This is a genomic window from Brevundimonas sp. UBA5713, from assembly GCF_002419815.1.
Taxonomy (GTDB): domain Bacteria; phylum Pseudomonadota; class Alphaproteobacteria; order Caulobacterales; family Caulobacteraceae; genus Brevundimonas.
Genome location: NZ_DIGV01000043.1, coordinates 1 through 113,691 on the forward strand (window position 1 = coordinate 1; position 113,691 = coordinate 113,691).

Below are 113,691 nucleotides of genomic sequence, written 5' to 3' on the forward strand. Positions count from 1 at the left end.
GCGGGTCCGCACAGGTGTCGGCTGGCCCCTCACAGCGGATAACGGCTGCGCGCACCACCGTCAGCGCCGTCTCCAGCGCAGCGGTGGCATGGGCGGCCAGACGGGCCCCGCGCGCTGCACGGCGAAAATCATCCAGTCGGGCCACAGCGTCGGGTTCGGACAGCAGCAACAGATCACGGGCGTCGCGCGGCGTCGCCACATCCGGTACGGCCAGACCCAGTTTCAGGCTGGCGACCAGCAGTTCGATCTGGTCTGCCCCCAGCAGCTTTTTGGTCAAGGCGCGGTCGGCCAGCGGGTCCAGCCATGCGACGATAGCCGCCAGCAGATCGCCTTCGCTGTTCAATTCGCGCAGGTCGGCGGGGATAAGACGCGGCTCCAGCCAATCCAGCCATGCCTCGATCCGGGCATTGGTCCAGTCGGCAGGCGCGTAGATTTCGGCGACCGAAGAGGGGCGCTCGACGCGTCGCGATTCCTGCGACACGCCCTCCGCGAGGGCGGCGAACGGAAACTCTGCACCCATGGATAGCCTCCATGCCCGTCTTCAATAACGTACCGTAAAACCCCTGATTGTCGGTCCTCAATAGATATTGCGTGTCCGATACGATTTACCCCCAAGATATTGAAGCGGGCGAAAAGGCCACAAGGCGTGAACAAGCCGCTCAGATCGCTGGACGAAACGCTTTGCGGTTTCTATTATCGCCCCGCGTCGCCGCACACCTTTGGGCGGCGAGATATGAGTGAGTGCGACAACGTGCTGAGCAAGATCTTCACCTGGTGGAATGGCGCGACCATTGGCACCCTGTTCACCATCGCTAAGCGTGGCAGCCTGATCGGCACAGACGAATTCGGTAACCGCTATTACCAGTCGCGCGACACCATCTCCTACGATGGCCGCAAGCGTCGTTGGGTCGTCTATAACGGATATGCCGAGGCCACCAAGGTCCCGCCTGAATGGCAGGGTTGGCTGCGTTATACCTATGACGAGGCCCCCAGCGAAAAGCCGCTGCCGCGTAAGGCCTTCGAAAAAGATCACATCCCGAACCTGACCGGCACGCCGTATGCGCGTCGTCCGCAAGGCTCGCTGGCGGCTATCGGCCAGCGTCCGGCCGCGACCGGCGACTATCAGGCCTGGACGCCGGAATGATGTTTCGTCAGGTCCTGCTGGGCGGTGTGGTCGCAGCAGGCCTGGCTGTGTCCGGCGCGGGCGTATCCGCCGCATTGCTGGACGTTCCGCAAGATGCCGTTCCGGTTCAGGACCCTGTAGGCGACGCGTTGCGCAACACGGCTCCGCCTGCGCAACCGCCTGCGCCTGTACCCCCACAGACCCCGACCACCACGCCTGCGCCGAACGTCACTGTGGTGCCGCCCCTCGAGAGCGAGGTCGCACCACAAGAAGAAGTGGTCGAAGAGGAAGACGTGGTCGAGGAACAACCGGTCGAAGTGGTCGAGGAACCCGTCGAGCCCGGTCCGCGTCGCCGTCTGCCTGTCGCGATCATTCAGGCCATCGACAAAACCACAGCCGAGACCATGCGTTTCGAAGTGGAAGTGGGTGGTCGTCCGGTTCGCTTCTCTCGCTCGCTGATCTTCAAGGTTCGCGCCTGCGAGGTCTCTGGTCCCGGTGAACAAACCGAAGACTCCATCGCCTATATCGAGATCGGCACGCAATCGCGTAACCAGACGGCCTCGACCGAGGCGCGTCAGGTGTTCAAGGGCTGGATGTTTGCCTCTTCGCCGAGCGTCAATCCGCTCCAGCACCCGACCTATGATGCGTGGGTGGTAGGCTGTAAGGGCCGCTGAGCCCATTCTACGGCCTGCGCCCCCGTCATCGGGGTTAGCATCAAATCAAAATCGGGCCGCGCTTTGAGCGCATAGGGCAGGCGGCGCAGATAGGCGGTCTGCGGGATTTCCTGCGTGCCGAACTGTTTCAGATGATCGTTCTGGAACTGGGCGTCCAGCAGTACGAAGCCCGCACGGTTCAATCGCGCCACCAGATGCACCAGCGCGACCTTGGACGAGTCCGTGGCGCGGCTAAACATGCTCTCGCCAAAGAAGGCTCCGCCCAGCGAGACGCCATAAAGCCCGCCGACAAGAGCTTCATCCTTCCAGCATTCGACGCTGTGGGCATGTCCGCGCGCGTGAAGCTCTCCATACAGGCGACGGATCGGCCCGTTGATCCACGTATCCTCGCGCCCCTTGGCCGGGGCTGCGCAGGCGTCAACCACGTTCAGAAACGCCGTATTGACGCGCACGTCGAACGGCTCGCCGCGGACGGTGCGTTTCAGTCTGGTGGGGATGTGAAAAGCGTCCAGCGGAATAATGCCGCGCTGGTCCGGTTCAACGAGAAAGACGCGGGGATCATCCCGCGCCTCTCCCATGGGAAAGACCCCGCTGGCGTAGCAGCGCAGGAGAGCGTCGGCGTCAAACACCTCGCGCTCCATCGCGCTGAACTCGGGGTCGTCCTCTTCGATCAAATCAGGCTTTCGCCTTCTGGGCCGCGGCCCATTTTTCCAGCCAGTGGATGTCGTAGTCGCCGGTCAGGATGTCCGGCTCCTGCAACAGCTTCTGGAACAGCGGGATGGTGGTATCCACGCCGCCGACAACCGTTTCGCCCAGAGCGCGCTTGAGGCGTGCCAGAGCTTCCTCGCGGTCGCGACCGTGGACGATCAGCTTGCCGATCAGGCTGTCGTAGTAGGGCGGGATCGAATAGCCAGAGAAGATCGCGCTATCGAGACGCACACCCAGACCGCCCGGAGCGTGGAAGTCGGTCACGGTGCCCGGCGACGGGGTGAAGGTTTCAGCGTTCTCGGCGTTGATACGCACTTCGATCGCATGGCCTTTGAACTCGACGTCTTCCTGAGTGAACGACAGCGGCAGACCGGCAGCGATGCGGATCTGTTCGCGGACGAGGTCCACGCCGGTGATCATTTCAGTCACCGGATGCTCGACCTGCAGGCGGGTGTTCATCTCAATGAAGAAGAACTCGCCATCTTCCCACAGGAACTCGATGGTGCCGACGCCGAGATAGCCGATGGCGGCAATGGCCTTGTTGACCACTTCGCCGATCTTCTTGCGACCTTCTGCCGACAGGGCAGGGGACGGAGCTTCTTCCAGAACCTTCTGGTGGCGACGCTGCAGCGAGCAGTCACGCTCGCCGAGGTGGACCACGTTGCCGTGGCTGTCAGCGATGACCTGGATCTCGATGTGGCGCGGCTTCTGGAGATAGCGTTCCATATAGACGGCACCGTTGCCGAAGGCGGCCAGCGCCTCGGACTGTGCGGTCTGGACAGCTTCGACCAGATCGTCGGCAGTCATGGCGACCTTCATGCCGCGACCGCCACCGCCAGCAGCCGCCTTGACGATCAGCGGGAAGCCGATCGACTTGGACGCTTCAATGGCTTGCTCGACAGTTTCGACTTCGCCATCCGAACCCGGAACGACCGGAATACCGGCATCCTTGACGGTTTGCTTGGCGGTGATCTTGTCGCCCATCACGCGGATGTGGTCCGGCTTGGGACCGATGAAGGTCATGCCGTGAGCTTCGATGATTTCAGCGAAGCGGGCATTTTCCGACAGAAAGCCGTAACCCGGGTGGATCGCCTGCGCGCCGGTGATTTCAGCAGCGGCAATGATCTGGGGGATGTTCAGATACGACTTGGCAGCCGGAGCCGGACCAATGCAGACGCTCTCGTCGGCCAGACGCACCCACATGGCACCGCGGTCGGCTTCCGAGTGGATGGCCACCGTCGAGATGCCCATTTCCTTACAGGCGCGATGCACCCGAAGGGCGATTTCGCCACGGTTGGCGATGAGGACCTTGTTGAACATGGTCAGGCTCAGGCTTCCAGAACGACCAGAGCTTCACCGAACTCGACCGGCTGCGCGTCGCCGACGAGGATTTCTGCCACCACACCATCGCGCGGAGCGACGATCGGGTTCATGGTCTTCATGGCTTCGATGATCAGCAGGGTCTGGCCCTTCTTGACCTTGGCACCGGCCGAGACGAATGGCGCAGCACCCGGAGCCGGTTGCAGATAGGCGGTACCGACCATCGGCGACTTCACTTCTTCACCCGAGCGGGCGACCGGAGCAGACGCCGCCGGAGCTGCGGCAGGGGCAGCTGCCGGAGCAGCGACCGGAGCCGGAGCAGCGGCGTATTGAACCGGAGCGGCAGCCACCGTGATCTCGCGCTTCACCTTGATCTTCAGATCGTCCTTCTCGACTTCGATCTCGGTCAGTTCGGTCTCGTTCAGGATGTTGGCGAGGGCGCGGACCAGTTCGGCGTCGATGGCAGTGTGTTTGTCGGACATGGGTGTCTTCTTCTTCTCGTGTACTTAGCCGTAAGCCGTTAGGCGCGACGGATGAGGTTCAGGGCCGCCGTGACGGCCAGTTCGTACCCCTGAACGCCCAGACCGGCGATCACGCCGGTGGCGGCCAGGGACACATAGGAGTGGTGCCTGAAGGCCTCGCGCGCGGCGGGGTTCGACAGGTGGCACTCAATGACGGGGATGCTCAGGGTCTTCAGCGCGTCCAACAGCGCCACAGAGGTGTGGCTGTAGGCGGCGGGATTGATGATCAGAGCCGAGGCTTCCTTACGGGCCTCCTGAATCCAGTCGACGAGTTCGCCCTCGTGATTGGACTGGCGGAATACAACAGTGGCACCTTGGGCGGCGGCCTCACAGCGCTTTTGCACGTCTGCGAGAGTGTCGCGGCCATAGATGTCCGGCTCACGCTCTCCGAGGAGGTTGAGGTTCGGGCCGTTCAGGACATAAAGGACAGGCGCTTGTGGCATTCGCTCGTTTTGAATGGCGCACTGTAACGCGCGCGGAGTCGTGGACTTTCTAGCCTGACTTGGGGTGTGACGCCAAGCATTCGCGCAAATTCTTGACGTTACGTCAGATTGTGTCCTGTTAAATCAACGCCCTGCGGCTTTTCAAGGGCGAATTACAACTCCAACTGGCCCCGCGCAGTGATGACGCATTGCCCGCCGACGCGAATATGCCCGTCTGAGTCGGCGGACAGGTGCACGGTGCCGTCGCGGCCGACGCAGCGCCCCTGACGCGACAGATAGGACCAGTCGCGATGGGGCAGCTGACCCAGATGGCGGCGATAGGCGGCAATGGCTCCGTTGCCACTGCCGCACACCGGGTCTTCGGGCACGCCGTCGGACACGGCAAAGGAGCGCACCTCTATGCTGCCGTCGTCATAGCGCGCGAACAGAGACACGCCCGTCAGATCATTTTGCCGTTCGACCTCTGCGGCCAGATTGAGGTCATGCCGCATCGCCAGCAAGGCCTCGACGCTCTCGATCTCGGCCACGCCCCACACGATACCCACATCGACAGCGGCAAAGGCTGCATCTGCCGCTAAGGGCGCACCATAGGCGCGGGACAGGGCCTGCACGGCGGTGTCGGGCAAGGGGGTGATACGGGCCGCGGGAAGTTGCAACGTCAACTGTCCGTCATCCGCATCGAGGCTGATATCAATCAGACCAGCCTTGCATTCTTGCACCAGTTTGCCATCCAGCGGTGCCTTCCAGCCGCTGTCGATCACCGCCCTGGCGCTGCCCAGTGTCGGATGGCCCGCAAAGGCCAGTTCGGAGGCGGGTGTAAAGATACGCAGCCGATAGTCGGCGTCCGGCGTCGTGGCGGGCAGGACAAAGGTGGTCTCGGACAGATTGGTCCAGCGGGCGATGGCCTGCATCTGCTCGCTGCCGAGCCCTTCGGCGTCCAGAATGACGGCGACCGGATTGCCCATCAAAGGTCGGGCCGAAAATGCATCCACCACCAGATAACGCCGCGCCATATGCTGTTCTCCGCTATGTAAATTTCGTTGATAGGCGTGTGGTCTTGGCTGTGTCGAGCGGGGCGATTGAGTTCCTGCGCGCATCAACCCATATTCGGCATACACCCGCGCTGTGACAGGTACGGGACGAATGGAGCGATGATTTGCGTATCGAAGTGAACGGGCAGGGGCGCGAGACGAGCGCGGCGACTGTTCTGGCCCTGATCGAAGAGTTGAAGCTGGACCCGCGCAAGGTAGCGGTGGAGCGCAATCTGGAGATCGTGCCGCGTTCGCTGCATGCCACGACCGAAGTGGCCGAGGGCGACAAGTTCGAGCTGGTCCAGTTCGTCGGCGGCGGCTGAATCTGGCAAGCAAACAGATCAAATCCGGTATCGCCGCTTTTAAGGGCGGCACACAGTCGCTAACTGTTCGGCATGACCGATTCCGCCCCACGTACCGATAGCTGGACCGTCGCAGGTCGCACCTTCAACTCCCGCCTGATCGTGGGCACGGGCAAGTACCGTGACTATGAGCAGAATGCCGCCGCCGTTGTGGCTTCGGGCGCGGAAATGGTGACGGTGGCCGTACGCCGCGTGAACCTGACCGATCCCGGCCAGCCGGTCCTGACGGACTATATCGACCCGAAGACATACACCTACCTGCCGAATACGGCGGGCTGCTTTACCGCAGAGGACGCCATGCGTACCCTGCGTCTGGCCCGCGAAGCCGGTGGCTGGACGCTGGTAAAGCTGGAAGTTCTGTCGGAACAGAAGCACCTGTATCCGGACATGGAAGAGACCCTGCGCGCGCTGAAGCTGCTAACTGCAGAGGGCTTCGAGGTCATGGTCTATTGCACTGATGACCCTGTCTATGCCCGCAAGCTGGAAGATGCAGGCGCGGTGGCCATCATGCCGCTGGGCGCGCCGATCGGCTCGGGGCTGGGCATCCAGAACCCGATCAACATCCGCATGATCGTGGAACAGTCGAGCGTGCCGGTTCTGGTGGATGCGGGCGTGGGTACAGCGTCCGATGCCGCTGTGGCCATGGAGCTGGGCTGCGACGGCGTGTTGATGAACACCGCCATTGCCGAGGCGCGCGACCCGATCCTGATGGCCAGCGCCATGAAGCACGCGGTGATCGCCGGCCGCGAATCCTATCTGGCGGGCCGGATGAAGAAGCGCATGTTTGCTGATCCGTCCTCTCCGCTGGCGGGCCTGATCTGATCAGGGCCTGACGGCAAATGGAAAAAGAGCCGCTCCGGATGGGGCGGCTCTTTTGCTTTGGGGATCAGCCCTTGGCCTTGGCGATCATCTCGGCCACGGCGCGCGGCTCGATACTGGGGCTGGCCTTGCCGTTGACGAAGAAGGTTGGCGTCCCCCTCAGGCCCATAGCTGCGGCGCTGGTATGGATGTCGGCGATGTGACGCGTCATCTCTTCGGAAACAAGGGCGGCGCGGGCTTGGCTCATGTTGACGCCAGCCTCGGCCAGGATGGCATCGATGCTTTGCTGGGTCAGAGAGCCCTCGGCCATCATGGCATCATAGACTTCGAGGTATTTGCCCTGTTGGTGGGCGGCCAAGGCGGCGCGGGCCGCATACTGGGACGTCACCGTCTGGCCGCTGTCCAGAATGGGCCAATCCTTGAAGACAAAGCGCACGTCGGGATGGGCTTCCATCAGGGCACGATACTGCGGAGCCACGGCCTTACAGCCCGGGCAGCGGAAGTCGAAGAACTCGATCACCGTCACCTTGGCATCGGCCGGACCAAAGGCCGGATCGCGGGCATCGACGGCCAGTAGGGTCGGGTTCTTTTCGACTGCCGCATTGATGCTGGCGACCATGTTCTGGTCTTCCTGAGCCTGACGGGCCTCCAATACCTCATCCAGCACCTGCGGATTGCGCAGCAGATAGGATCGGACCTGCTCGCCAAAGCCCCCGCCCACATAGGGCATGGCCGCGACGCCCAGAGCCAGCACCGACAGGGCCAGCGCCGCACCGCCCAGCACCGTGGGCGACAAGCCGCCCGCGCGCTTGGGTGCCTTTTCAGGAGTGTCGGGCGTGATTTGGGGATCGGTCATGAACAGCCAGTCGGTCGGTAAAATAGAGTGTGGGTTGCCGTGAACGCCCGTCAGGTTCCGGGGGGAACCACGCGGGTCTGGTTGCGCTGCTGGTTGCGGCGCTCGGCATCCAGAATGTCCTGCTCGGAAGCGCCGGACGCCAGCACGATGTCGGTGGCACGGCGCCATTCGATGGTGTTGCGGTCCAGCATGTCACGGGCGCGCATAGCGAACTGGTTGGCCTGTTGCGGCTGGTTCAGGGCGAACCAGTATTCGGCAGAGGCCAGTCGCGCTTCGCCTTCCTTGCCCTGGGTGGCATAGGCCTGACTGAGCAGGCGCCAGCCCATGGTGTTGTTGTCCTCGCGGGCGAGGGCGAACTTCAGTTCCGTTTCGGCCTTGGCCACCAGTTCGGGGTCACCCGTTTCCAGCATGGCATGGGCCAGATTGATGCGCAGCAGGGGAGCTGTCGGCATCAGCTGGACCGCGCGGCTGTGGGCGTCGATGGCGTCCTGCGGGCGACCTTCCTCAAAGATGATCTGGCCGCGCAGCTCCCACAGATAGGCGTTCTCCGGCTGCTCGGCCAAAAGCTCGTCGACGGCGGTCAGGGCGCGTTCGGTCTGGCCGCTGCGATACCAGGCAATCGCGCGGGCATAGCGGGCCGGATAGCTGGTGTCCGAAGACGGATATTCGCGCAGGGTGGTGTTCGGATGCTGCATGAAGCCGCGGATCTTGGCGACCACCAGCGCATGCTCGGCCTGACGCTCTTCGCTGTCGCGCTTTCCATAGTTGGAGGCGCGCTCAACGGGGCCGCGCAGGGCTTCAATCCGCTGGGCCGACAAGGGGTGGCTGCGGAAATAGGGGAAGCGGCGGGCGTCGGAAAACACTTCCTGCGCGCGGAAATTCTCGAAGAACTCGACCAGACCGCGACCGGATTCACCGGCCCGTTCAAGCGCGCGCGCGCCGGTGATGTCGGCCTCGCCCTCTTGGGATTGCATGTAACGTAGCGCGCCCAGTGTGCCAAAATACTGGCTGGACGCCAGCAACGCCGCCCCTGCATCCGGCGCGCCCGCCAGCACGGCCAGAGCCCCCAGCGCCATGCTCATAATCATGGGCTGGCGACCGGCATTCATGGCCCCGTCGCGTAAGGTGTGGCGGTTTTTGATGTGACCGGCTTCGTGCGCGATTACGCCCAGAAGCTGGTTTGCGGACTTGGTTTCGAGGATCAGGCCTGTGTTCAGGCCCATGATCCGGCCACGTGTCGCAAACGCGTTCAGGCTTTCGTCATTGACGAGCAGGATTTCGACTTCTTCCGGATTCAGACCCATCGCTTCCAGCGTAGGGGCCGACCAGTCGTCGATAATGGCCTCGATCTCGGTGTCGCGGATCAGGCTTTGGGCCGAAGCGGGAAGGGCGGCCACCAAGACGGCAGCCGCCGCTGTCCCTGCAAGCAGCAAGCGCGGGATAACAGAGGAAAACCGGATCATGGCGAACTCCAGAGCGACGGTCTCCCTACTGTTGTCACGTCAAATCATGGCCGATCAACGGCGCCACCAGCCGCGTTTCGGCTTGGCAGGCGGATCGATGATCTGGTTCGGATCATTGGCGATGATTTCGCCAATGTCGACCGGAGCCATTGTCACAGCCGCGTCAACGTCGGCCACCGCTTCGGCTTCGATCGGCTCCACTTGCGTGGCCTTTTCGATCGCTTGCTCGATCTTGTGAGCTTGCGCAGGCGTCACGTCCAGCTTGGCCGGCTTACGGGCCGAAATGGCGGCGCGGGTGTCGTCCGTGATCGGGGCGACAAAGGCCGGCTGTTCGTCCGCTGCCGGATCAGCCACGACCGGAGCAGAAACGACCTCGGCCTCGACCTCGACCGAGGCGGCGACAGGCGCGGGGGCTTCGGTCAATCCGGCAGAGGCTTCCTCGCCACCCGTGGCGCGGGTCTTGCGACGGACGCGGCGACGCTTCGGCTCTTCGGTTTGGACAACCGGTGCGGTTTCAACCCCGGTGTCCGCCTCGGCCACAACTGCCGGAGCCTCTTCGTCGGCGATCACCGTAGCGATCGGCAGATCAGGATTGCCCTCGACCGGCAGGCCTTCGTTGATAGCGCGATCCTCGACTTTTTCCTCATGGCTCAGACCGTTCTGGTCGCGGTTGCGACCACGGCCACGGCCACGACGGCGGCGCGAACGACGGCCATTGGCCTCGTCCTGCACCTCGGCCAGCGGGGTGTCGGTACCTTCGACGGTATCCATCGGTGCCGCGTCGCGGGCAGGGCGCTCGGCACGCTCGGCGCGTTCCGGACGCTGCGGGTTCAGCGGGTCGAACCAGACGTAAGGATCGTCCAGCGACGGGGTGCGACCACGCACCCAGGTGTAGACGTCACGATCACCGTCCTCGCGGCTGCGGCGACCACCACGGCGGCCGCGGCGGCGACGGCCACCACGGCTGTCGTCGTCTTCGTCATCCGACGAGGCTTCAACCTCGTCGTCACGACGGCCACCGCGACGGCGACGGCGACGACGGCCACGGCCATCTTCGTCACGCTCTGCGCGCTCGCCGTCTTCTTCTTCGTCATCCGAGGCGGTTTCGGTCTCGACGATGTCGTCGTCCTCGTCCTCGTCCTCTTCGTCGTCGAAGATAGCGTTATCGTCGATGCCGTCATCCAGTTCCGACAGGTCGATCTGGGTGTTCGGAGCCACGAAGTCTTCGTTGGTCTCGGTACGGTCGATGTGGTGCTCGCCTTGTGCCAGCGAGTCATCGATCTGGATGATGACCTTCAGGCCGCGCGTGGCTTCCAGACGCTGCAGATAGTCGCGCTTGTGGTTCAGAATATACAGGGCCACAGCCGAGGTGACGCGCAGGGTGATGCAGCCTGCACCATTCTTGCCCGCGTCGATTTCAACAGCGCGCAGTGTGGTCAGGGCCGCCGATTCTGCCGAGCGGATGCGACCCGCGCCCTGACAGCACTGACAAACCTCGGTCGCGCCTTCGATCACGCCCAGACGACGACGCTGGCGGCTGATTTCCATCAGGCCAAACGGCGAGATCTTGCCCATCTGGATGCGGGCGCGGTCCTTGGACAAGGCGTCCTTCAGGCATTTTTCGACGGCGCGGTTGTTCTTGGCTTCATCCATATCGATGAAGTCGATCACCACCAGACCGGCCAAGTCGCGCAGGCGCAACTGGCGGGCGGCTTCTACAGCGGCCTCAATATTGGTTTTGACAGCGGTCTGCTCGACGTTGCGCTCCTTGGTCGAGCGACCGGAGTTGACGTCGATCGCCACCAGAGCCTCGGTCTGGTTGATCACCAGATAGCCGCCCGATTTCAGCGGCACGACCGGCTGGTGAATCTGGGTCAGTACTTCCTCGATGCCATTGGCCGCAAACAGCGGGCGGGCACCTTGGTACAGGTGGATCTTCTTGGCTTGCGAAGGCATCAGCACGCGCATGAAGTCACGCGCCTGCTTGAAGCCTTCCAGACCTTCGACCTGAATGCCGTCAAAGTCCTTGTCGTACATGTCGCGCACGGCGCGGCGGACAAGGTTTTCTTCTTCGTAGATGACCGCAGGGGCGTTCGACTTGAGCGTGGTTTCGCGGATGGTCGCCCACAGACGCAGCAGATATTCGTAGTCGCGCTTGATCTCGGCGCGGGTGCGCTTGGCACCGGCGGTACGGATGATCAGGCCCATGCCTTCAGGCACCTTGAGCGCTGCGGCAGCGGCTTTCAGGCGACGACGGTCGGTCGTGTTGGTGATCTTGCGCGAAATGCCGCCGCCCTTGCCGGTGTTCGGCATCAGCACGCAATAACGGCCTGCCAGCGACAGCCAGGTGGTCAGGGCTGCGCCCTTGGCACCGCGCTCGTCCTTGACGACCTGCACCAGCAGAACCTGACGGCGCTTGATGACGTCCTGAATCTTGTAGCGACGCATCAGGCGGCGCTTCAGGCGCTCCTCGTCGGCCAGACGGCCTTCGGCGTCGGCTTCATCATCACCGCTGTCGCGGGCCAGATCGTCATCTTCATCCTCGTCGTCGTGCGCTTCGGCCATGATGGCTTCGCGGTCGGCGACCGGAATTTGATAGTAGTCGGGATGGATCTCGTTGAAGGCGAGGAAACCGTGGCGGTTTCCACCGTATTCAACAAAGGCCGCCTGAAGGCTGGGTTCGACCCGGGTTACCTTGGCGAGATAGATGTTGCCGCGAAGCTGGCGACGGGCGCGGGATTCAAAGTCGAATTCCTCAACCTGGCGGCCGTCCACGATAGCGACGCGCGTTTCTTCCGCGTGCGCCGCATCGATCAACATGGTTTTTGACATGTAGAGTCTCTCTCTGGCGCGCCAGCGCAGGCCCGGCGAGAAGTCTCTCGCGGGGGTGTCCCGTTAATGGGGAAGCGGCTCGCCGAATGGGATGAAGGGCAGCAACGCGCGACTGATCCTCGCTGAACGCAAGGGCGGCAGTGATCTGCCGGTCAGTATCGCAGGCGTATAGGCCCATAAGGTTCTGTCGGTCCGGGGTCTGGTCGCGCCATATGACTGGCTGCGGCCCAAACCCTTAAAACTTAAGGACTTCCGAGTTGTCGGACGCCCTCAAGAATAGGGTGAAAACGTAGTGCTACGCCGCGGGGAGGGCGTGCCCGACGCCACACAGGGGCGTAGGCGCGATCAGTCGCGGTCACTGAATAATAGGCGCCATTTGGACAAAATGCAAAACGAATGCGTTTGCGACGGCATTTACCAATTCGTTAATGTCCGTTGATAGTTTCGAACCTCGATAATGCAAGGAGTGTGCGCGTCGATGCGCGTTCTGTGGCGTGAAGGACCTGCCCGTTGGGGGCTGCGTGGATGGGCGATGACCGTTTTGTCGGGCATGGTCATGACCGCGGCTGTCGTGATGGCGGGTGGTTTGGCCTTCGGGTCGGACGTTCAGGTCATGGGAATCCGCTTTGGCGGGGACGCAGAGCGTACACGGGTGGTGATCGATCTGGGGCGCGACACGCGTGGTCGCGTCATCAGTGACGGCTCGACCGGTCAGGTTGCTGTTGCGCTGTCAAATGTGACGCCGCCTGCGGGCATGGCCGGAAATGGTCGTGGTCTGGTGCGGGCCTATGAGATGGACGGTGGATCGGGCGGGGCGCAGATCAAGCTGCAACTGGCCAAGTCCGCCGAGATCGAGCGCCGCTTCCTGCTTCCTCCCGGTGACGGGGTGCCGCACTATCGCTATGTGATCGACCTGAAATCGACCGGCGCTGCGGCGATTCCGGCCACGGTGGCCGCGCGTTCGACCCCGCGTGCCGAAAAGCCGCTGATCGTGATCGATGCCGGTCACGGCGGGCGCGATCCGGGGGCGCAAGGCTCTTCGGGTTGGGAAAAGAACATCACCCTGGCCGCAGCGCGTGACCTGAAGGCGGCGCTGGAACGCACCGGCCGCTATCGCGTGCGTCTTACGCGAGACAGCGATGTGTATGTGGCGCACAACCGCCGCGTCCAGATTGCGCGTGATGCGGGGGCCGACCTGTTTATCTCGCTGCACGCCGATGCGGGCAGCAATCCGTCCTTGCGCGGGGCTAGCGTTTATACCCTTTCAGAGCAGGGCGCAGGCCGCGCGGTGCGCGAGTTTACGCGTGATGACGACTGGCAGCGCAATCTGCGTCTGCCGGGCCGTGATGCCTCGGTCGACCGCATCCTTCTGGATATGACCCAACGCGCGACACAGAACCGTTCGGCGCAATTTGCTCGTGTGCTGCTAACCCACATTCAGGCCGCAGATCACCCGACCCTGAACCACAGCCACCGCGCGGCGGGTCTGGCTGTGCTGCTGGCCCCCGACGTTCCGGCCGTCTTGCTGGAAATGGGTTTCATCACCAATGCCGATGATGAGCGCCTTCTGACCGATGAGCGGTCGCGTCGTCGTCTGATGCGTTCGGTGGCCGAAAGCATCGACCGTTACTTCCGCGAACCGTCGGCCCCGATACAGGTGGCCGATCAGGGCGGGCAGGGCTGAGGCCAGCCAAGCGGATAACACCAAACAAAAGCCCCGCAGGTCTGACCTGCGGAGCTTTGTCTTTAATGCGCTGCCGATCAGAAACGTTCGCGAGCGACCGGAGCCTTGGGCTTGCTGAACTCGTTCATCACGTCGGCCAGTTCGATAAAGGCGTCGGCCTGACGGCGCAGGTCGTCGCTGATTTGCGGCGGCTGGCTCTTGGTGGTGGATACGACGGTCACGCGCACACCCTTGGACTGGACGGCCTGGACCAGACGGCGGAAGTCACCATCACCCGAGAACAGCACCACTTCGTCGAGATGAGGAGCCAGCTCCATCATGTCGACGGCGATTTCGATATCCATATTGCCCTTGGTGCGTGTGTGGCCTTGGGCATCGGTAAAGCGGCGAACCGGCTTGGTGTTCACGGTGAAGCCGTTGTAGTCCAGCCAATCGACCAGCGGACGGACCGGAGAGAACTCCTCGCCCTCGACGATGGCGGTGTAATAATAGGCGCGGATCAGACGGCCTTTGCTGCCAAAAAATTCTGACAGCTTGCGGAAGTCCAGATCGACGTTGAGGGCGCGCGCGGCCGAATAGAGGTTTGCACCGTCAATAAAGAGTGCAATGCGATCGCTGGAAGGCATGAATTATGTGTCCCAATAAGGTTCTTAAGTGATGGCTATGCCAAACAAACCCGTCGCAAATGATTTGGTTCGGGATGAGGCAGTCATCGTCGCACTTGGGGCCAATGACAAGGGAAAACGCGACAGCTGCCTGTCGGGATTGGAAGCGGCTGTGGCGGCTCTGAAGGCCGCGGGACTGGAAATTCTGGGCCAGTCGTCGTGGTGGCAGTCCGCCGCGTGGCCTGATCCGAACGATCCGCCGTTCCTCAACGGTGTCGTTGTGGTGAACACGGATCTGTCTCCCAAGGCGTTGATGGCCGAGCTGTCGCGGATCGAGGATGAACTGGGTAGGGTGCGCTCTGTGCGTAATGCGCCGCGCACGCTGGACCTCGATCTGATCGCCTATGGGCGGGTGGCCGGAGACCTAGACGGGCTGTACCTGCCGCATCCGCGTGCCGCCGAGCGGTTGTTTGTGATGGGGCCCTTGGCCGAGGTTATGCCCGACTGGGTACATCCGGTGCTGAATCGCCCTGCAGAGGCTTTGGCCCGCGGGGCGACCGTGGGGGTAGACGCGCGGCCTCTTTAAAATCACAGGGTTACGGCGGGTGGTTTTCGTGCATTTCACGAGGGCGCTGTGCCAATAATGCCGCCGAAAATGCCATGTTGGCGTTGCACAATCGGCGTCAAATCTATATTTTGTGCTGTTCTCCCTGTCGCCTGAGGAATTTCATGGCCCGCGTCACTGTCGAAGACTGCATCGAAAAGGTGCCGAACCGCTTTGGTCTGGTTCTGCTGGCTGGTCACCGCGCCCGTAGCATCGCCAATGGTGCGCCGCTGACCCTCGATCGGGACAACGATAAGAACCCGGTCGTGGCCCTGCGTGAACTGGCTGAAGAAACCGTCAAGCCGGACGAGCTGAGCGAAAACATCATCACCACCCTGCAGCGCGTCGACGAACGCACCGAGGCTGAGGATGAAGCCGAAGTGGTCGCCCTGCTGGCCGAGCCGCAGCACATGAACATGGCTGAGGCTGAACTGATCCGCGCGCTGCAAAGCGACCGCGATGGTGGCCAGGAGGAACGCTACTGACGGCACAGCCTGTCACTGGCGTCACCATCATCCCGGCGCGGCCCTCGGCGGACACGCCGAAGTCTGATTCGTCCGGACAAAAGATTGCAACGGCGTCGACCCCTCACGGGGCGGCGCCGTTGGCATCTGCGGCTTCCGGCCCCGGTGGGCGCCGCACTCCGGTCATGCGTCAGTTTGAACTCATCGAGGCCGTAAAGGCCTATGACCCGACCGCGGACGAGGCCCTGCTGAACAAGGCCTATGTCTATGCGATGAAGATGCACGGCTCGCAGTTGCGGGCCTCTGGCGATCCGTATTTCGCCCATCCGATTCAGGTCGCGGGCATTCTGACCAACTATCGGCTGGATACGGCCACTATCGTGACGGCGCTGCTGCATGATGTGGTCGAAGACACATCGGCCACACGCGACGATATCGCCGCCATGTTCGGCGAAGAGATCGCCGTGCTGGTGGAAGGCGTGACCAAGCTGTCGCGTCTGGAGCTACAGGCCGAACACACGCGTCAGGCCGAAAACCTGCGCAAGTTCATTCTCGCCATTTCGCGAGATGTGCGGGTGCTGCTGGTCAAACTGGCCGACCGTCTGCACAACATGCGCACGCTTCAGTATGTGAAGCCTGAAAAGCGCGAACGCATCAGCCGCGAAACGCTGGAAGTCTACGCCCCGCTGGGCCGCTCGATCGGTATCCATTCGATCGCGTCCGAGCTGGAGGAGCTGGCATTTACCCATCTGAACGCCACCGCCCGCACGGCTATCGAGCGCCGTCTGGAGGCACTCAAGCTGGAACATGGCAGCGCCATCGAGACCGTCTCGGTCGAGATCAAGCGTGTGCTAGAAGAGGCAGGGATCAAGGTTTCCATCAAGGGGCGCGAAAAAACGCCTTACTCCATCTGGCGCAAACTGCAGCGCAAGACGGTGGGCTTTTCGTCTTTGTCGGACATTTACGGCTTTCGCGTCATCGTCGAGAGCGAGGACGACTGCTATCGCGCTCTGGGCGTGGTGCACCGCATCTGGCCGATGGTGCCGGACCGTTTCAAAGATTTCATCTCGACGCCCAAGTCGAACAACTATCGCTCTCTTCACACAACGGTCATTGGTCCGGGTGGTCTGAAGATCGAGATGCAGATCCGCACCGAGGCCATGGACCGTGTGGCCGAGGACGGTGTGGCAGCGCACTGGCGCTACAAGAACCAGTCCTATGGCTTTGACCGCGAGGCGATGGAAGCCGGCGGCGGTCGCGATCCGCTGCTGAACCTGCGCCACCTCGTGCAGGTGATCGAGCACGGGGAGGGCGGCGAAGACTGGGTCGAGCACGCCAAGCTGGAGATGTATCTCGAGCAGGTGTTCGTATTTACCCCCAAGGGCAAGCTGATCAGTCTGCCACGCGGCGGTATGCCGTTGGACTTTGCCTATGCGGTGCACACCGAAGTTGGCGACACCGCTGTGGGCGTCAAGGTCAACGGCGAACTGAAACCCATGCGCACGCCGCTGCAAAACGGCGATGTGGTGGAGATCATTCGCGGGTCCAAGGCAGAGGTGCCGAACGACTGGCGCAGCCTGACCGTAACGGGTCGTGCCCGCTCGGCCATCCGTCGCCACATCCGCACGTCGGAGCGTGAAGAGTTCATCAAACTGGGCAAGGCCTCCATCGAGCAGACCTTGGTCCAGAACGGCAAGTCGCTGGCCGATGTGACGCTCAAGTCGGCGTTGGAGACCCTGACGGTCGCCACCGAGGATGATCTGTTCGACGCCGTGGGACGTGGCCGCATTGCGGTGACACGCGTGGCGGAGATTCTGTTCCCCGCACTGAAGGGACATCTTCAGTCGCACGGAGACCGCAAGAAGATCGAGGCATCCTCGGCGCGTCTGTTCGTGCGCGGCTCTGGCCTGACGCCGGGGGTCAGCATCCACTTTGGTGAATGCTGCTGTCCGGTGCCGGGGGATCGCATTGTCGGCATCCACGAGCCGGACGTGGGTCTGACGGTACACACCATCGACTGTCAGCAACTGGCTGATTTCGCCGATGACGACAGCGTCTGGCGCGACATGCAGTGGACGCCACAGGCTGAAACCTCGGCCATGGGCGCGGTGCGTCTACGCGCCACCATCCAGCATGCGCCCGGCGCGCTCGGGCAGGTGGCGACGACCATCGGCGAGGCCGGCGGCAATATTCTGAATCTGACGATGCAGCATCGTCAGCAAGACTTTTTCGATGTCGAACTGGACGTCGAAGTGAAAGATGCGCGCCATGCCACGATGATCGTGGCAGCCCTGCGCGCAAATCCCAAGGTGGATGTGGTCGACCGCGTTCGCGGTTGATCACGTCCCGTTCCCCCACTTTACAGAACCCCTGCGTGGAGATTTTCCATGAACGATGAAGAACGCCGTCTGGCCAATGAAGCCCAACTGGCTTCGCCGTCCTATCGCAAGGCTGCGCTGGATTCAGACTTCATCCTTGGCGATTCCATGCGCGGTGTGCGTTTCCAGATGGAATATGCCAAGGCCGAAGAAATGCTGCGTGCGTGGGGCGTGCGCTCGACCATCGTAGTGTTCGGCAGCGCCCGCGTGGCTGAGGATCACCCCTGGTACGAAGGCGCGCGCGCCTTTGGCAAGCTGGCGTCCCAGCGCGGTGGTGCCATCCGCGGTGTGGTCGGAGAGCCGCGTGACAATGTGATCGCCACGGGCGGCGGGCCGGGCATTATGGAGGCCGCCAATCGCGGGGCCCACGATGCCGGTGCACCGTCCATCGGCTTCAACATCACCTTGCCGTTTGAAGACAAGCCCAATCCGTACTCCACGCCGGAGCTGACGTTCCAGTTCCACTATTTCGCCATGCGCAAAATGCATCTGGCGATGCGCGCCAATGCGCTGGTGGTCTTCCCCGGTGGCTTTGGCACTCTGGACGAACTGTTCGAAATCCTGACCTTGCGCCAGACGGGCAAGGCACCCGCCATACCGATTGTTCTGTTCGACGAAGCCTATTGGCGCTCGATCCTGAACTTTGACGCCATGGCCGAGCACGGCATGATCAAGGCTAGCGACCTGGACATGTTTGCCTTTGCCAATGACGCCGAAAGTGTCTGGAGCAAGCTGTTGGAAAACGGTCTGGAGCCCGGCGAAGCGATTGAATAGGCCGAACCGCTTGCAGCCATTGCCGGTACGAGGCTAAGGACGGCGCTCATGAACACTCAAGACGTCCTGAACGAGTTCCGTGAAGCCGGCGCCCTGCGCGAAGGCCATTTTGTTTTGTCTTCGGGCCTGCACAGCCCCGTATTCCTCCAGAAGAACCTAGTGTTCATGGACGGCGAACGCTGCGAGCGGCTGTGTAAGGCCCTGGCCGAAAAGATCGTGGCCACGGTCGGGCCGGTCGATGCGGCGATTTCGCCGGCTGTCGGCGGCATTATCCCCGGCTATGAGACCGCCAAACATCTGAAGGTGCGCTCCATGTACGTCGAGCGCGTGGACGGCGAGTTCAAGCTGCGTCGCGGCTTTTCGGTCGAGCCGGGCGAGAAGATCGTCATGGTCGAGGACATCGTCACCACGGGCCTGTCGTCGCGCGAATGCATCGCGGCCATCAAGGCGGCGGGCGGCGATGTGGTGGCTGCGGCCTGCATCGTGGATCGTTCGGGTGGCAAGGCCGATGTCGGTGTGCCGCTGATCGCGCTGGCCACCATGGATGTTCCGGCCTATCCGGCTGACAATCTTCCCCCCGAACTGGCTGCACTTCCCATCGAGGATCCGGGCAGCCGCCGCCTGTCCAACAAAGGATAAGTTGAATGTCCCGTCGCGTTCGTCTTGGCGTCAACATCGACCACGTTGCCACGGTTCGAAACGCGCGCGGCGGGGCCCATCCTGATCCGGCCAGAGCTGCCGAACAGGCGCTGGCTGCGGGGGCAGACGGCATCACCGCGCACCTGCGCGAAGACCGCCGCCACATCACCGATGCCGACATCGAGGTGCTGAGCGCCCTGTGCCGCCGCGCCAACCGTCCTCTGAACCTCGAAATGGCCGTGACGGACGAGATGCTGGCCATCGCCCTGCGTCACAAGCCACACGCCGCCTGTCTGGTGCCTGAGCGCCGCGAAGAGGTGACGACCGAAGGTGGTCTGGCCGTGGCCGGTCACGAAGCCCGCATCCAGCCGGTGGTTCAGGCCCTGTCGGACGCCGGTGTGCGCGTGTCCCTGTTTATCGAACCGTCGCCGGAACAGGTCGAGGCTGCCGTGGCTGTCGGTGCCCATGTGGTCGAGTTTCACACCGGACGATATTGCCTCCTGTCGGGTCAAGAGCGCGCCGCCGAGTTTGACCGCCTGAAGGCCGCAGCGGCGCAGGCCCATGCTTTGGGACTGGAAGTCCACGCCGGACACGGACTGGATTATGCCACCGCAGGGGCCATTCTCGACATTCCCGAGATCATGGAACTGAACATCGGCCATTTCCTGATTGGCGAGGCCGTGTTTGTGGGGCTGGATGCCGCCATCCGCCGCATGCGCGCCGCCATGGATACGGCCTTGGCGGAGCAGGGGGCATGATCGTCGGCATCGGAACCGATCTGTGCGATATTCGCCGTATCGAGGCGACGCTGGAACGGTTCGGTGATCGCTTCAAACAGCGCTGCTTTACCCCGCTGGAACAGGCGCGGTCGGACCGCAAGCCCGATCCGTCATGGTCCTATGCCAAGCGGTTTGCGGCCAAGGAGGCCTGCGCCAAGGCATTGGGCACCGGCATCCGGTCTGACGTCTATTGGCGCGACATGGGTGTGGTGAACCTCAAGTCCGGCCAGCCGACCTTGCAGCTGACCGGCAATGCTGCGGACCATCTGAAACGTCTTACGCCGCAGGGGTTCGAGCCGCGTATCCATCTGACCATGACCGACGAGCATCCGTATGCTCAGGCCTTCGTCGTGATCGAAGTCTTGCCTGCAACACAGTCAGGGACTACGCCTCAGGATTGAGCCCTGTACTGAGCAGGGGATTCGAGCAGACTATGAGCGACGACCACATGGCGATGGCTGGTCCGGAAGATTTGTCGGCTGAGGCCAGCAAACGTCCGGTTTGGAGTGACGACGGAGACGCCCCTTTCGATATGGGTGACGATCCCGAAGCTCTGGACAGCGAGAAGCCGATTTATGCGCCACGGCGCCGGAAGAAGGCCAAACGAGTGACCGAGAAAAAGTCTGCAGCCAACGAGACCGTGGAAATCATCAAGACGGTTGTCTTTGCGCTGCTCATTGCCCTTGTGCTGCGCGTTCTGCTGTTCCAGCCCTTCACCATTCCGTCGGCCTCGATGGAGCCGAACCTCTATGAGGGCGACTATATCGTCGTGTCGAAGTGGTCTTACGGCTATTCCAAACACTCCATCCCGTTCAGCCCGCCGCTGTTCGAGGGCCGCATCATGGGCAAGGCCCCCGAGCGCGGTGACGTGGCCGTATTCAAACTGCCTCGCGACACCAAGGTGGACTACATCAAGCGCGTGATCGGCGTGCCGGGCGACAAGGTGCAGATGCGCGGCGGCAAGCTGTACATCAACAATGCTCTGGTCGAGAACGTGGTGGTGACCAGCCGCGAAATGTCCGATCTTTTCGGTGCCCGCTCGGTCTCGCAAGTGCGCGAAACCCTGCCTAATGGCCGTTCGTTCATGACGCAGGACTACGGTCCCGACTTCGAGCTGGACAACACTCCGGTCTATGAGGTTCCGGCCAAGCACTACTTCATGATGGGCGACAACCGCGACAACTCGATCGACAGCCGCGTGTCGGCCGGTACGGGCGTGGGCATGGTGCCGGAAGAAAATCTGGTCGGTAAGGCGCAGATCATCCTGTTCTCGTGGTCGCCGGGTGCCAGCCTGTTCAATCCGGTCAGCTGGTTTGCCAATCTGCGTCCCAGCCGCTTCTTCCAGATTCTGGACTAATGAGCGTTACAACCAATAAACGGATATTGGCGGTTCAGACCCTGACCGCCAATCTCGGCTATCAATTCCACGATCCGAAACTGCTGGAACACGCCCTGACCCACTCTAGCGTGGGTGAGGGTGGCGGCCATAAGGCCCCGGCAGACAATGAACGACTAGAGTTTCTGGGCGACCGCGTGCTGGGCCTGCTGGTGGCAGACCGCCTGATCCGCGACTATCCCGAAGCGGATGAGGGCAAGCTTTCGGCCCGTCTACACTCTCTGGTCGACAAATCCGCCTGCGCGCGCGTGGGCGAACGTCTGGGGGTGGGCGATGCCCTACGGCTGTCTGCCGGTGAAACCAAGACCGGTGGCCGTAGAAAGGCCGGAGTTATCGCCGATGCTGTAGAGGCTATTCTGGCTGCTGTCTTTCGAGACGGCGGTCTGGATGCGGCCCGTGGCGTGTTCGAGCGTGCCTGGGCGACCGAGTTCGCCACGCCGGCCCAGCCAGCGATTGTGAATCCGAAATCCGCGCTTCAGGAATGGGCGCAGGGGCAGGGGCGTCCTTTGCCGACCTATACGGTCGTCAAACGCACCGGCTCCGACCACGCACCGACCTTTACGGTCGAGGCTGTGGTAAACGGCTATGAGCCCGCCACGGCGACGGGCAAATCACGGCAGGAAGCGGAAAAAGCCGCCGCTGTCGCACTGTTAAAACGAGAAGGCGTAATTTGACCGAGACCGACCACACCCCCGTCCAGACCACGACGCAGCGCGCAGGGTTCGCTGCCATCATCGGCGCGCCCAATGCGGGCAAGTCTACGCTGGTGAACCGTCTGACGGGTTCCAAGGTGTCGATCGTGACGCAAAAGGTCCAGACCACCCGCTTCCCCGTGCGCGGCATTGCGATGCACGACGCCTCGCAGATTGTGCTGGTGGACACCCCCGGCGTATTCAACCCGCGCCGCCGTCTGGACCGCGCTATGGTGGCTTCGGCCTGGGCCGGTGCCGAAGACGCCGATGTGATCGTGCATCTGGTGGATGCACAGGCGCACCTCGGTGCCGAGAGCAAGGATGGCACGCCCGCCGACCGCAAGTCGGCGGAAGACACCGAAACCATCATCAAGAACCTGCAAAAGACCGGCCACAAGGTCATTCTGGCGCTGAACAAGATCGACGGCATGCGCCGCGACACCCTGCTGGCCCTGTCGCACAGCCTGTTTGAAACCGGCGTCTATTCCGAGGTCTTCATGATTTCGGCAGTGTCGGGCGATGGCGTGGACGACCTGAAGGCCCGTCTGGCCGCGGCCATGCCGGAAGGTCCGTGGCTGTATCCGGAAGACCAGTCCGCCGACGTTCCGGCCCGCGTGCTGGCCGCCGAAATCACCCGCGAGAAGGTCTATCTGCGCGTCCACGAGGAGCTGCCCTATTCGGCGGCTGTGGAGACCACCAGCTTTGAAGACCGTGCCGATGGCTCGGCCCGCATCGAACAGACCATCTATGTCGAGCGCGAGAGCCAACGCCCCATCGTGCTGGGCAAGGGCGGCCAGACCCTGAAATGGATCGGCCAAAAGTCGCGCGAAGAGCTGGAACTGATCTTCGACCGCAAAATCCACCTGTTCCTGACGGTCAAGGTTGATCCGAAGTGGCAGGACACCAAGGCCATGTACTCGCAGTTCGGCCTGGAATTCGACGTCTGACGATCCAGTGTTCCATGTCCCCCAGAAGGCGAGCCGACGGCCCTATCTGCTGATTGGTATCGCCGCAGCGGCCATTTTGGGCGGTGGTTTCGCCGCCGCCCGTCTGTCGTCCGACAAGCCGGAAACGGAAAAGGTCGAGCGGATCAGCGCGCCCTCTCTCCTGACGCGGCCCAAGTTGCAGGTGGTCGAAAGCCTGCCGCAGCTGAAAGAGCGTCTGGATGACATGGCCGCCTCGCGCCAGTTCACCGGCGCGGTGCTGGTGGCGCGGGGCAATGAGGTGCTGTTCCGCCAGACCTATGGCAAGGCGAACTATGAGCAGGACACGCCGTTCCAGCTGGATACGCGCTTCCGTCTGGCCTCGGTGTCGAAACAGTTTACCGGCGTCGCCATTCTGAAGCTTCAGGATCAAGGCAAGCTGTCGGTCAACGATCCGGTGTGTCAGTGGATACAGCCGTGCCCCGAGCGTTGGTCGGAAGTGAAGATCCATCATCTGATCTCGCACACCTCGGGCATTCCCGACCTGATGGCGCAGGCTCAATGGGGCTATGTGCGCGCCACCTACCATTCGCCCGAGCAGTTGATCGAGAACGCCCGCCGCTATGGACTGCAATTCCCGGCAGGAACCAAGGTCCGCTACAACAATGTCGGCTTCAATGTGGCGGCGGATATTGTGGGCAAGGCCAGTGGCATGCCGTTCGAACAGTATCTGCAAAGCGAGATTTTGGGCCCGCTGGGTCTAAAAGATACCGGATCGGATGCCCTGAATGACACGACAGGGCTGGCCATGGGCTATGGTCTGTTTCCGGCAGGACTGACGCCGCAACCGCTGGCCAATGTCAGCGTGGTGCACGGTGCGGGCGCGCTGTACTCGACCATGGACGACCTGCTGATGTGGAACCTCGCGCTCCACAACGGTGAAATTCTGAAGCCGGAAAGCTATCGCGACCTGATCAGCGATCACGCGCCTGCCGATACCCCGAGCGAGAGAGGACGCCAGCGCCGCGCCTACGGCTATGGCGTGTTCGTCAATGCTCTGGGCGAACGGGTGGAGCCGGCATTTCCGGAAACTCAAATCTATCACACCGGCTCGTGGGCAGGGTTCCGCAATCTGGTGACCTATGAGCCGACCCAGAAGATCACGGTGGTCGTTCTGTCCAACAACTATCACCTGCGCGATCAGGTCTTCCTGATCAGCCAGCAGGCGATGGCCGAGGCCTTGGGCAAGCCATTTCCGCGAGCAATGAAGCGGTAAGAAAAAGGCCGGAAGGGTGATCCTTCCGGCCTTTGTTTTTACGGGGTGGGCCTCGATCAGGCCGGCATCATGCTGCCGGTATCGATGAAGCGCTGGTGCCACGACAGGGCCTCGGTCAGCATGTGCGGCGTTTGCAGGCCGTACGATGACGTCAGGGCGCGGTCGTAATAGTCCTGCAGCATGTCGCGATACATTGGGTGGGCGCAGTTATTGATGATGACCTTGGCGCGCTGCTTGGGCGACAGGCCGCGCAGATCGGCCAGACCCTGCTCGGTCACGATGACCTGTACGTCCTGGGTGATGTGATCGACGTTGGACGCCATCGGCACGATCGCGGAAATCTTGCCGCCCTTGGCCGTCGACGGCGTAACGAAGCAGGAAATGTAGGCGTTGCGGGCGAAGTCGCCCGATCCGCCGATACCGTTCTGGATGCGCGAACCCATGACCTGCGTCGAGTTGACGTTGCCGTAGATGTCCGCCTCGATCAGGCCGTTCATGGCGATACAGCCCAGACGGCGGATCACTTCGGGGTGGTTCGAGATTTCCTGCGGACGCAGGATGATGCGACCACGGAATTGATCCATCCGGCTGTTCAGGTCCGCAGCGGCTTCCGGCGACAGGGAGAAGGCGGTGGCCGAAGCGACCGTGAGCTTGCCGCTGTCCAGCATGTCCAGCATGCCGTCTTGCAGCACTTCGGTATAGGCGGCCATGCGGTCGAACGGACCTTCGTTCAGACCCGACAGCACCGCATTGGCCACATTGCCCACGCCCGATTGCAACGGCAGCAGCGAAGCGGGCAGGCGGCCCTGTTTCACTTCGTTCTTCAGGAACTCGATCAGATGACCGGCGATGGCGCGGGCATTGTCGTCCGGTGCGGCGAACGGCAGGTTGCGGTCCGGCTTGTCGGTTTCGACAATGGCTTTGATTTTGTCCGGATTGACCTTGAAGGTCGGCTGACCGATCAGCTGGTCCGGCTTGACCAGCGGAATCGGCACGCGGTTCGGCGGCAGGGCCGTGCCGTAATAGATGTCGTGCATGCCCTCCAGCGCCGGGTTCTGCCAGCGGTTGACCTCGAGGATGATGTTCTCGGCACGGTCCAGCCACGTCTTGTTGTTGCCCACCGACGAGGACGGCACCAGATCGCCGTCCTCGGTGATGCCGGCTACCTCAACCAAAGCTGTGTCCAGCGGGCCAAGGAAGCCCTGCCATGCCACCGGAGCCACCTGCGACAGGTGCATGTCGAGGTATTCCATCTTGCCCGTATTGATCTTTTCGCGGGCAATGGGGTCGGAGTTATAGGGCAGGCGGAACTCGATGCCGTCTGCTGCGGCCAGTTCGCCATCCAGCTCCGGTCCGGTAGATGCGCCGGTCCAGACCTTGATGCGCATCGGGTCGCCGGCCTCGCGCAGCGCCGTCATACGGGCGGCCAGCGCGCTCGGCACGGCCTTGGGATAGCCCGAACCGGTAAACCCGCTCATGCCTACATTGGCACCATTGGGAATAAGCGCGGCGGCATCCTCGGCGGACATCACCTTGGATTGAAGGGCCCGGTTGCGGATCACAGACATACTCTACCCTATAGAAGTACCCCGACATTTCGGGTGTCGATCATGGCTTAAAGGCGGCAAGTGCCTGATTCCAATGCGCCATTGGTCGAAGGCGGCAGAGTTAAAGCGCCTGACCTGGCTTTAAGTGCCCGGCGGGAGGGTGTTGACCATCCATGGAATGCCGAAACGGTCGATGAAATTGCCATAGCCGGGCGACCAGGCGTAAAAGTGCATGGCCTCGCGGCACTGGCCCATAAAGCTCAGACTGATCACTAACTTCATCATCCCCTGCTTCAGAGGTGGTGGTGCGTGATATCGTGTCGGAAAACTCTGGCTACGCAGCCAGACTATGCTTTTCAGCCCTTCGGAACAAGAGTAGAACATTTCCATGCTGGCTCTCGTCCTTTCCTTGTTGGTTCTGAGCGAACCGCTGCCCACAGCTGCCGAGCAGGGGGCCATCAACTCTGTGTTGGATGGGCTGCATCAAGCGGCATCCAAGGCGGATACACAGGCCTATTTCGACAGTTTTACCGCTGATGCGCGCTTTATCGGTACCGATGCGTCCGAGCGTTGGTCGCTTCAGGCGTTTCGCGAATACGCTACGCCGTACTTTTCGCGCGGGCAGGGCTGGACCTACCATCCCTCCGAGCGGGTGATCACCGTGGCCGATATCCCGTGCCGCTGTGTGGCTTGGTTTGACGAGCAGCTGGACAATGACAGCTATGGTCGCACGCGTGGCTCCGGTGTGCTGCGGTTGACGGATGATGGATGGAAGGTCGAGCAATATGTGCTCAGCTTTGCCGTCCCGAATGACCGCGCCCGTCAGGTGGTACAGACGATCAAGGGCAACTGATTTGGAGTTTCAGGACGAAGCTTTTGTGCTGTCGGCCCGCAGCCATGGCGACACAGGCGCTGTGGTCGAGCTGCTGACCGAACAACACGGACGTCGCGCGGCCTATGTGGCGGGCGGGGCGTCGCGCCGGATGAAGCCGTTCTTGCAGCCGGGGGCCAAGGTGCTGGCCGATTTCCGGTCGCGCACTTCGGACCAGCTGGGATCGGCAAGGCTGGAGCCCATGGGTGAGGGACCTGCGGCTCTGTTCGATGATCCGCTGGCCCTGACGGGCCTGAGCGCGGCGGCTGCCGTCGCAGGCGGAGCCCTGCCGGAACGCGAGCCGTTTCCCGGGGCCTTCTATGCTTTCGAAGCGCTAATGAACGCCTTTGCCGTGCCGGAAATCTGGCCGGCCATCTTTGTGCGGTTCGAGGCAGGGCTGCTTGAATCCTTGGGCTTTGGCCTTGATCTTAGCCGCTGTGCCGCAACCGGAGACACCGATGAGCTGACCTGGGTCAGTCCGCGTACAGGCCGTGCCGTCAGTCGCAAGGCGGGTGAGCCCTATGCCGACAAGCTGTTACGCCTGCCACCATTTTTACTGGGCGCACAGGCGGGGCTGGACGATGGCGACGTGCGCGACGGTCTGGCGCTGACGGGCCATTTCCTTGAGGCACACATCTTCCATGCGCTGAACAAGCCGCTGCCTGCCGCGCGCTTCTGGATGATCGACAAGCTGCAAGAGGCGCAGCGCCTTTAATCGATGCTGCTGCGCTCTGTGCGCCAGTCGAACAGGCTCTCCAACACCTGAATGGCCTGACCGCGCGGGCTTTCCAGCTTGGGATCGCGGTTCAGTATCAGGCGCGCATCGTCGGCGGCGGCCAGCAGCAGATGTCGGTGCCGGATCGGATCGGCAAAGCGATAGGCCGGAAAGCCGCTCTGTTTCAGGCCCAGCGGATCGCCGCCACCGCGCAGGCGGAAGTCTTCCTCGGCAATCAGGAAGCCATCCTCACTGTTACGCAGGATTTCGAGACGCTTGGTGGCTGTCTCGCCCAGCCCGCCATCCTCGCCCGCGCCATACAGCAGAATGCATGACGAGGCCTTGGCTCCTCGTCCCACGCGGCCACGCAACTGGTGCAGTTGGGCCAGCCCAAATCTGTCGGCGTGTTCGATCACCATGATGGAGGCGTTGGGCACATCCACGCCAACCTCCACCACAGTGGTGGCGACCAGAACCGGCAGCTCATTGGCGGCAAAGCGGTTCATCACCTCTTCACGCGCCGCACCCGGCATCTGGCCGTGGGCCAGCCCGACTTCTGTGCCCAGTAAACGGCGCAGCGCCTCGGCGCGATCCTCGGCAGCGGCCAAGTCGATGGCTTCGGATTCTGCCACAAGCGGACAGATCCAATAGGCCTGTGCGCCAGCCTCAACAGCCGCCTTCAGCCGTTTGGCCACCTCGCCAATGCGGGCCAGCGGCAACACGGCGGTGGTGACCGGCGTTCGGCCCGGCGGCTTTTCGTTCAGGCGGCTGACGTCCAATTCGCCGTACTGTGTCAGTTCCAGCGTGCGCGGAATAGGCGTGGCCGACATAGACAGCAGGTGGACGCCATCGCGGCCCTTGTCCTGAAGCTGCTGGCGTTGGCGCACGCCAAACCGGTGCTGCTCGTCGATAACAGCCAGAGCCAGATTATGGAAGCTGACGGCATCCTGGAACAGGGCATGGGTGCCGATGGCAACCTGCACCTCTCCGGCGGCGATGGCAGCGGCCTTCTTGCGTTTGACCGCAGGCGTGTCCCGTCCCGTCAGCAGGATGGAGCTGATGCCGGCTTCCTCCAGCATCGGACCCAGCTTTTCATAGTGCTGGCGCGCAAGGATTTCGGTGGGGGCCATCAGGGCCGACTGGAAACCGCTGGAAGCCGCATCGGCCAGCACCACAGCCGCCACAGCGGTCTTGCCCGAGCCAACATCGCCTTGCAGCAGGCGGGCCATCTGCTCGCCGGACTTCAGGTCGTGACGGATTTCCTCGATGGCACGGGCCTGTGCATTGGTCAGCTTAAACGGCAGGGCCGCCAGCAGACGGCGCGAGGCCTCTCCATCCTGAAGCACGGGCGCAGGGGTGGATTGACGGTTCAGCTTGCGGCGGGCCAGAGCCATCTGGTGGGCCAACAACTCGTCATAGGCCAGACGTGCGCGGGCAGGGGCGTCGGGCGACAGGTCCGCCTCGTTCTGCGGGGTGTGGACGGTGTTCAGCGCCTTTTGCCAGTCGGGCCAGTGGCGCTGTTTGATCCATGCTGCGTCCTGCCATTCGGCCAAAGCCGGTGCCAGCGCGACCGAGGCCATGCACAGTTTGCGGATCTGGCGCGACGACAGGCCTTGGGTCGCCGGATAGGTCGGTTCGGCCAGCGGGATTTCGTCGGCCTTTTCCGGTGGCAGCACATGGTCGGGGTGCGATATCTGCACCTCGTTGTTGAATTTCTCGACCTTGCCGGTGACCAGACGGGTCGAGCCGATCGGGGCCAGACCTTCGATATGGCGCGGTGATCCGGCAAACCAGATCAGATGGATAAAGCCCGTGCCGTCATAGGCGCGCACCTTGATCGGCGCGCCCATGCGGTGCGGGGGGATCAGCCGGTCGATGGTGACTTCGAAAATGCCGATCTCGCCCTCGACGGCCTCGGCGGCGGTGGTGCGGCGGCGAAGGACCACGCCCGACGGCGGATAAAAGACCAGATCGCGCACCTTTGGCCCTGCCAGTTTCTGGATCAGGGGTGCCATGCGCGGGCCCACGCCTTTCAGCGTGGTGACGTCCGCATACAGGGGAAAGAGAATCTCTGGCCGCATCACAATCACCATAGCCTGCCCGAGAGAACTGGCGAAGCGCTCGCGGGAACGCTATCTGACACGCTTGCTATTTTGGTTTGCGTAACAGGCAAGGATAAAGCGTGGCTGATCTGACTTTCCGCCTCGAGAATGAAAAGCACGAGACGGACCGCAAGGTGCGTCTGGGCCGGATTGCCTATCGCGCGTGGCGCCGTGGCTTCCGCGAGGCCGATATGGTGCTGGGCCCGTTCGCCGACCAGATCGCACCGGACTTGTCCGACGAAGAACTGGTCATCTTTGAAGACCTGCTCGATGTGGAAGACCAGTATCTGTACGGCTGGATCATCGAACGCGATCCGACACCGCCCGAACATCAGGGGCCGGTGATGGACAAGATCCGCGCCTTCATGCGCGAACACGTGTCGGCAGAAGTGGCCAAGGGTATCGGCTAATGGTGACAGCGCTGGAACGTATCGACGCCCCCCTCGGCGGCGCGCCAGAGGGGCTGGATGCCCTTGTGATTGCCGAAAAGCTGAAGGCTGTCGGCGGGGCGGCCCTGTTTGTGGCTCGCGATTTCCAGCGCTCGAACAACTTTATTCAGGCGTTCAGGTTTTACTCCAAAGACATTGAAGTTCTTGAATATCCGTCATGGGATTGTCTGCCATACGACCGTCTAAGCCCTACGGCGGCGATTGCGGCACAGCGTATGGCGACGCTGACGCGATTGGCCCTGCGGAATCCGTCGGACAAGACGCCATTGCTGGTGGTGGCCACCGTCGCGGCCAGTGCCCAGCGGGTGCCGCCGCGCGAAGCGGTGACGGTCGCGGGCTTTGAAGCCAAGGTCGGCCAAGACCTCGATACCGACGCGCTGGAAGCCTATGTGACGGCCAATGGCTATCGCCGCGCCTCCACGGTGCATGAACGCGGGGAATACGCTGTACGCGGCGGGGTGATCGACGTCTTTCCGCCGGGTTTTGACGAGCCTGTGCGTCTGGACATGTTCGGCAGCGAACTGGAATCGATCCGCGCCTTTGATCCTGAAACCCAGCGTTCCAGCCGCCAGCTGCGCGCGATCAGCCTGTCGCCGGTGTCGGAAATTCTGATCGATCAGGCGGCGATTTCGCGTTTCCGCACCAACTATCTGAATCTGTTCGGGGCACCGGGTGACGAGCCCATGTATGCCGCCGTCAGTGAGGGCGCCCGCCGTCAGGGCATCGAGCACTGGCTGCCGCTATTCTATGACCGGCTGGACACCTTGTTCGACTTTTTCGCCGATGAGGCGCCGGTGTTTCTCGACCATCTGGCCGAAGAAGCCCGCGCCGAGCGCTGGAATCTGACGCAGGACGCCTATGAGGCGCGCCGCGAGGCGGCCAAGGGTAAGGGCGGTTCGGTCTATCGCGCTCCGGCCCCCCAACTGCTCTATCTGGACGAAGAGGCGTGGAACTCGGCGCTGGCGGGCAGGGCTGTGCGCCGTCTGTCGCCGCTGTCCACCGGATCGGGCGAGGATGCGGGCGGTCGTTTGGGTCGTAACTTCTCCGCCGAGCGCGCGCAGGACAGTGTGAACCTGTTTGCCGCCGTGGCCGCCCATGCCGAACAGATGAAGGCGGCAGGCAAGCGCGTGCTATTTGCCTCATGGTCAGAAGGTTCGGCAGAGCGTCTGGCCGCCATGCTGGGCGATCATGGTTTGTCGCACGTGATTGCGGTGCGCGACTGGAACGATGTGCAGGTGGCCCCTGACGGCGTTTACCTACGCGCTGTGCTGCCGATCGAGCATGGCTTCGTTACAGATGATCTGGCCGTCATTTCGGAAGCCGATATTCTGGGTGACCGTCTGGCGAGGCCCAAGCGCAAGCGCCGCGCGGCCAACTTCTTGGCCGAGGCCTCGGCGCTGACAGCAGGGGATCTGGTGGTCCACCTGGATCACGGCATCGGTCGGTATGAGGGGCTGCGCACCCTGAGCATTCAGGATGCGCCGCACGACTGTCTTGAACTCTTGTATGCGGGTGAGAGCAAACTCTATCTACCTGTTGAAAATATTGACCTTCTTACTCGCTACGGCACCGATGCCGAGGGCGTGCAGCTGGACCGTCTGGGCGGTGCCGGATGGCAGGCGCGCAAGGCAAAGGCGAAAGAGCGTCTGCGTGCCATGGCCGAGGGGCTTATCGCTCTGGCGGCCAAGCGTGCGCTGAAGGTTGGCGATGCCATCACCCCGCCAGCAGGTCTGTTCGACGAGTTCTGCGCGCGCTTCCCCTATGAGGAGACCGACGACCAGTTGAACGCCATTGGCGATGTGCTGGAGGACCTCGGCAAGGGCACGCCGATGGATCGCCTGATCTGTGGTGACGTCGGTTTCGGTAAAACCGAGGTGGCGCTGCGGGCAGCCTTTGTAGTGGCCATGAGCGGCCAGCAGGTGGCCATCGTCTGCCCGACGACCCTGTTGGCGCGTCAGCATTTCAAGACCTTCTCGGAGCGTTTTGCAGGCTGGCCTGTCACGGTGCGGCACCTGTCGCGCATGGTCACAGCCAAACAAGCCAATGAGACGCGCGCAGGGCTAAAGGACGGCACGGTCGAGATCGTGGTGGGCACCCATGCGGTGCTGGCCGAACAGGTCGGGTTCAAGGATCTGGGTCTGGTGATCGTCGATGAAGAACAGCACTTCGGGGTCAAACACAAAGAGAAGCTGAAGTCCCTGCGGGCGGATGTTCACCTGCTGACCCTGACGGCGACGCCGATCCCTCGCACCCTGCAAATGGCGCTGTCGGGCATCCGCGAGATGTCGATCATTGCTACGCCTCCGGTCGACCGTCTGGCGGTGCGGACCTATGTCACGCCGTGGGATCCGGTGTTGGTGCGCGAGGCCCTGCTGCGCGAGAAATATCGCGGTGGTCAGGCCTATTATGTCGCGCCGCGCCTGAAAGACTTGCCGGACATCGAGAAATTCCTCCGCGAACAGGTCCCCGAGATCAAATTCGTTGTCGGCCACGGCCAGATGAGCCCGACCCAGTTGGAGGAGGTGATGAGCGCCTTCTACGACGGCGAATATGATGTGCTGGTTTCGACCACCATTGTGGAAAGCGGCATCGATATTCCGACCGCAAACACCCTGATCGTGCACCGCGCCGACATGTTCGGTCTGGCGCAGTTGCACCAGATCAGGGGCCGCATTGGTCGATCAAAGGCACGGGCTTTTGCCTATCTGACCACCGATCCCAAACGCCCGCTGAGCCTGTCGGCAGAGCGCCGCCTGCAAGTGCTCCAGTCGTTGGATAATCTGGGCGCGGGCTTCCAGCTGGCCAGCCACGATCTGGATCAGCGCGGCGGCGGCAATTTGCTGGGCGACGAACAGTCAGGCCACATCCGCGAGGTGGGTGTGGAGCTGTACCAGCAGATGCTTGAAGATGCGGTGGCCGAACTGCGCGAAGCCGGCGAACAGGTTGCTGATCGCGGTTGGTCACCGTCGATCAATGTGGGTGCTTCTGTATTGATTCCAGAGGATTACGTCCCTGACCTAAACCTTCGCCTGAGCCTTTATCGCCGTCTTTCGGATGCCGAAAAGATGGAAGACCGAGAGGCATTGGCTGCCGAACTGATTGACCGTTTCGGTCCTCTGCCGGAAGAGGCGCAGCAGCTTTTGCGCATTGTCGGGATCAAGGCCAACTGCCGTCAGGCCTGTATCGAAAAGATCGATGTGGGGCCCAAGGGCGCGGTGCTGACGCTACGTAACAATGTCTTCCCCAATCCGATGGGCTTGGTCGGACTGATCCAGAAGAACCATCTGACGTGGAAGATCAGGCCTGACCAGAAGATCGTGGTGAAGGGCGAATGGCCGACACCGGATGACCGTCTGAAGGTGGCCGAGCGCATCACCACCGATCTGGCCCGGGTGGCCAGCGCGGGCTGAATAGACAAAGACCCTGCACCGGATGCCGTTGCAGGGTCTTTTTTGTTTCAAGAATGTATGTCGTCTAAGGCCACATATGGCGCTTCAAGGCCCCGAACAGATCGACATAGTCGTCGGTCCACGGCTTGACCCCGCCCGCATTCCATTCCGACCAGCGGCCATCGGCGCGGAAACCTTCGAGGGCAGCGTCATTGCGGGCGATGATCACGGCCTCGGTCGAGGCTTCGGCCATGTCCGGCGCATCGGGGTCTTCGGCATAGCGCTGGTGCAGATAGGGGGCATTCAAGGCCTCGGCTGCGGCCATGGCGGGGCGAACAATGTCGAGGTGGCGGTTGGACAGGTGCAGCACCAGCACGCCGTCGTCCGTTAGCAGCTCCAGATAGTTGGCAATCGCCTCCTGCGTCAGCAGGTGGGCGGGCACGGCGTCGGACGAAAAGGCATCGATCAGAAGATAGTCATAGCTGCCCGCCTGTTCCTTTTCGAGCGTGAGGCGGGCATCGCCCAGCACCGTATTCACCGGACCGTCGGCACAGTCGCTGATGAAGGTAAACCAGCGCGGATCGCGGGCCATACGATCCACGGCGGGGTCGATCTCAAAAAAGGTCAGGCTGTCGGCGGCGCGCTTATAGGCGGCCATGGCCCCGCTACCCAATCCGACCACGCCGATGTTCACGGCAGGCTTTTGCGCCTGCACCTGTAGGGCCGCCTGACCCAGAGGGGTGGAGTTGGCATAGTACATGGTGGGCTGACACATCACCTCGGGGTGGCGGGCCTGTGCGCCATGGATGGTGGTGCCATGCTGCATGACGTGGACGTCGCCGCCGAGGTCCAGATCGACCGTGCGGCCAATACGCATCACGCCAAAGAAGCTGCGGTCCACAAACACATAGTTATAGCTGCGGCTGACGTATTCGCCGCCAAAGGTGCACAGCGCCATGATTGCGGTGAAAGCGATCACCTTGTCGCGGATCAGGAAGGCGCAAATCCCTGCGCCCAGCACCATGAACTGGGCCGTACGCATTATGCCGAAGCTGTCGGAGACAAAGGTGCGGATACTGTCATTGTAACGCATGATCTCGAACAGCATCGGCAGGAAGCTGGCTATGGATACGCCCCCTACCAACAGCAGAATCTGCTTGCTGGTCCACGGTGCGCCATCGGGTCTGCGAACGAGGCAGGCCAGCACCAGAACGACCGGATATTCGATCACTGTCTTGAACACGACGGGTGCGATCAGGGCCGTAAATGCCCCACCCAGCACGCCGCCCAGCGACATAAGCAGATAGAACTCGGTCAGCCGGTCCGGCGCGGGGCGACGCACGGCCATCTGCTGGTGGCACATCAGGGTGGTCAGGAAGAAGACCAGCAGATGCACCACAAACAACAGGGCAATAGACGAGGTGGTGCTGCCCAAAAGTGTAGTCACCAGCACAATTGCCGCTCCGTGCAGGAGCAGGGTCACCGGCAGCGGTATCCATGGCCGCGTTTGGAAGGCGATCACAAAGGTCAGCAAATACAGCGCCAGCGGTACGACCCACAGGAAGGGGGCCGAAGCCACATCCGTCGACAGGTGCGCCGTCACTCCCAGCATCAGGCTGGAGGGAAGGGCCGCAAGGAACACCAGCAGCAGTTTGCGCCGGACGGGAATGGGCGCGCTGCGCTCCAGCGAGGCGCTGGCGTGGCGTACTACATTGCGTCGCGACCAGATCAGCACGCCCAACAGGATCACCAGAGCGACAAAGATGCCGTACCCGACGGTCCAGGAAGCACGCTGGGCCGACAGGGACGCCAGCGGCTCGATCAACACCGGATAGGACAGCAGGGCGAGGAAGCTGCCGAGGTTCGAGGCGGCGTAAAGCACATAGGGGTTCTGGCCGCTGCGGGTACCCGCTTGCAGGCGGGCGAACCAGGCTTGAAGCAGGGGTGCTGTGGCCGACAGGACGGCGAACGGCGCGCCGATGGAGACGATCAGCGTGCCCAGCAGCCACAGGATCGGCTGGTTGGTGTCAGGCTCTCCCAGCCCCAGTCGCACCTGCAGCGGTAGAAATAACGCTGCGACCACCAGCACCCCCAGATGCACAATGGCCTGCATTTTGAGCGTCGGGATGCGTTGCAGCAGGTGAGCATACAGATAGCCCGCCAGCAGGGCCGCCTGAAAGAAGACCAGAGAGGTATTCCACACCGCCGGTGATCCGCCCAAAAGCGGCAGGATCATCTTGGTCACCATCGGCTGGACCACAAAGACCAGCGAGGCAGAGGTGAAGATGGCGACGGCGAACAGCAGGGGTGCTAAAAGTCCGCCCGAAGGAAGCGTGGCAGGCGAGTGTGCAACAGTCTCGTCGGTCAAAGGCGTCCCCCTAATGCTGGCCATTATGCGCCGCTGGAAATCAGCTTATTCCGATTTCCTTGGCCATGGCAAAGGAGTTGAGACCTGTGTTTTCTGAAGATGTTGTTGGCCTTGCCAAGGAAGTCCTGACTTTGGCTGGAGACGCAGGTGTGATGGTGGCTACGGCCGAGAGCTGCACTGGCGGACTGGTGGCAGCGGCCCTGACGGAAATCGCCGGATCGTCCAGCGTGGTTGACCGTGGCTTTGTCACCTATTCCAATCAGGCCAAGATGCAGATGCTGGGCGTGCAGGAGCAGACTCTGGCAGACCATGGCGCGGTGTCGGAAGCTACCGCGCGCGAGATGGCGGCGGGCGCGGTGGCCCACTCGGCAGCCTCGGCGGCAGTGGCGATCACGGGCATAGCGGGTCCGGGCGGGGGATCGGATAATAAGCCGGTCGGTCTGGTACATTTTGGCGCGGCTAGGGTGGACGGTACGATACTTCACATCGAGCGCCGCTTTGGCGATCAGGGCCGCGAGAAGGTCCGCGAGGCGGCGCTGAAACAGGCGCTGGAGTTGCTGGCCGAGGCCCTGAAGGCGTGACCGAGGTCATTACCGTTGATGCTCGGGGCCACAAATGCCCCGTTCCGTCGCTGCGTCTGCGCAAGGCCATGGAGGGCAGCGAGGGCGGTCAGGTGTTTGTCCTGCTGGCCACTGACCCGATGGCACGCATCGATGTGCCGTTCCTGATGCAGGAAACGGGCGGTCAGGTGGTGTCGATAGAAGACGAGCCCGATGGCGGTCTGAAACTGACCGTTAGCAGTGGCGGAGTGGCTCAGGACCGCTGACGGCGGCGATCTGCCAGATTGACCACACGTTTAGCGCTGTCGGCATCGACCGACGTATTGTTGGCCGTCAGGGGCGGGGTGCGCATCTTCCACGCCAGCTCCAGTTCCGTCGCCATAGCCCCGCCATAGAAGACGGCGTTGACGTTCCACGACAGCCAGATCAGCAGTACCACCACGGCACCGACCGATCCATAGGTCGCGCCCAGATGCACGATCTGCTCCACATAGATGGCGCACATCCACGAAAACAGCGCCGACATGCCGGTGGCGAACAAGCCGCCCAGTGCCGCAGCCTTCCATGCCACGCGGGTGCTGTGGCTCATGGCATAGCGGTAGAGCATGGTCAGGCCCAGCCACAGGCCCACATGGGTCCATACGCCATCAAAGGGCATCATGGCCTGCGCCAGCGGTTCCTCGGCATAGGCATGCTCTATCAGGCGCCATGTGACCAGTGCGCCAGACACGATGGTGAACAGGGCAAAGGCCGCCAGCGCGACCAGAAACGCCAGCATGTTGAATTTGAAGAAGCCGTGAGGCTCCTGCTCGTCATGGATCAGGTTCAGACCCGCCAACAGCGCCTTGAACCCACGGTGTGCGGCATAGCCACCGATGACCAGGGCGATGGCGCTCTGGGTCGAGACGGCTCTGACAGAGCTGTTGGACAGTCGCTCGATCTCGCCGATGAAGATGGCGCGGGCGGCGGCGGGAATCGCTTCGGCCATGGCGGCGACCTGATCGCTGACATTACCGATAGACAGGACCGCCTGATAGAAGCCGATCAGAATGGCGATGGCCGGAAAAATGGCCAGCAGGGCAAAGAAGGTCACGCCGCCCGTATAGAGCATGACATCGCGTCCCCAAGAACGCGTGAAAGCCCGGACCAGAAGGCCGCCCCAGAAACGCGGCGACAGCGAGCGACGGTCCAGAAGCAGGGCGGGTTCTGCTTGTGCCGGACGCGGCGATGTATCGGTGTCGTGAAGTTTCATGCGGACGCCATAAAGAAAAAAGCGCCCCAGAGGAACCCAAGGTCTCCCCTTGGTTGCATCGACTTTACGATGCGTGACGTAAATCCGTTGATTGCCTCTGGCATATAGCCAAGCTTAAAAGAGTAGCAGCGTCAGGGGGATGAGTTTTTGGATACCATACACCCGTCGGACTTCGCATCGCGTGTGCTGGTCGTCGCATCGGAAGATGGCCGGCTAAATGATCTGGCCGCCCGATTGGACGTCGAGGGCTGGCCCACCGTGGTGGTGCCCGACATGTCGGCAGCTATCGAGACGGTACAGCGCGGTGCGATCGACGCGGCCCTCATCCATCTGGATACCGAGGCTTTGCAGCGGTTGGATGAACTGCGTGCGGCGGCCCCGTGGCGGTATCTTTCGATACTGGCGCTGGGCGGTGACGGGGCACCCCCGCCCGATGTGGTGGACCTGCGTTTGTCGGGTCATGCTCATCCGTCCCAGATTGCCCAGCGGTTGGAACAACTGGTTCGCGCCGCCATTGCCGAAGAAGAGTTCCGGCTGAGGGCCGAAACCCTGTCCAGTTATGGCATCGCGCTCGAACTGCCACAGGATCAGGATTCACCGGTTACGGTGCTGGCTGTGGGAGCGGCGGATCACCGTTTCCTCGGCCTCAGCAATAGCCTGTCACAAGCGGGTGCCCAGGTGGTGGCGGCACCCACGCCCTACACAGCGTTTGATTATCTGCACGAACGCCCGTTCGATGCGACCATTCTATGGGGCGGTGAAAACCGTTCGGTCGCTATGTCGATCGCTTCGGGCATGAAGCGAAATACGCGGCTCTATCACATCCCCATCATGCTCTATCTTCAGCGTGGGGATGAGGTGAACCTGACCGACCTCTATAATCGCGGCTTTGCTGATGTGGCCAATGCCACTGTCAGCGAGGCCGAGACGGCAGAGCGGATCATGGCTCTGGCACAAAATCACCGCCGCCGCGCCGCCATCCGCAAGGCGCTGGACAGTGTGCGGGTGTCGAACCTGACCGATCCGGTGACGGGCCTGTTCAACAGCGAGCCGTTCGCCCACCACCTGCGCCGCGTCTACAGCGCCTCGCGCTCGCGTCAGCGCAAGCTGTCGCTGTGCGTGTTGAAGGTGGTGAGGACCGAGGCGCTGGGCATCATCAATCAGGGCGGCTATCTGGACCGTGCCCTGCCTCAGGTCGGGGCGATGATTTCGCGACTGGTGCGGGTGGAGGACACGGCCGCGCGCCTGTCGCCCGACACCTTTGCCCTGATGATGCCCGCCACGGGGGCCGATGCCGCCCATGTGGCGGCAGAGCGGATTGCGGCAGTGATCGCCTGTACCGCTTTCGAGGCCGGCGAGGGCCGCTCGCCCTTTGTCCTTGAGTTCGATATCGGCGTGGCCGAGATGAAGGAAGGCGAAGGCCCGATCCAGCTGCTGGAACGGGCCGTCGCCGATGCGCGCACCAAGGCGGCAGCCTAGGCCGGCATTTCGATCGAGCAGACAGCCTGTGCCGCCAAGCCTTCGTTGCGGCCGGTGAAGCCCAGGCCTTCGGTAGTGGTGGCCTTTACGCTGACAGCACCCAGATCGAGGCCGAGGATGTCGGCAATGCGCTGGCGCATGGCGGCACGGTGCGGTTTGATCTTGGGGCGCTCGGCAATCAGCGTCACGTCCACATTGATGATGACGCCGCCCTTGGCCTTGGCCAGTTCATAGGCGTGGGCGAGGAAGGCGTCCGAGGATGCGCCTTTCCAGCGGTCGTCGGTCGGCGGGAAGTGGTCGCCGATATCGCCCTCGGCAATCGCGCCCAGAATGGCATCGGTCAGGGCATGCAGGCCCGCATCGGCATCCGAATGGCCCAGCAGGGTGTGGGTGTGCGGTACCTGAACGCCGCACAGCCATGTACCCGTGCCATCACCCTCGACCCAGCGGTGGACGTCATAGCCCATGCCCACGCGGGTGACTTTACGGGCATTGTCGGGGAGCAGGCGTTCAGCCATGGCGAAGTCCTCGGGGTAGGTCAGTTTGAACAGATCGGCCTCTCCGGCCACCAGACGCACGCGGCCACCGTGCGCAGCGACCACTGACGCCTCGTCGGTGGGGGCATCTTGGCCGGTCCATGCGGCGTAGGCGGCGCGGATGGTGGAGGGGCGGAAGGCTTGGGGGGTCTGGGCGCGGTAGAGGTTTTCGCGGTCGACGACCTCTCCCATCAGTTTGTCGGCATCGCCGCGTCGTAAGCTGTCAGCGACGGGCAGGGCAGGCAAAGCGCCTTCCGCGTCGGCCAGCGCGTCCAGAAGCGCGTGGATGGTGTGCGCCTTAAGGAAGGGGCGGGCGGCATCGTGGATCAGCACGGGGCGGTCATCGTCGAGCGCCGACAGGCCCGCCTGTACGGAATCAGCGCGTGTCGCTCCGCCCGTGACAGATATCCAGCCGTCGAGGCCGTCCAGCGCCTCGCGAGCGCGGGGCTCGGCCCCGTCAGCCAGAACCAGAACCAGCGGATTGGCCCCTGCCGCCAACAGGCTTTCCGCCGACCAGCGGAGGAGCGGCTTGCCGCCGACGGTGCGCCATTGCTTGTCCCCGCCCGCGCGAGAACCCGATCCGGCAGCGACGATGATCGCAGAGAAGGTCATGGATTGCCTTCTAAGCGCCCGTTTCATGGTTGACGAGGGGGCATTGTTTCGGCGCTAAGAGCGGCATGAGTTCAGGATTGCAAATCGGGGACGTCCACATCCCCGGACAGGTGCTGATGGCACCCATGACGGGGATCACGGATCTGCCGTTCCGCGTGTTGGCTTCCAGGCTGGGCGCGCGCTACGTCGCGACCGAAATGGTGGCCGCGGCAGAGCTGGCCCGTGCGCGGCCCGATGTGGTGCGCCGTGCGGCGGTTGGCGGTGGTTTGCCGCTGACGGTGATCCAGCTGGTGGGCGGTGATCCGGAAAAGATGGCGCACGGCGCCAAAATGGCCGAGGCTGCGGGGGCCGACATCATCGACCTGAATTTTGGCTGTCCGGCCAAGGAAGTGACAGGCGCAGCCTGTGGCTCTGCCCTGATGCGTACGCCCGATCTGGCCTGCCGTCTGATGGAGGCGGCAGTGAAAGCCGTCAGCCGTCCGGTGACCGTCAAGATGCGCTTGGGGTGGGACGAGAACAGCCTGAACGCTGCCGATCTGGCCAAGAAGGCCGAAGAGATCGGCGTGAAGGCCGTGACCGTCCATGGCCGCACCCGCAAGCAGTTCTATACCGGCGTCGCCGACTGGGACGCCGTAGCCGAGGTGAAGCAGGCGGTCTCCATTCCTGTGGTGGTCAATGGTGACATTATCACTGCCGAGCAGGCCCGTGAGGCTCTGGACAAATCCGGTGCCGATGCTCTGATGCTGGGACGCGGTGTCTATGGACGTCCATGGCTGGCGGCGCATCTGGAACGCGCACTGGCCGATGGCACCCAGCTGGCCGAGCCCGACCGCGAGGAACGATTCGCCATTGTGGTGGAGCACATGCGGGCCTCGGCAGAGTTCTACAAACTGCCGCTGGGCCTGAAAATGTTCCGCAAACATCTGGGCTGGTACATCGAACAGGCCCCGTGGCCCGAAGACCCTCTGGAACGCCGCCAAGCCAAGGCCAGACTGTGCCGCTTGGAGACACCGGAAGAGGTCGAAACGGCCCTAAAAGCGTTGTGGTTGGGATAAGTGCCGCAATCCCGCAACTATGGTGTTGAAATCCGGCCACAGTTGGTCAAAGCTGAACGCTGATGAGCGAACAGCGTGCGGATCAGTCCTTGGATGGCGGCGATGACCGTTCCCTGCGGGAACGGCTGATCGCGGGGCGTTCGCGTGGACTGTTCGGCGCGGCCTATGTGCTGGCACTGATCATCACCGGTATTGCGATCTGGCTGGTGGCCGTGGCCCCTGGCGCGGCGACCGAGTCGCGCGCGACGGCCAGTCGGGCGGTGCTGTACGTTCTTCTGGCCAATCTGGTTTTGATCGGCTTTTTGGCGCTGGTCGTCGGCAAGCAGGTCCTGAAACTGGTGCGCGACCGTCATGAGGCGGGTGCCCGACTGCATCTGCGCTTTGTGATCCTTTTCTCCATTGTGTCGGTAGTGCCTGCGGTACTGATCGCTCTGGTGTTCGGCGTGCTGGTCAACCGTGGGGTGGATCAGTGGTTCAGCCAGAACGTCAGCTCATCGGTGCAGAACGGAGCCCTGATCGGCCGTGCCTATGTCGCCGATGTGGGCGAAAGCCTTGAGCGCGATCTGGAGACGATGACCACCGAACTGGGCGGGGTGCGCAATCGCTTCGATAACCGCATCCAGTTCGGCAGCGCGCTGGAACAGATCGGTGCCTTCTTCGGCTATCCGGCGCTTTATATTTTGAATGGCGACGGCGAAGTGCTGGCCAGTGGCGAGCAGCCCGGCGCGCCGCCCTATGTGGCCCCGCCGCCCGAAGCTTTCGAGATTCTGGCGCAGGGCGAAGTTGTGCCCACCGCCGTCACCGAAAACCCTGACACCGTCCGCGCCCTCTATCCGCTGCCGGACTATGGTGATGCCTATCTTTATGTGGTGCGGCCGCTGGCCCCCGGCCTGATCCAGCGCATGCGCACCGGCGAGGAATCCATTCTGGCTTATCGTCAGGCCGAGGAAAGCCGCGCGCGTATTCAGGCCGCCTTTGCCCTGTCGTATCTGGAAACGGCGTTGCTGGTTCTGGTAGGTGCCGTCTGGCTGGCTATGTCGGCGGCCAGCGCCATTTCCGCGCCGATTGGCCGACTGGTGCGCGCCGCCGAGCGCGTATCTGGCGGGGATTTCGAGGCCCGCGTGGATGCGTCGAACGCGCCCGCCGAACTGGCCGTGTTGTCGGATGCATTCAACCGCATGACGGGTGATATCCAGAGCCAGCAACTGGCCCTGAAGACCGCCAGCGATGAAGCGCAGGCCCGTTCTCTGTTTATTGAGACCGTGCTGTCGGGCGTCAGCGCCGGCGTGATTGGTCTGGATCGTCAGGGCCGCATCTCGGCCATCAACGACAGCGCCCGCGACCTGTTGGCTATCGGCGAGGTAGAGGTTCAGGGCCACCGTCTGGGCGAGGTCTCGCCGGAACTGAGCGAACTGTCCGAACGGGGCGAAGCCCATATCGAAGAAGACATCGACATCACGCGTGATGGCGATACCCGCCGTCTGCGTGTCCGCATCGAAGGCGGGCAGGGCGGCGAGATGGTCATGACCTTTGACGATATCACCCGTCTGGTCACGGCCCAGCGTAATGCCGCGTGGCGCGATGTGGCGCGCCGTATCGCCCACGAGATCAAGAACCCGCTGACGCCGATCCAGCTGTCGGCAGAGCGTCTGCGTCGCAAATACCGCGCCCGCATCGAAGAAGACGATGTGGAAGTGTTCGACCGCTGCACAGACACCATCATCCGTCAGGTGGGCGATATCGGGCGTATGGTGGACGAGTTCTCGTCTTTTGCGCGTATGCCTGCGCCGCGCTTCTCGACCGAGGTGGCGGGCGAAATGCTGCGCGAGGCCGTGTTCGGCCAGCGCGTCGCCGCTGCCGACATTGGCGTGACACTGGTCGAGCCGGTGCCGGATGTAACCATCGACTGCGATGGCCGCATGGTGCGTCAGGCGCTGATCAACATCCTCAAAAATGCAGGCGAGGCCGTCGAGGCCCGCAAGGTGCGCGGAGAACAGACTTCGGTGCCCGGTATTTCGGCCCAACTGGTCGTCAGCGGCGGCATGGCCCGCTTTGTCATCGAGGATGACGGCATCGGCCTGCCGACCAAGGACCGTGACCGCCTGACCGAGCCCTATGTCACCACGCGTGAAAAGGGCACAGGGCTGGGGCTGGCCATCGTCAAACGTATTTGCGAGGACCACGGCGGTGATCTGAAGCTGGATGACGCCGAGCGTTTGTCCGGTGCCCGCGTGACCCTCGTATTTCCTGTTAATCAGAATATCAAATCCACCAACCGCGCCTCTGGCGATGGTCGTGGTGCTGTTGTGAAGAGAGAGGCCCCATGAAGAATACAGGCGCCGACATTCTGGTCGTGGATGATGAAGTCGACATCCGCGAGCTGGTCTCGGGACTGTTGGAAGACGAAGGTCACCACGTCCGCACCGCGGCCAGCGCCGAGGAAGCTTTGGCTGCCATCAAGGCGCGCAAGCCGTACCTGGCCGTTCTGGATATCTGGATGCAGGGCGGGGGCATGGATGGCCTTGAACTGCTGGACGTGATCAAGGGGCTGGATGAGGACCTGCCTGCGGTCATGATCTCGGGTCATGGCAACATCGAAACGGCGGTTAGCGCGTTGAAACGCGGTGCCTATGACTTCATCGAAAAGCCGTTCAAGTCCGACCGTCTGGTGGTCGTGGTCGAGCGCGCTCTGGAAGCCGCTGCTCTGAAGCGCGAGAACCGCCGTCTGCGCGCACAGGCCATGACGCCGTCGGGTCTGATTGGCAAGTCGGTGGCTGCCCAAACCCTTCGCAACACCATTTCCAAGGTCGCACCGGCCAACAGCCGCGTGCTGATCTCGGGCCCGCCCGGGTCGGGCAAGGAACTGGTCGCGCGCCAGATCCACGAGAACAGCCCGCGCGCCAAGGGGGAGTTTGTGGTCATCTCGGCTGCGGGCATGACGCCGGAACGCCTCGACGTCGAACTGTTCGGCGAAGAGGGCAGCGATGGCCGTCCCGCCAAGATCGGCGTGTTCGAGCGCGCCCATAACGGCACCCTGTATCTGGACGATGTGGCCGACATGCCGCGCGAAAGCCAGAGCCGTGTGCTGCGCGTGCTGGTCGATCAGCGGTTCCGTCGCGTGGGTGGCGAACAGGACGTTCAGGTGGACGTGCGCGTCATCACCTCGACGGCCAAGGACCTGCGCGAGGAAATCGCCGAGGGCCGTTTCCGCGAAGACCTGTTCCACCGCCTGAACGTGGTGCCGATCCGCGTCCCGCCGCTGTCGGAACGCCGCGAGGACATTGCCGAACTGGTCGAATATTTCGTCGAGACCCTGTCGTCGTCGCAAGGCCTGCCGCGTCGCAAGCTGGGCGATGATGCCATTGCCGTGCTTCAGGTCCATCCGTGGCCGGGCAATGTGCGCCAGCTGCGCAACAATATCGAACGCCTGCTGATCCTTGCCACGGGTGACCCGTCAGAGCCGATCACCGCAGAAATGCTGCCGCAGGAGGTCGCCTCCAACTCGTCCAGCAGCTTTGGCAATGAGCGTATCATCGCCCTGCCGCTGCGCGAGGCGCGCGAGGTGTTCGAGCGCGATTATCTGGCCGCGCAAATCATGCGTTTTGGCGGAAATATTTCCCGCACGGCGGCCTTTATCGGTATGGAACGCTCTGCGTTGCACCGCAAACTGAAGTCGCTGGGCGTGTCGCCGTCCCGCGGTGGTGATGATCAAGAAGGAGAGGGCGCCTGATGTCGAGGGTCGCCTATGTAAACGGGACCTATCGGCCCCATTCCCAGGCCGTCGTCCATATCGAGGATCGCGGCTTCCAGTTCGCCGATGGCGTGTACGAAGTCTGGTCGGTGTTTGACGGCCAGCTGGCTGACTATGAAGGCCATATGGAGCGTCTGGGCCGCAGCCTGACCGAGCTGCGCATCGACATTCCGATGACGGCTCAGGCGCTGGGTGTGGTCCTGCGCGAAACCATTCGCCGCAACCGTGTGCGTAATGGCATCGTCTATCTGCAAGTGACCCGTGGCACCGCGCCGCGTGATCATGCCTTCCCCAGAGGCGTGGCCCCCAGCGTGATCGTGACGGCCAAGTCGATCGACCTGAAGAAGGGCGAAGCGCAGGCCGAGCGCGGCGCAGCGGGCGTAACGCATCCCGACATTCGTTGGGGCCGTTGCGACATCAAGACCGTCGGTCTGCTGCCGAACGCTATCGCCAAACAGGCTGCCCGCGAAAAGGGGGCCTATGAGGCCATCCTGTTCGACGAAATGGGCATGGTGACGGAGGGTTCGTCCACCAACGCCTGGATCGTTGACGAGCACGGCAAGCTGCGCACCCGCGATACCCAGGCCAACATTCTGCGCGGTATCACCCGCGCCGCCATACTGAAGCTGGTGAAGGAAGAGGGCATTGAACTGGACGAGCGCGCCTTTTCGGTCGAGGAGGCCAAGCGCGCCAAGGAAGTGTTCGTGACGGCAGCGTCTTCGTTTGTCATGCCGATTACTTCGCTGGATGGCGAAAAGATTGGCGACGGTAAACCGGGCCCCGTCGCGACCCGTCTGCGTCAGGTTTATCTTGAACAGGCGCGCCGCGACGCCATTTAAAACATTGCCGCTGACGCTGATGCACGTTTAAGGTCAGGTGCGGGTCACATGACCTGCATCTGCCACTCGGCAATGCAATAACCAAGAACAGGAAAAACCTGCCATGTCGCAAGACAAACGCCAAAACCTCCAGGATACTTTCCTGAACAGCGTCCGTAAGACCAAGACCCCGCTGACCATCTTTCTGGTCAATGGCGTAAAGCTTCAGGGTATTGTGACCTGGTTCGACAACTTTTGTGTGCTGCTTCGTCGCGATGGCCAGTCCCAACTGGTCTATAAACACGCCATCTCGACCATTATGCCTTCCGGCCCCGTGCAGATGTACGAGCCCGAAGCCGAAGAAGATTGATTGACTTCCAAGCTTATTGATCACGCCGTTCCGCTCATCCGGGCGGCTGTAGTCCACCCCGACAGGGGTTCCGATAATGCGCGTCATGCCGCCGATCGCCTCGAAGAGGCGGTCGGCCTTGCCCGTGCGCTGGACCTTGATGTCCGCGCCGAAGAGGTTGTGCGCATTCGTTCCGTCACGCCCGCCACCCTGTTCGGGTCGGGCAAAGTCGAGGAACTGGCCGCCCTGTTCCGCGCCGCAGAGGCCGAGGCGGTAGTCATCGACGACCAGTTGACGCCCGTCCAACAGCGCAATCTTGAACAGGCGTGGGATGTGAAGGTCATCGACCGCACGGGCCTGATCCTCGAAATCTTTGGTCGCCGTGCGCGCACCAAGGAAGGCCGTCTTCAGGTCGAACTGGCGCGTCTGGAATATGAACGCTCGCGTCTGGTGCGGACATGGACCCACCTTGAACGCCAGCGCGGTGGTACCGGCTCGACCGGCGGTCCGGGGGAAACCCAGATCGAAATCGACCGCCGCCTGATCGCCGACAAGATCGTCAGGCTGAAGGCCGAACTGGAAGAGGTGCGCCGTACGCGCGGCCTGCACCGCAAGGCTCGCAAGCGCGTGCCATTCCCGGCCGTGGCGCTGGTCGGTTATACGAACGCGGGCAAGTCCACGCTGTTTAACCGGCTGACCGGCTCCGAGGTGTTTGCCAAGGACCTGCTGTTTGCGACGCTGGATACGACCCAGCGCACGATCAAACTGCCGCAGGGGCGTCCAGCCATCATCGCCGATACGGTGGGCTTTATCTCCGACCTGCCGCACGAACTGGTGGAGAGCTTCCGCGCCACGCTGGAAGAGGTGGGTGAGGCCGACCTGATCCTGCACGTCCGCGATATTGCGTCACCTGACAGCGAGGCGCAGCGCAAGGACGTGGAAGAGGTTCTGAAACAGATCCCCACGCCCGAAGGCCGTACGCGGCGCGTGCTGGAGGTCTGGAACAAGATCGATCTGCTGGATGAAGATGTCCGCGACAGTGTGATCGGTCAGGCCGAACGTCTGGCCGCCCAAGGCGATGCCGTGGCCGTGTCCGCATGGACGGGCGAGAACATCGATGCCTTGCGCGAAACTATCGCCAGCCTGATCGACGATGACCCTGAAAGCGTCATTCTGATCCCGTCGTCTCGCGGCGATGTACTGGCATGGCTTTATGAAAACGGTCGGGTCACCGACCGGTCCACCGAAGAAGACGGTACGATCCGCGTGACGGTGCGTTTGCACCCTGCGGCTCTGGGCCGTTTCGAGCGTTCCTACCCAGACATTCTGGACTGATATGCATCTGATCGAGACCGTGCTGTTCCTCCTGTTGGCTGTTGTAGCCTCGGGATGGGTGGCACGGATTACCCGCCTGCCTTTGCCCTTGGTCCAGATCGCTTTGGGCGCAGGCGTGGTAATGATCACGGGGGAGAGCGTAGACCTCAAGCCCGACATCTTCTTCCTGCTGTTCCTGCCGCCGCTGCTGTTTGTGGACGGCTGGCGCATCCCCAAGGCGGCGCTGTATCGCGATCGTGCGGTGATACTGGAACTGGCGCTGGGACTGGTGGTGTTCACGGTTCTGGGGCTGGGCTTCTTTATCAACTGGATGATCCCGGCCATGCCGCTGGCGGTGGCCTTTGCGCTGGCCGCCATCCTGTCGCCGACCGACCCGATTGCGGTGTCCGCCATTGCGGGCCGCAGCCCCATGCCAAAGCGACTGATGCATATTCTGGAAGGCGAAAGCCTGCTGAACGATGCGACCGGCCTGACCTGTATGCGGATTGCGGTCATTGCCGCGACCACCGGCGCTTTCTCGCTGACCAACGCCTTTGGCACCTTTGCGTGGCTGGCGCTGGCAGGGGTGGCCATGGGCGTGATGGTGGCCTTGGGCATCAGCCTGCTGAAAGGGGCGATCAGCAAGCGTTGGGGCGAGGACGTGGGCGGCCAGATTCTGGTCAGCCTGCTGATGCCGTTTGCCGCCTATCTGGCCGCCGAGGCTGTACAGGGTTCGGGCATTCTGGCGGCTGTGGCCGCGGGCATCACCATGAGCTTTACCGAGCGTGAGGGCTCTGCGCTGGCGGCCACCCGCATCCGCCGCGCGGTGGTGTGGGACACGGTCCAGTTCACGGCCAATGGCCTGATCTTTGTGATTTTGGGCGAGCAGATGCCGTCCATCTTTGCCCGCGCCAAGGAGGTCATCCGCTCAACCCCGCATGCCGAGGTCTATTGGCTGGCCATCTATGTGTTCGCCATCGTCGCGGTGCTGGCGGTGCTGCGCTTCTTGTGGGTGTGGGCGACGCTGAAACTGACCCTGTTTCGCGGCAGGCTGTCGGGCGGAAAACGTCCGAAGTTGCGCTGGCGTTTGGTGGCGGTGATGTCGCTGTCAGGGGTACGCGGTGCCATTACGCTAGCCGGTATTCTGACCCTGCCGTTCTTTGTGCAGGACGGCAGCCTGCTGCCCGCGCGCAATCTGGCGATCTTTCTGGCGGCGGGGGTGATTATCGTATCGCTGGTTCTGGCCAGTGTGGCGCTGCCGATCCTGCTGCGCGGCATGGAAGAACTGCCCGATACCCATCTGCATACCGATGAGGATCGTGCGCGGCGCATGGCGGCTGCGGCAGCCATCCGCGCGCTGGAGGACACCCAGCGCACCCAGCAGGACGTTCATGCCAGAGCCGACGAATATGCCGAGGTCGTGGCCCGCCTGATGGAGACCTATCGCCACCGGATCGAGCTTTACTCCGGCGAGGCCCCCGATCAGGTGGCGCGTAACCAAAAGCTGGACGCGCTGGAGCGTGAACTGTTCATGGTCGCTTTGAAGGCCCAGCGCGAAGAGCTGATCAAACTGTCGCGCAGCCGAATGGTAGGCGAGGAGACCGCCCGCAAATTGATCCGCGAAATCGACCTGCTGGAAATCCGCTACGACTAGGCGTTTAGCCAGTCGTTCAACTGTTCATAGCTGTCGAAGATATGGTGGGCACCGGCGGCTTTGAGGCTGTCGGCGTGGCCGTCGCGGATATGGCCACCTGCGCACAGGCCCACCACTGTCATGCCTGCTGCTACGCCGCCCATGACGCCTGCGGGGCTGTCTTCTATGACGAGCGCGCGATCGGGTGCGACCTGCATGGCCTCGGCGGCATAAAGGAAGATGTCGGGGTGCGGCTTGCCGCGCTGGACATGGACGGCACCGCTGAAGATGCACCCGTCAAAGGCGTCTGCCGATCCGAACAGATCGAGTCCCATGGCGATCCAGTCGGGCGGGCTGGAGGAGGCAATGCAGCGTTTTTCGGTGCGGCCGGCCAAGAAAGGAGCAAAGCCGTTCACGGGGCGCACTTCGGTCTGATACCGCTGACCGCAATGGATGAACCAGTCGCGCTGGAGCTCGGGCGGGCAGGGGCTGCCCAAACGGCCAGACACCTGTTCGGAGATATCGGCCCAGCGGCGTCCCAGATAGTGGGTCAACGAATAGTCCAGCGAGGTCGGCAGACCGATGCCGTTCAGCAGATCAGCCAGAACCAGATTGTTCAGCATCTCGCTGTCGGCCACCACACCGTCATAGTCAAAGACGATGAGGTCGAAGTCGGGATGCTTCATCTACTTCGGGCTCCACCGCACCAAGGGCGTGTCGCTGCGCAGATAAAGTGGATGTTTGGGGCTGCCGTCGGCATTGGTGCCAAAGCACCATAGGTCGATGCCGTCTTCGGTCAAGGCCTGCACCAGTGCCTGTCCGGCGGGCACCAGTGCCTTGTTCAGCTTGCCGTGGCACAGGATGACGCGGGCCGCGCCCTTGGCCTGTTCGCGGATGGTCGGCAGGTTGGCGGGAGACGAGACCACCACATCCGGCTCTAGCAGCATCTTCGGGTGGGTGGCGCGATAGTCGCCCACATTGGCTTTGACCATGGCGTCAAAGCCTTCGCGCTGGGTAAAGGTCCATTCGCGGGCGCAGGTCGGGTCATTGACCGTGGCGTCGGCGGTGGACGGGTTCATGCCGATGAACATCAGATAGCGATCGGGGAAGGTGTCCCCCAGCCAGCGGCGCATCAGCGGGCGGTGGCGGCTATCGTCGCTGAACACCGCATCACCGTTTACCCCTGCCATCAACGCCAGACGGACCTTGCCGCCCGGATCATGCTGCGTGGGATCGGGCGGGATCAGGTCCAACTGGTCGGCCAAGCGCTTGCCCATACGGTCAACCGGCCTTTTCGACAGCCTTGGCGGCGTCCCACAGGGAGTCCATCTCGGCCAGATCGGACTGTTCGGGCTTGCGGCCATCCTTGGCCAGTTCGGCCTCGATATGGTGGAAGCGGCGAACGAATTTGGCATTGGCGGCGCGCAGGGCGTCTTCGGGCTCGACCTCCAGCTTGCGGGCCAGATTGGCCATGACGAACAGCAGGTCGCCCAGTTCCTCGCGGATCTTGGCCTTGTCGCCGGTGCCGATTTCGGCGCGCAGTTCGCCGACTTCCTCGGCCAGTTTGTCGAAGACTTCCTCGGTGGATGGCCAGTCGAAGCCCACGCGGGCGGCGCGCTTTGTCAGCTTGGCCGCGCGGCTGAGCGCAGGCATGCCGACGGGCACATCGTCCAGGGCACCGGTCTGGGCCTTGGCGGCGCGCTCGGCGGCCTTGATGTCTTCCCAGCGCGCCTTTTGCGCCACGCCGTCGGGGCGGGCCGTCTCGTCGCCGAACACGTGCGGGTGACGGCGGATCAGTTTGTCCTCCATCGCCTCGGCCACGTCTTCAAACCGGAAGTGTCCGGCTTCCTCGGCCATGCGCGAATGGAAGATGACCTGAAACAGCAGATCGCCAAGTTCGGCCTTCAGCTCCTTCATGTCATTGTTTTCGATCGCGTCGGCCACTTCATAGGCTTCCTCGATCGTGTAGGGGGCGATGGTCTGGAAGGTCTGTTCCTGATCCCACGGGCAGCCGCAGTTCGGGTCACGCAGGCGGACCATGATCTCTTTCAAGCGATCAACGGGGTGAGGCATCAAATCAACTTCCAGCATCTCTTTGCGCCAGCACGGCGCGGATATGGTCATGTCGCTGTGGCGTCAGGGGGTATCGACGCAGCACCAGCGCGGAGGCTGCCAGTAGCAGAGCCGGCAGGGCGATGAACAGGATTTGCAGCATCAGCAGGGCAAAATCGCCATTCTGTTCGGGTGTACGCAGCGGGCTGAACCCCACCGCTTGCAAGATCATATAGGGGATCAGTGCCAGCGCCTGACCGACCTTGGTGGTGGCGGCCAGAATCGAGAACATCAGACCCGTGCGGTCGGCACCGGTTTCAAAGCGCACCTCGTCGCTGGCGTCGGCCATCATGGCCCGCAGCAGAAGGAGGCTGGCCGCATAGGGCAGGCCCGCGATGAACATGGCCACCATGGTCACCATAAAGTTTCCGCCCGGTACCAGCGTGGCTCCCAGATAGAATACCGCGAAGATCGCACTGGCCACCGCCAGCGCCTTGTCCTTGCCGATGCGGGTGGCCAACCACGCCCAGAACGGCGCTCCGACCAGTCCGGCGACGAAATAGCCCAGCATGAACAGCGAGGCCTGCGCGTGGTCATAGCCTTTGATCTGGCCAAAGAAGAAGAACAGCATGGAGCCGGTGATCCCCGGCGCGATGCCCAGAAAAAGGTCGGCCCACAACAGCTTGCGCACGGTCGCCATTTTGAACAGGGCCAGATAGGCGCGCACCCCGCCGTGCGGCGAGGGGGCTTTGTTTATCGGCTCGGGCGCGAAAAGAAAGGCGAGGGCAAAGGTGATCGGCAGGGCGATGATGATGGCCCAGCCCATGATCCGCACCCCGTCGGCATAGGTGCCAAGACCTGTTTTGATCACCACCGTCGGCAGGATCAAAATCAGGATCACCCCGACGATATTGAACACCTGCCACCAGCCATAGACGCGGCTGCGCTGGTCATATTCAGGGGCCAGAACAGCGGCCCAGCCCAACTGCCCCAGAGTACTCATCGAAAAGCCGAGATACAGCACAAACAGCCAGCCCAGCAGATACAGGGCCGAGGCCCCCGGCTGCACCAGTACAAACATCATCAGCGCCGCCAGCATCAGCAAGGGCGAGGCGGCGGCCATCCATGGGCGATAGCGGCCATAGCGCGTGCGTGTCCGGTCCATGGCCCAGCCGATCAACGGGTCCAGTCCGATATCCATCAGGCGCACAATCATGAACATGGCGGCCACCACGCCCATCTCCAGTCCCACATGGGTGGCGTAGAACTCGGGCAGGGTAACGGGCAGGGCCACGCCAAACGCCGCCAGCGGCAGGCACGGGCCGGAAAAGGCGGCCAGCACACCGTTGGAACGGCGCTGGGTCGCGGGGGTGGATGTGGGCGGCGCGCCGGGGCTGTCCGTCATCGAGGCCTCTGGATTGATTCAACGCCAACATGCCGCGTTCTGACACCGGATACGAGACATTGAAGACAGATCGACGAACGCGGTGCGCTACGGACTTGCAGTCACAGGGCGGATAGGGTCACAAAAGGCCATGTCTTTGAAGTTCGTCCCGCGGCCTGTGGCCTTGGCGCTGAGTTGTTTGATGTCCGCCACCCTGATGGCCGGTCGCGCCCACGCTGCCGAGCCGGAGGTCGCTGCGCCTCTCGATGTATCTAGCGCAGAGGCGGGGCAGGACGCAGTGCTGGCCCCTGTGGGAGAGGCGGTCATCTGTGACCGCGCGTCGGGCCCCATGCTGGATGCGGCAGCGTCGAACAGCATCACCCTTTATGCGATGGAGTGGACACCGTTTAACCAGCGCGAAATGGGCTGGGAAGCCTATGTGCCGATGATCCAGAACGAGATCGGCGCGGCGTGCGATCCGACCTCTCCGGGCTTTGCGGAATCGCTGGCAGCCTTTCAGGTGCGCCATGGCCTGATCGGCAATGGCCGGTTCGATGCGGCGACCTTTGGCGTGTTTCGCGGCCTGTGGCAGGAGCGCCGCCCGTTCGTCATGGCCCGCGTGCGCGGCGAATGTCCGGCACCGCCGCCGATTGCCGAACTGGCCTATCTGGCGGTCGAAGAGGAGCATGCCGAGCGTATCACCCGTCTGGTACGGCGCGACGTGCTGGACGCCTATCGCGCCATGGTCGCCGCCGCCCGTGCCGAGGTGCCGGAGCTGGCGCAGAATCCCGAGTTGATGCGGATATTCTCGTCCTTCCGCGATCCCGAGGCCGATGCGGCCCGATGTGCCCGAGAGCGCAACTGTGACGGCGTGCGTCGTGCGGTCTGTTCGCCCCATCGCACGGGAACGGCACTGGACATCTATGTCGGTCATCTGGCGGGCTATGGCGTGGACTCCACCAACTGGCACAGCCGTCGCTTTATGAGCGAGACCCCGGCCTATCGCTGGATGGTCAAGAACGCCCACCGCTTCGGCTTTGTGAACTATGTGTTCGAGCCGTGGCACTGGGAGTGGACAGGCGTGGCGTTTGACGCCGCCGCGACTTCGACCCCTTAATGAGGTGATGATCTTCCCCCGTATCAGACCTCTGGCTTCCGGTGAGCGTGCGTTGGCGCGCGAAGTCTTTGGCAGCGCTTTGCAGCTGGAAACAGTACGCCTTGTTCGCATGCCCTGGCCGTTTACGCGGGCCTTTGTGCCGGGGCGCTGGTTCGGGCGTGACTGGATCGTCTGGCCCGAAAAGAACCACGCCGAAGACCTGTCGGCGGGCTCCTTGCCGCAGCAGGCAGTGTTCGTGCACGAAATGGTGCACGTATATCAGTCCCAGCAGGGCGTGAACCTGCTGATGGCCAAGATCAGGGCAGGGGACAGCGCGGAATCCTATGTCTATCCGGTGCATGACACCTGTCACTGGCAGGCTCTGAACATCGAGCAACAGGCCATGGTGGTAGAGCATCGCTTTCGGCTGTCGCGCGGAATGCGGGTTCCGGCGGATATGGCGTTTTATGATCGCGTGTGCCCGATCAAGCCCGAGCCTGATCCGAAAATAATTGCCTGACAGGTGTTGCGCCCCACGGGCAAATCCCTAAATAGGAACTGGCGCTGTTACGGAATGGCGTAATTTCAGTTTAGTGGAGCTTTTTGGTGCCCAAGATTCTCGTTCTGTATCACTCGACCTATGGCCACATCGAGCAAATGGCCTATGCCGTGGCCGAAGGGGCCCGTCAGGTCGAGGGCGCTGTGGTTGACGTGAAACGCGTCCCCGAGACGGTGCCGGATGAAGTGGCCAAGGCTGCCTTCTACAAGATGGATCAGGAAGCCCCGATCGCTCAGGTCAGCGATCTGCCGGAATATGACGCCATCATCATCGGCGCAGGCACCCGTTTTGGTACGGCGACCTCGCAGATGCGTGCCTTCCTCGACCAGACCGGCGGCCTGTGGGCCTCGGGCGCTCTGCTGGGCAAGGTGGGCGGTGCCTTTACCGCCTCTGCGACCCAGCACGGTGGTCAGGAAACCACCTTCTCGGGTTTCCACAACTACTTCCTGCACCAAGGCATGGTGGTCGTCGGTCTGCCGTATGCGTTTGCAGACCAGATGAACATGGACGAAATCGTTGGCGGCACGCCTTACGGTGCCACCACCCTGACCAAGGGCGACGGCTCGCGCCAACCTAGCCAGATTGAACTGGATGGTGCCCGTTTCCAAGGCAAACATATCGCGGAAATCGCGAAGAAACTGCACGGGTAAGATCATGACCCAACCCGCTCTCTTTTTTGGTCACGGCTCGCCCATGAACGCGCTGGGCGGCGTGTTTGCCGATGGCTGGAAAGCCTTGGGGGAAACGATAGCCAAGCCCAAGGGCGTGGTCATGGTCTCGGCCCACTGGGAAACGAGAGGGTTGGGCGTGACCGCGATGGCGCAGCCGGAGACCATCCACGACTTCGGTGGTTTCCCGCCCGCGCTACATGCCATGCAGTATCCGGCCCCCGGCTCGCCGGAACTGGCCAGGCGCGTGTCGGAGCTGACCGGTGCAGTGATGACGGACCAGTGGGGTCTGGATCACGGCACATGGTCGGTGCTGGCCCATGTGTGGCCTGATGCCGATGTACCGGTGATGCAATTGTCGCTGAACCGCGAACTGGACGCCCGTGGCCACTACGAACTGGCCAAGACGCTGCGCCCTCTGCGCGACGAAGGCTACATCATCGCGGGCTCGGGTGATTTTGTGCACAATCTGCGCACGTGGAAGCGTGATGGCGGGGAGGCCTATGACTGGGCCACCGACTTCAACGAAGCGGTGAAAGCTGCCTTCCAGCGCGGCGATCATGACGCCCTGATTAACTGGGTCGATCTGGCCGAGAATGCACAGTTGTCGGTGCCGACCGACGAACACTATCTGCCGCTGCTCTATGTGGCGGCCCAGCAGGACGAGGGCGAGAGCCTGTCGTTCTTTAACGATCAGGTCGTGGACGGCTCCATTTCCATGACCGGTGTGCGGATCGGCTGATCCGCACGGCTGGGCAACCGTCGCTTAGCGGCGGTTGTCCAAAGCCAGCATGCCCGGACCTGCGACCGACAGGTACAGGAAGACAAAGCAATACAGAGCCGCCAGTTCTCCGCCGTTCAACAACGGGAACAGGCCTCTGGAGGCGTGGCCGATGAAATAGGCCGCGGCCATAAAACCTGACAGGATGAAGGCGGCCGGACGCGTAAACAGGCCGAAAATCATCAGTAGCCCGCCGACCAGCTCGATCGGACCCGACCAGCCCACCAAGGTGTTCAGGTCGATGGTCGCGCGCTCTCCACCCGGAAATCCGAACAGTTTGGCCGTCCCGTGCTGCACCAGCAGCAAGCCCGACGCGATACGCAGGGCGGCCAGTGAGAAACCGTGCCAGTCAAACGAACGGATAGCCATCGGGACCTCTTGTTCTGGGCGGTTGTGACCGAGGCTGTTAAGCCGCCTCGGCCATCTTTTGCAGGGTAACGTAGTCGGTCTTGCCGGTGCCCAGAACAGGGATTTCGGCCACTTTGACGATCTTCTTGGGCACCACCAGTTCCGGCGCGCCGTTGGCACGGGCCCAGGCGGACAAGGCGCTGCTGTCGGCGTCTTCGCGGTCGGTGATCAGAATCAGCTTTTCGCCCTTGCGGGTATCCGGCACGGCGACCACGGCGTGGCGGTTATCGGGCCATACGGACCCGGCGATGCCTTCCACTGCCGTCAGCGACACCATCTCGCCGCCGATCTTGGCAAAGCGTTTGGCGCGGCCCTTGATGGTGATGAAGCCTTGGTCGTCCAAATCGACGATATCTCCCGTGTCGAGCCAGCCGTCCTCGACCGGCTCCCAGCGCAGCGGATCGCCGTTGGTCACATAGCCCGACATGATGTTCGGGCCTTTGAGGAACAGGCGGCCACCGGCGTCCACGCCCTCGACCGGTTCCAGCTTGTAGTCGAGACCCGGCAGGATCTGGCCAACCGTGCCGGGATGATTGTTGCCCGGTTGGTTCACGGCCACGACGGGCGCAGCCTCCGAGGCACCATAGCCTTCCAGCAGTTCGACATTGGCGAACTTGCTTTCGAACAGGGCGCGGGTCTCGTCCTTCAGCTTTTCAGCGCCGCCAACCGCGAATTTCACCGTGGCGAAGTCGCCCGGTTCGGCCACGCGGGCGTACTGGTTCAGGAAGGTGTCAGTGGCGAAAAGCAGGGTCGCCTTTACTTGCGGCAGCAGGTCGGTGATCTGCTTGGCGTGCAGTGGCGACGGGTACTGGAACGACTTCAGACCTTGCAGCAGTGGCAGGATGGCCCCTGCCGTCAGGCCAAAGCAGTGGAAGGTCGGCAGCGGGTTGAACAGCACCCAGTCCTTGTCCAAACCGATGTGTGCATCGACCTGACGCGAGTTGGCGATCAGGTTTTTCTGGCTCAGCACCACGCCCTTGGGCGTGCCAAAGCTGCCCGATGTGAACAGGATCACGCCCGGATCATCGGGATTGGTCTTGGTGGCAAAACGTTTGGGGGCCAGACCTGCCGACAGGCCGTACAGCTTGTCCTTCAGGCCGATGGTCTTGCGGACATCGTCCAGCCAAACCACGTCAGCGACCGTCTTGATGGCATCGATCAGGCCATCCAGAGCCGCTTGTTCGACAAAGCGTTTGGCGGTCAGCACCTTGCGCACGCCAGAGGCCTTGATGGCGGCCTTCACATTGGTTTCGCCCGCGGTGAAGTTCAGCATCACCGGCACACGGCCATGCGCATGCAGCGCAAAGAAGGTGACGACCGTACCCATGGACGACGGCAGCAGGATCGCCACGCGTTCGCCCTTCTGCGTCATTCCGGCGATCTTGCGGCCCAGCACGAAGGCGGCGCGGATCAAGCCGGTATAGGTCAGCGGATTGCGGTCCTGATCTTCCAGGATTTCCTTGTCACCGTATTGCGCGCGCGCGTCGATCAGGGCGTCGATAAGCGTGCTGTCATACAGCTTGGGATCCAGCGGTTGCCGCAAGGCGTTCCTCCTTGGAGAGCGGTTGGCTCTCTCGGTCAATCAGGGCGGACCTCCTTAAAGATGCGGGTCCGTTTTGGAAAGACTCTGAAATGATCCGTGAGGATTGCAATGTTTTTTCGCAAATTTGGCGAAGCGTAACGCAAGGTGAGAGCGGGTTTGCCTTGCCTAATGCGTCACAAACAACGAAATAGCCGCCATGGTCACCCTGATCGACACCTTGAAGACGTCGCCGTCGCAGTTGCGGCATCCGGAAAAGCAAAACCGTCCGGAAAGCCCCGTGCTGCGCAAGCCCGACTGGCTGCGCGTAAAGGCGCCCGGCTCTGGCGAGTATAATGCCACCAAGGCCATTGTGCGCGAGAAGGGACTGCACACCGTCTGTGAAGAGGCTGCGTGCCCCAACATCGGCGAGTGCTGGAGCCAGAAGCACGCCACCCTGATGATCATGGGTGACACCTGCACGCGCGCCTGCGCCTTCTGCAACGTCAAGACCGGCCTGCCGCAACCGCTCGATCCCGAAGAGCCGGGCAAGGTTGGGCTGGCTGTCCAGCAGATGGGCCTGAACCACGTGGTTATCACCTCGGTGGACCGCGATGACGTGGCTGACGGTGGTGCTGCACACTTCGCCGAAGTGGTGCGCCAGATCCGTCTTCAGGCTCCGAACACGACCATTGAGATTCTGACGCCCGACTTCCTGCGCAAGGATGGCGCGGCCGAAGTGATGATCGACGCCAAGCCGGACGTCTTTAACCACAACCTTGAGACCGTTCCGCGCCTGTATCTGAAGATCCGTCCGGGCGCGCGCTACTTCCACTCGCTGCGCCTGTTGCAGATGGTGAAGGAACGCGATCCGAACCAGTTCACCAAGTCGGGCATCATGGTCGGCCTTGGCGAGACCAAGGAAGAGGTGATGCAGGTGATGGACGACATGCGCTCTGCGGGTGTCGACTTCATCACCATCGGCCAATATCTGCAGCCGACCCGCAAGCACGCCGCGATCGACCGCTTTGTCACGCCGGAAGAGTTCAAGGCCTATGAGGCGATTGCCCGTGCCAAGGGCTTCCTGATGGTGTCGTCCTCGCCGCTGACCCGTTCGTCGCACCACGCCGGTGACGACTTCGCCCGCCTCAAGGCGGCTCGCGAAGCGCAACTGCGACGCTGATCGCGCAATGGGAGTGCATCGCGTCACGCGCATCTTGCCGTATGCGCCGGATCAACTTGCCGATCTGGTCGCAGACGTGCGTCTCTATCCGGACTTCGTGCCGTGGATCACGTCTATGCGCGTGTGGAACGAGCGTCAGGAGGCCGAGGGCGTTACCGTCCTTGATGCCGAGGCGGCGGTAGGCTTTTCCTTTTTGAAGGAAAGCTTCTCCACTTGGGTGCGCCACGACCGCAACGCCCCGAAGGTGGAAGTTGGGCTTCTGAGGGGGCCCTTCCGGCACCTAAAGAACCGTTGGGAGTTTTTCCCTGACGAAAAAGGCACCCGTCTGGAATTCATGATCGATTTCGCCTTCAAATCGCGAATGCTCGACATGATGCTGACCGCTAATTTCGACCTGGCGGTGCGCAAGCTGATCGAATGTTTCGAGAGCGAGGCTGCCCGGAGATACGGTCAAAAATGAGCTTCGACTTTGATGCGACTGTTGTGGGTGCCGGTGCTGTAGGACTGGCGTGCGGACGGGCGTTATCAAAGCGGGGGCTGACGGTTCTGGTCCTCGAAAAAGAAGCCATGATTGGGCAGGGCGTTTCGTCGCGAAACTCCGAGGTCATACACGCGGGACTGTATTATCCGACTGGTTCGCTGAAGGCGAAGTTCTGCGTCGAAGGTCGCCGGCTGCTGTACGATTTCCTCGACAGCCGCAAGGTCGACTACAAGAAGTGCGGCAAGCTGGTGGTCGCGACCGAAGAGGCCGAAATCCCGCGCATCGAGGCTATCCTCGAACAGGGCCGTATCAATGATGTGGAAGGGCTGGAGCTGATCAGTGGCCCGGAGGCCATGAAGCTGGAGCCCCAGCTGAATGTGGCCGCGGCCATTAAGTCCCCTGAAAGCGGCGTGTTCGATAGCCACGGCTATATGCTGGCGCTGGAAGGCGAGATCGAGGCTGGTGGCGGGGCCGTCGTAACCTCTGCGCCCTTCCTCGGGGCCGACCCTGTTCAGGGCGGCGGCTTCAAGGTGCGCGTGGGCGGCGAAGGGGCCACAGAGATAACCTCGCGTCTGTTGGTCACCGCATCGGGCCTGTCGGCGCAAAAGGTGGCGGCGGCCATCGAGGGCTATCCGGCGGACGACATCCCCCTAGGCCACTATGGCAAGGGCATTTATTTCCGCCTTTCGGGTCCGGCGCCGTTCGAGCGACTGATTTACCCGCCACCCATTCCTGGCGCGCTGGGCACCCACTATCGCAAGGATTTGGGCGGGCAGGGCGTGTTTGGCCCCGACCTCGTCTATGTCGAGACCGAGGACTATTCGGTCGATCCGGACAAGGCGCAGGAGTTTGCCGACTATATCCGCCGTTTCTGGCCGGGCGTGCGCGCCGAGGCGCTGGCGGCGGACTATGCCGGTATCCGGCCCAAGTTGCATGGTGCCGGCCAGCCGCAGCCCGACTTCCAGCTGCACGGGGCGTCGGCGCACGGCATCGAAGGCCTGATGGCCCTGTTCGGCATCGAGAGCCCCGGCCTGACCAGTTCAATGGCCATCGGCGAGGCTGTGGCCAAGGAATTGCTCGCTGATTCGTAGCAAATAGGTCTATAGGACGCCCACGAGCAGCGGTTAGAGGCCCGATATCAGGCGGTTTTGAGGGGATTTAACGAACCTCTTGAAATCTCCGGCGGCTTCATGCATAAGCGCGGCCTCGTGTGGCGGTCCGGTTTCGTGGCCGCCGCTATTGTTTTTCGCGTCTTCTACGGACGCACCGACTTAGAGATTGAGACGGACATGGCCGTTCCGAAGCGCAAAGTATCCCCGTCCCGCCGTAACATGCGCCGTGCGCATGACGCTCTGGGCGCCAACACCTACACCGAGGACAAGGACACCGGTGAGCTGCGTCGCCCGCACCACATCGACCTGAAGACCGGCATGTACCGCGGTCGTCAAGTCCTGACCCAAGCCGAAGACTAATCTTCGGACGTAGGTCGTCCGGCTTTACGGCCGGAGCACTGACTTCTGAAAACGGCACGCGATTGCATCGCGTGCCGTTTTTGCGCGTTTTGGCATGTAGCATCTGGTCTTTATGATCGGAGGAGGCCTCCGTCGTGCATATGTTCGCAACCACCTTAGCCGTCGCTATCTCGACCTTGGCGCTGGCAGCCTGTTCCGCTGAAAATCCGCCCCCCGATCAGCAGCCGCCCGCGCCTCCCGCTGCGCAAGCGGCTCCAGAGACGGCCAGTCCCGCCGGTACGAATGTGCTGACGTCGGCGGGCTACGGCGCGCTCCGTATTGGTATGAGCCAGCAAGATATTGACCGCGCCTACGGTCCTATGCCCGACACTTCGCATCAGGTCTCGGACGAATGCCTCTACTATCATCCGCCCCAAGCCCCCGAGGGGCTGTTGGTGATGGTTCAGGACGGGCAATTGACGCGGATCACCTTGCGCCAGCCCGCTGACATCAAGACAGACAAGGGGTTCGGTGTCGGTGATGACCCTGCCGCCATCAGGGCGGCCTATGGCGATCAGGGCCGTTGGGGACTTCACGCTTATGAAGCTGCGCCTGCGGGCTATTTCACCGTGTGGAGCGACAAGGTTCGCAACAGCGATGACTATGTCGAAGACCCTGCCGCAAGGGGTGTGGTCTATGAGGTTGGCGGCGAGGGAAGGGTCAAGCTCGTCCACGCAGGCGGCCCCAGCATCCAGCTGGTCGAGGGCTGCGCCTAACGCGGGGCGAGGAAATCTGCGACGAAGGTTGGCGATTCGGCGGCGGCTGGTCTAAACCCGCCCGTAGCTTCTCCCTTTCCATACAGAGCGTCGTCATATGACCGATATCGCAGACATCGTTGCCCGCCAGATTCTCGACAGCCGTGGCAATCCGACGGTCGAAGTAGATGTAATCCTGGAAGACGGCTCGTTTGGCCGCGCGGCTGTGCCCTCGGGCGCTTCGACCGGCGCGCACGAAGCTGTCGAACTGCGTGACGGCGACAAGGATGTCTATGTGGGCAAGGGCGTCCAGAAGGCTGTCGATGCTGTGAATGGCGAAATCTTCGATGCTCTGTCGGGCCTTGACGCCGAAGACCAGCGTCGCATCGACGAAGCTCTGATCGAGTTGGACGGCACCGAGAACAAGGCTCGCCTCGGTGCCAACGCCATCCTCGGCGTGTCGCTGGCTGTGGCCAAGGCTTCGGCCATCTCGGCCAACCTGCCGCTGCACCGCTACATCGGTGGCGTGTCGGCCCGCGTGCTGCCGACCCCGATGATGAACATCATCAACGGCGGCGCACACGCCGACAACCCGATCGACATTCAGGAATTCATGATCATGCCGACCGGCGCATCGACCTTCTCGGACGGTCTGCGCATGGGTGCCGAAATCTTCCACGCGCTGAAGAAGCAACTGAAGGACGCCGGTCACAACACCAACGTCGGTGACGAAGGCGGCTTCGCGCCGAACCTCGGCTCGGCTGAAGAAGCTCTGAGCTTCATCACCAAGGCCGGTCAGGCCGCTGGCTATCTGGCCGGTGAAGACTTCCATCTGGCCCTCGACGTGGCTTCGACCGAGTTCTTCAAGGGCGGCAAGTACAACCTCGAAGGCGAAGGCAAGGCCTTCGACGCCGATGGCATGGTTGGCTACCTCGCTGATCTGGTCGAACGCTTCCCGATCGTGTCGATCGAAGACGGTTGCGCCGAAGACGATTTCGAAGGCTGGAAGCTGCTGACCGAGCGTCTGGGCGACCGCGTTCAACTGGTGGGTGACGACCTGTTCGTGACCAATCCGGCCCGTCTGGCCGCCGGTATCGGCGAAGGTCTGGCCAACTCCATCCTGATCAAGGTCAACCAGATCGGCACCCTGTCGGAGACGCTGGACGCCGTCGATATGGCGCACCGTGCCGGCTACACCGCCGTCATGTCGCACCGTTCGGGCGAGACCGAAGACGCCACCATCGCCGACCTTGCGGTTGCAACCAACTGCGGTCAGATCAAGACCGGCTCGCTGGCGCGTTCGGACCGGGTGGCCAAGTACAACCAGCTGCTGCGTCTGGAAGAAATGCTGGGCGACAACGGCCTGTACTACGGCGACGGCATGCTGCTGCGCTAAGAAGCTTTGCCGGGGGATTTCCCCGTTAAAATTGCAAAGAATTTCAAAAACTCCGTCGCCGGTTCGCTGGTGGCGGAGTTATTAATTTTTGGTTCACCATTTTGAGGCAGGGGTAGGATTCGTACCGCGCTCAGAAGGAGCGGTGTCCAGTGATCGAGCCCATGAAGCCGTATATCCGGTCAGCATTGTTGTTCTGCGCCATCGTCTACTTTGGCGTGCATGGCCTGACCGGCGAGCGCGGCGTGCTGAGTACGGCTGATCGCGAAGCCAAGATGGAACAGCGCAAGGCCGAACTGGCACATCTTCTGGAAGAGCGTCAGGACCTCGAAGTGCGCGTACGCTACCTGCGCTCCAGCAGCCTGTCGCGTGATCTGCTGGAAGAGCGGGCGAGGGCGGTAATCGGTTTCGTCGATCCGCGCGACTACGTGGTGCGCGTCAATACGCCTCTGAAGGACAACCAGCGCGAGATTCTGGCTGGCTAAACTCGTGTTACAACACGAAACTGCGCTTTGCTAACCCGGAACCAAGGCTGCTAAACCCGCTTCTCGTAATGAGAAGAGTCCCCGCGACAGGGGCGCAACCGGGAGATGCCGGATGGCGAAAGCCACGGTTCAGAAGTCTTCGTCCGATCAGGGCGACAAGAAGATTCCGAACACGCCTCAGGCTTCGAAAGAAGATCTGCTGCGTTACTATCGCGAGATGGTCCTGATCCGCCGCTTTGAAGAGCGCGCAGGCCAGCTTTACGGCATGGGGCTGATCGGGGGCTTCTGCCACCTGTACATCGGTCAGGAAGCCGTCGCCGTTGGCGTGCAGGAAAGCGTCAAACAAGGCCACGACAAGATCATCACGGGCTATCGCGACCATGGCCACATGCTGGCTGCGGGCATGGACCCGAAAGAAGTCATGGCCGAGTTGACGGGCCGCATCGGCGGTTCGTCCAAAGGCAAGGGCGGCTCGATGCACATGTTCGATGTGCCGACCGGCTTCTATGGCGGACACGGCATTGTCGGCGCGCAGGTCGCCCTCGGCACCGGTCTGGCCTTTGCGGGCAAGTACCGCGGCGATGACTCGGTCAGCTTCGTCTATTTCGGCGACGGCGCGGCCAACCAGGGTCAGGTCTACGAAAGCTTCAACATGGCCCAGCTGTGGAAGCTGCCGGCCATCTACATCATCGAGAACAACCAGTACGCCATGGGGACCTCCATCGAGCGTGCCTCCTCGACGACCGAGCTGTACATGCGCGGTGCCTCGTTCGGCATCCCGGGCGAACAGGTCGACGGCATGGACGTGCTGGCCGTGCGTGACGCCACCGCCCGCGCGGTCGAGCGCGCCCGCAATGGCGAAGGCCCCTACATCCTTGAGGTGAAGACCTATCGCTACCGTGGTCACTCCATGTCCGACCCGGCGAAATACCGCACCAAGGAAGAGGTGGACGAGGTCAAGAAGACCCGCGACCCCATCGACCACCTGAAGGTGCTGCTGGCCGAAGCCAAGGCCACCGAAGAAGAACTGAAGGCCATCGACAACGAGGTGAAAGCCATCGTCGCCGAAGCCGTCCAATTTGCACAAGAGAGCCCGGAGCCGGACGCTTCGGAACTCTACACCGACGTTTACGTGGAGGCCTGATCCGTGACCGACATTCTGATGCCGGCGCTGTCGCCCACCATGGAAGAAGGCACGCTGACCAAATGGCACATCAAGGCGGGTGACACCGTCTCGGCCGGTCAGGTGATTGCAGAGATCGAAACCGACAAGGCCACGATGGAAGTCGAGGCCGTGGACGAAGGCGAAGTGCTGGAAATCCTCGTCGAAGAAGGTGCCGAGGGTGTGAAGGTGAACACCCCCATCGCCCGTCTGGCTGGCGAAGACGCCGCGCCGGCCCCCAAAAAGGCAGAAGAGGCTCCGGCTGAGCCCATGACGCAGACCGAAGCCGAGGCTCCGGTTGCGGCCAAGGCTGCGGCGGCTCCGGCTGCACGTCCGACCGCTGACCTGCGCGATCCGGAAATTCCGGCTGACGCCAAGCTGGTGAAGACCACCATTCGCGACGCCCTGCGCGACGCGATGGCCGAGGAAATGCGCCGCGACGAAAACGTCTTCTTGATGGGCGAGGAAGTCGCCCAGTATCAGGGGGCCTATAAGGTCAGCCGCGAACTGCTGCAGGAATTCGGCGACCAGCGCGTGGTCGATACCCCGATCACCGAGCACGGCTTTGCCGGTCTGGGTGTCGGTGCGGCTATGGCTGGCCTGAAGCCGATCGTCGAGTTCATGACGTGGAACTTTGGCATGCAGGCCATCGACCACATCATCAACTCTGCGGCTAAGACCCTGTACATGTCGGGCGGTCAAATCCGTTGCCCGATCGTGTTCCGTGGTCCGAACGGTGCGGCCAGCCGCGTGGCGGCCCAGCACTCTCAGGACTATTCGGCTTGGTACGCCCAGATCCCGGGCCTGAAAGTGATTGCGCCGTATGACGCCGCAGACGCCAAGGGCCTGCTGAAAGCCGCTATCCGCGATCCGAACCCGGTCGTCTTCCTCGAGCACGAGATGATGTACGGCCTCGAGTTCGATGTGCCGGACGTGGAAGACTATGTCCTGCCGATCGGCAAGGCCAAGGTGCGCCGCGAAGGCAAGGACGTGACCATCACGGCCCACAGCCGCATGGTCGGCTTTGCCCTGCAAGCCGCTGAAAAGCTGGCCGAAGAGGGCATTGAGGCCGAGGTCATCGACCTGCGCACCCTGCGTCCCTTGGATCACGAAACCATCGTCGAAAGCGTCAAGAAGACCAACCGCATCGTCTCGGCCGAAGAAGGCTGGGGTCCGATGGGTGTGGGTGCCGAAGTGGTAGCCCGCGTGATCGAACACGCCTTCGACTATCTGGATGCTCCGCCGCTGCGCTTGCACCAGGAAGACGTTCCGCTGCCGTACGCCGCGAACCTCGAAGCCCTGTCTCTGCCGGGCGTCGACAAGATCGTGGCCGCTGTGAAGCAGGTGATGGCATGACGGACATTCTGATGCCCGCCCTGTCTCCGACGATGGAGGAGGGCGTTCTGGCCAAATGGCACATCAAGGTCGGTGACACTGTCTCCGCCGGTGATGTCATTGCTGAAATCGAGACCGACAAGGCCACGATGGAAGTCGAGGCCGTGGACGAGGGCGAGGTGCTGGAAATCCTCGTCGAGGAAGGGGCCGAGGGCGTAAAGGTCAACACGCCCATCGCCCGCCTGTCCGGTGACGACGCCGCGCCTGCGCCCAAGAAGGCCGAGGCCAAGGAAGACGCCGCGCCTGCCAACGCCGAGCCGAAGGCCGACGCTAAGGACGAGTCGCCCAAGGCCGAGAAGGCTGACGCTCCCAAGGCTGAAACCAAGTCCGAGCCTGCGCCCAAGCGCGAGGACGGCGAGCGCATCTTTGCTTCGCCGCTGGCCCGCCGTCTGGCCAAGATGGCTGGCCTCGATCTGGCGTCCATCAAGGGCACCGGTCCGCACGGGCGTATCGTAAAGCGCGACGTCGAGGCTGCCGAGGCCAACGGCGGTGCCACCGCTGCCAAGGCCGCTCCGGCCGCTGCCGAGGGCAAGAAGCCCGCGCCGACGCTGGCCCAACTGGGCATTCCGGACGGCACCTACGACCTGATCCCGCTGGATGGCATGCGCAAAGCCATTGCCCGCCGTCTTGTCGACAGCGTCAACAATGTCCCGCACTTCCCGCTGTTCATCGATGTGGAGCTGGACGCCCTGATGGCGGCCCGCGCCCAGATCAACAAGATGCTGGAGCCGCGCGGCATCAAGGTGTCGGTCAACGACTTCGTCATCAAGGCTGCGGCCATGGCGCTGAAGGCTGTGCCGGAAGCCAACGCTTCCTACACGCCGGAAGGCATCGCCATGCACCACAATGCCGACGTGTCGATGGCTGTGGCGATCGATGGCGGCCTGATCACTCCGATCATCCGCAAGGCCGAGACCAAGGGGCTGGCCCAGATCGCGACCGAGTCCAAGGACCTCGCCACCCGTGCCCGCGATCGCAAGCTGAAGCCGGAAGAGTTCCAGGGCGGCACCTTCTCGGTGTCCAACCTTGGCATGTTCGGCATCAAGCAGTTCACCTCCATCATCAATGAGCCGCAAGGCTGCATCATGAGTGTGGGTGCAGGCGAGCCGCGTCCGGTCGTCAAGAATGGCGAACTGACCGTGGCCACCGTCATGACCGTGACCCTGACCTGCGATCACCGCGTGGTTGATGGTGCGGTTGGCGCCCGCTTCCTGCAAGCCTTCAAGCCGCTGCTTGAAGACCCGCTGTCGATGCTGGCCTAAGGATCAGAACATATGAGTGATTTTGATCTCGTAGTGATCGGCTCTGGCCCCGGCGGTTACGTCGCGGCCATCCGCGCCAGCCAACTGGGCCAGAAGGTCGCTATCGTCGAGCGTGAAAACCTCGGCGGTATCTGCCTGAACTGGGGCTGTATCCCGACCAAGGCCCTGCTGAAGTCGGGCGAGAAGTTCGAGAGCCTGTCCCACCTCAAGGAATACGGCCTGTGGGCCTCGGGCGCCTCGTTCGACTTCGACGCCATTATCCAGCGTTCGCGCGGGGTGGCCAAACAGCTCAATCAGGGCGTTGGCTTTCTGATGAAGAAGAACAAGATCGAGGTCATCGAGGGCACCGCAAAGCTGGAAAAAGGCGCGGCGGCTCCCAAGGTGGTCGTGACCCTGAACAAGGGCGGCGAGCAGGTTCTGAACGCAAAGAACGTGATGCTGGCCGTGGGCGCTCGCGCCCGCGCCCTGCCGCAGATCGGTCTTGAGGCTGACGGCGACAAGATCTGGGCCTACCGCGACGCGCTGGCCCCGAAGAAGCTGCCGAAGACCTTTGTGGTCATCGGCTCGGGTGCCATCGGCATCGAGTTCGCCAGCTTCTATCGCGCTCTGGGTTCTGAAGTGACCGTGGTCGAGGCCGTGGATCGCATCATGCCGGTCGAGGATGAAGAAGTGTCCAAGGCCGCCCAGAAGGGCTTTGAAAAGCGCGGCATTAAGTTCAAGACCGGTGCCAAGGTCACGAAGGTCACCAAGACCGCCTCTGGCGTGTCGGTGGCTATCGAGGTCGGCGGTAAGGCCGAGACGCTTGAAGCCGAGGTCTGCATCTCGGCGGTCGGCATTACGGCCAACACCGACGGCATTGGCCTAGAAGCCTTGGGCGTCGAGCTGGACCGTGGTCACATCAAGACCGACAGCCACTGCCAGACCAATGTGAAGGGCCTCTATGCCATCGGCGACTGCGCTGGTGCGCCGTGGCTGGCCCACAAGGCCTCGCACGAGGGCATCCACGCGGCAGAATACATTGCGGGCTTCAAATCCCCGCAGGTAGACTCGCCCATCGCTGGCTGCACCTATGCCCAGCCTCAGGTCGCGTCGGTCGGCGTGACGGAGCAGGGCGCACGCGAAGCCAAGCGCGAGGTCAAGATCGGCCGCTTCCCGTTCCGCGTGAACGGTAAGGCCATCGCTTCGGGTGAAACCGAGGGCTTCGTAAAGGTCATCTTCGACGCCAAGACGGGTGCCCTGATCGGTGCCCACATGATCGGCCACGAAGTCACCGAGATGATCCAGGGCTACGTCACCGCCATCACGATGGAAGCGACGGAAGAGGACGTCCACGGCATCGTCTACCCGCACCCGACCATGTCGGAAGCCATGCACGAAGCCGCGCTCGACGCCTATGGCCGCGTGATCCACATCTGATCTGCGCGCATCGCTAGAATGGCAAAAGGCCCCAAGGAAACTTGGGGCCTTTTTGTTGCTTCGTTCTAGAGGAGCAGAGAAGGGCGCTTAGCGTTTCCTGCCCAGTTCGGCGGCAATGTCCTTGGTCATACGCCCGACCTTGCGGTGCGCCGTGACGATCTGATCGCGCGTCACGCCCCACTTCTTCATCCAGTACTCAACCGACTGACGCTCAGTCAGATCGATGCGGTCCTTATCAATAAAGCCGCGCTTGTCTTTCAGGCCAGCCATGCTTGGCTCCATTGTTAGGATCTATTGGGAGTGTCGATAATGGCTAAGTAAAAGTTCTCAACAAGGCGCTTAGAATTTTGGTATATTTCATAATCTAACTTTATGCTCGAATAAGACAATCCATCTTTATTAATGATATGGAATTTACCATCTGATATCTTCATTGTATTAATTTTTATAGTGTTGTGAGTTGTGTTAATTCTTTCATAATAGTGCGCAAGGCTATCCCTTGTATTTTTTATAGATGGATTTGATTTTATATATTCAACGTAATATTTATTGGTTTCCTTGTTGTATTTATGTACTGAATGAGCAAGTTTCATAAATGTACTAAGCTCATGAATCACGCTACGCGCAGAAGACATATGAATGTGAGATTTATTTGGATAAATAGATAGATTATATTTTTCACATATAAGTTCGTATACTTCCAATGCACCGTAAAGGACTTGAAGTTGGTACTTGGTGCTACCGAAAAATTTTCGAATTTCTACCGGTATTTTGTGTAAGGGCGTTCGTTCGTCTAAAGCTATGAACTCATCCATATCGTTCGTTATCGCGATCTGCACATGAGAGAAGATTGTTAGAAATACTAAATTCTGACAAAGTGAAAAAGAACTTTGTCTTTATGCGGAATTCTAAATGCGTGTCGCGTCTGATGTCCTGGGCCTGATTGGCAATACACCCTTGGTGCGGCTGAAGGCTGCGTCGGAGGCGACGGGGTGTGACATCTATGGCAAGGCCGAGTTTCTGAATGCGGGGCAGTCGATCAAGGATCGGGCTGCCCTCAGCATTATCCTGAAAGCGCGGGCCAGCGGGGTGTTGAAGCCCGGCGGGACGATCGTTGAAGGCACGGCGGGCAATACCGGCATAGGCTTGGCCATGGTCGGCGCGGCGCTGGGCCATCCGGTCGTGATCGTGATGCCGCGCACCCAGACCGAGGAAAAGAAGCGGGCGGTGCGTCTGCACGGTGCCAAGCTGATCGAGGTCGATCCGGCACCGTTCAGCAGCCCGAACCACTTCGTGCATTATTCGCGCCGATTGGCAGAAGAACTCAACGATACCGAGCCGCACGGCGCGTTTTACGCCGACCAGTTCGACAACCTGTCGAACCGTCTGGCGCACTATGAAGGCACCGGCCCTGAAATCTGGGAACAGACGGGCGGCAAGGTGGACGGCTTTATCTGCGCGGTCGGATCGGGTGGCACGCTGGTCGGCACCACGACCTATCTGAAAGAGAAGAACCCGAACCTTAAGATCGGCCTGTCGGACGTGCCGGGGGCGGCGCTGTATTCTTACTTCAAGGACGGCGTGCTGAAGGGCGAGGGCAGCTCTATCACCGAGGGCATCGGCGTGAACCGCATTACCGGCAACCTGACGGGGCTGGATGCGGTGGACTATGCCTATCAAATTCAGGATGCAGAGTTCCTGCCCATCCTGTTCGATCTGGTGGCGCACGAGGGCATGTGCCTTGGCGCGTCCAGCGGCGTGAACATCGCCGGTGCCATCCGCATGGCTAAGGAAATGGGCCCCGGCCACACCATCGTGACCGTGCTGTGCGACCCCGGCCAGCGCTATGCCAGCAAGCTTTATGATCCGGCCTTCCTGCGCTCGCGCGGGCTGCCGACAGCGGATTGGATGAACTGAGATGGCCAAGGACAGCCCGCTGGACAGCCGTATTCCGCCGCTGAACTCGCTCAAGGCGTTCGAAGCCGCCGCGCGTCGCTTGAACATCACCCGCGCCGCCGAAGAACTGTCGGTGACGCCCGGTGCCATCAGCCAGCAAATCCGCATTCTGGAACAGCACGCGGGCGCGCCGCTGTTTTATCGCGAGGGGCGCCAGATTGCCCTGACTGAACTGGGAGCCGAGCTTTATCCGCTGCTGCGTGACGGGTTCGATTATCTGAAGCGGGCAGGCGATTTGCTGTATCGCCCCGACCGCCGCTTTGCCCTGTCGGTGTCGGTGCCGCCGTCGTTTGCTTCCAAATGGCTGACGCCGCGCATCACGCGCTTTCAGGCCCAGAACCCCGAGGTCGAGCTGTGGCTGTCGGCGGATATGCGGCTGGCCGATGTGGCGGGCGGGCGCGTGGATGTGGCCGTGCGCTATGGCCGTGGGCCGTATGCGGGAGTGCGCTCCGAACGCCTGATCGGGGCTGATGTGATCCCCGTCTGTGCGCCGCAGTTGATGGTGGGCGAAAAGGCGCTGAAGAAGCCTTCGGACCTGAAAAACCACGTCCTGATCCACCTGCGCCCCAGCGAACTGGAAGAGACGCGCCCCGATTGGGCGATGTGGTTCAAGACGCACAAGGTCAAGGACGTGGACGCCTCACAGGGCACCCGCGTGGACCAAACCGCGCTGGCCATCGACGCCGCCATCCACGGACAGGGCGTGGCGCTGGCCCCCTATGCCTTCGTAGCCGATGATCTGGCGCATGGCCGCCTCGTCGCGCCGTTCGCCGACGGGGCGCTGACGACCGACATGGCCTACCACGTCCTCACCCGCCGCAGCAGCGTGTCAGAACCGGCAAGGTTGTTCGTGAAGTGGCTGAGAGAAGAAGCGCAGGCGGCCGAGCAGATCGTGGATGATCTTTAGGCCGCGTCGGGTCGAGAAGGCGCANNCACGGCGCGTAGCGCCGCGACACCTCCCCCGCTGACGCAGGGGAGGAGAGATTTATCCTCACCCGTTTACGGGGGAGGGGGACTACGAAGTGATGGTGGGGGCGTTACGCCACCTAGTTAGGCTATCAACGCCCTCGTCGCTGCTTCCACATCAGCCTGACGCATCAGGCTTTCGCCGACGAGGATGGCCTTGGAGCCGGCGGAGGCGACGCGGGCGACGTCTTCGGGGGTGAAGATACCGCTTTCGGCGACCAGAAGCGCGCGAGACGGGGCCAGCAGGGCCAGCGTCTCGGTGTTGGCCAGATCGACCTCGAAGGTGCGCAGCGAGCGGTTGTTGACGCCCACCAGAGCATTGTCGCGGTCGCCCACCAGCTTGCAGGCGCGGGCCATTTCCTGTTCGTCGTGGGTTTCGATCAGGGCATCCATGCCAAAGCGGTCGGCCTCGGCCAGCAGATCGGCGGCCAACGCGTCGTCGATCATGTCCATGATGATCAGGATGCAGTCGGCACCAAGGGCGCGGCTCTCGGCCACCTGCCACGGATCGACAAGGAAATCCTTGCGCAGGCAGGGCAGGGCCACGGCGGCGCGGGCGGCGACCAGATAACTGTCATCACCTTGGAAGCTAGGGCCGTCGGTCAGCACAGACAGGCAGGTGGCACCGCCGCGCTCATAAGCCTGTGCCAGTTCGGGCGGGTCGAAATCGTCGGGGCGGATCAGGCCCTTGGACGGGCTGGCCTTTTTGATCTCGGCGATCAGGGCGGGGCGGCCCGACTTCATCGCCGTATTGGCCAGTGCATTGCGGAAACCGCGCGGGGCGGATGCCGCCTTGGCCTTGGCTTCCAGTTCGTCCAGCGTGATCGCGGCCTTGCGGGCGGCGACTTCATCGCGCTTGTATTCGGCGATGCGGTTCAGAATGTCGCTCATGCTTCGATCTCGATAGGCGTGTGGGAGGCGCGGACGAGGGCGTCCAGTGCGGCCATGGCGCGGCCATCGTCGATGATCGCGGCGGCCTGTGCGATGCCGGATTTCAGGTCTTCGGCCACATCCGACACCACCAAAGCGGCGGCGGCGTTCAGCAGCACGATATCGCGGTAAGAGCCGGTCTCGCCATTTAGCAGGGCGCGCAGGGCCGCGGCGTTCACCTCGGCATCGCCGCCTTGAATGTCGGCCAGAGTGGCGCGGGGCAGGCCCACGTCTTCGGGCGTGATGGTGAAACGGTTGATGGTGCCGTCTTTCCACTCGGCCACTTCAGTGGGGCCTGTGGTGGTCAGTTCATCAAGGCCGCTGCCGTTGACGGTCCAGGCGCGCTTGGCCCCAAGACGGCCCAGAACCTCGACCAGAGGCTCAAGCAGGTTGGGATCATAGACGCCCATGACCTGACGATTGGCGCCCGCCGGATTGCACAGCGGGCCCAGCAGGTTGAACACAGTGCGGAAGCCCAGCTCGGCCCGTACCGGACCGACATGGCGCATGGCCCCGTGATAGGTGGGGGCGAACAGGAAGGCGATGCCTGCATCGTTCAGAGACACGGCCTGTTGGGCGGGCGTGGCATCCAGATTGACGCCCAGCGCGGCCAGCACGTCCGACGATCCGGACTTGGAACTCATGGCGCGGTTACCGTGTTTGGCGACCTTGAGGCCCGCGCCTGCCAGCACGAAGCTTGCGGCGGTGGAGATATTATAGGTGTGCGCCCCGTCGCCGCCGGTACCGCAGGTATCGACCACGTCCTCGAACGGGTGATCCAATTTCAGGGCAGCGGCGCGCATGGCGCGGGCAAAGGCGGTGATTTCCTCGACCGTTTCACCACGCAGGCGCAGGGCGGTGACGGCGGCGGCGACCTGTGCGGGCGTCGGCTCGCCGCGCAGGCAGGCGGCGAAGAAGTCTTGGGCCTCATCGCCGGACAGCACCTGTCCGGCGACCAGCTTGGCCAGAATCGGTTTGAAACTGTCCATGGCCTCAGACCATCGCCGTGCGTTTGATGTTCGCAAAGTCGAGGAAGTTGGCGATCAGGTCGTGACCGTTTTCCGTGGCGATGGATTCCGGGTGGAACTGTACGCCGTGGATCGGGCGCGTCTTGTGCGACAGGCCCATGATCTCGCCATCCTCGGTCCATGCGGTGACTTCAAGGCAGTCGGGCAGGGTCTCGCGCTTGACCGCCAGCGAGTGATAGCGCGTGGCGGTAAACGGCTGGGGCAGGCCCTTGAACACGCCGCCGCCCTCATGATGGATCAGCGAGGTCTTGCCGTGCATCAGCGCCTTGGCGCGCACCACTTGGCCGCCGAACGCCTGACCGATCGACTGGTGGCCAAGGCACACGCCGAAGATCGGCATGTCTTCGGGCGCATTGGCCAGAATGGGCAGGCAAATGCCCGCCTGATCCGGATCGCACGGACCGGGGGACAGCAGGATGGCTTCGGGTTTCAGCGCCAGTGCTTCGTCCACCGTCAGGTCATCGTTGCGTATGACGTGCGTCTGCGCGCCCAACTGCGCCAGATAGTGGACGAGGTTGTAGGTGAAGCTGTCGTAGTTATCGACGACGAGGATCATGGGAAGGCTTTTCAATACGGGAGGTCGGCAGGCGCTGTTATGCACAGCTTTAGCCGTGGAATGGGTGGAAGCAAGCGGTCGTTAAACAATCCGCGCGATGGTGGAGCATCGCCATCGGAAGAAGTCCGCTGTGAAAATCATTGAAGCCATCCACGACGCGCGTCGTTTGCTCGAAGAATCGAGCATGGAAGCGCCCTCCAAACCGCCCACGCTGATAGCCGCCGCCTTTGCGGCTGCGATGGGATTATTGCTGATCGGAACGGTGAATGCCGGTTCCGATCGAAGTCCCGACCAAACCGACATCACCAGAACTCCTTAGGCTGCGACGTCGCTTGATCCCGCCGAGCCCTTGGTCGTGACCGAGGGCTGGGTGTGGGTTGTTGCGTTGAATCGCCATGCCTCTTCGGCCGCCTTCATCGGGGCGCGGGCTTTCGCCAGCGTCTCGGCGTATTCGGCTGCCGGATCGGAATCAGCGACTACGCCCGCACCGGCCTGAACAAAAATCTTGTTGTCGGTGAACATGGCGGTGCGCAGGACGATGCAGATGTCTGCCTCGCCATTGGCCGAGATATAGCCCACGCCGCCGCCATAGCCGACGCCGCGCTTTTCGGTTTCCAGCTCGTCGATGATTTCCATCGCGCGCACCTTGGGTGCACCCGACAGGGTACCGGCGGGCAGGGCGGCCAGCAGGGTGTCCACCGCATCCAGTTTCGGGTCGGCCTGTCCGTTCACGTTGGAGACGATGTGCATGACCTGCGAATAGCGTTCGACGACGAAGCTTTCCGTGACCTCGACCGTGCCCGGTGCAGACACGCGGCCCACATCGTTGCGGCCCAGATCCAGCAGCATCAAATGCTCGGCCCGTTCCTTCGGATCGGCCAGCAGTTCCGTCTCGAGCTGTTTGTCCAGTTCCGGCGTGGCACCGCGCGGGCGGGTACCGGCCAGCGGACGGATGGTCACACGGCCATCCTTCAGGCGCACAAGGATTTCAGGGCTGGAGCCCGCCAGCTGGAAGCCCGCATAGTCCAGATAGAACAGATATGGCGACGGGTTGCCGCGACGCAGCGCCCGATAAAAGGCAAACGGGTCTTGCGACCACGGTGCCGAAAAGCGGTGTGCCAGTACGACCTGGAAGATGTCGCCCGCGCCGATGTAGTCCTTGGCTTTGGCGACCATGGCGGCATAGCCGTCACCGTCCACCGGCGACGTGAACTCGGGTGCAGGGATGGCTTCCGGCTCGCGCTGGATCGGCATCGGGCTGTGCAGGCGGTCTTCGAACTCTTCGAGGCGGGCGACAGCGGCGTCATACGCCGCTTCGGCATCGGTGCCGGTGTCGGCATAGGCGGCGGCGACCAGCACGATCTCGTGCTTCACCGAGTCGAAGATGGCGATCAGGCCCGGGCGCGCCAGAACGGCATCGGGCAGATTCAGCGGATCAGGATTTGCGGGGCCCAGCGGCTCCAGCAGGCGCACCATGTCATAGCCGAACACACCGAACAGACCGGCAGCCATCGGCGGCAGATCGTCAGGCAGGTCGAACTTGCTGGCGGCGATCAGAGCCCGCAGCGAGGCCAGCGCAGGGCCTTCCTCGGCGGTAAAATTGTCAGAGAGGATATTGTGGCCGCGTGCGATCTCGGCCTTGCCATCGCGGCAGCGCCAGACCGTGTCTGGCGACAGGGTCACGATGGAATAACGGCCATTGACCGCGCCGCCTTCTACGGATTCCAGCAGGCTGGCGTAGGGGCGGCCATGGGCGACCTTGAGATAGGCCGAGACGGGTGTCTCAAGGTCGTTGATCAGGCGGCGGACCAGCAGCTGGGTCTTGCCAGCCGCCAGTCCGGTTACAAACTCGGTACGCTCCGCCTCGGACATTATTGGGCCGGGGCAGGGGCGGGTGCCGGAGCACCCGCAGCCGGAGCCGTCACGCCAATGGCGGTACGGGCGTCCTGTTCGCTGTTCTTGGCCTTCACGCGGGCGGCGGCGGCGGTGATGGCGTGTTGGCTGATGCCATCCACCCATTCAGCGCTCATGCGCGGTGCCAGCTGTGCGATCAGCGGGGCGGCCTTGGCCGGATCCGCGGCGTGAATGGCGTTCACGCGACCGACGATGAAGCCGGTTTCGCTGTTGCCGGTGAAGACCTGATCCTTGCCCTGACCGAACAGGCCGCGCAGGACGGCGGCACCGTTGGCGTTCTGCGACGCCTGATCAGCGGCCACATTGGTGCGGACGGTCACCGAAGCGTTCACCGAGGCGGCGACGGCGGTGATGTCTTCGCCAGCGCGGACGCGGCCAGCCAGCTCTTCGGCCTTGGCCGACAGCAGGCGGGCGTTTTCACGCTGGACCCAGGCTTGGGTCAGCGGGGCGCGGAACTCGTCCAGCGGCGGCAGGGCCGACGGGATGACGTCGTCGACGCGCAGGGCGAAGTATTGGCCATCGGCGGCGTTGATCACGTCCGACTCGCCACCCTTCGACAGGGCATAGGCGGTTTCGATGATGGCCGGCGGGGCCTGCATCGGCTGACCGTTTTCCATCTGGCCCTGTTGGGTGAAGGCCGGCAGTTGGGTCAGACGCGCACCCGAAGCCGCCACGGCGTCGGCAATCGACTTACCCTCGGCGCGGGCGTCTTCGAACTTCTTGACGCGGTCATAGGCGATGGTCTTGGCGGCTTCGGCCTGCAGCTCTTGAACCAGAGCCGGACGGGCCTCCTCAAACGTCACATCGCGACCGGCGTTGATGGCAGTGACCTGAGCCACGGCAAAGCCCACGCGCGCTTGAATGGCGGCAGTGGTACCAGCGGCTTTCAGACCGAACACGGCGTCGGCAATGGCTGGATCGCCCAGAGCGGTGCGCGGGGTGTTGTTGTACGGGGTCGGCTGGATACGGTTGGCAGCTGCCACTTCGGCCACCGGCTTACCGGCGCGCAGCTCGGCAGCGATCTTGTCAGCCACGTCCTTGGACGGCGCGCTCAGCACGGTGAACGAACGGGTTTCCGGCTGGGTCAGGCTATCCTTGCGGAACTCGAAGCGCTCGCGCAGCTGTTCTTCGGTCACAGCCGGACGGGCATCGTTCGGGCCCGGGGTGAACAGCACCAGCGACACCTTGCGGAATTCCGGACGGCGCAGTTGGGCGTCCATTTCCTTGATGAAGGCGTTCAGTTGCTCATCGGTCGGCTGACCTGCCGAACCGGCCATGGCTTGGGTGACGGTGAACCATGCGCCGTCGCGGGTTTCCATGGCTTGTGCAGCCAGCAGGGCAGAATAGACGGCCGGAAGACGCACGCCAGCGGCCAGACCGGCACCATAATGCGCCGCGGCGAACTCATCGCGCAGGTCCTGCTCCAGCATTTCCGGCGTGATGCTCTGTTGCGACAGGGCCTGAACGTAAAGCTCTTGGTCGAACTGGCCAGTGATGGAGTTGAAGAAGGCCGGAACTTCGCGGATGCGCTTCAGCACCAGTTCCTTGCCGGGGCGGATGCCCGCTTTCCAAGCCCATGCCGAGAAGCCCAGACGTTGGGTTTGGCTTTCGAGGAACTGGCCCAGATAGCCTTGCTCAACCAATTCTTCGAACGAAACCGGACGACCGGCCTGTTCGCTAATGTTGGCGCGAACGCGTTCAAAATCAGCGCGGAAGCGTTGTTGATCGACGCTGCGCTCACCCGCCGAAATAACGTGGCGTGGCCCCAAATTGGCGAAAATGTCCGACTGCGCTCCGACAACGACGAAGCTCAGAATAATCAGGGCGAAGAGGCCCACGGCCCATTTCGACTTCGCGAAGTTGCGGAACAGGGTAATCATTGGTTCGGTAAACCTGTCGGAAACCAGCGTCAGAGGGGCGCCAGATTGGCGTATAGGGGCAGTCGCCAGCCCCCTGCAAGCGCCCCACTTGCAAGATGTGTATAAGAATGACGCCTTCGGACGTCGCAGTTCGCCCAATAGACCACGCCAATCCGGCCAGAGGAAGACCGCAACGTCGGACTGGACACTCTATAGTCGGTGTTTGCGCGCTGATGCCGCAGGGCTTGGCGGGGCGGTGATCGCTGGCCTAAAAGAGCCGCATGACCGAATCTCAAAAGCTGATCGCTGGCAATTGGAAGATGAACGGCGTGGGGGAGAGCCTCGAAGAGGCCGCCGCCCTGCGCGTTGCTCTGGATGCCGAAGCCGCCAACTGCCGCGTGGCCCTGTGCCCGCCGGCGACCCTGATCGACCGCATGGCCCAGACGCTGGGCGGTTCGTCCATCGAAATCGGTGGGCAGGACTGCCACGCAGCCGCGAGCGGTGCGTTCACGGGCTCGGTATCGGCCGACATGGTCGCCGAGGCAGGGGCCAATCTGGTCATTCTCGGCCACTCTGAACGCCGCGCCGGTTTTGGCGAGACCGATAGTGATGTGGCCGCCAAGGTCGAGGCCGCACTGGCCGCCGGTCTGGAGCCGATTATCTGCGTTGGTGAAACGCTGGAACAGCGCGAAGCTGGCGAGGCCGTTTCCGTCGTCAGCAATCAAGTGATGGGCTCGCTGCCGCAGTCACTGTCGTGCATGCCGTTCGCTGTGGCCTATGAACCAGTGTGGGCGATCGGCACCGGTCTGACCCCGACGCTGGAACAGATCGAAGAGGTTCACGCCGCTGTACGCGCCGCCATCATCGCCCGTCTGGGGCAGGGCGGGGCTAAGGCTCCGATCCTGTACGGTGGCTCCGTGAAGCCTTCGAACGCCAAGGAAATTCTGGCTGTGCCGGAAGTGGGCGGGGCACTCGTAGGCGGTGCCTCTTTGAAGGCGGACGACTTCCTCGGAATCATTCGCGCTGTCTAAGGACAGTTCAGGTTTGCCCGCGGCCTCTATCAATGTTAGAGGCCGCCTCTTGATCGGCGCAGTCTCGCGCCCACATGAATGACGCCATGCTTCAGACCATTCTGCTCGTCGTAATGTTCATCATCTCGGTCGCTCTGACCGGGGTTATCCTGCTGCAACGTTCCGAGGGCGGTGCCCTTGGCATGGGCGGTGGCCCTTCGGGCTTTATGACGGCCCGCGGCGCAGGCAATCTGCTGACCCGCGCCACCGGCATTCTGGGGGCTGCATTTTTCGTGTGCGCCATTGCCCTGACCATCGCCGGTAACGTCGAGCGCGGTTCGCGTTCGATCATCGACGCCGATTCGGTCGGCGCGATCGCCATTGGAAATGACGAGGCCGCAGCCGCTGCGGCTGCGCAACCGGAACAAGCCGCTCCGGCTGCTCCGGCGACCCCGTCGCTGGACGATCTGGAAGCCAGCCTACCGGCCGCCGCTGTGGCTCCGGCCCAACCCCCGGCTCAATAAGAGTTCAAGGGTTTCAGTGATTTGAAAGCGCGTCCTTCGGGGCGCGCTTTTTCTTTTGCTGTGAACAATTCGGGTAACCGCTACCTTTTTCTGACTGACGAGTCGCCCGAAATGGGTTAGGGTTTCCGCCCATGCCTAGATATGTGTTCATCACTGGCGGCGTGGTTTCCTCCCTTGGTAAAGGCCTCGCTTCCGCCGCTCTCGGCGCGCTTCTACAAGCGCGCGGTTACAAGGTTCGACTGCGAAAGCTCGACCCTTATCTGAACGTCGACCCCGGTACGATGTCGCCCTATCAGCACGGCGAGGTCTTTGTGACCGACGACGGTGCGGAGACGGACCTCGACCTCGGCCACTACGAGCGTTTCACCGGTGTGTCGGCGGCCAAGTCCGACAACATCACCACGGGACGCATCTACTCGACCATCATCGAGAAAGAGCGTCGTGGCGATTATCTGGGTGCGACCGTGCAGGTCATCCCGCACGTCACCGACCAGATCAAACAGTTCTGCCTCAGCCCCGCCAAGACCGATGACGGCGAGGACGTGGACTTTGTGCTGGTCGAGATCGGCGGCACGGTCGGCGATATCGAAGGGCTTCCCTTCTTTGAAGCGATCCGCCAGCTGGGGCAGGACCTGCCGCGTGGCCAGTCGTGCTTCGTTCACCTGACGCTGTTGCCGTTCATCAAGACGGCCGGCGAGATGAAAACCAAGCCGACCCAACACTCGGTCAAGGAGCTGCGCTCCATCGGTATTCAGCCGGACATCCTGCTGTGCCGCTGCGAAGAGCCGATTCCGGCCGAAGAAAAGCGCAAGATCGCCCAGTTCTGTAATGTGCGCCCCGACAGCGTCATTCAGGCGATGGACTCGGCTGATATCTATGCGGTGCCGCAGGACTATCACGCCGAGGGCCTGGACACGCAGGTGCTGGCCCACTTCGGCATCAATGATGCGCCGGAGCCGGAGTTGGCGAGCTGGAACGAGATCGTTCGCCGCCGCCTGAATCCGGAAGGCGAAGTCACCATCGCCATCGTTGGCAAATATACCGTCCTGAAAGACGCGTATAAGTCGCTGATCGAAGCCCTGATGCACGGTGGCGTGGCCAACCGCGTCAAGGTCAATCTGGACTGGGTGGAAGCCGACACTTTTGAAGGCGACCCCGAAAAGGCCGCCGAACGTCTGAAAGATGCCCACGCCATTCTGGTGCCGGGTGGCTTTGGCGAGCGCGGGGCAGAGGGCAAGATTCAGGCAGCCCGTTTTGCCCGCGAGAAGAAGATCCCGTACTTCGGCATCTGCTTCGGCATGCAGATGGCTGTGATCGAGGCCGCCCGCCATCTGGCAGGTTTCCCCAAGGCCACTTCGACCGAGTTTGGTCCCGCTGAAGAGCCTGTGGTCGGCCTGATGACGGAATGGAAGCAGGGTAACCAACGCGTCCAGCGCGAGCAGGGCGGCGATCTGGGCGGCACCATGCGTCTGGGTTCCTATGAGTCTACGCTGGCCGATGGCTCTCTGATCGCTAAAATCTATGGCGACACCCATATCAGCGAACGTCACCGTCACCGCTATGAGGTGAACATCAACTACCGTCAGGCCATCGAAGAGAAGGCCGGACTGTATTTTGCGGGCCTGTCGCCGGACGGCGTGCTGCCGGAGACCGTGGAGCGCAAGGACCACCCCTGGTTCATCGGTGTGCAGTATCACCCTGAATACAAGAGCCGCCCGTTCGCACCCCATCCGCTGTTCGCCAGCTTCGTGAACGCCGCCTTGGTGCAAAGCCGCCTAGTCTGACTTGTAAGCTAAGCCATATGGCGTATACGTAGTTCCACGGTACGCCGCTTGCACCCCTCGGAACTGTATGTTTCATATTGGCTTGCGGGGGGGTAAGATGATGGTAGGGACTTTATTGTACTACCTCCATCGTCATTTCCGCACCGTTACGACGGTGCTGACGGTGGGTGTAATCGGACTGGTTTTGAGCCTGATGTTTCAGGTTCTTATGAGACTGCTGAGCGCCTAGCGATCGGCAGCTGGAGGGGAGAGGCTTGGTCGCTGTCGCAGGACACCCGGGCCTACCGAATCCAGACGTTGGGCCACCCGCTTGGGGGAGTGGGTGGCCCAACTTTAAACCTCCACTACAATATCAAAAGGCGCAGTTAGTAACGACTGCGCCTTTCGATCTTTTGCGGTCCACCAACGTGCGGAGCGTAGCCCGCCTGCCACATACGCGGAGGTGATGGATCCAGCGTCGCCGTTCGTGCGTATCCCTGTCAGGAGCGAAACTCATGAATGTTGTGATTGCCTATATCCTGACGCTGGTCGTCTTTGCCGTGGTGGACACGGCGTGGCTGGGAACGATGGGGGATCGGGTGTATCGCCCGCTCATCGGCTCCATGCTGGCCGAGAATTTCCGGCTAATTCCAGCTGTGGTGTTTTACGCCATCTATGCATTGGGTCTGACTATCTTTGCGGTTCTGCCGGCACTGGCCAGCGGTCAGTGGAAAACGGCCCTGATCTGGGGCGCAGCGTTCGGCTTCTTTGCCTATGCCACCTATGATCTGACCAATCTGGCGACCCTGCGTAGCTGGAGCGTCAGGATGGTGGCGATGGATATCGCGTGGGGTACGTTCGTGAGCGGGGCGTCGGCGACCGGCGGCTATTGGCTGGCCACCAGGGCGATCCGCGCGCTGGCCTGATTGACCCCGTGCTTCAGCCCTTGGGCGGGCGAGGGAAGAAGGGCGGCACGCGGCGGGCATATTCGGCGAAAGCCTGGGGCCGCGTGCGCTTCATATGCTCTTCCAACAGCGGAACGCCCGACACATGATTCAGCAGCCAGTAGATATAGGCCGGTGCCGTTAGCGCCAGCCAGCCCCAAGGCCACAGGTCCAGCGGCTCCAGATTGATGGCAAACAGCGGCCACGCACACCACCCCAACCATTCAAAGAAATAGTTCGGGTGACGTGACCATGCCCACAGGCCTACGTCACAGACCTTGCCCTTATTGTCCGGATTGCGTTTGAAGGCGGCCAGTTGGCGATCAGCGATACCTTCGCCCATGACCGCAATGATCAGTACTGCCGCCGCGATTACGTCCTGCACGCGTAGGCCCCATAGCGCGCCCTCGGCAGGATTGCGCGCCGCCAAAAGGATGCTGAGCAACAGCACCGAAGCCGCGCCCGCCTGAAGCAGCAAAAAGCCGAACATCTTGAGGCGGAACTGGTCGCCCCAGTCGTCCTTCAGCTTGTCATAGCGGGCGTCGGGCTTGTCCTTGGCGGCGCGGGCGGCGATGTGCGATCCCAGCCGCGCGCCCCAAAAGCCGATTAGCGCTGCCACAACCCACTGACGGGCCGACGGCGCGCCATCGACAGGAAACAGGGCGATGCCTACGCCTGCGATGCCCAGCCCGAATGACCAGAAGGCATCGGCCCAGCCACCCTGTCCGGTCTTTTGTTGTGCCACCCACGCCCCGCTCATGACCAGCGCCATGAAAACCGCCGCGCCAAGCCAGAGAAGGACGAGTGAGGTCATAGTTTTACGAAGGGCTGCAAAATGGGGCCCAGCCAGCCGTCCAGTTGGATTTCACCATCCAAGGCGACCACGCACAGGCAAGGTTCATCCGAAACCACACGCGGCTGGTGGAGGACCTCGTGATCAGCCTCCTCCAGATCGCCGACGTCGAAGCGTTCGGTCTCGGTGGCATAGGCCCCCGACAGCACGCAGGTCAACTCGACCCCGCCGTGAGTGTGGCGAGGCGTCTTCTGACCCGGCTCGATCTTGAGCAGGATCACGCGGCATTTGCCGTCTCGCGGCGCGTTGACGTTGCGCACCTTGATACCGGGACCCGCCCAGCGCCACGGTCCCAGCTCATAGTGGCGCAGCGGCTCGGGCAGTTCGGGCATATCGTTGAGGGGCAGGGGCTGTGCCGCCTCGCCCGCGTCGGTTTCAATGCGCGACAGGGCCGTTGCCAGTGCATCCTCGCGCATGGCTTCGGCGGGGGTGTCTTCCAGCATAATGCCGCCCAGTTTCTGCAACTGGTTCAGCCAGGGTTTTAGCTGGGGGCGCAGGGCCAGATGGGTCGCCATCACCACAGCCTCGGGCGCACTGAGCGCACCGGCGGCATAGGCCAGCATACGTGCTTCGGAGACATTGTGTTGGGTATTCATTTCGCGGCCTCCTCGGTGGTTTCGAGAAGATGGCGGAGCTTGATCATGGCGTTACGTATGCGCGACTTGACCGTGCCGAGTGGCAGGCCAAGGCGTTGGGCAATCTCGGAGTGCGGGTTTTCCAGATAATAGGCCATGCGCAACACCTCCACCTGTTCAGGGGGCAGGGTGGCCATGGCTTCTCGAACCCGCTCGGCATCCTGAAAACCGGAAAGGATGTCGTCGGGGCGTTGCGGCTCCTCGCCGGAGGTCAACTCCAGTTCGGGCACCGGAAGGGCGCGGGCATCGCGGCGCAGGACGTCGAGGCGACGGTTGCGGGCAATGGTAAAGATCCACGTGGCAGCGCGGGCCTTTCGTGAATCGAACAGGTCGGCCTTGCGCCATACGGTCAGCAAGGTGTCCTGAGCGAAGTCTTCTGCCACGGTGGCAGAGGCCCCAGCCTTCATGAGCCATGACTTAAGACGTGGCGCGAAGTGTTGGAAAAGACAGGCAAAAGCCTCACGGTCCCGATGCTGGGCTACCGCTTCGATCAGGCGATCATGCAGGAACGGGTCCGAACCGGGGACTTCTGCGTTCATACAGTTAGACCGCTCTGTAGGCTTTGAGAGGATTGAAGCCGCGTCATCCATGAACCCTACTACGCAGGCTCGCGCTTCTTGGATCACAAATCCAAAAGCATGGCTCGGGCGTATTGGCCTTTAACTGCCGATGACCGTGGCTTTGGAGTGAGAATGACCACAACCCCTTCGACGGGCGTCCAGCCTAAGCCTTTGAAAATTGCGGTTGTCGGTTCGGGTATTGCCGCTCTGTCTTCGGCGTGGCTGCTGTCGCAAAAGCACAAGGTCACACTGTACGAAAAAGCGGATCGTCTGGGCGGTCACTCCAACACCGTCAGGACCAGCCTGCCGACGGGCGAGGTGCCGGTGGATACCGGTTTTATCTGCTTCAATGACGCCACCTATCCCAATCTGATCGCCCTGTTTGCCCATCTGGGGATCGAGACGCGCAAGACGGATATGTCGTTCGCCGTGTCTCTGGATGGCGGAAAGTTCGAATATGCGGCACCCGGTCTGTTCGCCCAAAAGCGCAACATGTTGCGACCGGCCTTCTGGGGCATGCTGAAAGAGATTTTGCGCTTCTACAGGCTGGCTCCACGCCACATGGCGGATATGGATGACCACGACCTGACGCTGGGCGACTATCTGAAGCGCGAAGAGTTCAGCGAGGCCTTCCGTGATCAGCACCTGCTGCCGATGGCGGCGGCGATCTGGTCGTCTCCGGCGCATACGCTGCTGGACTATCCGGCCCAGTCCTTCATCAAATTCTGCGGCAACCACGGGCTGATGAAGTTGGTGGGGCGTCCGCTGTGGCGCACCGTCGAGGGCGGCAGCCGCGTCTATGTCGAGCGGCTGGCCCGCGCCATTCACGACATCCGTCTGGAGCGGGCAGTGGTCTGCGTGCGCCGTACCTTTGAGGGCGTCATCGTCACCGACAGCCGTGGCTTTGCCGAACGCTATGACCATGTGGTGCTGGGCACCCATGCCGATCAGGCGCTGTCCATGCTGGACAGTCCCAGCGATGAGGAAAAGCGCGTGCTGGGCGCGTTCAAATACAGCCGCAACCTGACCGTGCTGCACACCGACAAAGGTTTAATGCCCCAGCGCCGCAAGGCGTGGGCCAGCTGGAACTATATCGGCATCAATAATGGCCTGTGCGTCACCTACTGGATGAACAAGCTGCAGGGCCTGCCCGGGCAGGACGTGTTCGTGACCCTGAACCCGCCGCGCGCGCCGCGTCCGGATACCCTGCTGCGTAGCGAAATCTATGACCACCCCATCTTTGATCCTGCCGCCCTGAAGGCGCAGCAGCGTCTGTGGGGCCTGCAAGGACGGGGCGGGGTCTGGTACTGCGGGGCGCACTTTGGCGCAGGCTTTCACGAGGATGGTCTGCAGTCGGGTCTGGCCGTGGCCGAGCAACTGGGTGATGTGCGCCGACCGTGGCAGGTCGCCAATGAAAGCGGCCGCATCTATGTCAGCCCGCCTAAACCGCATGCGGAGGCGGTCGCGTGACGGCGAGGCCGGACAACGCCCTGTATAAAGGCCGTGTCATGCACCGCCGCCTGCGGCCAAAGCCGCATGTGCTGGAGTACGGCGTCTTTTGGGTGATGCTGGATTTGGACCGGATGGATCAGGCTATAACGGCCTGCCGCCGCTTTTCCCGTAATCGCTTTAATCTGCTGTCGTTTCACGATGCCGACCACGGCGACAAAAGCGGCCAGCCCCTGCGTCAACAGGTAGAGGGCTGGCTGGCGCGGGCAGGGATCGATCTGGACGGTGGTCCCATCCGCCTGCTGACCATGCCGCGCGTGCTGGGCTATGTATTCAATCCGATCAGCTTCTACTACTGCTATCACAGCGATGGCCGCTTGCTGGCCATGGCCTATGAGGTGACCAGCACCTTCAAGGTGCGTCACACCTATGTGCTGCCGATTGCCCAAAGCCATCAGGTGGACGGACTGATCGATCAGGGCGCGGCCAAGGCGCTTTATGTGTCGCCCTTCATGGGGATGGAGATGGACTATCGCTTCCGTGGCCATGCGCCGTCGGAGACGCTGGACATGACCATCACCGGTTTTGACGCTCAGGGGCCGTTGATCGTGGCGGCCATGAAGGCCGACAGATTTGCTCTTGAGGACCACGCCATCTGGAAGGCCGTGCTGGCCCTACCTTTTCTCACCGTGAAGGTCGTCGCGGCCATCCACTGGGAGGCGCTGAAACTGTGGCTGAAGGGCGTGCGGTTGACCCGTCAGCCACCCCCTGCGCCAGAGCCGGTCACCGTCCAGTCAGGTCCACACGACAGCCGTCTCGGTTCCTGATCATAGTTTAGCTATCTGCAAGCTTCGGTAGAATTTCTGCACGGACCGCATATCTTACGATGTGTAAGTCATCCGCCGCACCGGAGCCCGCCAAGGCCGCCCATTTAAATTTCAGTTTCTCGCGGAAGCAGTGGCGTGTCCCTGTGCTCCGATTTTCAGAGAGGTTTCCAACGCCATGACCTCGATCATGCATTCGTCCGAAGAATCCAAGTCCGCTTCGCCGGTGTTTAGTCTGGTCTTTCGACTGCTGTCGGCCAACTGGACGTGGGGCAATCTGACATTGGTGTTGCCTGACGGAAGCCGTCAGCGGATCGAGGGGCAGCAGCCGGGCCATAGCGCGGTGCTGAAGATCAACAGCTATCGCTTTGCGCCGCGTGTGCTGAAAAGCGGCGACATCGGCTTTGCCGAAGGCTTTATGGCGGGCGAGTGGGACAGTCCCGATCTGGCCATCCTGCTGGAGACGCTGGTCAACAACTATGACCACATCCGCCGCCTGTTCGACGGCAATTGGCTGATGAAGTCCGTGAACTGGGTGGGACACAAACTGAACCGCAACAGCAAGGCCGGTTCGCGTCGCAACATCCACGCCCACTACGATCTGGGAAATGTCTTCTACGATAAGTGGCTGGACCCCTCGATGACCTATTCCTCGGCCCGCTTCACGCCACAGGCGGAAGGGCTGGAACAGGCGCAGCAAGCCAAATACGCCAGCCTGGCCCGTATGATGGACCTGCAAGCGGGCCACAGCGTGCTGGAGATCGGCTGTGGCTGGGGCGGTTTTGCCGAATTCGCGGCCAAGGAGATCGGGGCCAATGTCACCGGCATCACCATCTCGCAGGAACAGTATGATTTTGCCCGCGCCCGCATCGCCAAGGCCGGGTTGGGCGAAAAGGTCGACATCCGTCTGATCGACTATCGCGATGTGAACGGCCAGTTCGACCGCGTAGCCTCCATCGAAATGTTCGAAGCTGTCGGCCGCGAGTACTGGCCGACCTATTTCGGCAAGGTGGCCGGCAATCTGAAGCCGCAGGGCAGGGCAGGCCTTCAGATCATCACCATTCAGGATGAACTGTTTGATGAATATGCCGCCCGCACGGACTTTATCCAGAAATACGTCTTCCCCGGTGGCTCGTTACCGTCCGAACAGCGGTTGCAGCCGGTAATCGCCGAGGCAGGACTGACGTGGTCGGCGACCGAGCGGTTTGGTACCGATTATGCCGACACTTTGGCCGAATGGAACCGCCGCTTCTCGGCAGCCTGGCCCGAGATTGTCAAAGCCAGCAACAAATTTGACGAGCGATTCAAACGCCTCTGGCACTTCTATCTGGCCTATTGCGAGGCAGGCTTCCGGTCGCGCCGCACCGACGTCATTCAGGTGGCGCTCCAAAAGGGCTAAAGCGACATGTTCGGTGAGGGAGGACGGGCCTTTGCCTCTAAAGGCCTGACCTCTCTCACTACGAAGTGCGCTACCTGATGGGGCAATCTGCTCGCAGATTCGTGGCTCAAGGCCGCGCAGGCGCATAATCTTCAAGAAAGGGTGCCGGTTAACCTCAACGATTTTGCGTCATGCGCGAGACACTTGGTTTACATTCGGTCGGTCTTGCCATCACATTTCAAATTGCGCCGTGGAGGGTGTCCGGCTCGGAGGGAGCCGTGAATGTTGATCTCGGGGGAGTACCGATGAAGAAATTGCTGATTGCCGCCGTCTCGGCGCTGGCACTGGCCAGCCCCGCTGTGGCCCAGAATGCACCGCGTGCCGAGGCTCCGGCCCGCGAGAGCGCCCAGAGCGCCATCCCTGATCCGGTGGTGTCGGTCACCCGTCACTCGGGCACCTTTAACGGCCAGCGCATCAACTATCGCGCTATCGCCGGTGAGACCTATCTGAAGGATCGCACGGGCAAGCCGTTGGCCGCCATCACGTCCTACAGCTACATCAAGGAAGGTCCGACCGATCCGAACCGTCCGGTGACCTTCCTGTGGAATGGCGGCCCCGGCTCGGGTTCTGTGTGGCTGCACATGGGGGCCTTCGGTCCGAAGCGCGTCGTGGTGCCGTCGGATGCACGCGACGACGGCGCACCGCCGTTCAACATCATCGACAATCCGGAATCCCTGCTGGACGTCACCGACCTGGTTTTCATCGACCCGATCGGCACCGGCTTCAGCCGCGCACTGGGCGATACCGATCCGGCCAACTACTGGGGCGTGACCAAGGACGCCAAGTCCATGGCTGAGTTCATTCGCCTTTGGCTGAACGAACATAACCGCTGGAACGCGCCGAAATACATCGGCGGCGAGTCCTATGGCACCACCCGCGCCGCCGCCGTGATCAACGAGCTGGAAGGCACCTATACGGATGTGTCGGTGAACGGCATCATCCTGATCTCGGCCATTCTCGACTTCTCGCAAGCGGCCGAAGCGCAGGGTAACGAGCTGGGCTATGTGACCAACCTGCCGTCGATGGCCGCCGCTGCGTGGTATCACAACAAGGTGCCGAACAAGCCGGATACTGTCGAAGAGTTCGCCCAGCAAGCCCGCGCGTTCGCCATTGGCCCGTACGCTTCGGCTCTGCTGAAGGGCAACAGCCTGGGTGCTGAAGAGCGCGCGCAAATTCTGTCGCAACTGTCTTACTTCACGGGCATTTCGCAACAGTATCTGAGCAACGCCAACCTGCGCCTGTCGCTGAGCCGCTTCTATAAGGAGCTGCTGCGTGACCGTGGTCTGACCATCGGCCGTCTGGATGGCCGCTATACCGGCGTCGACTATGACAATGCCGGTGACCGTCCGGACAACGATCCGTCCTTCTACGGCATCGACGGTGCCTACACCGCCGCCATCAACTGGTGGTCGCGCGAGCATCTCGGCTATCGCCCGGACACCGTCTATTCCTCGATCGGCGGTACCCGCGATTGGGACTGGAACATCGGCGGTCCGCGCGGTGGTCAGGGCTATCTGAACGTCGCCCCGTATATCGGCAAGGCTCTGCGTGAAAACAGCGGCCTGCGCGTGTGGGTCGGTCAGGGCTATTATGACTTCGCCACGCCGTTCTTCGGTGCCGAGTATTCGCTGAACCGTCCGGGATTCCCGACCGACGGCCGTATCGAATGGCACTACTATGAGTCCGGCCACATGATGTATGTGCGCGATCAGGACCTGAAGAAACTGTCGGGTGACCTGCGGACCTTCATCGGCCGCCGTTAAGTCAATCGGTCACTGAAGAAGGGCGCGGGGGAACAACCACCGCGCCCTTTTTCATGCGGCGAGAGTTGAACCAGCAACACGCCATGTCGTCATGATTTCTGGTTCTTGCGGCGGGTCGCCCAGCCTTTCTTGGCGGCGGCGGACCGTTCGGCCTTAGTGCGTGATCCGCCCGCTGATTTTCGGCCCGATCCGCCGGGATGTTTGCCGCCGCCATCCTGTTTATTGACAGTGGCCCAGGCCCGACTTTCTGCTTCTTTTTTAGAAACGCCGCGTTCCTCATAGCCTTCGGCGATGTGATCGGCCTTGCGTTCCTGCTTATCGGTGTATTTGGATTTTTCGCCGCGGGGCATAGCTCTCTCCTTTCGGAGGACAGCGCACTAGGCCCCGCAGCAGTTTCCTGCGTCGTATTGGCGACGCAGGACGGCGACGCCTACAACTAGGCGGAGGGCAGCAGGTCAGCCGCAAAGACGCGATAGCGGCCCGCCCGCACGCCTTGCGTTGCCCGCGCAATGTCGGGGGCGAAATAGTGGTCGCTGGTATAGGGGGCGGCGGCCTCGCGCACGATGGCATAGGCCTGTTCCAGTTCGGGTGAACTGGTCAGCGGGCGGTGGAAGTCGATACCTTGTGCGGCGGCCAGCAGTTCGATGCCGACGACATTGGCGGTGTTTTCGGCCATGTCCAGCAGGCGACGTGCGCCGTGGGTCGCCATGGAGACGTGGTCTTCCTGATTGGCGCTGGTGGGCACGGTGTCGATGACGCACGGATGCGCCATCATGCGGTTTTCCGCCACCAGAGCCGCCGCCGTGACCTGTGCGATCATGAAGCCGGAGTTCAGACCGCTTTCCTTCACAAGGAAGGCAGGCAGCTCGCTCATTTTCGGATCGACGAGGATGGAGGTGCGGCGCTCGCTGATGTTGCCGATCTCGCACAGAACCATGGCGATTTGGTCGGCAGCATAGGCCACCGGCTCGGCGTGGAAATTGCCGCCCGAGATGACTTCGCCATCGTCGATGAACACCAGCGGGTTGTCGGTAACGGCGTTGGCTTCGCGTTCCAGCATGGCGGCAGCGTTGCGCAGGACATCCAGCGTGGCTCCCATCACCTGCGGTTGGCAGCGCAGGGAGTAGGGGTCCTGTACCTTGGAACAGTCGTGGCGGTGGCTCTCGCGGATGGCGCTGCCCGACAGGATTTCACGCAAACGCTTGGCCACGTCGATCTGCCCCGGTTGACCGCGCAGCGCATGGATGCGGTGGTCGAATGGTGCGTCGGAGCCCTTGAGGGCGTCGGTCGAGAGACCACCCGCAGCGATCGCAGCAGCAAACACATCCTCGGTCGCGAACAGGCCCGCCAGTGCCAGCGCCGTCGAGCACTGGGTGCCATTTAGCAGGGCTAGCCCTTCTTTCGGGCCCAGCACGATGGGTTCCAGACCGGCCTTGGACAGCGCCTCGGTCGCCTCCATGATCTGACCCTGATAGCGGGCCTCGCCCACACCGATCAGCACGCTGGACATATGCGCCAGCGGGGCCAGATCGCCGGATGCACCGACAGAACCCTTGGACGGGATCAGAGGCAGGACCTCGGCATTGACCATACCGATCAAGGTTTCCAGCGTGCGGCGACGGATGCCCGATGCGCCTTTGGACAGGCTGGCGATTTTCAGCACCATCAACAGGCGGGTGATGTCTTCGCTCAGTGGTGCTCCCACGCCGCAGGCATGGCTGAGCACAAGGTTCTTTTGCAGGGTCTCAAGGTCGTCGGCGGCGATGGAGGTGTTGGCCAAAAGCCCGAACCCCGTGTTGATGCCATAGACGGTGCGACCTTCCTTCAGAATGGCCTCGACCGTCGCGGCACCTTTCTCGACGTGGCCCCACGACGTTTGAGTCAGGGAAACCGTCACTGGACCGTCAAGGGCGGCGCGCAGTTGCAAGAGGGTGAGGGGCGTAGCCCCGATTTCGATAGGGGTAGTCATAGGCTTACAGGTCCAGCGAAGGCAGGTTCAGGCCATTGGCGCGCGCGGCGTCTTTGGCGATATCGTATCCGGCGTCGGCGTGGCGCATGACGCCGGTGGCAGGGTCGTTCCACAGTACGCGTTCAAGGCGTTCGGCGGCCTCGTCTGTGCCATCGGCGACGATGACCACGCCGGAGTGTTGGGAATAACCCATCCCGACCCCGCCGCCGTGGTGCAGCGACACCCATGATGCGCCCGATGCCGTGTTGAGCAGGGCATTCAGCAGCGGCCAGTCGGACACGGCATCCGATCCATCCTGCATGGCCTCGGTCTCGCGGTTGGGACTGGCGACAGAGCCGGAATCCAGATGGTCGCGGCCAATGACGATGGGGGCGGACAGTTCGCCCGACTTCACCATCTCGTTGAACATCAGACCCGCACGGTGGCGGTAGCCCAGACCGATCCAGCAGATACGGGCGGGCAAGCCTTGGAAGGCGATGCGCTCGCCTGCCATGTCCAGCCAACGGTGCAGACCGGCATTGTCCGGGAACAGCTTTTTCATCGCCGCATCCGTCTTGCGGATGTCCTCCGGATCACCCGACAAGGCAGCCCAGCGGAACGGACCGATCCCGCGACAGAACAGCGGGCGGATATAGGCGGGCACGAAGCCGGGGAAGGCAAAGGCGTTCTTTACGCCCTCGTCAAAGGCGACCTGACGAATGTTATTGCCATAGTCGGTGACGGGGATGCCCATCTTCTGGAAGTCGAGCATGGCTTGAACGTGCTTTGCCATAGAGGGGCGAGACACGGCCTCGACTTCAGAAGGGGCGGTGACACGCTTTTCTTCCCATTCGGTGACCGTCCAGCCCGAGGGCAGATAGCCATTGATCGGATCGTGGGCGCTGGTCTGGTCGGTCACCAGATCGGGGCGGATGCCGCGCTTGACCATTTCCGGCAGGATGTCGGCGGCATTGCCCAATAGGCCGATAGAGGTCGGTTTCCCGTCCTTCAGCGACTGTTCCAGCAGGGCCATGGCCTCGTCCAAGGTCTCGGCCATCACGTCCAGATAGCGGGTGCGGATGCGGAACTCGATGCGGCTGCGCTGACACTCGATAGCGATGCACGACGCGCCCGCCATAGTCGCGGCCAGCGGTTGCGCCCCACCCATGCCGCCAAGGCCCGCCGTCAATATCCACTTGTCCGACCAGTCACCGCCATAGTGCTGGCGGCCCGCCTCCATGAAGGTCTCATAGGTGCCCTGAACGATGCCTTGGGTGCCGATATAGATCCACGATCCGGCGGTCATCTGGCCGTACATGGCCAGCCCCTTTTTATCCAGTTCGTTGAAATGGTCCCATGTCGCCCATTTGGGCACGAGGTTGGAGTTGGCGATCAAAACACGCGGCGCATCCACATGGGTGCGGAACACGCCGACCGGTTTGCCCGACTGCACTAGCAGGGTCTCGTCGGCCTCCAGCTTTTTCAGCTGTTCGACAATGGTGTCGAAGGCCTGCCAGTTGCGGGCCGCCTTGCCGATACCGCCATAGACGACAAGGTCTTCGGGGCGTTCGGCCACCTCGGGGTCGAGGTTGTTCATCAGCATGCGCAAGGCCGCCTCGGCTGCCCAGGTCTTGGCCGTCTTCTCGGGTCCGCGCGGGCTGCGGATCACTCTGTCGTTCGGTCGAGAATTGGGGGTAGCCATCGAGTCCTCCATGCGACATCGCTATTCGTTGAGTGAAGTTCTGCACGGGATCCTCATTATGTCTAGACATTATGTTTCGAGCGGGGCAGGGTCGCGTGATGGATACTGAGCCACTGCATCGCCGCATCGCCAGCGACATCGAGCGCCGCATCGCCTCGGGCGAATGGGAGCCGGGCTTCCGGATCCCGACCGAGGTCGAGCTGATGGCCGAGTACGGCTGTGCGCGTATGACAGTTTCGCGTGCGATTACCGATCTGGCTGCGCGATCCTTGGTGGTGCGTCGTCGCCGTGCGGGCACGGTGGTGGCCCATCCTCCGGTACATTCCTCGGCCTTGGTGGCCATTCCCGATATCCAATCCGAGGTCGAGGGCAGGGGGCTGAAGTACAGCCACACCCTGCTGGCCCGCATCGTGCGCCCCGCCGCCGACGATGAAGAGCTGGGCGAAAAGGTTGTCGAGCTGGCCACGCTGCACCTTTCGGACGATGTGCCTTTCGTATTCGAGCGACGTCTGATTGGTCTGGACGCGGCCCCCGATGCCGAGAACGCCGACTTTGCCGCCCAACCGCCCGGAAGCTGGTTGCTGGCCAATATGCCGTGGACCGAGGCTGAGCATCGCATCTCCGCCATCGCCGCCGATGGCGAGACCGCCCACCACTTGGGGCTTGCCGATGGCACCGCCTGTCTGAGGCTTGAACGCCGGACGTGGCGCGATGGTCAGGGCGTGACCCGCGCCACCCAGATTTTCCCCGGCACGGCCTATGATCTGGTCGCGCGCTTTTCCCCCACAAAAGGATGACATCCATGAGCGAGCCGTCTGAAGCCCTCGGTTGGCGATCTGTTGGTGATTTGGTCGGTGACCATGCTAACGCGCCCGTGGCCCTGATCGGCGCGCCTTTGAACGAACGATCCCTGACGCCCGGTCGGTGCGATCTGGGACCACGGGCGCTGCGGTCCGTGCTGCCGCGACTGTCGACCTATGATGTAGAAACGGGGCTGGAACTGGATGTGCGCGTGCATGACGTAGGCGATGTGCCGCTGAAAGCTGTCTCGCCCGCCGATGCCTTTGTACCGGTGCGCGATGCGGTTCGGGCTCAGAGCCATCGCGCTTTGACCATTCTTGTTGGCGGTAACAATGCCATTACCCGCCCCGGTGCCCATGCGCTGGGCTTGGATCGTGTCGGGGTCCTGACCCTGGATGCGCATTTCGACCTGCGCGACACCGATCAGGGCCTGACCAACGGCAACCCCATTCAGGCACTGCTGGACGATGGCATGGACGGCCAGCGCATCAGTCAGGTGGGCTTGGCCCCGTTCGCTAACACCCGCCGCGCCCATGAAAAGGCCAAGGCCGCAGGCATCAGCGTGCGCACGGCGCGTGAGTGTCAGGAACAGGGACTGGCCGCCATAGTGACCGAGGAGCTGGAGCGCCTGTCAGGCCTGTGCGACGCCATCTATGTTGATTTTGACATCGATGTGATCGACCGCAGCCAGTGGCCTGCCAGCCCCGGCGCGCGCCCCGGTGGCGTGTCGGTGCACGCCTTTTTCGACGCCGCCCGCGTGGTGGGCGCTCACGCCAAGGTCCGCGCTGTGGACCTGACCGAATACGACCCGTCCTTGGAGGTCGGTGATCTGGGATCGCTGACGGCAGGGCGTTGGTTCTGTGAAATCCTGAGTGGAGTGGCCACCCGATGATCGACGCAGACCTGCTGATAACCGATTGCAAGCTGGCGACCATGGTCAAGGGCGATGCGCCCTATGGAGCCATCGAGGACGGCGCTGTTCTGATCAAGGATGGTCGCATCGCGTGGGTCGGCCTGCGTGCCGATCTGCCAGAATACATGGCTAAAAAAACCGAAACTTTGGAGGGGCGATGGGTCACGCCGGGGCTGATCGATTGCCACACCCATCTGGTGTTTGGCGGCGACCGTTCGGGCGAGTTTGAACAGCGGCTGGAAGGCGTCTCCTATGAAGAAATCGCCCGCTCTGGCGGCGGCATTGTTTCGTCGGTGCGCGCCACGCGTGAGGAGAGCGAAGACGAGCTTTTCGCCTCGGCCATGGCCCGTTTGAAGGGGTTAAAGGACACCGGCGTAACCACTGTCGAGATCAAGTCCGGCTATGGATTGGATCTCGAAAGCGAGCTGAAAATGCTGCGCGTAGCCCGACGTATCGGGCGCGAGGGCGGGGTGAGGGTACGTACCTCGTATTTGGGCCTGCATGCCTTGCCGCCTGAACATAAAGACGACCGCGAAACCTATGTGACCAAGGCCATCGAAGACATCTTGCCCGCCGCTCATGCAGAGGGCCTAGTCGATGCTGTGGATGCTTATTGCGAGCCGATTGCCTTTTCGGTCGAAGAGGTCAGCCGCCTGTTCGCCAAGGCCCATGAGCTGGGTCTGCCGGTCAAACTGCATGCCGACCAGTTGTCCGACAGTGACGGTGCCGCATTGGCGGCCCGCTATCAGGCGCTGTCGGCGGATCATATCGAATACAGCAACGAAGACGGCATCCGCGCCATGGCAAAGGCGGGTACGGTAGGCGTTCTGCTGCCTGGTGCCTTTTTGATGCTGCGCGAAACGCAGGTGCCTCCGGTTGATCTGATGCGGCAGCACGGCGTGCCCATGGCGGTGGCCACAGACTGCAATCCCGGCACCTCGCCGGTCGCCTCCATGACCTCGACGCTCAATCTGGCCTGTGTCCAGTTCCGTCTCACGCCCGAAGAGGCACTGTCAGGTGCTACCCGCGAGGGAGCCAGAGCCCTTGGCTTGCAAGATGAGCTGGGCACACTCGAGGTCGGCAAACGCGCCGATTTGGCCGTATGGAACATCACGCGACCTGCCGAACTCAGCTACTGGCTCGGCGCGCCACTGCTTCACAGCGCATGGGTCGACGGTCAACGCCGGATCTAGAGCGTTTTACGCGGCTCTTTTTTGCGCATCCGCATTAGGCCCTCTTGGGCGACCGAGGCGACCAGCTTTCCGTCACGGGTGTAGAACTGGCCGCGATTGAGGCCTCTGGCACCACCGGCCCAAGGGCTGTCGGTGACGTAGAGTATCCAGTCATCGGCGGGCACCGGCTGGTGGAACCACAGGGCGTGGTCGAGGCTGGCGGACTGCAGGCCCGAGGTCATAAAGCTGATGCCGTGGGGCAGGGAGGCCGTGCCCAGCAACGTCATGTCCGAGGCGTAGGCCAGTACAGCCTGATGCATGGCAGGATCATCCGGCAGGGGCGCGACTGTGCGAAACCACGAGGCATGACGCGGTGGTCTGGGGTTGCCGCCAAACGGTGAACGCGGCTGCACATGTCGAAACTCGACAGGCCGCGGACGCAGCAGGTGCCGCATGGCCCAGTCCGGCAGTTTGTCGACGCGCGCCTTCCAATAGTCGGTCTCGCTGATCAGCTCTTCGGGAGGCGGAACATCGGGCATGGTGTCCTGATGCTCCAGTCCGGCTTCCTCGGCCTGAAACGACAGCAGCATGCTTAGGATCGGCACGCCGCGCTGGGAGGCGATCACACGGCGGGTGGCAAAGCTGCGGCCATCATGGTCGCGCGTCACCTGATAGATGATGGGCAGGCCCTCTTCGCCGGGGCGCATGAAATAGCAGTGCAGCGAGTGTGCGGGCCCCAGATCAACCGTTTGGCGCGCAGCCTGAAGCGCTTGCGCCACCACCTGACCGCCGAATACGCGCCCCTTGCCGCCGGGCAGGGGCGCGCCTTGATACAAGCCGTCGTCCAGTGTCTCGACAATTAACAGGTCCACCAGACCTGCCGTCATCTCTTCGGGCGTACGCTCTTTGAACAGGGGGATAGGTCTATCGGCCATCAGTACCCCGCCTCGCGTGCCAACTGGTCGGCCAGATCGTCGGTGTGGCCGTAGAGCGTGGCCAGAACGCGCGCCCGCTTCATATAGAGGCCAATGTCGTGCTCGTCCGTCATGCCGATGCCACCATGCATTTGCACAGCTTCCTGCACGGCCAAGGTGGCGGCCAGACCGGCCTGAGCCTTGGCGATAATGGCGGCGGAGTGCGCCTTGGGGTCATCGGCATCCAGCAGTTGCTGGGCCTTCAGTGTGGCGGCATAGGCCACCTCGATTTCGGCATAGAGTGCCGCAGCGCGGTGCTGAAGCGCCTGGAATGTGCCGATCACGCGGTCGAACTGCACACGCTCTTGCAGATAGGCAACGGTGCGCTCGAACGCGGCGCGCGCAACGCCAACCAGCTCCGCTGCGGCTCCGGCCCGCATGTGGTCAAGGATCAGCGAGAGGATGTCTTCGGCAGCACCTGCTTGGCCGATGATATTGGTCGTGGGGACGTGTACCTGATCAAAGCTGACGTTGCTGACCCAGCTGCTATCGACCCAGCGCTCGGTGGCGAAGCTTATGCCGGCACTGTCGGTTTCGACTGCAACCAGGGTTACGCCTTCATTCGTACGGGCCGATACAATCAATAGATCCGCGGTGTGGCCGTGCACGACCATGGATTTCGTGCCTGAAAGCACAAGGCCGCCATCGGATGCGGTGGCTGTGGCTTGGATATGGTCCGGTACGTGGCGGGTACCTTCATCGAGGGCCAGCGCCACGGTGGCTTCGCCAGTCAGCAGTTTTCCCGACCATTGGGCTTTCAGCTCGGCAGTGGCGTGTCGCAGCGCGATTGCTCCGCCGACCGACGTCCCCAGAAAAGGCGAGGGCGTCAGATTACGTCCTAGCTCTTCGAGAACGATCCCCGCCTCGACTGCGCCAAGGCCCAGCCCGTCATCCGGCAGCATGAGCCCCGGCAGGCCCATGTCGGTAAAGGCCTGCCACACGTCCTTGGACCAGCCTGCCGCGTCATTGGTGTCACGCAGGCCGCGCAGATGTGACACTGGCGCGATGTCGGCCACCAGACCCCGCGCGGTATCGCGCAGCATCGATTGCTCTTCGTTCAGATAAAGTGGCATGATCTCACTCTCAGGCGTCTGGAAGCGCCAGAATGCGCTTGGCAATGATATTCAACTGCACCTCGGTGGTGCCGCCTTCGATGGAGTTGCCCTTGGTGCGAAGCCAGGCGCGGGGCACGGCACCGTGGCGCGATCCCTCGGAATCCCACTCCAGCGCGTTCGAGCCGCCCACGTCCATGATTAGCTCATGGCGGGCCTTGTTCAGTTCCGTACCGTAATACTTCATCAGAGATGGCGTGGCCGGATGGCTGCGGCCCACCTTAAGCTCGTCGATAAAGCGTTCGGACTGGGCACGGAAAGCGGCGGCGCGGATTTCAAAAAGCGCAAGGCGGGCGCGCAGAACAGGGCTGTGCAGTTTGCCGCTGTCATCCAGACCAATCGCCTCGACAGCCTGTTGCGGCAGGGTTTTGGTGGCTCCGCCGCCCAGCCCCATGCCCGAGATCATCTCGCGCTCGTGGCCCAGCAGATATTTGGCGACGTCCCAGCCCTTGTTCAGTGTGCCGATCAGGTTTTCCTTGGGTACCTTCACATTGTCGAAGAAGGTCTCGCAGAAAGGCGAATAGCCGGAGATCAGCTGGATCGGGCGAGTGGTAACGCCCGGTGTTTCCATGTCGAACAGAACAAACGAAATGCCGTTATGCTTGCTGCTGGTGTCGGTGCGGACAAGACAGAAAATCCAGTCCGCCTTGTCGGCATAGGACGTCCAGACCTTCTGGCCGTTGACGATGAAATGGTCACCGGCATCTTCGGCGCGGGTGGCCAAGCTTGCCAAATCCGATCCGGCATTGGGCTCGGAATAGCCCTGACACCAGCGGACCTCGCCACGCACGATGGGCGGAAGAAAACGCAACTTCTGTTCTTCGGTGCCGAACTTCAAAAGTGCCGGACCCAGCATGGAAATGCCGAAGCTCTGCAGCGGATTGCGGCAGCGCAGGCGTGACATTTCCTCGCGCAGGATCTTGGTCTGGGGCGGGGTAAGCCCGCCACCGCCATATTGGGTGGGCCAATCAGGGGCCGTCCAGCCGCGCGCGGCCATCCGGTCCATCCAGAGCTTTTGCTCGGGGTTGGAATAGACGGCCTTGCGACCGCCCCAGTTCACTTCCTCATCCGATTTCGCGGGCGTACGCATGGAGGGAGGACAGTTGTCCTCCAACCATTGGCGCGTCTCGCGACGGAAGGCTTCAAGATCGACAGCGCTCATCAGTTGAACGTCTCGCCCGCGGCGGCCTTCTTGCGCAGCAGCGGCGATATGACGAAGTCCTTGCCCAGCTGTTCGGAATATTTCTCCAGACCGGCCAGAACCTTGTCCAGACCAACGCTGTCGGCCCAGAACATCGGGCCGCCCGTGGCGATGGGCCAGCCATAGCCGTTCAGCCAGACCACATCGATGTCCGATGCGCGCTGGGCGATGCCTTCATCGAGGATTTTCGCACCCTCGTTGATCATGCTGTAGAGCAGGCGGTCGCGGATTTCCTCGTCACCGACCTGACGCGGGGTTTTGCCGGATTTGACGATGAACGCGTTGATGATTTCCTCGACTTCGGCCGATGGCGTGGCGCGGCGGTTCTCGTCGTAGTCATAATAGCCTTTGCCGGTCTTCTGGCCGCGACGGTCGCGCTCGCACAGCACATCGCGCACGTTCTCGCCCTTGGACTTTTCCTTGTTCCAGCCAAGATCCAGACCTGCCAGATCGTTCATCTGGAACGGACCCATGGGGAAGCCGAACTCGGTCAGCACGCGGTCGATATCCCACGGCTTGGCACCGTCCATCATCAGCTTCTGGGCCTCGCGCTGGCGCGGGGACAGCATGCGGTTGCCGATGAAGCCGGGGCAGACGCCGGACACAACTGCGACCTTGCCGATCTTGCGCGACAGGGCCATGGCCGTGGCCAGCACACTATCGCTGGTCTTTGCACCCCGTACGATTTCCAGCAGGCGCATGACATTGGCGGGCGAGAAGAAGTGCAGGCCCAGCACGCTCTCGGGGCGGCTGGTCTCGGCGGCCATCTCGTCGATGTTCAGATAGGAGGTGTTGGAGGCCAGGATGGCACCGGCCTTCACCGTCTTGTCGAGGGTGCGGAACACCTCCTTCTTGACGTCCATGTTCTCGAACACGGCCTCGATCACCAGATCGCAGTCGGCCAGATCGTCGTAGGAGAGGGTGGGTGACAGCAGCGACATGGCCTTGTCGACCATCTCGTGGGTGATACGGCCACGGTCGGCCATGCGGCGATAGTTTTTCTCGATCACGGCCAGACCACGATCCAGCGGGGCCTGATCGCGTTCCAGAATGGTGACCGGAATGCCGGCATTCAGGAAGTTCATGGCGATGCCACCGCCCATGGTACCAGCGCCCAGAATGCCGACCTTTTTGATCGGGATGATCGGCGTGTCGGCGGCGAGGCCGTCGATCTTGTTGGCGGCGCGCTCGGCAAAGAAGTTGTGGCGCAGGGCCTTGGACTGACCGCCCATCAGCAGTTTGCCGAACAGTTCGCGCTCCTTGGCAATGCCCTCTTCAAAAGGCAGTTCGACTGCCGCCTTGACCGCCGCAACGCAGGCGACCGGCGCATCGAGACCGGCCAGTCGGCGGCCATGCTCTTTCTTGAAACGGTCGAAAACTTCTGGATCCTTGCGGGCGGCTTCCAGCTTGTCTTCACGCTCAGACGTGCGTGGATGGGTATCGCGACCAGCGACTTCGCGCGCAAAGGCAATGGCATCGGCGACCAATGTGTCCTCACTTGCGATTTTGTCGACAAGGCCGAGCCCTTCGGCTTTTTTGGCGTTGATCGGATCACCGCTGACGATCATCGGCAGGGCGGCTTCGACGCCGATGACGCGCGGCAGGCGCTGTGTACCGCCTGCGCCCGGCAAGATGCCCAGCTTGACTTCCGGCAGGCCCAGTTTGGCTGACGGCGCGGCCACACGGTAGTGCGCGCCCAGGGCCAGTTCCAGACCGCCGCCAAAGGCCGTGCCATGGATGGCAGCGACAACCGGCTTGGCTGAGGCTTCCAGCCGGTCGATCAGGACGGGCAGAGGCACTCTGCCCACGCCGCCACCGCCAAACTCGGTAATGTCGGCCCCGCCGGAAAAGCCGCGACCTTCGCCATGGATGACGACGGCCTTGACGGCATCATTGGTGGCGGCGTCTTCGATGGCCTTGGCCAGCCCGTCGCGCACCCCTTTGCCCAGCGCATTCACCGGCGGGTTTTTGAGCGTGATGACGAGGATGTCGCCGTCGATGTGTGTGTCCAGCATTGGGAGCTCCGAGAAAGTCATATCGCTGTCGCGCATTTACGTACCCATTATTCGAAACAGCAAACCGAAGAATGTCAATGGGTGTGCGTATCGATGATATTTTGGCTTTATAAGGCAGTTATTTCGCGTTAGCTTGGCTGAAAGTGTCTGCGCCACAGGTTCAAAAAAGCAGACCGAAAACGGGAGAAAGTCGTGATTCGTCAGCCAATCTCGTCCCTGCAAGTCGAGCCGGCCGCGTGGCCGGTTGCGTCGCTCGCAGACATTGAAAAGGTGCTTACCGCGCCGGGGCAGCGGTTCGAGATCGAGACGGTGACCGTCAATGGCGTCCCGACCAAAAGCTGGAAGAATGCCCCGCCGACGACCAATCATCTGCTGGCCGTGGCGCGGGAGCATGGCCAAGCCGAATTCGTCTATTACGAAGGCGAGCGGCTGACCTACACGGGGTTTTACCGCGCGACAGCGGCTCTCAGCCATTGGCTGGTGGCTCAGGGCGTTCGCAAGGGAGACCGCGTGGCTCTGGCCATGGTGAACCTGCCCGAATGGCCTGTGATCTTTTTTGCGGCGGCAGCGTGCGGGGCGATCATTGTGCCGCTCAATGCATGGTGGACGGCGCAAGAGCTGCGCTATGGGCTGTCGGATTCAGGGGCCAAGATCGTGTTTGCCGACGGCGACCGGATGTCCCGTATTGCGTCTGTGCTGCCAGAGGTCACAAGTATCGAGCGCGCTGTCGTATCGCGCCCGACGTCTGATGCGACGGACGCCATCGCCCTGGACAGCATTTTGGGCGCAGTGGACACGTGGTCCGATCTGCCGGACCAGCCACTGCCGGACGTCGAGATCCAACCGGACGATCCGCTCACGATCTTCTACACCTCGGGCACAACAGGGGCACCGAAGGGGGCGTTGGGGTCCCATCGCAATGCGCTGAGCAACACCTTTTCAGGGGCCTATTCGGCGATGCGATCGGTGCTGCGACGCGGCGACACGCCGCCGGAGCCCAAGCCCAGACGCTCGTTGACGGTAATTCCGTTGTTCCACGTCACGGCCTGCAATGCGGGCTTGCTGGGAACTATTCTGTCAGGGTCGTCTCTGGTGTTCATGCGAAAATGGGACGCGCTGGAAGCCTTTGCCTTGATCGAGAAAGAAAGGATCACAGCGGCGGGAGGTGTGCCGACGATTGCATGGCAGTTGCTGGAGCATCCCGAGCGACATCGCTTCGATCTGAGCAGTCTGGACAGTATCGGCTATGGCGGCGCACCTGCGGCACCCGAGCTGGTGAAGCGGATATACGAGGAGTTCGGTGCCATGCCCAACTCTGGCTGGGGCATGACGGAGACCTCGGCGACGGTGACGCATCACGGGTCAGAAGACTATCTGAACCGCCCCGACAGCTGCGGCCCCGCTGTGCCGGTGTCCGACCTGAAGATCATGCGTGATAACGGGGTGACCGAATGTGCGGTGGGAGAGGTCGGTGAGCTATGGGCGCGTGGCCCCCAAATCGTTCTGGGCTATTGGAACAAGCCCGAGGCCACGGCTGAAACCTTTGTCGATGGCTGGGTCCGGACGGGTGATCTGGCGCGGCTGGACGAAGAAGGCTTTTGCTACATCGTCGACCGCGCCAAGGACGTGATTATCCGTGGCGGCGAGAACATCTATTCATCAGAGGTCGAAAACGTCCTCTACGAGCATCCGTCGGTGACGGATGCCGCCGTGATTGGCCGTCCGCACAAGGTGCTGGGCGAGGAGCCGGTGGCCGTGGTGCATCTGGCACCGGGGGAAAGCGCTAGCGAGGCCGAGCTGCAAGACTGGGTGAAGGCGCGACTGGCCATCTTCAAGACGCCGGTGAGCATCCGTTTCGTTCAGGAGACCTTGCCGCGCAATGCCAACGGCAAGATCCTGAAGAAAGACCTGAAGAGCTTGTTCGAATAAGTCAGGTGAAAAGGGCGACGCTCTGGATAGCGCTGGCGACCGGAAGGCCGTCGGCGTTCCAGATCGTCATGCTTTGACTGCTGCACCCCTGTTGGGCCTGATCGGCGCGCGAACGCAGTAACCACCAGCCGTCGCGTGTGGTCAGGTCATTCGTGAGTACGTTCAGGGTCCAGTTCATCGAACTGACCGGACCTTTTTCAGTCATCAGCCCCATGGCCGCTGGCGGCAGGGCGTCGCCGATTACCATCAGTTCGGCCTCGGATGGTGCCTCTCCACGATCGGCAAGGCGGGTCCAGCGAAGGAGGTCCGACGGCTCGGCGGTCGCGTTCTGTGGTCGGGCGTGAAGATACTCGAACTGCCCCGTAAAATGCGGTCCCGGCGTGCGCTTGAAGGCCGGTACCGACGCGACGGGATCAACGGTTTCCGGTGGGGGAAGATCGCAAAAATCGATATGAGAGGGGCGTGCTTTCATAAATACAAAAGTGGCGCGCAGGCCCAGACCGTTTGCGTCTGACACATCCACGCCCACATAGGCCGAGGACTTTCCACGCCGCAGAATTTCAGCCCGCGCGGTCACGGGCCCCGACAGTGGACCGATGAACGCTATCTGCGCCGAGCGCAGCGGGGGCGCGTCCTCGGTTGCACGATGCGCGGCCGTTAGGGCGATGGCGGCGCTGAGGCCGCCATACGCTGTGCGGCCCTGCATCCAATTTTCCGGAATGTGGCTATGATACAGCCCGCCGTCCTCGGTCATGCTGCGTATGAAATCACCGAAACTCATGCCGGACCTCAGATCGTAGAGCCGCCATCGACCACGATGGTCTGGCCGTTCACATAGGAAGCGGCGGGCGAAGCGAGGAATACGGCAGCACCTGCGATTTCCTCGGCTTCGCCAATGCGGCGCATGGGGTGGCTGGCATTGAAGCGGCGTTCGGCCTCGGGATTGTCCCACAGGGCCTTGGCAAAGTCGGTGCGGATCAGGCCCGGCGCGATGCAGTTAATCCGGACATTGTGCGGGCCCAGCTCGACCGCCAGATTGCGCGCCAACTGCATATCTGCGGCTTTCGACACATTATAGGCACCGATAGTGGTCGATCCACGCAAACCGCCAATGGACGAGATGATGATGATTGCGCCGTCCTTGCGCTCGATCATCTCGTCGGCCACCAGTTGCGACAGCCAGTGGTTGGCCAGCACATTGTTGTCCATGATCTTGCGGAAGGCGTCGTCGGAGATGGTCTTCAGCGATCCGTAATGCGGGTTGGACGCGGCATTACAGACCATGATGTCCACCTTGCCAAAGGTCTCGCGGGCCTTGGCGATCAGACCCTCCAGTTCCTCCTTGCGCGACAGGCTGGCGGCGACCGCCAGGGCGGCGCCGGGGTGTTTGGCATTGATTTCAGCCGCCACCGCGTCGCAGGCGTCCTGATTGCGGCTGGAGATAACGACCTTGGCACCGTGGTCTGCCATGGCCTCGGCAATCGCCTTGCCAATGCCCCGCGACGAGCCGGTGATAACGGCCACCTTGCCGGACAGATCGAACAGTTTCATGCGCGTTTCCCCTGATATGTTTTGATTGGCTTCGTGTGGCTTAGTGTCTGGGCGGGCGCGCCACGGCGTATTCGCCGTATTTGGCCAGCTCCATTCGGGCGATGGCGCGGTTGTGCACTTCGTCCGGACCATCGGCAAAGCGCAGGGTGCGCATGCTGGCCCACGCGCTGGCGAGGAAGAAGTCCCCCGATACGCCGGCACCGCCATGGGCCTGAATGGCATCGTCGAGAATTTGCAGCGCCATCGTCGGGCCCTGAACCTTGATCATGGCGATCTCGAGCTGGGCGGCTTTATTTCCTGCACGGTCCATCATGTCGGCAGCCTTCAGGCACAGCAGGCGCGACATCTCGATATCGATGCGGGCGCGGGCCAGTCGCTCTTCCCAGATGTTGTTGTCGCTGAGGCGCTTGCCAAAGGCGACGCGGCTGACAAGACGCTTGGCCATGGCTTCCAGCGCCTTTTCGGCAATGCCGATGGTGCGCATACAATGGTGGATGCGGCCCGGCCCGAGGCGGCCTTGTGAAATCTCGAAACCACGCCCTTCACCGAGAACCAGATTTTCGACCGGCACGCGCACATTCTCCAGCACCACCTCACCATGGCCGTGCGGGGCGTGGTCGTAACCGAATACGGTGAGCATGCGCTCGATGCGAACTCCCGGCGTATCCATAGGCACCAGGATCTGGCTTTGTTGCTGATGTCGTTCAGCATCCGGATTGGTGCGGCCCATGACGATGGCCAGCTTGCAGCGCGGATCGCCGACGCCCGATGACCACCATTTACGCCCGTTGATCACATAGTGGTCGCCATCACGGACAATGCTGGTGCGGATATTGGTGGCATCGGATGACGCCACATCCGGCTCTGTCATGAGGAAGGCCGAGCGGATTTCACCGCGCATGAGGGGGCCGAGCCACTGCTCTTTCTGGGCGAGGGTGCCATAGCGATGCAGCACCTCCATATTGCCCGTATCCGGTGCCGAGCAGTTGAACACTTCCGAAGCCCAGCCCGCGCGGCCCATTTCCTCGGCGCACAGGGCATATTCCAGATTGTTGAGGCGAGGGCCTTCGAACTGGAAGGTGTCCTCGATCGGGGCGTTGTTGCTATTGGGCGGCATGAAGAGGTTCCACAGGCCTTCGGCGCGCGCCACCTCTTTCAGTTCCTCGATAACCGGAATGACCTTCCATCGCTCGCCGTTCTTGGCTTGAGCGACGTAGTCCTCGTTGCGGGGGGTGATGTGACGGGCAATGAAATCACGCACACGGTCACGGTAGTGGGTTTCGCGTTCTGAAAGTTGAAAATCCAAGGTCGCCCCCAAAAGCTGGTCCATACCGAATTATCGGATTTTCTTACTCTCGCTTGTTTGCGGCGCATATCAAGCGGAAATTTTGTCGTTATGTGGGATCGAAAAGCGTACCGATATGTTGAAGCGGTGCAAATCCACGTTGCATACCGAAACATCGATTTCGTGACGGCTTGGAAAACTTCCGGTATAAGTCGTGCATGAGCACAGCAAAACCTGCGGCGACCCCCGCCAATACCGCACGCTTTGAACGCAAACGTGATCTGATCCTCGAAGCGGCGTCGGCGCTGATCAATGAGCGCGGCGTCAAGGGTATGGGCTTTGCCGATGTGGCCGAGCGGGTAGGGCTGACCACCACCAGCGTCACCTATTATTTCCGCAAGAAGGAAGCGCTGGCCTTTGCCTGCTTCAATCGTGCGCTGGACCAGATGGAAAATCAGGTCGCGGAGGTGGAGGCGCACCCTGATCCTCGCTCGCGGGTGCGGGCCTTTGTGCGTCAAGCCTTCGATCAGGCGCTGGCCAGCCGTCAGAACCAGGTACAGAACTATGCCCGTCTGTCTGACGTGCGGGCAATGGAGGATCCGCTACGCGCGGAGTTGGAAGAGCGCTATCGCGGAATCTTCCGTCGTATCAGGAACTTCCTTGGAGAAGCTCAAGGAGAGCGCGAGCAACGTCTGCGGACCTTGCGCGCCCACGTTCTGGTCGAGGTACTGTATTGGGTGCCCGCATGGATTATCCGCTACAGTGTTCATGACTACGATCGTGTCTATGAGCGGGTCATGGAGATTTTCGAGCACGGACTGTCAAAGCCCGGTTCGGAATGGGGCCCTGTGATCATGAGTCTGCCCCAGGACGAAGATGAGGACGGCAGTGCCCGTAGACGCTTTTTGACGGCAGCGACGCGCCTGATCAACGCGCGCGGCTATCGTGGAGCGTCGGTAGAGCGCATTGCGTCAGAGCTGAACGTCACCAAGGGCAGCTTCTACCATCATCTGGATGCCAAGGATGATCTGGTACTGGAGTGTTTCCGGCGTTCGCTGTCGACCATTTCTCAGGCGCAATATGCGACTGACGATCTGGCAGGAAACAGGCTGCATAAGCTGGAGTCGGCTGTGGCGACGCTGCTGGCCTTCCAGTTCTCGGACAACGGCCCGCTGCTACGTACTACCGCGCTTCAGGCCATTCCGGCGGATATGCGAGGACAGGTGATCGACCGCTCCAACCGCACTGCGGGGCGGTTTGCCGATATGATGATCGATGCCATCAGCGAGGGATCAATGCGCGCGGTTGATCCTTTGGTCGGTAGCCAGATGATAATGGCCGCCCTGAACGCGGCCTATGAGCAGCGTCGCTGGGCAGGCACTGTGCCGATTGAAGAGGCGGCGCAAATGTATGCTTCGCCGTTGTTCTACGGCCTTTTCGACTGATCGCCCGCTCCAAAAAAAGAGCTCTCCCGATTGGGAGGGCTTATGAGGAGGGTGGAGATTTTTAGAACCGCTTACGCACGCCGACCTTGATGGTGCGTCCCAGTGCGTTGGCGGTGAACGGGTCATAGGACAGATCCAGTCGCGCAAACGGCGGATCCTCGTCCGTGATGTTCTCGACCGTGACCGACACTGTCAGATCGTCCGGCAGTTGCAGTTGGTAGGTGGCATTGGCCGTGAGCCAGGAGTCGATATTGCGGCCTGCGCTCACCGTGATCGGATTGTTCAGGCCATCGCGATAGGCCCCGTCCGCAAACAGGTTTTCGCGCCCGTCCTCATAGCCATCCATATAGTTTACGGTCAGGCGCAGATTGTGCGCGCCGTTCTCGTATTGACCGTACAGCTGGCCTTTCAGCTGCGGCAGTGGATAGGCGGTGCTTTGATAGTTGAGGCGACCCACGGCTTCGAAAGCCGGCTCGATGATCACGTCACCGATCTGCTGTGAGCCGGTGTAGTATTCAATCACATAGGTGAAGTTGCCACCCAGCGTCAGTTGACCGCCCATAACGTCGTCGAACTCGTAGGAGCCCATGGCGTCCAGACCCGACGTGGTGACATCCGCGCCATTCACATAGTTGACCTTGAGGCGGTTCAGGTTGGCTGCGGCGCAGGTGCCGCTGAACACGAAACGCTCTTCGATCAGGGCCATGGCAGGATCGCCACAGCGGTTCGGACCGGTGGCCCCATTGGGGAAGAGAGCGTCAACAATGCCCGAAACCGGCTCGGAAACGATGCCGTCTTCCATTTCGAAGCGGTAGTAGTCCAGCGAACCTCTGAAGTTGCCGACATTCATCACCACACCAAGATTATAGGTGGTGGCCGATTCAGGGCGGAGGCTGGGGTTGCCAGCGATTTCCACGGCACGGAACGAACCCAGAATGGACTGCAGCGAGGTGCCGGACCGCTCCGAGGTTTGGGTCATGGGAGGGCCGCGGAAAGTGGTGCCGACACCGCCACGAATGGAGAAGTTGTCGGTTACGCGCCACATGGCGGATACCTTCGGATCGAAGGTCGAGCCCGTGTCGCTGCCATAGTCTTCATAGCGCGCTGCCAGCTGCATCTCCAAGCGATCGGTCAGCGGTAGTTGGAGTTCGGCAAACGCGGCCCAGACATTGCGAGCGCGATCGCTGGGGATGCTGGCACCGCCGAATGTGAACGGACCGTTTGCGCCCGCGCCCGTACAGGCATCGTTGAAGAAGTCCGGTGACGAAGTGCACGGGTTGATCAGCTTGTTCGCCATGTCGTTGTAGCTGGACGTAAAGACGTCGCGGCGGAACTGCACGCCCACGGCGAACTGCGACATGCCGCCCCCCATTTGAAAGCCGGTATCACCGCTGAGCACGGCGTCGGCAACAAACAGGCGGTTCGTGGACGTGGTCCGCGAGTCGGTCATAAACCAGTTGATGACTTCATTGCTGTTCGCAACGGCCGGGTTGAACTGGGGGTTAACCTGACCGTCGATGGCATTGGCCTGAATGGCGTTGCTGAACGGGTTGAACCACAAACAGCCATTAGCGCCCGGCGTGGGGGCCGCGCCGCCCGGACCTTGAATGCCCGGGGTATTGGGTTGGGTGTCGCAGTTCGGACCGCCCAAGCCGCGCAGAGCCAGCGCAAAGCGGTTGGTCATGGTTTCCGGTGCCGAGCGCGTGCCGGTCTGCTGGGCGTAGGTGGCCGATACGTCGTACCGAAGGTTCGAACCGAAGGACAGATCGCCGCTGAATGAGCCTGCCACGCGATAATGGTCAAACTCGCGGTAGCCGTAGGTGGTGCCATCGCTGGTGGTCGGATTGCCGCCAAGCAGCATGGGGCGGGCAGCCGGTGCCAGATACGCCGCGCCGTAGGCTAGCAAATGATTGAAGCCGGCATTCTTGGACACAAAGTCCCGCAGGCCCGGGCTGTTGCTCGGTATGAAATAGCGGTTGGCATACAGCGGCTGCAAAGCGCCCGCGCCCTGCGCCTCGATCGAGGGCGAGCTGACGATGGCGTATGACGGCGACGTGGCCCAGCGTGGCAGTTCGGTGTGCCCATAGGCGACCTCTGCGCGGAAGCTGTGATTGTCGTTCAGGTCAACGTCGACAGAGCCGAACAGTTGGAAGCGGTTCTCTTCCTCGACCAGATTGTCGTAGTCGATGTACTGGCCAAAGCAGGCGGGTGTCGTGCCGCTGAAGCCTGCAAAGCCGCCAAGGGTTTCACAGCCGGGGTCGCGGAACAGCCGAGCGCCGGTCGCAGCGGGGGCGATGAATGACAGGAAGGTGCCGGGGTTGTTGGCTGCCGAATAGCCGCCCTCGGGATTTTCCAGATACGACGACTGGGTAAAGTCGCGCGCGGTGGTGCGCAGTTCGCTGCGGTGCTGATAGCCTGCGGACAGGAAGATCTGGGCGCGATCGCTCGTCCATCCCCAGTTGATAGCGCCGCTCCAGTCGCCATCGGTATCGGCGATGTGGCGGTAGTCGGCCATGATTTCCAGACCGTCGAAATTCTCGCGGGTGATGAAGTTCACAACCCCGCCGATGGCATCCGAGCCATAGGTGGCGGCGGCACCTTCCTTCAGAACTTCAATACGTCCGATGGCCGCGGCAGGGATCATATTGGTGTCCACAACACCGGCTGCCCCCATGGCCAGAGGATTGGCCACCATGCGTCGGCCGTTCAGCAGCACCAAGGTGCGCGTGGCCCCCAGACCGCGCAGGTTGATCGAGCCGGAGCCTTCCGAACCTTGCGCGCGGCTGTCGAACTGGTTGGTATCACCAAGCACGCCATTGGAAACCGGCAGTGCCTTGATCAGGTCCAGCACGCTGGGCGAGCCCTGCCGCTGCAACTCTTCGGAGTTAATCACGTCGACGGACGAGATGGCGTTTTCACGTGCGCCACGGATGAGGGAGCCGGTGACGACAATATCTGCCACCGAAACAGGCTGGTCGTTATCGCTGGTCGGCAGTCTTTGGACATCCTGCGCAGAGGCGCTTGCCGCTGTCAGAAAGGTGGCTGTGGTCGCAGCCAGAATTAACGGCGACACGCCGCTGAGATAAACGCGCTTCATATGTGTCCGCTCCCTTTGGCGTGCCGAACTTATGCTGCCCGGTCATCGCGATGTTAGTCTGTCTTTGTTGGTTGGATTACGCTCATTTGAATTGTGGGTAGGTGTTTGGGGAGGAGGCGTGTTGCGGGCCTATCCGTAGATAGACCCGCTGCTGCACTGCAAAAAACGTCAGCTAAGTACGCATTAATTTGTTTTTCGAGTATGGGGTATGTTTTTCCCCTGCGTCAACCGGCTTTGCGTTACAGGACTTCGAAAAGTCCGGCCGCGCCCATGCCGCCGCCCACGCACATGGTGATGACTACATATTTGACGCCGCGGCGGCGGCCCTCGATCAGGGCGTGGCCCACCAATCGCGAGCCTGACATGCCGTACGGGTGGCCGATGGAAATGGCACCGCCGTTCACGTTCAGGCGGTCCGCCGGAATGCCCAGCTTGTCCTGGCAATAGAGGACCTGGACGGCAAAGGCTTCGTTCAGCTCCCACAGGCCGATATCGTCCACGTTCAGGCCAAAGCGTTTCAGCAGTTTCGGTACGGCGAAGACGGGGCCGATGCCCATTTCATCAGGTTCGGTGCCTGCAACGGCCATCCCCATGTAGCGACCAAGCGGCTTCAACCCGCGCTGGGCAGCCAGTTCGGCGTCCATCAGTACGCAGGCCGAGGCGCCGTCTGACAGCTGGCTGGCGTTGCCTGCGGTGATGTTGCCGTCCGGGCGTACCGGTTGCAGGCCTTGCAGGGCTTCGAGGGTAGTGGAGGGGCGGTTGCCTTCGTCTTTGGCGATGGTGACCGACTTTTTGGAGATCTCTTTGGTCTCGCGGTCCTGTACGGCCATATTGGCTGTCACGCTGATGATCTCGTCATCGAACAGGCCGGCCTCTTGGGCGGCGGCGGTGCGTTGCTGCGATTGCAGGGCGTATTCGTCCTGACGCTCGCGCGAGATGCCGTAGCGCTTGGCGACGACCTCGGCGGTGTCGAGCATCGGCATGTGCACGGTCGGTACCAGGGCGACCAGTTCGGGATCGCTACCCATGCGCATCTGCGGGGTCTGGACCAGGGAAATCGATTCGACGCCGCCGGCGACGCACACGTCCATGCGATCGACGATAATTTGCTTGGCGGCGGTGGCGATGGCCATCAGGCCCGAGGCGCACTGACGGTCAATCGACATGCCCGCCACCGTGACGGGCAGGCCTGCGCGCAGGGCGGCGGTGCGACCGATAGTGGCTTGTACGCCCTGCTGAAGGGCTGCGCCGATAATCACATCGTCAACCTCTGCCGGATCAATGCCGGAGCGCTGCACAGCGGCGGCAATCGCATGGCCGGCAAGGGTGGGAGACGGGGTAGCGTTAAATGCCCCGCGATAGGCGCGGCCGATTGGCGTGCGTGCGGTGGAGACAATGACTGCGTCGCGCATGGGGTATCCCTTTGGTCACAGGATTTACCGCTTCTGGGGTGCATACCCGTAAAACGATTATCTTCATCCTGATGAATATATTTTTTGAACCGTTCCGAACTTTCGGGGCGGAATGAGAGGTTGACACCAATGCAAATCATACCGCAAGTTCAAAAAACAATGACAGCCGAAAAAGAGGCTGCGCGGGAGGATGTAAGATGGCGATGCTCGGTAACGCGGGCGGGGGGCAACTCCCGTCCGCACCTGGCGGGAGGAACAGATGACCTCTGTCTCGGTCCCGCAACCCCGTCCGTTCAAGCTTTTTGACAAGCTGATCTACGGCTTTGGATCACTGGCGGTCGGTACCAAACAGGTGGCATTCAGTGCCTTCCTGTTGCTGTTCTACAATCAGGTCGTGGGCATTCCGGCCCATCTGGTGTCACTGGCGATTTTAGGCTCTCTGGTCGTAGATGCGCTGAGCGATCCGATCACTGGCGAGCTGTCGGACAATTTCCGTTCGCGCTGGGGGCGCCGCCACCCCTTTATGTATTTTGCGGCTCTGCCGACGGCAGTTCTGTTCATGCTGATGTGGATGCCGCCTGCCGGTTGGTCTGACGGCGCGCTGCTGGCCTATATGTTCCTGACGGCCACAACGTCGCGGATTTTCATCACCTTCTACGAGATTCCGGCCTCGGCCCTGACGCACGAGTTCACGCAGGACTACGACCAGCGGACCTCGATCATGAGCTTCCGCTATTTCTTCGGCTACATCGGTGGTCTGGGGATGTCGGTTCTGGCGCTGAAAGTGTTTCTGGTGCCGACCGAGACCTACCCTGTGGGGCAGCTGAATCCGCAGGGCTATATGTACTACGGCATGACCGGTGCGGCGGTGATCTTTGTCGCCATTCTGGTGTCGGCTGCGGGCACGCACCACCGTATCAAGGAACTGCCTCAGGCTCCGGTTAAGCCGCGTCGCAAGGCCATGACCATCCTTCGCGAAATGGGTGGCACTCTCAAGCACAAGCCGTTTTTGCAGGTGCTGTCGTTCGGTGTTCTGAAATACACCGCCATGGGCCTGACATCGGCGATGTCCCTGTACTTCGGTATCTATGTGTGGGGGCTGGGCCCTAGTGGGCTGGCGCTGCTGTCCATGGACGGCATTGTGTCGGTCTGTCTGGCGCTGGTCGTCGCGCCGCTGGTCTCCAAGCACTTTGGAAAGAAGGCCTCGGCCATCGGTTTGGCTGTCTGCGGGGTCATGCTGGGTCTGATCCCCTATGTGCTGCGCCTTAGCGGTCTGTTTTTCGAAAACGGCCATCCGGCGCTTCTGTGGACCCTGTTTGCCTTCCAGATCACCACGGGTATCGGCACGGCGACCTCTGCCATTCTGGTGTCCTCGATGATCGCGGATGTGGTGGACGATGCGGCGCGCCGTACCGGACGACATTCGGCGGGCCTGTTCTTTGCCGCCTCCAGCTTCATGCAGAAATGCACGGGCGGTTTGGGCGTCATGGCCGCTGGCATACTCCTGACGATAGCCGCCTTCCCCAAGGGGGCGCGGCCAGGGGAC

At 62.2% G+C, this 113,691-nt stretch carries 105 protein-coding genes and 1 pseudogene (1 of these 106 only partly in view); 62 read left to right on the forward strand and 44 right to left on the reverse strand.

Annotation, left to right across the window (positions count from 1 at the left end; translation table 11 throughout):
- Positions 1-520: pseudogene (locus B3B04_RS10575) on the reverse strand (TSCPD domain-containing protein); the annotation flags it as partial.
- 213 nt (positions 521-733) lie between these two features.
- Here B3B04_RS10575 and B3B04_RS10580 point away from each other — a divergent pair.
- Positions 734-1,144, forward strand: a complete 411-nt coding sequence (locus B3B04_RS10580) for an NADH:ubiquinone oxidoreductase subunit NDUFA12 (protein ID WP_292042686.1) — start codon at positions 734-736, stop codon at positions 1,142-1,144.
- On the forward strand, positions 1,141-1,797 hold the full coding sequence (locus tag B3B04_RS10585; protein WP_292042688.1) for a DUF2155 domain-containing protein: 657 nt from the start codon (positions 1,141-1,143) through the stop codon (positions 1,795-1,797). The genes B3B04_RS10580 and B3B04_RS10585 overlap by 4 nt, the downstream gene beginning before the upstream one ends.
- Here the strand turns inward: B3B04_RS10585 and aat are convergent.
- The 5 genes from aat to B3B04_RS10610 all read right to left on the reverse strand — a co-directional run bounded on the left by aat (position 1,761) and on the right by B3B04_RS10610 (position 5,802).
- Positions 1,761-2,438, reverse strand: a complete 678-nt coding sequence (gene aat, locus B3B04_RS10590) for a leucyl/phenylalanyl-tRNA--protein transferase (RefSeq protein ID WP_292042940.1) — start codon at positions 2,436-2,438, stop codon at positions 1,761-1,763. The two genes, B3B04_RS10585 and aat, sit on opposite strands and share 37 nt — an antisense overlap.
- Positions 2,439-2,472: 34 nt before the next feature.
- Positions 2,473-3,825 (reverse strand): acetyl-CoA carboxylase biotin carboxylase subunit, encoded by a 1,353-nt coding sequence (gene accC, locus B3B04_RS10595; protein WP_292042689.1) that lies wholly within the window; start codon positions 3,823-3,825, stop codon positions 2,473-2,475.
- Positions 3,826-3,833: 8 nt separating this feature from the next.
- Positions 3,834-4,307 carry an acetyl-CoA carboxylase biotin carboxyl carrier protein gene (gene accB / locus B3B04_RS10600; protein WP_292042691.1) on the reverse strand — a complete coding sequence of 158 codons (474 nt, stop codon included), beginning with the start codon at positions 4,305-4,307 and terminating at the stop codon, positions 3,834-3,836.
- A gap of 38 nt (positions 4,308-4,345) precedes the next feature.
- Positions 4,346-4,789 (reverse strand): type II 3-dehydroquinate dehydratase, encoded by a 444-nt coding sequence (gene aroQ, locus B3B04_RS10605; RefSeq protein ID WP_292042693.1) that lies wholly within the window; start codon positions 4,787-4,789, stop codon positions 4,346-4,348.
- A gap of 152 nt (positions 4,790-4,941) precedes the next feature.
- Entirely contained in the window at positions 4,942-5,802 is an 861-nt protein-coding gene (locus tag B3B04_RS10610) for a PhzF family phenazine biosynthesis protein (RefSeq protein ID WP_292042694.1), read from the reverse strand.
- Positions 5,803-5,945: 143 nt separating this feature from the next.
- Here B3B04_RS10610 and thiS point away from each other — a divergent pair, with 143 nt between their 5' ends.
- The gene (thiS, locus tag B3B04_RS10615; protein ID WP_292042696.1) at positions 5,946-6,143 is read left to right on the forward strand and encodes a sulfur carrier protein ThiS; all 198 of its coding nucleotides are present in this window, start codon (positions 5,946-5,948) and stop codon (positions 6,141-6,143) included.
- A 72-nt stretch (positions 6,144-6,215) separates the two neighbouring features.
- Entirely contained in the window at positions 6,216-7,004 is a 789-nt protein-coding gene (locus tag B3B04_RS10620) for a thiazole synthase (RefSeq protein WP_292042698.1), read from the forward strand.
- A gap of 64 nt (positions 7,005-7,068) precedes the next feature.
- Here the strand turns inward: B3B04_RS10620 and B3B04_RS10625 are convergent, their stop codons facing one another.
- The 3 genes from B3B04_RS10625 to B3B04_RS10635 are packed head-to-tail and all read right to left on the reverse strand — an operon-like array spanning position 7,069 to position 12,152.
- Positions 7,069-7,857 carry a DsbA family protein gene (locus B3B04_RS10625; RefSeq protein WP_292042700.1) on the reverse strand — a complete coding sequence of 263 codons (789 nt, stop codon included), beginning with the start codon at positions 7,855-7,857 and terminating at the stop codon, positions 7,069-7,071.
- 50 nt (positions 7,858-7,907) lie between these two features.
- The gene (locus B3B04_RS10630; RefSeq protein ID WP_292042702.1) at positions 7,908-9,320 is read right to left on the reverse strand and encodes a M48 family metalloprotease; all 1,413 of its coding nucleotides are present in this window, start codon (positions 9,318-9,320) and stop codon (positions 7,908-7,910) included.
- A gap of 54 nt (positions 9,321-9,374) precedes the next feature.
- Complete coding sequence (locus B3B04_RS10635) at positions 9,375-12,152, reverse strand: Rne/Rng family ribonuclease (RefSeq protein WP_292042705.1); 2,778 nt, start codon at positions 12,150-12,152, stop codon at positions 9,375-9,377.
- Positions 12,153-12,630: 478 nt separating this feature from the next.
- Here B3B04_RS10635 and B3B04_RS10640 point away from each other — a divergent pair, with 478 nt between their 5' ends.
- A complete protein-coding gene (locus B3B04_RS10640; protein ID WP_292042707.1) occupies positions 12,631-13,836 on the forward strand; it encodes an N-acetylmuramoyl-L-alanine amidase family protein in 1,206 nt (401 codons plus the stop codon).
- Positions 13,837-13,913: 77 nt separating this feature from the next.
- Here B3B04_RS10640 and B3B04_RS10645 read toward each other — a convergent pair whose 3' ends face one another.
- Positions 13,914-14,462, reverse strand: coding sequence for an NYN domain-containing protein (locus B3B04_RS10645; RefSeq protein WP_292042709.1), 549 nt, complete (start codon positions 14,460-14,462; stop codon positions 13,914-13,916).
- Positions 14,463-14,499: 37 nt separating this feature from the next.
- On the opposite strand from B3B04_RS10645, the gene folK reads away from it, so the two are divergent.
- The 11 genes from folK to B3B04_RS10700 all read left to right on the forward strand — a co-directional run bounded on the left by folK (position 14,500) and on the right by B3B04_RS10700 (position 24,366).
- A complete protein-coding gene (gene folK, locus B3B04_RS10650) occupies positions 14,500-15,027 on the forward strand; it encodes a 2-amino-4-hydroxy-6-hydroxymethyldihydropteridine diphosphokinase (RefSeq protein ID WP_292042710.1) in 528 nt (175 codons plus the stop codon).
- Between the two features lie 143 nt (positions 15,028-15,170).
- A complete protein-coding gene (gene rpoZ / locus B3B04_RS10655) occupies positions 15,171-15,530 on the forward strand; it encodes a DNA-directed RNA polymerase subunit omega (protein WP_292042712.1) in 360 nt (119 codons plus the stop codon).
- A 164-nt stretch (positions 15,531-15,694) separates the two neighbouring features.
- A complete protein-coding gene (locus tag B3B04_RS10660) occupies positions 15,695-17,848 on the forward strand; it encodes a RelA/SpoT family protein (RefSeq protein WP_292042714.1) in 2,154 nt (717 codons plus the stop codon).
- Positions 17,849-17,896: 48 nt separating this feature from the next.
- The gene (locus B3B04_RS10665) at positions 17,897-18,661 is read left to right on the forward strand and encodes a TIGR00730 family Rossman fold protein (RefSeq protein ID WP_292042716.1); all 765 of its coding nucleotides are present in this window, start codon (positions 17,897-17,899) and stop codon (positions 18,659-18,661) included.
- Between the two features lie 48 nt (positions 18,662-18,709).
- Positions 18,710-19,300, forward strand: coding sequence for an orotate phosphoribosyltransferase (pyrE, locus tag B3B04_RS10670; protein ID WP_292042718.1), 591 nt, complete (start codon positions 18,710-18,712; stop codon positions 19,298-19,300).
- A 5-nt stretch (positions 19,301-19,305) separates the two neighbouring features.
- A complete protein-coding gene (locus B3B04_RS10675; RefSeq protein ID WP_292042721.1) occupies positions 19,306-20,058 on the forward strand; it encodes a pyridoxine 5'-phosphate synthase in 753 nt (250 codons plus the stop codon).
- On the forward strand, positions 20,055-20,480 hold the full coding sequence (gene acpS / locus B3B04_RS10680) for a holo-ACP synthase (RefSeq protein WP_292042723.1): 426 nt from the start codon (positions 20,055-20,057) through the stop codon (positions 20,478-20,480). Before B3B04_RS10675 ends, acpS begins: the two co-directional genes overlap by 4 nt.
- A 32-nt stretch (positions 20,481-20,512) precedes the next feature.
- Positions 20,513-21,436 (forward strand): signal peptidase I, encoded by a 924-nt coding sequence (gene lepB, locus B3B04_RS10685; RefSeq protein ID WP_292042725.1) that lies wholly within the window; start codon positions 20,513-20,515, stop codon positions 21,434-21,436.
- Positions 21,436-22,149 (forward strand): ribonuclease III, encoded by a 714-nt coding sequence (gene rnc / locus B3B04_RS10690; protein WP_292042726.1) that lies wholly within the window; start codon positions 21,436-21,438, stop codon positions 22,147-22,149. The genes lepB and rnc overlap by 1 nt, the downstream gene beginning before the upstream one ends.
- Positions 22,146-23,114, forward strand: a complete 969-nt coding sequence (gene era / locus B3B04_RS10695) for a GTPase Era (protein ID WP_292042728.1) — start codon at positions 22,146-22,148, stop codon at positions 23,112-23,114. Before rnc ends, era begins: the two co-directional genes overlap by 4 nt.
- A 7-nt stretch (positions 23,115-23,121) precedes the next feature.
- Positions 23,122-24,366 (forward strand): serine hydrolase domain-containing protein, encoded by a 1,245-nt coding sequence (locus B3B04_RS10700; RefSeq protein ID WP_292042731.1) that lies wholly within the window; start codon positions 23,122-23,124, stop codon positions 24,364-24,366.
- 56 nt (positions 24,367-24,422) lie between these two features.
- On the opposite strand, the gene B3B04_RS10705 is transcribed toward B3B04_RS10700, so the two are convergent.
- Both B3B04_RS10705 and B3B04_RS10710 read right to left on the reverse strand, forming a co-directional pair.
- On the reverse strand, positions 24,423-25,934 hold the full coding sequence (locus B3B04_RS10705) for an acetyl-CoA hydrolase/transferase family protein (RefSeq protein WP_292042734.1): 1,512 nt from the start codon (positions 25,932-25,934) through the stop codon (positions 24,423-24,425).
- Between the two features lie 120 nt (positions 25,935-26,054).
- A complete protein-coding gene (locus B3B04_RS10710) occupies positions 26,055-26,198 on the reverse strand; it encodes a hypothetical protein (RefSeq protein ID WP_292042737.1) in 144 nt (47 codons plus the stop codon).
- Positions 26,199-26,301: 103 nt separating this feature from the next.
- Here B3B04_RS10710 and B3B04_RS10715 point away from each other — a divergent pair, with 103 nt between their 5' ends.
- On the forward strand, positions 26,302-26,766 hold the full coding sequence (locus B3B04_RS10715) for a nuclear transport factor 2 family protein (protein WP_292042739.1): 465 nt from the start codon (positions 26,302-26,304) through the stop codon (positions 26,764-26,766).
- A 1-nt stretch (position 26,767) separates the two neighbouring features.
- Positions 26,768-27,499 carry a DNA repair protein RecO gene (gene recO, locus B3B04_RS10720; protein ID WP_292042743.1) on the forward strand — a complete coding sequence of 244 codons (732 nt, stop codon included), beginning with the start codon at positions 26,768-26,770 and terminating at the stop codon, positions 27,497-27,499.
- On the opposite strand, the gene recG is transcribed toward recO, so the two are convergent.
- Positions 27,496-29,580 (reverse strand): ATP-dependent DNA helicase RecG, encoded by a 2,085-nt coding sequence (gene recG, locus B3B04_RS10725; RefSeq protein WP_292042746.1) that lies wholly within the window; start codon positions 29,578-29,580, stop codon positions 27,496-27,498. The two genes, recO and recG, sit on opposite strands and share 4 nt — an antisense overlap.
- A gap of 101 nt (positions 29,581-29,681) precedes the next feature.
- On the opposite strand from recG, the gene B3B04_RS10730 reads away from it, so the two are divergent.
- Positions 29,682-30,011, forward strand: a complete 330-nt coding sequence (locus B3B04_RS10730; protein WP_292042748.1) for a succinate dehydrogenase assembly factor 2 — start codon at positions 29,682-29,684, stop codon at positions 30,009-30,011.
- Complete coding sequence (gene mfd / locus B3B04_RS10735) at positions 30,011-33,460, forward strand: transcription-repair coupling factor (RefSeq protein WP_292042750.1); 3,450 nt, start codon at positions 30,011-30,013, stop codon at positions 33,458-33,460. The genes B3B04_RS10730 and mfd overlap by 1 nt, the downstream gene beginning before the upstream one ends.
- Before the next feature lie 64 nt (positions 33,461-33,524).
- On the opposite strand, the gene B3B04_RS10740 is transcribed toward mfd, so the two are convergent.
- Positions 33,525-35,807 (reverse strand): fused MFS/spermidine synthase, encoded by a 2,283-nt coding sequence (locus B3B04_RS10740; protein ID WP_292042753.1) that lies wholly within the window; start codon positions 35,805-35,807, stop codon positions 33,525-33,527.
- A gap of 86 nt (positions 35,808-35,893) precedes the next feature.
- Here B3B04_RS10740 and B3B04_RS10745 point away from each other — a divergent pair, with 86 nt between their 5' ends.
- Together B3B04_RS10745 and B3B04_RS10750 are read left to right on the forward strand one after the other, a co-directional pair.
- Entirely contained in the window at positions 35,894-36,388 is a 495-nt protein-coding gene (locus tag B3B04_RS10745; protein WP_292042754.1) for a CinA family protein, read from the forward strand.
- Positions 36,385-36,633 (forward strand): sulfurtransferase TusA family protein, encoded by a 249-nt coding sequence (locus B3B04_RS10750; RefSeq protein WP_292042756.1) that lies wholly within the window; start codon positions 36,385-36,387, stop codon positions 36,631-36,633. Before B3B04_RS10745 ends, B3B04_RS10750 begins: the two co-directional genes overlap by 4 nt.
- On the opposite strand, the gene B3B04_RS10755 is transcribed toward B3B04_RS10750, so the two are convergent.
- Complete coding sequence (locus B3B04_RS10755) at positions 36,621-37,619, reverse strand: YihY/virulence factor BrkB family protein (protein WP_292042759.1); 999 nt, start codon at positions 37,617-37,619, stop codon at positions 36,621-36,623. The two genes, B3B04_RS10750 and B3B04_RS10755, sit on opposite strands and share 13 nt — an antisense overlap.
- Before the next feature lie 147 nt (positions 37,620-37,766).
- On the opposite strand from B3B04_RS10755, the gene B3B04_RS10760 reads away from it, so the two are divergent.
- Positions 37,767-39,098 (forward strand): diguanylate cyclase domain-containing protein, encoded by a 1,332-nt coding sequence (locus B3B04_RS10760; protein WP_292042762.1) that lies wholly within the window; start codon positions 37,767-37,769, stop codon positions 39,096-39,098.
- Here the strand turns inward: B3B04_RS10760 and B3B04_RS10765 are convergent.
- On the reverse strand, positions 39,095-40,246 hold the full coding sequence (locus B3B04_RS10765; RefSeq protein ID WP_292042764.1) for a bifunctional 2-C-methyl-D-erythritol 4-phosphate cytidylyltransferase/2-C-methyl-D-erythritol 2,4-cyclodiphosphate synthase: 1,152 nt from the start codon (positions 40,244-40,246) through the stop codon (positions 39,095-39,097). The two genes, B3B04_RS10760 and B3B04_RS10765, sit on opposite strands and share 4 nt — an antisense overlap.
- Positions 40,247-40,311: 65 nt before the next feature.
- On the opposite strand from B3B04_RS10765, the gene dusB reads away from it, so the two are divergent.
- The 7 genes from dusB to B3B04_RS10800 all read left to right on the forward strand — a co-directional run bounded on the left by dusB (position 40,312) and on the right by B3B04_RS10800 (position 49,187).
- On the forward strand, positions 40,312-41,301 hold the full coding sequence (gene dusB, locus B3B04_RS10770; RefSeq protein WP_292042765.1) for a tRNA dihydrouridine synthase DusB: 990 nt from the start codon (positions 40,312-40,314) through the stop codon (positions 41,299-41,301).
- A gap of 62 nt (positions 41,302-41,363) precedes the next feature.
- Positions 41,364-43,628 carry a sensor histidine kinase NtrY-like gene (locus tag B3B04_RS10775; RefSeq protein ID WP_292042781.1) on the forward strand — a complete coding sequence of 755 codons (2,265 nt, stop codon included), beginning with the start codon at positions 41,364-41,366 and terminating at the stop codon, positions 43,626-43,628.
- Positions 43,625-45,031: a sigma-54-dependent transcriptional regulator gene (locus B3B04_RS10780; protein ID WP_292042784.1), complete on the forward strand. Its 1,407-nt coding sequence runs from the start codon at positions 43,625-43,627 to the stop codon at positions 45,029-45,031. Before B3B04_RS10775 ends, B3B04_RS10780 begins: the two co-directional genes overlap by 4 nt.
- On the forward strand, positions 45,031-45,891 hold the full coding sequence (locus B3B04_RS10785) for a D-amino-acid transaminase (protein ID WP_292042787.1): 861 nt from the start codon (positions 45,031-45,033) through the stop codon (positions 45,889-45,891). Before B3B04_RS10780 ends, B3B04_RS10785 begins: the two co-directional genes overlap by 1 nt.
- A 103-nt stretch (positions 45,892-45,994) precedes the next feature.
- Positions 45,995-46,240, forward strand: a complete 246-nt coding sequence (gene hfq / locus B3B04_RS10790) for an RNA chaperone Hfq (protein WP_292042789.1) — start codon at positions 45,995-45,997, stop codon at positions 46,238-46,240.
- Entirely contained in the window at positions 46,241-47,554 is a 1,314-nt protein-coding gene (hflX, locus tag B3B04_RS10795; protein WP_292042791.1) for a GTPase HflX, read from the forward strand. It begins immediately after the preceding gene.
- A 1-nt stretch (position 47,555) separates the two neighbouring features.
- Positions 47,556-49,187, forward strand: coding sequence for a Na+/H+ antiporter (locus tag B3B04_RS10800; protein ID WP_292042793.1), 1,632 nt, complete (start codon positions 47,556-47,558; stop codon positions 49,185-49,187).
- On the opposite strand, the gene B3B04_RS10805 is transcribed toward B3B04_RS10800, so the two are convergent.
- The 4 genes from B3B04_RS10805 to B3B04_RS10820 are packed head-to-tail and all read right to left on the reverse strand — an operon-like array spanning position 49,184 to position 52,623.
- Complete coding sequence (locus B3B04_RS10805) at positions 49,184-49,852, reverse strand: HAD family hydrolase (RefSeq protein WP_292042795.1); 669 nt, start codon at positions 49,850-49,852, stop codon at positions 49,184-49,186. The two genes, B3B04_RS10800 and B3B04_RS10805, sit on opposite strands and share 4 nt — an antisense overlap.
- Positions 49,853-50,443, reverse strand: coding sequence for a DUF1643 domain-containing protein (locus tag B3B04_RS10810; protein ID WP_292042798.1), 591 nt, complete (start codon positions 50,441-50,443; stop codon positions 49,853-49,855).
- A 4-nt stretch (positions 50,444-50,447) separates the two neighbouring features.
- A complete protein-coding gene (gene mazG, locus B3B04_RS10815; RefSeq protein WP_292042941.1) occupies positions 50,448-51,239 on the reverse strand; it encodes a nucleoside triphosphate pyrophosphohydrolase in 792 nt (263 codons plus the stop codon).
- A gap of 4 nt (positions 51,240-51,243) precedes the next feature.
- Positions 51,244-52,623: an MFS transporter gene (locus tag B3B04_RS10820; protein WP_292042801.1), complete on the reverse strand. Its 1,380-nt coding sequence runs from the start codon at positions 52,621-52,623 to the stop codon at positions 51,244-51,246.
- A 181-nt stretch (positions 52,624-52,804) separates the two neighbouring features.
- Here B3B04_RS10820 and B3B04_RS10825 point away from each other — a divergent pair, with 181 nt between their 5' ends.
- From B3B04_RS10825 to ygiD, 4 genes are all read left to right on the forward strand, one after another.
- Entirely contained in the window at positions 52,805-53,719 is a 915-nt protein-coding gene (locus tag B3B04_RS10825) for a D-alanyl-D-alanine carboxypeptidase family protein (RefSeq protein ID WP_292042804.1), read from the forward strand.
- Between the two features lie 109 nt (positions 53,720-53,828).
- Positions 53,829-54,218, forward strand: a complete 390-nt coding sequence (locus B3B04_RS10830) for a hypothetical protein (RefSeq protein ID WP_292042806.1) — start codon at positions 53,829-53,831, stop codon at positions 54,216-54,218.
- 86 nt (positions 54,219-54,304) lie between these two features.
- Complete coding sequence (gene wrbA / locus B3B04_RS10835) at positions 54,305-54,907, forward strand: NAD(P)H:quinone oxidoreductase (protein ID WP_292042808.1); 603 nt, start codon at positions 54,305-54,307, stop codon at positions 54,905-54,907.
- Positions 54,908-54,911: 4 nt separating this feature from the next.
- Complete coding sequence (ygiD, locus tag B3B04_RS10840) at positions 54,912-55,667, forward strand: 4,5-DOPA dioxygenase extradiol (RefSeq protein ID WP_292042813.1); 756 nt, start codon at positions 54,912-54,914, stop codon at positions 55,665-55,667.
- Positions 55,668-55,691: 24 nt separating this feature from the next.
- Here ygiD and B3B04_RS10845 read toward each other — a convergent pair whose 3' ends face one another.
- Together B3B04_RS10845 and B3B04_RS10850 are read right to left on the reverse strand one after the other, a co-directional pair.
- A complete protein-coding gene (locus B3B04_RS10845; protein WP_292042816.1) occupies positions 55,692-56,075 on the reverse strand; it encodes a DoxX family protein in 384 nt (127 codons plus the stop codon).
- Positions 56,076-56,112: 37 nt separating this feature from the next.
- Positions 56,113-57,657, reverse strand: a complete 1,545-nt coding sequence (locus B3B04_RS10850) for an AMP-binding protein (RefSeq protein WP_292042819.1) — start codon at positions 57,655-57,657, stop codon at positions 56,113-56,115.
- A gap of 196 nt (positions 57,658-57,853) precedes the next feature.
- On the opposite strand from B3B04_RS10850, the gene lipA reads away from it, so the two are divergent.
- The 11 genes from lipA to lpdA all read left to right on the forward strand — a co-directional run bounded on the left by lipA (position 57,854) and on the right by lpdA (position 68,616).
- A complete protein-coding gene (gene lipA / locus B3B04_RS10855; RefSeq protein ID WP_292042821.1) occupies positions 57,854-58,816 on the forward strand; it encodes a lipoyl synthase in 963 nt (320 codons plus the stop codon).
- Positions 58,817-58,823: 7 nt separating this feature from the next.
- Positions 58,824-59,276 (forward strand): type II toxin-antitoxin system RatA family toxin, encoded by a 453-nt coding sequence (locus B3B04_RS10860; RefSeq protein ID WP_292042943.1) that lies wholly within the window; start codon positions 58,824-58,826, stop codon positions 59,274-59,276.
- On the forward strand, positions 59,273-60,388 hold the full coding sequence (locus B3B04_RS10865) for an NAD(P)/FAD-dependent oxidoreductase (protein WP_292042823.1): 1,116 nt from the start codon (positions 59,273-59,275) through the stop codon (positions 60,386-60,388). The genes B3B04_RS10860 and B3B04_RS10865 overlap by 4 nt, the downstream gene beginning before the upstream one ends.
- Positions 60,389-60,586: 198 nt before the next feature.
- Positions 60,587-60,769 (forward strand): 50S ribosomal protein L32, encoded by a 183-nt coding sequence (gene rpmF, locus B3B04_RS10870; RefSeq protein WP_292042825.1) that lies wholly within the window; start codon positions 60,587-60,589, stop codon positions 60,767-60,769.
- A 134-nt stretch (positions 60,770-60,903) separates the two neighbouring features.
- A complete protein-coding gene (locus B3B04_RS10875; RefSeq protein WP_292042828.1) occupies positions 60,904-61,524 on the forward strand; it encodes a hypothetical protein in 621 nt (206 codons plus the stop codon).
- Between the two features lie 97 nt (positions 61,525-61,621).
- A complete protein-coding gene (gene eno, locus B3B04_RS10880; RefSeq protein ID WP_292042831.1) occupies positions 61,622-62,899 on the forward strand; it encodes a phosphopyruvate hydratase in 1,278 nt (425 codons plus the stop codon).
- Between the two features lie 161 nt (positions 62,900-63,060).
- Positions 63,061-63,381 (forward strand): FtsB family cell division protein, encoded by a 321-nt coding sequence (locus B3B04_RS10885; RefSeq protein ID WP_292042833.1) that lies wholly within the window; start codon positions 63,061-63,063, stop codon positions 63,379-63,381.
- A gap of 112 nt (positions 63,382-63,493) precedes the next feature.
- Positions 63,494-64,525 carry a pyruvate dehydrogenase (acetyl-transferring) E1 component subunit alpha gene (gene pdhA, locus B3B04_RS10890; RefSeq protein ID WP_292042834.1) on the forward strand — a complete coding sequence of 344 codons (1,032 nt, stop codon included), beginning with the start codon at positions 63,494-63,496 and terminating at the stop codon, positions 64,523-64,525.
- A gap of 3 nt (positions 64,526-64,528) precedes the next feature.
- Complete coding sequence (locus B3B04_RS10895; RefSeq protein WP_292042835.1) at positions 64,529-65,899, forward strand: pyruvate dehydrogenase complex E1 component subunit beta; 1,371 nt, start codon at positions 64,529-64,531, stop codon at positions 65,897-65,899.
- Positions 65,896-67,200, forward strand: a complete 1,305-nt coding sequence (locus tag B3B04_RS10900) for a pyruvate dehydrogenase complex dihydrolipoamide acetyltransferase (protein WP_292042836.1) — start codon at positions 65,896-65,898, stop codon at positions 67,198-67,200. Before B3B04_RS10895 ends, B3B04_RS10900 begins: the two co-directional genes overlap by 4 nt.
- A gap of 12 nt (positions 67,201-67,212) precedes the next feature.
- On the forward strand, positions 67,213-68,616 hold the full coding sequence (lpdA, locus tag B3B04_RS10905) for a dihydrolipoyl dehydrogenase (protein WP_292042837.1): 1,404 nt from the start codon (positions 67,213-67,215) through the stop codon (positions 68,614-68,616).
- An 87-nt stretch (positions 68,617-68,703) separates the two neighbouring features.
- On the opposite strand, the gene B3B04_RS10910 is transcribed toward lpdA, so the two are convergent.
- Together B3B04_RS10910 and B3B04_RS10915 are read right to left on the reverse strand one after the other, a co-directional pair.
- The gene (locus B3B04_RS10910; RefSeq protein ID WP_292042839.1) at positions 68,704-68,886 is read right to left on the reverse strand and encodes a DUF3606 domain-containing protein; all 183 of its coding nucleotides are present in this window, start codon (positions 68,884-68,886) and stop codon (positions 68,704-68,706) included.
- 14 nt (positions 68,887-68,900) lie between these two features.
- Positions 68,901-69,431 (reverse strand): hypothetical protein, encoded by a 531-nt coding sequence (locus B3B04_RS10915; RefSeq protein WP_292042840.1) that lies wholly within the window; start codon positions 69,429-69,431, stop codon positions 68,901-68,903.
- Positions 69,432-69,528: 97 nt separating this feature from the next.
- Between B3B04_RS10915 and B3B04_RS10920 the strand changes: the two genes are divergently transcribed.
- Positions 69,529-70,533, forward strand: coding sequence for a cysteine synthase A (locus B3B04_RS10920; protein WP_292042841.1), 1,005 nt, complete (start codon positions 69,529-69,531; stop codon positions 70,531-70,533).
- Position 70,534: 1 nt separating this feature from the next.
- A complete protein-coding gene (gene gcvA / locus B3B04_RS10925) occupies positions 70,535-71,479 on the forward strand; it encodes a transcriptional regulator GcvA (RefSeq protein ID WP_292042842.1) in 945 nt (314 codons plus the stop codon).
- 143 nt (positions 71,480-71,622) lie between these two features.
- Here the strand turns inward: gcvA and trpC are convergent, their stop codons facing one another.
- From trpC to B3B04_RS10940, 3 genes are read right to left on the reverse strand one after another with little or no spacing between them, the layout of a single operon-like run.
- The gene (gene trpC / locus B3B04_RS10930) at positions 71,623-72,429 is read right to left on the reverse strand and encodes an indole-3-glycerol phosphate synthase TrpC (RefSeq protein ID WP_292042844.1); all 807 of its coding nucleotides are present in this window, start codon (positions 72,427-72,429) and stop codon (positions 71,623-71,625) included.
- Positions 72,426-73,457, reverse strand: a complete 1,032-nt coding sequence (trpD, locus tag B3B04_RS10935; protein WP_292042847.1) for an anthranilate phosphoribosyltransferase — start codon at positions 73,455-73,457, stop codon at positions 72,426-72,428. The genes trpC and trpD overlap by 4 nt, the downstream gene beginning before the upstream one ends.
- A 4-nt stretch (positions 73,458-73,461) precedes the next feature.
- On the reverse strand, positions 73,462-74,052 hold the full coding sequence (locus B3B04_RS10940; protein ID WP_292042850.1) for an anthranilate synthase component II: 591 nt from the start codon (positions 74,050-74,052) through the stop codon (positions 73,462-73,464).
- Between the two features lie 130 nt (positions 74,053-74,182).
- On the opposite strand from B3B04_RS10940, the gene B3B04_RS10945 reads away from it, so the two are divergent.
- Positions 74,183-74,371, forward strand: a complete 189-nt coding sequence (locus B3B04_RS10945) for a hypothetical protein (RefSeq protein WP_292042852.1) — start codon at positions 74,183-74,185, stop codon at positions 74,369-74,371.
- Here B3B04_RS10945 and trpE read toward each other — a convergent pair.
- Both trpE and B3B04_RS10955 read right to left on the reverse strand, forming a co-directional pair.
- A complete protein-coding gene (trpE, locus tag B3B04_RS10950; RefSeq protein WP_292042854.1) occupies positions 74,368-75,924 on the reverse strand; it encodes an anthranilate synthase component I in 1,557 nt (518 codons plus the stop codon). The two genes, B3B04_RS10945 and trpE, sit on opposite strands and share 4 nt — an antisense overlap.
- Positions 75,924-77,846 carry a peptidylprolyl isomerase gene (locus tag B3B04_RS10955; RefSeq protein ID WP_292042856.1) on the reverse strand — a complete coding sequence of 641 codons (1,923 nt, stop codon included), beginning with the start codon at positions 77,844-77,846 and terminating at the stop codon, positions 75,924-75,926. The genes trpE and B3B04_RS10955 overlap by 1 nt, the downstream gene beginning before the upstream one ends.
- A gap of 260 nt (positions 77,847-78,106) precedes the next feature.
- Here B3B04_RS10955 and tpiA point away from each other — a divergent pair, with 260 nt between their 5' ends.
- The 4 genes from tpiA to B3B04_RS10975 all read left to right on the forward strand — a co-directional run bounded on the left by tpiA (position 78,107) and on the right by B3B04_RS10975 (position 82,048).
- Entirely contained in the window at positions 78,107-78,856 is a 750-nt protein-coding gene (gene tpiA / locus B3B04_RS10960) for a triose-phosphate isomerase (RefSeq protein ID WP_292042859.1), read from the forward strand.
- Between the two features lie 86 nt (positions 78,857-78,942).
- On the forward strand, positions 78,943-79,359 hold the full coding sequence (gene secG, locus B3B04_RS10965) for a preprotein translocase subunit SecG (protein ID WP_292042862.1): 417 nt from the start codon (positions 78,943-78,945) through the stop codon (positions 79,357-79,359).
- A gap of 131 nt (positions 79,360-79,490) precedes the next feature.
- A complete protein-coding gene (locus tag B3B04_RS10970) occupies positions 79,491-81,143 on the forward strand; it encodes a CTP synthase (RefSeq protein WP_292042864.1) in 1,653 nt (550 codons plus the stop codon).
- A gap of 494 nt (positions 81,144-81,637) precedes the next feature.
- The gene (locus tag B3B04_RS10975) at positions 81,638-82,048 is read left to right on the forward strand and encodes a DUF2177 family protein (protein WP_292042867.1); all 411 of its coding nucleotides are present in this window, start codon (positions 81,638-81,640) and stop codon (positions 82,046-82,048) included.
- A 13-nt stretch (positions 82,049-82,061) separates the two neighbouring features.
- On the opposite strand, the gene B3B04_RS10980 is transcribed toward B3B04_RS10975, so the two are convergent.
- From B3B04_RS10980 to B3B04_RS10990, 3 genes are read right to left on the reverse strand one after another with little or no spacing between them, the layout of a single operon-like run.
- The gene (locus B3B04_RS10980; RefSeq protein ID WP_292042869.1) at positions 82,062-82,880 is read right to left on the reverse strand and encodes a DUF1295 domain-containing protein; all 819 of its coding nucleotides are present in this window, start codon (positions 82,878-82,880) and stop codon (positions 82,062-82,064) included.
- The gene (locus B3B04_RS10985) at positions 82,877-83,515 is read right to left on the reverse strand and encodes a ChrR family anti-sigma-E factor (protein WP_292042871.1); all 639 of its coding nucleotides are present in this window, start codon (positions 83,513-83,515) and stop codon (positions 82,877-82,879) included. The genes B3B04_RS10980 and B3B04_RS10985 overlap by 4 nt, the downstream gene beginning before the upstream one ends.
- Complete coding sequence (locus tag B3B04_RS10990; protein ID WP_292042875.1) at positions 83,512-84,093, reverse strand: sigma-70 family RNA polymerase sigma factor; 582 nt, start codon at positions 84,091-84,093, stop codon at positions 83,512-83,514. The genes B3B04_RS10985 and B3B04_RS10990 overlap by 4 nt, the downstream gene beginning before the upstream one ends.
- A gap of 153 nt (positions 84,094-84,246) precedes the next feature.
- Here B3B04_RS10990 and B3B04_RS10995 point away from each other — a divergent pair, with 153 nt between their 5' ends.
- The 4 genes from B3B04_RS10995 to B3B04_RS11010 all read left to right on the forward strand — a co-directional run bounded on the left by B3B04_RS10995 (position 84,247) and on the right by B3B04_RS11010 (position 89,588).
- Positions 84,247-85,584, forward strand: coding sequence for an NAD(P)/FAD-dependent oxidoreductase (locus B3B04_RS10995; protein ID WP_292042877.1), 1,338 nt, complete (start codon positions 84,247-84,249; stop codon positions 85,582-85,584).
- Positions 85,581-86,390: a DUF1365 domain-containing protein gene (locus B3B04_RS11000; RefSeq protein WP_292042880.1), complete on the forward strand. Its 810-nt coding sequence runs from the start codon at positions 85,581-85,583 to the stop codon at positions 86,388-86,390. The genes B3B04_RS10995 and B3B04_RS11000 overlap by 4 nt, the downstream gene beginning before the upstream one ends.
- A 175-nt stretch (positions 86,391-86,565) precedes the next feature.
- Positions 86,566-87,786, forward strand: coding sequence for a class I SAM-dependent methyltransferase (locus B3B04_RS11005; protein ID WP_409516045.1), 1,221 nt, complete (start codon positions 86,566-86,568; stop codon positions 87,784-87,786).
- 284 nt (positions 87,787-88,070) lie between these two features.
- Entirely contained in the window at positions 88,071-89,588 is a 1,518-nt protein-coding gene (locus tag B3B04_RS11010) for a S10 family peptidase (protein ID WP_292042881.1), read from the forward strand.
- Between the two features lie 89 nt (positions 89,589-89,677).
- On the opposite strand, the gene B3B04_RS11015 is transcribed toward B3B04_RS11010, so the two are convergent.
- The 3 genes from B3B04_RS11015 to hutU form a co-directional block, all read right to left on the reverse strand.
- Positions 89,678-89,938: a plasmid stabilization protein gene (locus B3B04_RS11015; RefSeq protein WP_292042883.1), complete on the reverse strand. Its 261-nt coding sequence runs from the start codon at positions 89,936-89,938 to the stop codon at positions 89,678-89,680.
- Between the two features lie 86 nt (positions 89,939-90,024).
- Positions 90,025-91,557 (reverse strand): histidine ammonia-lyase, encoded by a 1,533-nt coding sequence (gene hutH, locus B3B04_RS11020; protein ID WP_292042885.1) that lies wholly within the window; start codon positions 91,555-91,557, stop codon positions 90,025-90,027.
- Between the two features lie 4 nt (positions 91,558-91,561).
- A complete protein-coding gene (hutU, locus tag B3B04_RS11025) occupies positions 91,562-93,238 on the reverse strand; it encodes a urocanate hydratase (protein ID WP_292042886.1) in 1,677 nt (558 codons plus the stop codon).
- Positions 93,239-93,336: 98 nt separating this feature from the next.
- On the opposite strand from hutU, the gene B3B04_RS11030 reads away from it, so the two are divergent.
- Genes B3B04_RS11030 through hutI form a run of 3 tightly spaced genes read left to right on the forward strand, consistent with a single transcriptional unit; the run spans position 93,337 to position 96,145 of the window.
- On the forward strand, positions 93,337-94,035 hold the full coding sequence (locus B3B04_RS11030) for a UTRA domain-containing protein (RefSeq protein ID WP_292042889.1): 699 nt from the start codon (positions 93,337-93,339) through the stop codon (positions 94,033-94,035).
- Between the two features lie 5 nt (positions 94,036-94,040).
- On the forward strand, positions 94,041-94,931 hold the full coding sequence (locus B3B04_RS11035; RefSeq protein WP_292042890.1) for an agmatinase family protein: 891 nt from the start codon (positions 94,041-94,043) through the stop codon (positions 94,929-94,931).
- Positions 94,931-96,145, forward strand: a complete 1,215-nt coding sequence (gene hutI, locus B3B04_RS11040) for an imidazolonepropionase (RefSeq protein ID WP_409516046.1) — start codon at positions 94,931-94,933, stop codon at positions 96,143-96,145. Before B3B04_RS11035 ends, hutI begins: the two co-directional genes overlap by 1 nt.
- On the opposite strand, the gene B3B04_RS11045 is transcribed toward hutI, so the two are convergent.
- The 4 genes from B3B04_RS11045 to B3B04_RS11060 are packed head-to-tail and all read right to left on the reverse strand — an operon-like array spanning position 96,142 to position 101,426.
- On the reverse strand, positions 96,142-97,059 hold the full coding sequence (locus B3B04_RS11045; protein WP_292042896.1) for an acyl-CoA thioesterase: 918 nt from the start codon (positions 97,057-97,059) through the stop codon (positions 96,142-96,144). The two genes, hutI and B3B04_RS11045, sit on opposite strands and share 4 nt — an antisense overlap.
- Positions 97,059-98,171 (reverse strand): acyl-CoA dehydrogenase family protein, encoded by a 1,113-nt coding sequence (locus B3B04_RS11050; protein WP_292042899.1) that lies wholly within the window; start codon positions 98,169-98,171, stop codon positions 97,059-97,061. Before B3B04_RS11050 ends, B3B04_RS11045 begins: the two co-directional genes overlap by 1 nt.
- 10 nt (positions 98,172-98,181) lie before the next feature.
- Entirely contained in the window at positions 98,182-99,372 is a 1,191-nt protein-coding gene (locus B3B04_RS11055; protein WP_292042901.1) for an acyl-CoA dehydrogenase family protein, read from the reverse strand.
- Positions 99,372-101,426 (reverse strand): 3-hydroxyacyl-CoA dehydrogenase NAD-binding domain-containing protein, encoded by a 2,055-nt coding sequence (locus tag B3B04_RS11060; protein ID WP_292042903.1) that lies wholly within the window; start codon positions 101,424-101,426, stop codon positions 99,372-99,374. The genes B3B04_RS11055 and B3B04_RS11060 overlap by 1 nt, the downstream gene beginning before the upstream one ends.
- 192 nt (positions 101,427-101,618) lie before the next feature.
- Between B3B04_RS11060 and B3B04_RS11065 the strand changes: the two genes are divergently transcribed.
- Positions 101,619-103,355 (forward strand): class I adenylate-forming enzyme family protein, encoded by a 1,737-nt coding sequence (locus B3B04_RS11065; protein ID WP_292042905.1) that lies wholly within the window; start codon positions 101,619-101,621, stop codon positions 103,353-103,355.
- 1 nt (position 103,356) lies between these two features.
- Here the strand turns inward: B3B04_RS11065 and B3B04_RS11070 are convergent, their stop codons facing one another.
- The 3 genes from B3B04_RS11070 to B3B04_RS11080 are packed head-to-tail and all read right to left on the reverse strand — an operon-like array spanning position 103,357 to position 106,212.
- On the reverse strand, positions 103,357-104,136 hold the full coding sequence (locus tag B3B04_RS11070) for a thioesterase family protein (RefSeq protein WP_292042908.1): 780 nt from the start codon (positions 104,134-104,136) through the stop codon (positions 103,357-103,359).
- Between the two features lie 8 nt (positions 104,137-104,144).
- On the reverse strand, positions 104,145-104,906 hold the full coding sequence (locus B3B04_RS11075) for an SDR family oxidoreductase (RefSeq protein ID WP_292042911.1): 762 nt from the start codon (positions 104,904-104,906) through the stop codon (positions 104,145-104,147).
- Between the two features lie 40 nt (positions 104,907-104,946).
- Complete coding sequence (locus tag B3B04_RS11080; protein WP_292042915.1) at positions 104,947-106,212, reverse strand: acyl-CoA dehydrogenase family protein; 1,266 nt, start codon at positions 106,210-106,212, stop codon at positions 104,947-104,949.
- 197 nt (positions 106,213-106,409) lie between these two features.
- On the opposite strand from B3B04_RS11080, the gene B3B04_RS11085 reads away from it, so the two are divergent.
- Entirely contained in the window at positions 106,410-107,636 is a 1,227-nt protein-coding gene (locus tag B3B04_RS11085) for a TetR/AcrR family transcriptional regulator (RefSeq protein WP_292042918.1), read from the forward strand.
- A 61-nt stretch (positions 107,637-107,697) separates the two neighbouring features.
- Here B3B04_RS11085 and B3B04_RS11090 read toward each other — a convergent pair whose 3' ends face one another.
- Together B3B04_RS11090 and B3B04_RS11095 are read right to left on the reverse strand one after the other, a co-directional pair.
- Complete coding sequence (locus tag B3B04_RS11090; protein ID WP_292042920.1) at positions 107,698-110,733, reverse strand: TonB-dependent receptor plug domain-containing protein; 3,036 nt, start codon at positions 110,731-110,733, stop codon at positions 107,698-107,700.
- 239 nt (positions 110,734-110,972) lie between these two features.
- Positions 110,973-112,145 carry an acetyl-CoA C-acyltransferase gene (locus B3B04_RS11095; RefSeq protein WP_292042921.1) on the reverse strand — a complete coding sequence of 391 codons (1,173 nt, stop codon included), beginning with the start codon at positions 112,143-112,145 and terminating at the stop codon, positions 110,973-110,975.
- A gap of 259 nt (positions 112,146-112,404) precedes the next feature.
- Between B3B04_RS11095 and B3B04_RS11100 the strand changes: the two genes are divergently transcribed.
- Positions 112,405-113,691: the 5' portion of an MFS transporter gene (locus B3B04_RS11100; protein WP_292042923.1), read on the forward strand. 222 nt of this gene lie beyond the right edge of the window; only the first 1,287 of its 1,509 coding nucleotides appear in the window; it begins with the start codon at positions 112,405-112,407; the stop codon falls past the right edge of the window.

Bases quoted from the DNA above. Each gene is read 5' to 3' on its own strand.
- B3B04_RS10580 (WP_292042686.1), top strand. From the start codon at position 734: ATGAGTGAGTGCGACAACGTGCTGAGCAAGATCTTCACCTGGTGGAAT.
- B3B04_RS10585 (WP_292042688.1), top strand. From the start codon at position 1,141: ATGATGTTTCGTCAGGTCCTGCTGGGCGGTGTGGTCGCAGCAGGCCTG.
- aat (WP_292042940.1), bottom strand. From the start codon at position 2,438: ATGGAGCGCGAGGTGTTTGACGCCGACGCTCTCCTGCGCTGCTACGCC.
- accC (WP_292042689.1), bottom strand. From the start codon at position 3,825: ATGTTCAACAAGGTCCTCATCGCCAACCGTGGCGAAATCGCCCTTCGG.
- accB (WP_292042691.1), bottom strand. From the start codon at position 4,307: ATGTCCGACAAACACACTGCCATCGACGCCGAACTGGTCCGCGCCCTC.
- aroQ (WP_292042693.1), bottom strand. From the start codon at position 4,789: ATGCCACAAGCGCCTGTCCTTTATGTCCTGAACGGCCCGAACCTCAAC.
- B3B04_RS10610 (WP_292042694.1), bottom strand. From the start codon at position 5,802: ATGGCGCGGCGTTATCTGGTGGTGGATGCATTTTCGGCCCGACCTTTG.
- B3B04_RS10620 (WP_292042698.1), top strand. From the start codon at position 6,216: ATGACCGATTCCGCCCCACGTACCGATAGCTGGACCGTCGCAGGTCGC.
- B3B04_RS10625 (WP_292042700.1), bottom strand. From the start codon at position 7,857: ATGACCGATCCCCAAATCACGCCCGACACTCCTGAAAAGGCACCCAAG.
- B3B04_RS10630 (WP_292042702.1), bottom strand. From the start codon at position 9,320: ATGATCCGGTTTTCCTCTGTTATCCCGCGCTTGCTGCTTGCAGGGACA.
- B3B04_RS10635 (WP_292042705.1), bottom strand. From the start codon at position 12,152: ATGTCAAAAACCATGTTGATCGATGCGGCGCACGCGGAAGAAACGCGC.
- B3B04_RS10640 (WP_292042707.1), top strand. From the start codon at position 12,631: ATGCGCGTTCTGTGGCGTGAAGGACCTGCCCGTTGGGGGCTGCGTGGA.
- B3B04_RS10645 (WP_292042709.1), bottom strand. From the start codon at position 14,462: ATGCCTTCCAGCGATCGCATTGCACTCTTTATTGACGGTGCAAACCTC.
- folK (WP_292042710.1), top strand. From the start codon at position 14,500: ATGCCAAACAAACCCGTCGCAAATGATTTGGTTCGGGATGAGGCAGTC.
- rpoZ (WP_292042712.1), top strand. From the start codon at position 15,171: ATGGCCCGCGTCACTGTCGAAGACTGCATCGAAAAGGTGCCGAACCGC.
- B3B04_RS10660 (WP_292042714.1), top strand. From the start codon at position 15,695: ATGCGTCAGTTTGAACTCATCGAGGCCGTAAAGGCCTATGACCCGACC.
- B3B04_RS10665 (WP_292042716.1), top strand. From the start codon at position 17,897: ATGAACGATGAAGAACGCCGTCTGGCCAATGAAGCCCAACTGGCTTCG.
- pyrE (WP_292042718.1), top strand. From the start codon at position 18,710: ATGAACACTCAAGACGTCCTGAACGAGTTCCGTGAAGCCGGCGCCCTG.
- B3B04_RS10675 (WP_292042721.1), top strand. From the start codon at position 19,306: ATGTCCCGTCGCGTTCGTCTTGGCGTCAACATCGACCACGTTGCCACG.
- acpS (WP_292042723.1), top strand. From the start codon at position 20,055: ATGATCGTCGGCATCGGAACCGATCTGTGCGATATTCGCCGTATCGAG.
- lepB (WP_292042725.1), top strand. From the start codon at position 20,513: ATGAGCGACGACCACATGGCGATGGCTGGTCCGGAAGATTTGTCGGCT.
- rnc (WP_292042726.1), top strand. From the start codon at position 21,436: ATGAGCGTTACAACCAATAAACGGATATTGGCGGTTCAGACCCTGACC.
- B3B04_RS10705 (WP_292042734.1), bottom strand. From the start codon at position 25,934: ATGTCTGTGATCCGCAACCGGGCCCTTCAATCCAAGGTGATGTCCGCC.
- B3B04_RS10710 (WP_292042737.1), bottom strand. From the start codon at position 26,198: ATGATGAAGTTAGTGATCAGTCTGAGCTTTATGGGCCAGTGCCGCGAG.
- B3B04_RS10715 (WP_292042739.1), top strand. From the start codon at position 26,302: ATGCTGGCTCTCGTCCTTTCCTTGTTGGTTCTGAGCGAACCGCTGCCC.
- recG (WP_292042746.1), bottom strand. From the start codon at position 29,580: ATGCGGCCAGAGATTCTCTTTCCCCTGTATGCGGACGTCACCACGCTG.
- mfd (WP_292042750.1), top strand. From the start codon at position 30,011: ATGGTGACAGCGCTGGAACGTATCGACGCCCCCCTCGGCGGCGCGCCA.
- B3B04_RS10755 (WP_292042759.1), bottom strand. From the start codon at position 37,619: ATGAAACTTCACGACACCGATACATCGCCGCGTCCGGCACAAGCAGAA.
- B3B04_RS10765 (WP_292042764.1), bottom strand. From the start codon at position 40,246: ATGACCTTCTCTGCGATCATCGTCGCTGCCGGATCGGGTTCTCGCGCG.
- dusB (WP_292042765.1), top strand. From the start codon at position 40,312: ATGAGTTCAGGATTGCAAATCGGGGACGTCCACATCCCCGGACAGGTG.
- B3B04_RS10775 (WP_292042781.1), top strand. From the start codon at position 41,364: ATGAGCGAACAGCGTGCGGATCAGTCCTTGGATGGCGGCGATGACCGT.
- B3B04_RS10780 (WP_292042784.1), top strand. From the start codon at position 43,625: ATGAAGAATACAGGCGCCGACATTCTGGTCGTGGATGATGAAGTCGAC.
- B3B04_RS10785 (WP_292042787.1), top strand. From the start codon at position 45,031: ATGTCGAGGGTCGCCTATGTAAACGGGACCTATCGGCCCCATTCCCAG.
- hfq (WP_292042789.1), top strand. From the start codon at position 45,995: ATGTCGCAAGACAAACGCCAAAACCTCCAGGATACTTTCCTGAACAGC.
- B3B04_RS10800 (WP_292042793.1), top strand. From the start codon at position 47,556: ATGCATCTGATCGAGACCGTGCTGTTCCTCCTGTTGGCTGTTGTAGCC.
- B3B04_RS10805 (WP_292042795.1), bottom strand. From the start codon at position 49,852: ATGAAGCATCCCGACTTCGACCTCATCGTCTTTGACTATGACGGTGTG.
- B3B04_RS10810 (WP_292042798.1), bottom strand. From the start codon at position 50,443: ATGGGCAAGCGCTTGGCCGACCAGTTGGACCTGATCCCGCCCGATCCC.
- mazG (WP_292042941.1), bottom strand. From the start codon at position 51,239: ATGCCTCACCCCGTTGATCGCTTGAAAGAGATCATGGTCCGCCTGCGT.
- B3B04_RS10820 (WP_292042801.1), bottom strand. From the start codon at position 52,623: ATGACGGACAGCCCCGGCGCGCCGCCCACATCCACCCCCGCGACCCAG.
- B3B04_RS10825 (WP_292042804.1), top strand. From the start codon at position 52,805: ATGTCCGCCACCCTGATGGCCGGTCGCGCCCACGCTGCCGAGCCGGAG.
- B3B04_RS10830 (WP_292042806.1), top strand. From the start codon at position 53,829: ATGCCCTGGCCGTTTACGCGGGCCTTTGTGCCGGGGCGCTGGTTCGGG.
- ygiD (WP_292042813.1), top strand. From the start codon at position 54,912: ATGACCCAACCCGCTCTCTTTTTTGGTCACGGCTCGCCCATGAACGCG.
- B3B04_RS10845 (WP_292042816.1), bottom strand. From the start codon at position 56,075: ATGGCTATCCGTTCGTTTGACTGGCACGGTTTCTCACTGGCCGCCCTG.
- lipA (WP_292042821.1), top strand. From the start codon at position 57,854: ATGGTCACCCTGATCGACACCTTGAAGACGTCGCCGTCGCAGTTGCGG.
- B3B04_RS10860 (WP_292042943.1), top strand. From the start codon at position 58,824: ATGGGAGTGCATCGCGTCACGCGCATCTTGCCGTATGCGCCGGATCAA.
- B3B04_RS10865 (WP_292042823.1), top strand. From the start codon at position 59,273: ATGAGCTTCGACTTTGATGCGACTGTTGTGGGTGCCGGTGCTGTAGGA.
- rpmF (WP_292042825.1), top strand. From the start codon at position 60,587: ATGGCCGTTCCGAAGCGCAAAGTATCCCCGTCCCGCCGTAACATGCGC.
- eno (WP_292042831.1), top strand. From the start codon at position 61,622: ATGACCGATATCGCAGACATCGTTGCCCGCCAGATTCTCGACAGCCGT.
- B3B04_RS10885 (WP_292042833.1), top strand. From the start codon at position 63,061: ATGAAGCCGTATATCCGGTCAGCATTGTTGTTCTGCGCCATCGTCTAC.
- pdhA (WP_292042834.1), top strand. From the start codon at position 63,494: ATGGCGAAAGCCACGGTTCAGAAGTCTTCGTCCGATCAGGGCGACAAG.
- B3B04_RS10900 (WP_292042836.1), top strand. From the start codon at position 65,896: ATGACGGACATTCTGATGCCCGCCCTGTCTCCGACGATGGAGGAGGGC.
- lpdA (WP_292042837.1), top strand. From the start codon at position 67,213: ATGAGTGATTTTGATCTCGTAGTGATCGGCTCTGGCCCCGGCGGTTAC.
- B3B04_RS10910 (WP_292042839.1), bottom strand. From the start codon at position 68,886: ATGGCTGGCCTGAAAGACAAGCGCGGCTTTATTGATAAGGACCGCATC.
- B3B04_RS10915 (WP_292042840.1), bottom strand. From the start codon at position 69,431: ATGGATGAGTTCATAGCTTTAGACGAACGAACGCCCTTACACAAAATA.
- B3B04_RS10920 (WP_292042841.1), top strand. From the start codon at position 69,529: ATGCGTGTCGCGTCTGATGTCCTGGGCCTGATTGGCAATACACCCTTG.
- gcvA (WP_292042842.1), top strand. From the start codon at position 70,535: ATGGCCAAGGACAGCCCGCTGGACAGCCGTATTCCGCCGCTGAACTCG.
- trpC (WP_292042844.1), bottom strand. From the start codon at position 72,429: ATGAGCGACATTCTGAACCGCATCGCCGAATACAAGCGCGATGAAGTC.
- trpD (WP_292042847.1), bottom strand. From the start codon at position 73,457: ATGGACAGTTTCAAACCGATTCTGGCCAAGCTGGTCGCCGGACAGGTG.
- B3B04_RS10940 (WP_292042850.1), bottom strand. From the start codon at position 74,052: ATGATCCTCGTCGTCGATAACTACGACAGCTTCACCTACAACCTCGTC.
- trpE (WP_292042854.1), bottom strand. From the start codon at position 75,924: ATGTCCGAGGCGGAGCGTACCGAGTTTGTAACCGGACTGGCGGCTGGC.
- B3B04_RS10955 (WP_292042856.1), bottom strand. From the start codon at position 77,846: ATGATTACCCTGTTCCGCAACTTCGCGAAGTCGAAATGGGCCGTGGGC.
- tpiA (WP_292042859.1), top strand. From the start codon at position 78,107: ATGACCGAATCTCAAAAGCTGATCGCTGGCAATTGGAAGATGAACGGC.
- secG (WP_292042862.1), top strand. From the start codon at position 78,943: ATGCTTCAGACCATTCTGCTCGTCGTAATGTTCATCATCTCGGTCGCT.
- B3B04_RS10970 (WP_292042864.1), top strand. From the start codon at position 79,491: ATGCCTAGATATGTGTTCATCACTGGCGGCGTGGTTTCCTCCCTTGGT.
- B3B04_RS10975 (WP_292042867.1), top strand. From the start codon at position 81,638: ATGAATGTTGTGATTGCCTATATCCTGACGCTGGTCGTCTTTGCCGTG.
- B3B04_RS10980 (WP_292042869.1), bottom strand. From the start codon at position 82,880: ATGACCTCACTCGTCCTTCTCTGGCTTGGCGCGGCGGTTTTCATGGCG.
- B3B04_RS10985 (WP_292042871.1), bottom strand. From the start codon at position 83,515: ATGAATACCCAACACAATGTCTCCGAAGCACGTATGCTGGCCTATGCC.
- B3B04_RS10990 (WP_292042875.1), bottom strand. From the start codon at position 84,093: ATGAACGCAGAAGTCCCCGGTTCGGACCCGTTCCTGCATGATCGCCTG.
- B3B04_RS10995 (WP_292042877.1), top strand. From the start codon at position 84,247: ATGACCACAACCCCTTCGACGGGCGTCCAGCCTAAGCCTTTGAAAATT.
- B3B04_RS11005 (WP_409516045.1), top strand. From the start codon at position 86,566: ATGACCTCGATCATGCATTCGTCCGAAGAATCCAAGTCCGCTTCGCCG.
- B3B04_RS11010 (WP_292042881.1), top strand. From the start codon at position 88,071: ATGAAGAAATTGCTGATTGCCGCCGTCTCGGCGCTGGCACTGGCCAGC.
- B3B04_RS11015 (WP_292042883.1), bottom strand. From the start codon at position 89,938: ATGCCCCGCGGCGAAAAATCCAAATACACCGATAAGCAGGAACGCAAG.
- hutH (WP_292042885.1), bottom strand. From the start codon at position 91,557: ATGACTACCCCTATCGAAATCGGGGCTACGCCCCTCACCCTCTTGCAA.
- hutU (WP_292042886.1), bottom strand. From the start codon at position 93,238: ATGGCTACCCCCAATTCTCGACCGAACGACAGAGTGATCCGCAGCCCG.
- B3B04_RS11030 (WP_292042889.1), top strand. From the start codon at position 93,337: ATGGATACTGAGCCACTGCATCGCCGCATCGCCAGCGACATCGAGCGC.
- B3B04_RS11035 (WP_292042890.1), top strand. From the start codon at position 94,041: ATGAGCGAGCCGTCTGAAGCCCTCGGTTGGCGATCTGTTGGTGATTTG.
- B3B04_RS11045 (WP_292042896.1), bottom strand. From the start codon at position 97,059: ATGGCCGATAGACCTATCCCCCTGTTCAAAGAGCGTACGCCCGAAGAG.
- B3B04_RS11050 (WP_292042899.1), bottom strand. From the start codon at position 98,171: ATGCCACTTTATCTGAACGAAGAGCAATCGATGCTGCGCGATACCGCG.
- B3B04_RS11055 (WP_292042901.1), bottom strand. From the start codon at position 99,372: ATGAGCGCTGTCGATCTTGAAGCCTTCCGTCGCGAGACGCGCCAATGG.
- B3B04_RS11060 (WP_292042903.1), bottom strand. From the start codon at position 101,426: ATGCTGGACACACACATCGACGGCGACATCCTCGTCATCACGCTCAAA.
- B3B04_RS11070 (WP_292042908.1), bottom strand. From the start codon at position 104,136: ATGAGTTTCGGTGATTTCATACGCAGCATGACCGAGGACGGCGGGCTG.
- B3B04_RS11075 (WP_292042911.1), bottom strand. From the start codon at position 104,906: ATGAAACTGTTCGATCTGTCCGGCAAGGTGGCCGTTATCACCGGCTCG.
- B3B04_RS11085 (WP_292042918.1), top strand. From the start codon at position 106,410: ATGAGCACAGCAAAACCTGCGGCGACCCCCGCCAATACCGCACGCTTT.
- B3B04_RS11090 (WP_292042920.1), bottom strand. From the start codon at position 110,733: ATGAAGCGCGTTTATCTCAGCGGCGTGTCGCCGTTAATTCTGGCTGCG.
- B3B04_RS11095 (WP_292042921.1), bottom strand. From the start codon at position 112,145: ATGCGCGACGCAGTCATTGTCTCCACCGCACGCACGCCAATCGGCCGC.